Source organism: Paraburkholderia bengalensis (assembly GCF_037126505.1).
Classification (GTDB): domain Bacteria; phylum Pseudomonadota; class Gammaproteobacteria; order Burkholderiales; family Burkholderiaceae; genus Paraburkholderia; species Paraburkholderia bengalensis.
In genome coordinates this window covers 1-105,640 of the sequence record NZ_JACFYJ010000020.1, presented here as the reverse complement: position 1 = coordinate 105,640, position 105,640 = coordinate 1, and the positions used below count along the sequence as shown (strand labels likewise).

Annotated in this window: 91 protein-coding genes and 5 pseudogenes; 54 read left to right on the top strand and 42 right to left on the bottom strand. The window is 64.3% G+C overall.

Annotation, left to right across the window (positions count from 1 at the left end; translation table 11 throughout):
• The first annotated feature begins 715 nt into the window (after nt 1–715).
• Nucleotides 716–2,182, top strand: coding sequence for an NAD-dependent succinate-semialdehyde dehydrogenase (locus H3V53_RS14925; protein ID WP_336598574.1), 1,467 nt, complete (start codon nt 716–718; stop codon nt 2,180–2,182).
• 77 nt (nt 2,183–2,259) lie between these two features.
• Here the strand turns inward: H3V53_RS14925 and lipA are convergent, their stop codons facing one another.
• The 5 genes from lipA to H3V53_RS14900 form a co-directional block, all read right to left on the bottom strand.
• Nucleotides 2,260–3,234, bottom strand: coding sequence for a lipoyl synthase (gene lipA / locus H3V53_RS14920; protein ID WP_336598573.1), 975 nt, complete (start codon nt 3,232–3,234; stop codon nt 2,260–2,262).
• Nucleotides 3,235–3,236: 2 nt separating this feature from the next.
• A complete protein-coding gene (locus tag H3V53_RS14915) occupies nt 3,237–4,349 on the bottom strand; it encodes an acetoin dehydrogenase dihydrolipoyllysine-residue acetyltransferase subunit (protein WP_336598572.1) in 1,113 nt (370 codons plus the stop codon).
• A 37-nt stretch (nt 4,350–4,386) separates the two neighbouring features.
• Complete coding sequence (locus H3V53_RS14910; protein ID WP_336598571.1) at nt 4,387–5,391, bottom strand: alpha-ketoacid dehydrogenase subunit beta; 1,005 nt, start codon at nt 5,389–5,391, stop codon at nt 4,387–4,389.
• A 37-nt stretch (nt 5,392–5,428) separates the two neighbouring features.
• Nucleotides 5,429–6,412, bottom strand: coding sequence for a thiamine pyrophosphate-dependent enzyme (locus tag H3V53_RS14905; RefSeq protein ID WP_054920686.1), 984 nt, complete (start codon nt 6,410–6,412; stop codon nt 5,429–5,431).
• Nucleotides 6,413–6,540: 128 nt separating this feature from the next.
• Nucleotides 6,541–7,626, bottom strand: coding sequence for an ATP-NAD kinase family protein (locus tag H3V53_RS14900; RefSeq protein ID WP_336598570.1), 1,086 nt, complete (start codon nt 7,624–7,626; stop codon nt 6,541–6,543).
• Between the two features lie 509 nt (nt 7,627–8,135).
• Here H3V53_RS14900 and H3V53_RS14895 point away from each other — a divergent pair.
• Nucleotides 8,136–10,085 carry a sigma-54-dependent Fis family transcriptional regulator gene (locus H3V53_RS14895; RefSeq protein ID WP_336598569.1) on the top strand — a complete coding sequence of 650 codons (1,950 nt, stop codon included), beginning with the start codon at nt 8,136–8,138 and terminating at the stop codon, nt 10,083–10,085.
• 26 nt (nt 10,086–10,111) lie between these two features.
• On the opposite strand, the gene H3V53_RS14890 is transcribed toward H3V53_RS14895, so the two are convergent.
• Nucleotides 10,112–11,056: a helix-turn-helix transcriptional regulator gene (locus tag H3V53_RS14890; RefSeq protein ID WP_336598579.1), complete on the bottom strand. Its 945-nt coding sequence runs from the start codon at nt 11,054–11,056 to the stop codon at nt 10,112–10,114.
• Nucleotides 11,057–11,185: 129 nt separating this feature from the next.
• Here H3V53_RS14890 and H3V53_RS14885 point away from each other — a divergent pair, with 129 nt between their 5' ends.
• Both H3V53_RS14885 and H3V53_RS14880 read left to right on the top strand, forming a co-directional pair.
• Entirely contained in the window at nt 11,186–11,542 is a 357-nt protein-coding gene (locus H3V53_RS14885) for a putative quinol monooxygenase (protein ID WP_336598568.1), read from the top strand.
• A 326-nt stretch (nt 11,543–11,868) separates the two neighbouring features.
• Nucleotides 11,869–12,258: a DUF2917 domain-containing protein gene (locus H3V53_RS14880; protein ID WP_336598567.1), complete on the top strand. Its 390-nt coding sequence runs from the start codon at nt 11,869–11,871 to the stop codon at nt 12,256–12,258.
• 115 nt (nt 12,259–12,373) lie between these two features.
• Here H3V53_RS14880 and pcaF read toward each other — a convergent pair whose 3' ends face one another.
• Complete coding sequence (gene pcaF, locus H3V53_RS14875) at nt 12,374–13,576, bottom strand: 3-oxoadipyl-CoA thiolase (RefSeq protein ID WP_336598566.1); 1,203 nt, start codon at nt 13,574–13,576, stop codon at nt 12,374–12,376.
• Nucleotides 13,577–13,942: 366 nt separating this feature from the next.
• Here pcaF and H3V53_RS14870 point away from each other — a divergent pair, with 366 nt between their 5' ends.
• Nucleotides 13,943–14,779 carry an IclR family transcriptional regulator gene (locus tag H3V53_RS14870; RefSeq protein ID WP_336598565.1) on the top strand — a complete coding sequence of 279 codons (837 nt, stop codon included), beginning with the start codon at nt 13,943–13,945 and terminating at the stop codon, nt 14,777–14,779.
• 65 nt (nt 14,780–14,844) lie between these two features.
• Here H3V53_RS14870 and H3V53_RS14865 read toward each other — a convergent pair whose 3' ends face one another.
• The 4 genes from H3V53_RS14865 to phnF form a co-directional block, all read right to left on the bottom strand.
• On the bottom strand, nt 14,845–16,035 hold the full coding sequence (locus H3V53_RS14865) for a M20 aminoacylase family protein (RefSeq protein WP_336598564.1): 1,191 nt from the start codon (nt 16,033–16,035) through the stop codon (nt 14,845–14,847).
• A gap of 99 nt (nt 16,036–16,134) precedes the next feature.
• Nucleotides 16,135–16,734: a phosphonate metabolism protein/1,5-bisphosphokinase (PRPP-forming) PhnN gene (gene phnN, locus H3V53_RS14860; protein ID WP_336598563.1), complete on the bottom strand. Its 600-nt coding sequence runs from the start codon at nt 16,732–16,734 to the stop codon at nt 16,135–16,137.
• The gene (locus H3V53_RS14855; protein WP_336598562.1) at nt 16,731–17,468 is read right to left on the bottom strand and encodes a DUF1045 domain-containing protein; all 738 of its coding nucleotides are present in this window, start codon (nt 17,466–17,468) and stop codon (nt 16,731–16,733) included. Before H3V53_RS14855 ends, phnN begins: the two co-directional genes overlap by 4 nt.
• A complete protein-coding gene (phnF, locus tag H3V53_RS14850; protein WP_054920665.1) occupies nt 17,465–18,223 on the bottom strand; it encodes a phosphonate metabolism transcriptional regulator PhnF in 759 nt (252 codons plus the stop codon). Before phnF ends, H3V53_RS14855 begins: the two co-directional genes overlap by 4 nt.
• A 199-nt stretch (nt 18,224–18,422) precedes the next feature.
• Between phnF and phnG the strand changes: the two genes are divergently transcribed.
• The 11 genes from phnG (at nt 18,423) to H3V53_RS14795 (ending at nt 29,106) form a co-directional block, all read left to right on the top strand.
• Nucleotides 18,423–18,977 carry a phosphonate C-P lyase system protein PhnG gene (gene phnG, locus H3V53_RS14845; RefSeq protein ID WP_336598561.1) on the top strand — a complete coding sequence of 185 codons (555 nt, stop codon included), beginning with the start codon at nt 18,423–18,425 and terminating at the stop codon, nt 18,975–18,977.
• Nucleotides 18,977–19,624, top strand: coding sequence for a phosphonate C-P lyase system protein PhnH (gene phnH / locus H3V53_RS14840; RefSeq protein ID WP_336598560.1), 648 nt, complete (start codon nt 18,977–18,979; stop codon nt 19,622–19,624). Before phnG ends, phnH begins: the two co-directional genes overlap by 1 nt.
• Nucleotides 19,624–20,748, top strand: a complete 1,125-nt coding sequence (locus H3V53_RS14835) for a carbon-phosphorus lyase complex subunit (RefSeq protein WP_336598559.1) — start codon at nt 19,624–19,626, stop codon at nt 20,746–20,748. The genes phnH and H3V53_RS14835 overlap by 1 nt, the downstream gene beginning before the upstream one ends.
• The gene (locus H3V53_RS14830; protein WP_336598558.1) at nt 20,745–21,653 is read left to right on the top strand and encodes an alpha-D-ribose 1-methylphosphonate 5-phosphate C-P-lyase PhnJ; all 909 of its coding nucleotides are present in this window, start codon (nt 20,745–20,747) and stop codon (nt 21,651–21,653) included. Before H3V53_RS14835 ends, H3V53_RS14830 begins: the two co-directional genes overlap by 4 nt.
• Complete coding sequence (phnK, locus tag H3V53_RS14825; RefSeq protein WP_336598557.1) at nt 21,650–22,429, top strand: phosphonate C-P lyase system protein PhnK; 780 nt, start codon at nt 21,650–21,652, stop codon at nt 22,427–22,429. The genes H3V53_RS14830 and phnK overlap by 4 nt, the downstream gene beginning before the upstream one ends.
• Before the next feature lie 11 nt (nt 22,430–22,440).
• Nucleotides 22,441–23,196: a phosphonate C-P lyase system protein PhnL gene (phnL, locus tag H3V53_RS14820; protein WP_336598556.1), complete on the top strand. Its 756-nt coding sequence runs from the start codon at nt 22,441–22,443 to the stop codon at nt 23,194–23,196.
• 32 nt (nt 23,197–23,228) lie between these two features.
• Nucleotides 23,229–24,362, top strand: coding sequence for an alpha-D-ribose 1-methylphosphonate 5-triphosphate diphosphatase (locus H3V53_RS14815; RefSeq protein WP_336598555.1), 1,134 nt, complete (start codon nt 23,229–23,231; stop codon nt 24,360–24,362).
• Between the two features lie 354 nt (nt 24,363–24,716).
• Nucleotides 24,717–25,499, top strand: a complete 783-nt coding sequence (locus H3V53_RS14810; RefSeq protein WP_054920651.1) for a lysine/arginine/ornithine ABC transporter substrate-binding protein — start codon at nt 24,717–24,719, stop codon at nt 25,497–25,499.
• A 322-nt stretch (nt 25,500–25,821) separates the two neighbouring features.
• Entirely contained in the window at nt 25,822–26,937 is a 1,116-nt protein-coding gene (locus H3V53_RS14805; RefSeq protein ID WP_054920650.1) for a M14 family metallopeptidase, read from the top strand.
• Between the two features lie 354 nt (nt 26,938–27,291).
• Nucleotides 27,292–28,464, top strand: coding sequence for a porin (locus H3V53_RS14800; protein WP_336598554.1), 1,173 nt, complete (start codon nt 27,292–27,294; stop codon nt 28,462–28,464).
• Between the two features lie 384 nt (nt 28,465–28,848).
• A complete protein-coding gene (locus H3V53_RS14795; protein WP_336598553.1) occupies nt 28,849–29,106 on the top strand; it encodes a hypothetical protein in 258 nt (85 codons plus the stop codon).
• 64 nt (nt 29,107–29,170) lie between these two features.
• Here the strand turns inward: H3V53_RS14795 and H3V53_RS14790 are convergent, their stop codons facing one another.
• From H3V53_RS14790 to H3V53_RS14775, 4 genes and pseudogenes are all read right to left on the bottom strand, one after another.
• A complete protein-coding gene (locus tag H3V53_RS14790) occupies nt 29,171–29,398 on the bottom strand; it encodes a hypothetical protein (protein ID WP_336598552.1) in 228 nt (75 codons plus the stop codon).
• Nucleotides 29,399–29,599: 201 nt separating this feature from the next.
• Nucleotides 29,600–29,870 (bottom strand): annotated as a pseudogene (locus tag H3V53_RS14785) (YbaK/EbsC family protein); the annotation flags it as partial.
• Between the two features lies 1 nt (nt 29,871).
• On the bottom strand, nt 29,872–30,843 hold the full coding sequence (locus H3V53_RS14780) for a threo-3-hydroxy-L-aspartate ammonia-lyase (RefSeq protein WP_336598551.1): 972 nt from the start codon (nt 30,841–30,843) through the stop codon (nt 29,872–29,874).
• 98 nt (nt 30,844–30,941) lie between these two features.
• On the bottom strand, nt 30,942–31,574 hold the full coding sequence (locus tag H3V53_RS14775) for a helix-turn-helix transcriptional regulator (protein WP_336598550.1): 633 nt from the start codon (nt 31,572–31,574) through the stop codon (nt 30,942–30,944).
• Nucleotides 31,575–31,717: 143 nt separating this feature from the next.
• Here H3V53_RS14775 and H3V53_RS14770 point away from each other — a divergent pair, with 143 nt between their 5' ends.
• Both H3V53_RS14770 and H3V53_RS14765 read left to right on the top strand, forming a co-directional pair.
• Complete coding sequence (locus H3V53_RS14770) at nt 31,718–32,461, top strand: carbonic anhydrase family protein (protein WP_054920674.1); 744 nt, start codon at nt 31,718–31,720, stop codon at nt 32,459–32,461.
• 88 nt (nt 32,462–32,549) lie between these two features.
• A complete protein-coding gene (locus tag H3V53_RS14765) occupies nt 32,550–32,963 on the top strand; it encodes a DUF6232 family protein (RefSeq protein ID WP_336598549.1) in 414 nt (137 codons plus the stop codon).
• 41 nt (nt 32,964–33,004) lie between these two features.
• Here the strand turns inward: H3V53_RS14765 and H3V53_RS14760 are convergent, their stop codons facing one another.
• Nucleotides 33,005–33,313, bottom strand: coding sequence for a hypothetical protein (locus tag H3V53_RS14760; protein ID WP_336598548.1), 309 nt, complete (start codon nt 33,311–33,313; stop codon nt 33,005–33,007).
• A 347-nt stretch (nt 33,314–33,660) separates the two neighbouring features.
• Between H3V53_RS14760 and H3V53_RS14755 the strand changes: the two genes are divergently transcribed.
• Nucleotides 33,661–34,740: a hypothetical protein gene (locus H3V53_RS14755; protein ID WP_336598547.1), complete on the top strand. Its 1,080-nt coding sequence runs from the start codon at nt 33,661–33,663 to the stop codon at nt 34,738–34,740.
• Nucleotides 34,741–34,845: 105 nt separating this feature from the next.
• Here H3V53_RS14755 and H3V53_RS14750 read toward each other — a convergent pair whose 3' ends face one another.
• Complete coding sequence (locus H3V53_RS14750; protein ID WP_336598546.1) at nt 34,846–37,299, bottom strand: glycogen/starch/alpha-glucan phosphorylase; 2,454 nt, start codon at nt 37,297–37,299, stop codon at nt 34,846–34,848.
• 441 nt (nt 37,300–37,740) lie between these two features.
• On the opposite strand from H3V53_RS14750, the pseudogene H3V53_RS14745 reads away from it, so the two are divergent.
• Both H3V53_RS14745 and H3V53_RS14740 read left to right on the top strand, forming a co-directional pair.
• A pseudogene (locus H3V53_RS14745) lies at nt 37,741–37,967 on the top strand (hypothetical protein).
• A 303-nt stretch (nt 37,968–38,270) separates the two neighbouring features.
• Nucleotides 38,271–39,662, top strand: a complete 1,392-nt coding sequence (locus tag H3V53_RS14740) for an MFS transporter (protein ID WP_419539502.1) — start codon at nt 38,271–38,273, stop codon at nt 39,660–39,662.
• A 56-nt stretch (nt 39,663–39,718) separates the two neighbouring features.
• Here the strand turns inward: H3V53_RS14740 and ltaE are convergent, their stop codons facing one another.
• From ltaE to H3V53_RS14725, 4 genes and pseudogenes are all read right to left on the bottom strand, one after another.
• Nucleotides 39,719–40,723: a low-specificity L-threonine aldolase gene (ltaE, locus tag H3V53_RS14735; RefSeq protein ID WP_336598544.1), complete on the bottom strand. Its 1,005-nt coding sequence runs from the start codon at nt 40,721–40,723 to the stop codon at nt 39,719–39,721.
• Between the two features lie 158 nt (nt 40,724–40,881).
• Nucleotides 40,882–43,317 carry a bifunctional diguanylate cyclase/phosphodiesterase gene (locus H3V53_RS14730; protein WP_419539501.1) on the bottom strand — a complete coding sequence of 812 codons (2,436 nt, stop codon included), beginning with the start codon at nt 43,315–43,317 and terminating at the stop codon, nt 40,882–40,884.
• Nucleotides 43,266–43,424: pseudogene (locus tag H3V53_RS43635) on the bottom strand (CHASE domain-containing protein); the annotation flags it as partial. The gene H3V53_RS14730 and the pseudogene H3V53_RS43635, both read right to left, overlap by 52 nt.
• A gap of 197 nt (nt 43,425–43,621) precedes the next feature.
• On the bottom strand, nt 43,622–44,431 hold the full coding sequence (locus tag H3V53_RS14725) for a substrate-binding periplasmic protein (protein WP_336598543.1): 810 nt from the start codon (nt 44,429–44,431) through the stop codon (nt 43,622–43,624).
• 145 nt (nt 44,432–44,576) lie between these two features.
• On the opposite strand from H3V53_RS14725, the gene H3V53_RS14720 reads away from it, so the two are divergent.
• Nucleotides 44,577–44,912, top strand: coding sequence for a hypothetical protein (locus tag H3V53_RS14720; protein ID WP_336598542.1), 336 nt, complete (start codon nt 44,577–44,579; stop codon nt 44,910–44,912).
• A 344-nt stretch (nt 44,913–45,256) separates the two neighbouring features.
• Here H3V53_RS14720 and H3V53_RS14715 read toward each other — a convergent pair whose 3' ends face one another.
• Nucleotides 45,257–46,615 carry an MFS transporter gene (locus H3V53_RS14715; protein ID WP_336598541.1) on the bottom strand — a complete coding sequence of 453 codons (1,359 nt, stop codon included), beginning with the start codon at nt 46,613–46,615 and terminating at the stop codon, nt 45,257–45,259.
• A gap of 809 nt (nt 46,616–47,424) precedes the next feature.
• Between H3V53_RS14715 and oxlT the strand changes: the two are divergent.
• Together oxlT and H3V53_RS14705 are read left to right on the top strand one after the other, a co-directional pair.
• Nucleotides 47,425–48,766: pseudogene (oxlT, locus tag H3V53_RS14710) on the top strand (oxalate/formate MFS antiporter).
• Nucleotides 48,767–49,016: 250 nt separating this feature from the next.
• Entirely contained in the window at nt 49,017–49,340 is a 324-nt protein-coding gene (locus H3V53_RS14705; RefSeq protein ID WP_336598540.1) for a hypothetical protein, read from the top strand.
• A 131-nt stretch (nt 49,341–49,471) separates the two neighbouring features.
• Here the strand turns inward: H3V53_RS14705 and H3V53_RS14700 are convergent, their stop codons facing one another.
• The gene (locus H3V53_RS14700; protein ID WP_419539500.1) at nt 49,472–49,897 is read right to left on the bottom strand and encodes a helix-turn-helix domain-containing protein; all 426 of its coding nucleotides are present in this window, start codon (nt 49,895–49,897) and stop codon (nt 49,472–49,474) included.
• A 245-nt stretch (nt 49,898–50,142) separates the two neighbouring features.
• Here H3V53_RS14700 and H3V53_RS14695 point away from each other — a divergent pair, with 245 nt between their 5' ends.
• The 18 genes from H3V53_RS14695 (at nt 50,143) to H3V53_RS14610 (ending at nt 68,177) form a co-directional block, all read left to right on the top strand.
• On the top strand, nt 50,143–51,054 hold the full coding sequence (locus H3V53_RS14695; protein WP_336598539.1) for a LysR family transcriptional regulator: 912 nt from the start codon (nt 50,143–50,145) through the stop codon (nt 51,052–51,054).
• Nucleotides 51,055–51,266: 212 nt separating this feature from the next.
• The gene (locus tag H3V53_RS14690) at nt 51,267–52,481 is read left to right on the top strand and encodes an MFS transporter (protein WP_336598538.1); all 1,215 of its coding nucleotides are present in this window, start codon (nt 51,267–51,269) and stop codon (nt 52,479–52,481) included.
• A 71-nt stretch (nt 52,482–52,552) separates the two neighbouring features.
• Nucleotides 52,553–53,677 carry an alkene reductase gene (locus H3V53_RS14685; RefSeq protein WP_336598537.1) on the top strand — a complete coding sequence of 375 codons (1,125 nt, stop codon included), beginning with the start codon at nt 52,553–52,555 and terminating at the stop codon, nt 53,675–53,677.
• A gap of 194 nt (nt 53,678–53,871) precedes the next feature.
• Entirely contained in the window at nt 53,872–54,591 is a 720-nt protein-coding gene (locus H3V53_RS14680) for a TetR/AcrR family transcriptional regulator (RefSeq protein ID WP_336598536.1), read from the top strand.
• Between the two features lie 191 nt (nt 54,592–54,782).
• Complete coding sequence (locus tag H3V53_RS14675; RefSeq protein WP_336598535.1) at nt 54,783–55,916, top strand: NADH:flavin oxidoreductase/NADH oxidase; 1,134 nt, start codon at nt 54,783–54,785, stop codon at nt 55,914–55,916.
• Nucleotides 55,917–56,054: 138 nt separating this feature from the next.
• Nucleotides 56,055–56,549 carry a VOC family protein gene (locus H3V53_RS14670; protein WP_336598534.1) on the top strand — a complete coding sequence of 165 codons (495 nt, stop codon included), beginning with the start codon at nt 56,055–56,057 and terminating at the stop codon, nt 56,547–56,549.
• A gap of 1 nt (nt 56,550) precedes the next feature.
• Nucleotides 56,551–57,774: an FAD binding domain-containing protein gene (locus H3V53_RS14665; protein ID WP_336598533.1), complete on the top strand. Its 1,224-nt coding sequence runs from the start codon at nt 56,551–56,553 to the stop codon at nt 57,772–57,774.
• A gap of 91 nt (nt 57,775–57,865) precedes the next feature.
• Nucleotides 57,866–58,228, top strand: coding sequence for a DUF485 domain-containing protein (locus H3V53_RS14660; protein ID WP_336598532.1), 363 nt, complete (start codon nt 57,866–57,868; stop codon nt 58,226–58,228).
• Entirely contained in the window at nt 58,225–59,865 is a 1,641-nt protein-coding gene (locus tag H3V53_RS14655; protein ID WP_336598531.1) for a cation acetate symporter, read from the top strand. The genes H3V53_RS14660 and H3V53_RS14655 overlap by 4 nt, the downstream gene beginning before the upstream one ends.
• Nucleotides 59,866–59,993: 128 nt before the next feature.
• A complete protein-coding gene (locus H3V53_RS14650; protein WP_419539499.1) occupies nt 59,994–61,034 on the top strand; it encodes an amidohydrolase family protein in 1,041 nt (346 codons plus the stop codon).
• Between the two features lie 295 nt (nt 61,035–61,329).
• Nucleotides 61,330–62,487, top strand: coding sequence for an amine dehydrogenase large subunit (locus H3V53_RS14645; RefSeq protein ID WP_336598529.1), 1,158 nt, complete (start codon nt 61,330–61,332; stop codon nt 62,485–62,487).
• Nucleotides 62,488–62,494: 7 nt separating this feature from the next.
• A complete protein-coding gene (locus H3V53_RS14640) occupies nt 62,495–63,073 on the top strand; it encodes a MauE/DoxX family redox-associated membrane protein (RefSeq protein ID WP_336598528.1) in 579 nt (192 codons plus the stop codon).
• A complete protein-coding gene (gene mauD, locus H3V53_RS14635; RefSeq protein WP_336598527.1) occupies nt 63,070–63,696 on the top strand; it encodes a methylamine dehydrogenase accessory protein MauD in 627 nt (208 codons plus the stop codon). Before H3V53_RS14640 ends, mauD begins: the two co-directional genes overlap by 4 nt.
• 39 nt (nt 63,697–63,735) lie before the next feature.
• Nucleotides 63,736–64,281, top strand: a complete 546-nt coding sequence (locus H3V53_RS14630; protein ID WP_028369511.1) for a methylamine dehydrogenase light chain — start codon at nt 63,736–63,738, stop codon at nt 64,279–64,281.
• The gene (locus tag H3V53_RS14625) at nt 64,278–64,775 is read left to right on the top strand and encodes a c-type cytochrome (protein ID WP_336598526.1); all 498 of its coding nucleotides are present in this window, start codon (nt 64,278–64,280) and stop codon (nt 64,773–64,775) included. The genes H3V53_RS14630 and H3V53_RS14625 overlap by 4 nt, the downstream gene beginning before the upstream one ends.
• Nucleotides 64,772–65,329 (top strand): c-type cytochrome, encoded by a 558-nt coding sequence (locus H3V53_RS14620; protein ID WP_336598525.1) that lies wholly within the window; start codon nt 64,772–64,774, stop codon nt 65,327–65,329. Before H3V53_RS14625 ends, H3V53_RS14620 begins: the two co-directional genes overlap by 4 nt.
• Nucleotides 65,330–65,354: 25 nt before the next feature.
• Nucleotides 65,355–66,857 carry an aldehyde dehydrogenase family protein gene (locus H3V53_RS14615; RefSeq protein ID WP_336598524.1) on the top strand — a complete coding sequence of 501 codons (1,503 nt, stop codon included), beginning with the start codon at nt 65,355–65,357 and terminating at the stop codon, nt 66,855–66,857.
• 90 nt (nt 66,858–66,947) lie between these two features.
• Nucleotides 66,948–68,177 carry a porin gene (locus tag H3V53_RS14610; protein ID WP_336598523.1) on the top strand — a complete coding sequence of 410 codons (1,230 nt, stop codon included), beginning with the start codon at nt 66,948–66,950 and terminating at the stop codon, nt 68,175–68,177.
• Between the two features lie 82 nt (nt 68,178–68,259).
• On the opposite strand, the gene H3V53_RS14605 is transcribed toward H3V53_RS14610, so the two are convergent.
• Entirely contained in the window at nt 68,260–68,547 is a 288-nt protein-coding gene (locus tag H3V53_RS14605) for a hypothetical protein (protein WP_336598522.1), read from the bottom strand.
• A gap of 109 nt (nt 68,548–68,656) precedes the next feature.
• The gene (locus tag H3V53_RS14600; RefSeq protein WP_336598521.1) at nt 68,657–69,937 is read right to left on the bottom strand and encodes a putative bifunctional diguanylate cyclase/phosphodiesterase; all 1,281 of its coding nucleotides are present in this window, start codon (nt 69,935–69,937) and stop codon (nt 68,657–68,659) included.
• A gap of 341 nt (nt 69,938–70,278) precedes the next feature.
• On the opposite strand from H3V53_RS14600, the gene H3V53_RS14595 reads away from it, so the two are divergent.
• Nucleotides 70,279–71,229: a LysR substrate-binding domain-containing protein gene (locus H3V53_RS14595; protein WP_336598520.1), complete on the top strand. Its 951-nt coding sequence runs from the start codon at nt 70,279–70,281 to the stop codon at nt 71,227–71,229.
• A 14-nt stretch (nt 71,230–71,243) separates the two neighbouring features.
• Here H3V53_RS14595 and H3V53_RS14590 read toward each other — a convergent pair whose 3' ends face one another.
• Genes H3V53_RS14590 through H3V53_RS14575 form a run of 4 tightly spaced genes read right to left on the bottom strand, consistent with a single transcriptional unit; the run spans nt 71,244 to nt 75,979 of the window.
• Complete coding sequence (locus tag H3V53_RS14590; RefSeq protein ID WP_336598519.1) at nt 71,244–72,311, bottom strand: 2-aminoethylphosphonate aminotransferase; 1,068 nt, start codon at nt 72,309–72,311, stop codon at nt 71,244–71,246.
• Nucleotides 72,311–73,495, bottom strand: coding sequence for a phosphonopyruvate decarboxylase (gene aepY, locus H3V53_RS14585; RefSeq protein WP_336598518.1), 1,185 nt, complete (start codon nt 73,493–73,495; stop codon nt 72,311–72,313). The genes H3V53_RS14590 and aepY overlap by 1 nt, the downstream gene beginning before the upstream one ends.
• Nucleotides 73,492–75,201, bottom strand: a complete 1,710-nt coding sequence (gene aepX, locus H3V53_RS14580; protein WP_336598517.1) for a phosphoenolpyruvate mutase — start codon at nt 75,199–75,201, stop codon at nt 73,492–73,494. The genes aepY and aepX overlap by 4 nt, the downstream gene beginning before the upstream one ends.
• Before the next feature lie 25 nt (nt 75,202–75,226).
• Nucleotides 75,227–75,979 carry a phosphocholine cytidylyltransferase family protein gene (locus H3V53_RS14575; RefSeq protein WP_336598516.1) on the bottom strand — a complete coding sequence of 251 codons (753 nt, stop codon included), beginning with the start codon at nt 75,977–75,979 and terminating at the stop codon, nt 75,227–75,229.
• A 272-nt stretch (nt 75,980–76,251) separates the two neighbouring features.
• Between H3V53_RS14575 and H3V53_RS14570 the strand changes: the two genes are divergently transcribed.
• The 3 genes from H3V53_RS14570 to H3V53_RS14560 all read left to right on the top strand — a co-directional run bounded on the left by H3V53_RS14570 (nt 76,252) and on the right by H3V53_RS14560 (nt 81,140).
• Nucleotides 76,252–77,355, top strand: a complete 1,104-nt coding sequence (locus H3V53_RS14570) for a J domain-containing protein (RefSeq protein WP_336598515.1) — start codon at nt 76,252–76,254, stop codon at nt 77,353–77,355.
• A gap of 208 nt (nt 77,356–77,563) precedes the next feature.
• Complete coding sequence (locus H3V53_RS14565; RefSeq protein ID WP_336598514.1) at nt 77,564–79,105, top strand: methyl-accepting chemotaxis protein; 1,542 nt, start codon at nt 77,564–77,566, stop codon at nt 79,103–79,105.
• Nucleotides 79,106–79,391: 286 nt separating this feature from the next.
• Nucleotides 79,392–81,140 (top strand): peptidoglycan D,D-transpeptidase FtsI family protein, encoded by a 1,749-nt coding sequence (locus H3V53_RS14560; RefSeq protein WP_336598513.1) that lies wholly within the window; start codon nt 79,392–79,394, stop codon nt 81,138–81,140.
• 2 nt (nt 81,141–81,142) lie between these two features.
• Here H3V53_RS14560 and H3V53_RS14555 read toward each other — a convergent pair whose 3' ends face one another.
• Nucleotides 81,143–82,777, bottom strand: coding sequence for a hypothetical protein (locus H3V53_RS14555; protein ID WP_336598578.1), 1,635 nt, complete (start codon nt 82,775–82,777; stop codon nt 81,143–81,145).
• A 355-nt stretch (nt 82,778–83,132) separates the two neighbouring features.
• Between H3V53_RS14555 and H3V53_RS14550 the strand changes: the two genes are divergently transcribed.
• From H3V53_RS14550 to H3V53_RS14530, 5 genes are all read left to right on the top strand, one after another.
• On the top strand, nt 83,133–84,863 hold the full coding sequence (locus tag H3V53_RS14550) for a M30 family zinc metallopeptidase (protein WP_336598512.1): 1,731 nt from the start codon (nt 83,133–83,135) through the stop codon (nt 84,861–84,863).
• A 64-nt stretch (nt 84,864–84,927) separates the two neighbouring features.
• Entirely contained in the window at nt 84,928–85,320 is a 393-nt protein-coding gene (locus H3V53_RS14545; RefSeq protein ID WP_336598511.1) for a hypothetical protein, read from the top strand.
• Nucleotides 85,321–85,613: 293 nt separating this feature from the next.
• A complete protein-coding gene (locus H3V53_RS14540; RefSeq protein ID WP_336598510.1) occupies nt 85,614–87,281 on the top strand; it encodes a phospholipase C in 1,668 nt (555 codons plus the stop codon).
• 189 nt (nt 87,282–87,470) lie between these two features.
• Nucleotides 87,471–88,946 carry a cytochrome-c peroxidase gene (locus tag H3V53_RS14535; RefSeq protein WP_336598577.1) on the top strand — a complete coding sequence of 492 codons (1,476 nt, stop codon included), beginning with the start codon at nt 87,471–87,473 and terminating at the stop codon, nt 88,944–88,946.
• Nucleotides 88,947–89,156: 210 nt separating this feature from the next.
• Nucleotides 89,157–89,411, top strand: coding sequence for a DUF2866 domain-containing protein (locus tag H3V53_RS14530; protein WP_054927051.1), 255 nt, complete (start codon nt 89,157–89,159; stop codon nt 89,409–89,411).
• Between the two features lie 72 nt (nt 89,412–89,483).
• On the opposite strand, the gene H3V53_RS14525 is transcribed toward H3V53_RS14530, so the two are convergent.
• Together H3V53_RS14525 and H3V53_RS14520 are read right to left on the bottom strand one after the other, a co-directional pair.
• On the bottom strand, nt 89,484–89,729 hold the full coding sequence (locus H3V53_RS14525; RefSeq protein WP_054927052.1) for a hypothetical protein: 246 nt from the start codon (nt 89,727–89,729) through the stop codon (nt 89,484–89,486).
• A gap of 60 nt (nt 89,730–89,789) precedes the next feature.
• Nucleotides 89,790–90,314, bottom strand: coding sequence for a lecithin retinol acyltransferase family protein (locus tag H3V53_RS14520; RefSeq protein ID WP_054927053.1), 525 nt, complete (start codon nt 90,312–90,314; stop codon nt 89,790–89,792).
• Nucleotides 90,315–90,768: 454 nt separating this feature from the next.
• On the opposite strand from H3V53_RS14520, the gene H3V53_RS14515 reads away from it, so the two are divergent.
• Nucleotides 90,769–91,056 (top strand): hypothetical protein, encoded by a 288-nt coding sequence (locus tag H3V53_RS14515; RefSeq protein WP_054927054.1) that lies wholly within the window; start codon nt 90,769–90,771, stop codon nt 91,054–91,056.
• Between the two features lie 5 nt (nt 91,057–91,061).
• Nucleotides 91,062–91,832 (top strand): PP2C family protein-serine/threonine phosphatase, encoded by a 771-nt coding sequence (locus H3V53_RS14510; RefSeq protein WP_336598509.1) that lies wholly within the window; start codon nt 91,062–91,064, stop codon nt 91,830–91,832.
• A 21-nt stretch (nt 91,833–91,853) separates the two neighbouring features.
• Here the strand turns inward: H3V53_RS14510 and H3V53_RS14505 are convergent, their stop codons facing one another.
• The 9 genes from H3V53_RS14505 to H3V53_RS14465 all read right to left on the bottom strand — a co-directional run bounded on the left by H3V53_RS14505 (nt 91,854) and on the right by H3V53_RS14465 (nt 104,330).
• Nucleotides 91,854–93,206 carry a sigma-54 interaction domain-containing protein gene (locus H3V53_RS14505; protein WP_336598508.1) on the bottom strand — a complete coding sequence of 451 codons (1,353 nt, stop codon included), beginning with the start codon at nt 93,204–93,206 and terminating at the stop codon, nt 91,854–91,856.
• Nucleotides 93,203–96,259 (bottom strand): ABC transporter transmembrane domain-containing protein, encoded by a 3,057-nt coding sequence (locus tag H3V53_RS14500; RefSeq protein WP_054920566.1) that lies wholly within the window; start codon nt 96,257–96,259, stop codon nt 93,203–93,205. Before H3V53_RS14500 ends, H3V53_RS14505 begins: the two co-directional genes overlap by 4 nt.
• Nucleotides 96,260–96,293: 34 nt before the next feature.
• The gene (locus H3V53_RS14495) at nt 96,294–97,046 is read right to left on the bottom strand and encodes a peptidylprolyl isomerase (protein WP_054920564.1); all 753 of its coding nucleotides are present in this window, start codon (nt 97,044–97,046) and stop codon (nt 96,294–96,296) included.
• Between the two features lie 90 nt (nt 97,047–97,136).
• On the bottom strand, nt 97,137–98,510 hold the full coding sequence (locus tag H3V53_RS14490; RefSeq protein WP_336598576.1) for a beta-barrel domain-containing protein: 1,374 nt from the start codon (nt 98,508–98,510) through the stop codon (nt 97,137–97,139).
• Entirely contained in the window at nt 98,488–101,028 is a 2,541-nt protein-coding gene (locus H3V53_RS14485) for an FHA domain-containing protein (RefSeq protein ID WP_336598507.1), read from the bottom strand. The genes H3V53_RS14490 and H3V53_RS14485 overlap by 23 nt, the downstream gene beginning before the upstream one ends.
• Nucleotides 101,025–101,285, bottom strand: a complete 261-nt coding sequence (locus H3V53_RS14480) for a hypothetical protein (RefSeq protein ID WP_336598506.1) — start codon at nt 101,283–101,285, stop codon at nt 101,025–101,027. The genes H3V53_RS14485 and H3V53_RS14480 overlap by 4 nt, the downstream gene beginning before the upstream one ends.
• Nucleotides 101,282–102,742 (bottom strand): efflux transporter outer membrane subunit, encoded by a 1,461-nt coding sequence (locus tag H3V53_RS14475; protein ID WP_336598575.1) that lies wholly within the window; start codon nt 102,740–102,742, stop codon nt 101,282–101,284. Before H3V53_RS14475 ends, H3V53_RS14480 begins: the two co-directional genes overlap by 4 nt.
• Nucleotides 102,743–103,411: 669 nt before the next feature.
• Nucleotides 103,412–103,843: a DUF4399 domain-containing protein gene (locus H3V53_RS14470; protein WP_054920559.1), complete on the bottom strand. Its 432-nt coding sequence runs from the start codon at nt 103,841–103,843 to the stop codon at nt 103,412–103,414.
• 61 nt (nt 103,844–103,904) lie between these two features.
• Nucleotides 103,905–104,330 carry a DUF4399 domain-containing protein gene (locus tag H3V53_RS14465; protein WP_054920558.1) on the bottom strand — a complete coding sequence of 142 codons (426 nt, stop codon included), beginning with the start codon at nt 104,328–104,330 and terminating at the stop codon, nt 103,905–103,907.
• A 217-nt stretch (nt 104,331–104,547) separates the two neighbouring features.
• On the opposite strand from H3V53_RS14465, the gene H3V53_RS14460 reads away from it, so the two are divergent.
• Entirely contained in the window at nt 104,548–105,573 is a 1,026-nt protein-coding gene (locus H3V53_RS14460; protein ID WP_419539498.1) for a caspase family protein, read from the top strand.
• Here the strand turns inward: H3V53_RS14460 and H3V53_RS43630 are convergent.
• Nucleotides 105,524–105,640 (bottom strand): annotated as a pseudogene (locus tag H3V53_RS43630) (transglycosylase domain-containing protein); the annotation flags it as partial. The gene H3V53_RS14460 and the pseudogene H3V53_RS43630 sit on opposite strands and share 50 nt — an antisense overlap.

Sequence of the window (105,640 nt, the reverse complement as noted above, 5' to 3'; positions counted from 1 at the left end):
CCCTGTGCGGGGCGGCACCTACTTTCTTTGCCGCCGCAAAGAAAGTAGGCAAAGAAAGCGGGCTCACACCGCCAATCCTTGTCACTTACCCACGGGCTCGCAACGTCCCCGTCCTTCTTTCGTTCGCGCTTTTGCAATCGCGAGCTGCCAACGCAGCTGCAGGCGCCTCACCCATTCGCGCGTCCGCATAGCGGCACACACTGAGAAAATCACATGCCCCGTGCGGCAAACTCTGTGTAGCCCTTCGCGCCACACATGACACCACCGCTTCGCGATGAGTTCGAGCGCTGCCGTGTACGGCAAGCCGACCTGCACATCGTTTGACGCGAAGGGGCGGTGAAACGCCGGTGCGTCTGATTGTTGCGCGGGAGCATGAAGCGGGTGAGACATACGGCGAGCACGTTGGCGACTGACGCCAGCTGGCGCGTTGCCTTGTGAAGTGTGGGCACGTGGAGAGCCCGTGGGTAGGTACAAGTACTGGCGGTGTGAGCGGCTTTCTTTTGCCTGCTTTTCTTTGCCGCTGCAAAGAAAAGTAGGTGCCGCCCCGCACAGGGGCAACGCCTGCGCCGCGAGGCGCCATCGCGGATGCCCGCGCAAAGGGGGCAACACACAACGGCAACACCCGCGCCGCGCCGCCGCTAACCCAGATAACAGCAAAAACCAAAAGCCCAAAACAGGCGTCGCAGACAAAAACCAAAGAAGGACACCCACCACCATGACAGACCTGCGTAGCAAACTAAACGATCCGACGCTGCTGCAAGCAAAGGCGTACATCAACGGCGAATGGCAAGACGCCGACAACAAGGAAACCTTCGAGGTGCTGAACCCGGCAACGGGCGCGACGATCGCACACGTCCCCCGCATGGGCGCACAGGAAACGCGCCGCGCCATCGAAGCGGCAAACAAGGCATGGCCCGCCTGGAAGGCGAAGACGGGCAAGCAGCGCGCGGAAATCCTGCGTAAGTGGAACGACCTGATGCTCGCGAACGCCGACGACCTCGCGTTGATTCTCACCACCGAACAGGGCAAGCCGCTCGCCGAAGCAAAGGGCGAAATCGGCTATGCGGCCTCGTTCCTCGAATGGTTCGGTGAAGAAGCCAAACGCGTCTACGGCGATACGATCCCCACGGTCGCCAACGACAAGCGCATCGTCGTCACGAAAGAGCCCGTCGGCGTCTGCGCCGCGATCACGCCGTGGAATTTCCCGGCCGCGATGATCACCCGCAAGGTCGGGCCCGCGCTCGCCGCCGGCTGCCCGATCGTCGTCAAGCCCGCCGAAGCCACGCCCCTCTCGGCGCTCGCGCTCGCCGTGCTGGCCGAACGCGCAGGCGTGCCCGCGGGCGTGTTCAGCATCGTCACGGGCGACCCGAAGCCGATCGGCGCCGAAATGACGGGTAACACCACCGTGCGCAAGCTGTCGTTCACGGGATCGACGCCCGTCGGCCGCCTGCTGATGGCGCAGTGCGCGCCGTCGGTCAAGAAGGTCTCGCTGGAACTGGGCGGCAACGCGCCCTTCATCGTGTTCGACGATGCCGATCTCGACGCGGCCGTCGAAGGCGCGATCGCATCGAAGTATCGCAACAGCGGTCAGACCTGCGTGTGCACGAACCGCTTCTATGTGCACGACCGCGTATATGACGCGTTCGCAGAAAAGCTCAGCGCCGCCGTTGCAAAGCTCAAGGTCGGGTTCGGTACCGAGCAAGGCGTCCAGCAAGGCCCGCTGATCAACGAAGCGGCCGTGCTCAAGGTCGAATCGCATATCGAAGATGCGCTCGGCAAAGGCGCGCGCATCGTGACGGGCGGCAAGCGTCACGCACTCGGCCACGGCTTCTTCGAGCCGACCGTACTCGCCGACGTCACGCCCGACATGAAAGTCGCCCGCGACGAAACGTTCGGCCCGCTCGCGCCGCTGTTCCGCTTCTCGTCCGACGACGAAGTGGTCGCAATGGCCAACAGCACCGAGTTCGGCCTCGCATCGTACTTCTACAGCCGCGACATCGGCCGCATCTGGCGCGTCGCGGAAGCGCTCGAGTTCGGCATGGTCGGCATCAACACGGGCGCGATCTCGAACGAAGTGGCGCCGTTCGGCGGCGTCAAGCAGTCGGGCCTGGGCCGCGAAGGCTCGCACTACGGCATCGACGAGTATGTCGTGATCAAGTACATGTGCATCGGCGGCGTGTAAGTCTCGCTGCACGCTCGATCAATGAAAACAGCCGGATGCCTCGCGGCATCCGGCTGTCCTGCATCACGCTGTCCGAATCAGAACCCCGCTGTCTCGCCCGCGTGATACGACGATCTCACGAGCGGTCCCGACACGACCTCCCTGAAGCCGAGCTTCAGTCCCGCCTCTCTGAACGCATCGAAGGTCTGCGGCGTGACATACCGCTTCACGGGCATATGAAACTTCGACGGCGCGAGATACTGCCCAATGGTCAGCACATCGACGTCATGCTCGCGGATGTCGCGCATCGTTGCCAGCAGTTCGTCGTCGCGCTCGCCAAGCCCGACCATCAAGCCCGTCTTCGTGACCACGCGATCATTTGCCCGCTTCACGCGCGCAAGCAGCGCCAGCGATCCCCGATAATCCGCGCCCGCCCGCGCCGCCCGATACAGCGACGGCACCGTCTCGACGTTGTGATTGAACACATCCGGCCATGAGCTCGACAACGCATCGAGCGCGCGCTCAATACGCCCGCGAAAATCCGGCGTCAACACTTCGACGCGAATCCCCGGCACGCACTCTCGCAGCCGCGCGACGCAGCGCGCAAAATGCGCGGCACCGCCATCGCGCAGATCGTCGCGATCCACGGACGTGATCACCACATAACGCAGCTTCAGCGCCGCGACGGCATCGGCGAGTCGCTCGGGTTCGGCTTCATCGAGCGGCAATGGACGCCCGTGCGCGACGTCGCAGAATGCGCAACGACGCGTGCAGATACCGCCCATGATCATGAACGTCGCCGTGCGCTGCGCGAAGCACTCGCCGATGTTCGGGCACATTGCTTCCTCGCACACCGAATGCAGCCGATGCTCGCGCAGTATCGACGCCATGCCCGCCACTGTCTCGCTCATCATTGGCCTTGCGCGCAGCCATGGCGGTTTAGGCAGCACGCCGCCGCGCTCGGGCGGCACGATCTTCACGGGTATGCGCGCGAGCTTGTCGCGCGCGCGCAACCCATGTTGACCGAGCGCCGTCACGCTGTCGTGCATCGACGCATGTGACGCGGCGTCCATCGTCAGGCTCCGAAGAAATCGTTGAGCAGGCGGTTCACCTCGGACGCCGACTCCATCTGCACCATATGCCCCTTGCCCGGCAGCACATGTACGCGGATGTCGCCGGGCAGCCCGTGCGCGTGGCTCGCTGGAATGATCTGGTCGAGTTCGCCCCAGATCACGAGCGCGCGCGGCGCAAGCTGGTCGACGCGATCCCGATAGCTGCGCTGCTGCGAACCGTCCTTGAACGAGGACGCTGCAATCTTCTGCAACGCCTCGTTCACGCCTTCGAGCCGCTTGTACTTGACGATATCCTCGACCAGTTGCCGCGTGACGAGCGAACCGTCGGCGAACAGCTTCGTCAGATGCGGCTTGAGCGTATTGCGGCTCGTGCCCGCGACGAACCCGTCGATGTACTCGCGGTTGATCTCGTCGCCAAGCCCGGCGCCCGCGATCAACGCAAGCGACGCCACGCGCTGCGGGGCTTTGGCGGCCACCGTCATCGCGACGAGACTGCCCATCGAATGCCCGACGAGATGCGAGCGCTCGATGCCGCGATCGTCGAGAAACGCGATCACACAATCGGCGAGTTCGTCGGCGCTGCCCGAATCGACCGCCTTCGACGACTCGCCGTGCCCCGGCAGATCGAGCGCATACACCGTGCGATGCGCGGCGAGATCGGTGTGATTGAACAGCCAGTTGTTCAGATCGCCGCCGAAACCGTGGATCAGCACAGCGGGCGTGCCGCCTTCGCCGATCTTCAGGTAACGCACGGTGCGCCCGCCGATCTGCGCTTTCTCCGGCTGCGGGCCGGCATCGGCGGAATCGGCGGCGAGCGGCACGAAGTCGCGTTGAAACGCTTCGACGGCGGCGTCGATGTCGGCATCGGCATCTTCCGTATCGGCGACCACGCCGAGCAGCGCGCCCACGGGCAGCGTGTCACCCTCTTGCGCAACCTGCCGCCGCAGCGTGCCGTCGAACGCGCATTCGACGCCCGAAGCGATCTTGTCGCTCTCCACGTCGAGCACTTCATCGCCCTTCGCCACCTTGTCGCCAATCGACTTCAACCAGCCGTTGACCTGCCCCTGCTCCATCGACAGGCCCCACTTGGGCATCGTGATCATGTGAATCGACATTGCTCAGTTCCTCGCTCAGTGCAGTCTGGTGCCGGCGTTAGTGCCGCGTCTGTTTGACGGCCGCGGCGATCTTGTCCGCCGACGGGATATAGAGGTCTTCGAGCACCCCTGCGAACGGCGCCGGCGTATGCGGCGCCGTGACGAGTTCGACGGGCGCCTTCAGCGAATGGAAGGCCTTCTGCGCGACGAGCGCGGCGATATCCGTCGCCACCGAGCAGCGCGGATTCGCTTCGTCCACCACGATCAGACGGCCGGTGCGCTCGACGCTTTCCAGAATCGTCTCTTCGTCGAGGGGCGACGTGGTACGCAGATCGATCACCTCGGCCTTGACGCCGTCTTTCGCGAGTTTGTCGGCGGCATCGAGCGCGTAGTGCACCATGCGGCCATACGTGACGATCGTCGCATCGTCGCCTTCGCGCACCACGTTTGCTTCGCCGAACGGAATCGCGTACAGCTCTTCGGGCACATCCCCTTCGCGCGAGTACAACAGCTTGTGCTCGCAGAAGATGACGGGATCGTTGTCGCGGATCGCCTGGATCATCAAGCCTTTCGCGTCATAAGGCGTCGACGGACACACCACTTTCAAACCAGGCACATGCGTAAATAGCGACGTCAGCATCTGCGAGTGCTGCGCGGCCGCGCGCAGGCCCGCGCCCTGCATCGTGCGAATCACGACGGGCGTCACGGCATTGCCGCCGAACATATAGCGGAATTTCGCCGCCTGATTGAAGATCTGATCGAAGCACACGCCCATGAAGTCGATGAACATCAGCTCGGCGACGGGACGCATGCCCGCCGCCGCCGCGCCGACTGCCGCGCCGATGAAGCCGCCTTCCGAAATCGGCGTATCGAGCACGCGCCCCGGATACTTGTGAAAAAGCCCCTTCGTGACGCCGAGCACGCCGCCCCATGCGTCCTGTTCGCCGGGCGAGCCTGCGCCGCCCGCGTTGTCTTCGCCCATCACGATGACGCTTTCGTCGCGCGCCATCTCCTGGCTCAGTGCTTCGTTGATTGCCTGTGAGTATGTGATCTTGCGTGCCATGTCTGTTCTCCTGAATCGTCGGGGAGTGGTCGGTTGGTTACGGATACGACACGTACACGTCAGTCAGCAGATCGGCTTCCGTCGGCAGCGGCGCGGCCTTCGCCTTCACGACGGAATCGTCGATCAGCGCCTTCACGTCCGCGTCGATCCTGCGCAAGTCGTCGGTGTTCAGCATTTCGGCGCGCACCACGCGCTCTTCGAAACGCTTCAGGCAATCCTTTTCGTCGCGCAGCTTCTGCACTTCGCCCGGCGCGCGATATGTCTGCGCATCGCCTTCGAAGTGGCCGAAGTAGCGCGACAGCTTCACTTCGACGAGCGTCGGTCCGCCGCCGTTGCGCGCGCGCTCGATCGCTTCGCCCAGCGCCTCGTGCACCGCGAAGAAATCGAAGCCGTCGACGATCACGCCCGGCATGCCAAAGCCGCTCGCGCGGTCCGCGATGTTGTCGGACGCCACCGACCACGTCGACGATGTGGCTTCGGCATAGCCGTTGTTCTCCGCCACGAAAATGGCGGGCAGCCGCCACACGCTCGCCAGGTTCATCGATTCGAAAATCGTCCCCTGATTCGACGCGCCGTCGCCGAAGAAACACACGCCCACGCCGCCCGTTTTCTTCAGCTTCGCCGCGAGCGCCGCGCCGCATACGAGCGGGCCTCCCGCGCCGACGATGCCGTTCGCGCCCAGCATGCCCTTCGATAAATCGGCAATGTGCATCGAGCCGCCCTTGCCTTTGCATACGCCCGTCTGCCGGCCGTAGATCTCGGCCATCATGCCGTGCACGTCGACGCCCTTCGCGATGCAGTGACCGTGGCCGCGGTGAGTGGTCGCCACATAGTCCCTGTCGTTCAGATGCAGCATCGTGCCGACAGCCGATGCTTCTTCGCCTGCGTACAGATGCACGAAGCCCGGAATCTCGCCCGTCGCGAACTCGACGTGCAGGCGCTCCTCGAACTCGCGAATCGTACGCATCAGCCGGTACGCTTCCAGCAGCTTCTCCTTGCCCAACTGACTCGAAACAGCCATGGTGTGTCTCCTTGATATGTCGATCGTGACTGCAACGGTGGCGCAGTGGCCTCCGACGGGTTGAACTCACTTTACTTCGCTTGCGCGTGCGTATTTGTTTTTGTTTTTGTTTGTGTCGATGTTCGTGTCTACGTGAAGGCCTGCCGCGACGCGCCCGCCATCTCGCGCATCAACTGGCGCGATGCGGAAAAGCGCAGCGTGCGGCTCACGTCGACCGTCAACGGGCCGCTCCAGTCGAGCGCGATTTCATAGCGGTCGTCGCGGCCGATTTCGATTTCCCGTTCGCCGTCGAACGCGAGCGTGCCGTGACACGCGTCGATGGGCAGCCAGTCGCCCGCCTCGAAGCGCTCGCAGGTGCGCATCGTCACGCAGTCGATGCGGCCGGGCGCGATGGGCGCGAAGATCGGCACGCCGTCGCCGTTCATGAAGCCGTGTTCGTCGGGCTGCGCGAACGTCAGATGCAAACCGTGCGGGGCCGTGCGCTCGACGGGCGCCCACGCGCCGCCAATCGACGACAGGCCGATGCCGTCCGGCGAGGCAAAGGTCAGAAAGAGCGACTCGATATCCGTTGGCTCCGATACCGCGCGCGCGCCGACGAACCGCTGCCGGCTCACGCACACATCGACGAGCGCGATCTCTTCCCGCCCGCGATCCGGCCCGGCCACACAGCGCACGATCAGCCGCTTGTTGCGCGTCAACGCGACGTCGGGCGGCACCACGCCCGAGGCGACCAGCGCGCCCGCCATGCCCGCGATGGTCGCTTCGCGCATGTCGGGAAACGCGTTGTTGGTGCCCGTCGAAAGCGTCAGCAGCGGCACGGTGCCGCTATGCGCGGCCACCGCGCGATGCGTGCCGTCGCCGCCCAGCACGGCGATCAGCTCGACGCCTTCGCGCACCATGTGGGCCGTGCCCGCGTGCGTGTCGGCGACGGAATCGGTGATGGGCAAATCGACGAACTCGACCTGGGGCCAGCGTTCGCCCGAGCCCGTGGCCGCATGCGTGTCGAGCGCGCGCAACAGCAGCGACGCGACGCCCGTGCGATCGCGCAGCGTCAGCACGCGATCGACGCCCAGCGCGCCGAGTCCCGCGAGCAACCGCACGATCATGTTGGCCTTCTCGGCTGTCGGGAACACGGACGCGTGCGTCGTGAGACGGCGAATGTCGCGCCCCGATGCAGGATTCGCGATCACGCCGACGGTGATGGGCGATGCCACTGTGCTGTCTCCAATGTTGGCCGCGAAGGCGGACGCTTTGTGGTGCTGACTTTGCGGTGCTGAAAAATCGTTGCCGGCAAGCGGTGAAACGCGAGCCGCTGCAGCCGACAGGCACTACTGCAACAGCCATGCCAATCTGTAGATGCGCTTCGTATTCGCGCCGAAAGCCTTGCACGTAAAGGGTTTGCACATATCCCACGGGTCATGGGGCGCGCGCGGCGCGCGTCGCATGACGCGCCGCACATCGCACGTATCGCGCGCCTGCCGCGCGACATCTCTGTGCGGCGCGGCCTGCGCGCGTGGCTGCATCGACGATGCGCGTCTCACGGCCGTCTCATGTACCCCTGAGACGATCGTCTCAGGTGTCTCGCGTGCTGCGATGCAATGTGATCGCGCGCGAAGGATGTGCTACAAGAAGGTCCGACCCAGGCGTTCAGCAAAGCGCCGTCATCGACGCAATCACATCGACGGAACCATTCCGGGCGCCTGCCGCCCGACGGGAGCCGACCATGCCCTACGTCTCTCAAACACAGCACATCGACCGCGTGCGCGGCACGATCGAAGGACGTCTGCCCGCGCCGGCGAATTCGTCGCGGCTGGTGTCGTCGTGGCAGCGTTCGTATGAGCAATACCAGCTCGATCCGGGCTCGGTGATCGGGCCGCGCGTGCTGACGTCGGCCGAACTGCGCGAAGTGCAAGGCAAGGAAGAAGCGTTTCTGCGCGCGTCGGGCCAGTGCCTCACGCGCCTGCACGACATGATCCGCGTCGCCGACTACTGCGTGATGCTCACGGATGCGCACGGCGTCACCATCGATTACCGCATCGACCGCGACAGGCGCAGCGATTTCAAGCACGCGGGCCTGCATATCGGCTCGTGCTGGTCCGAACGCGAGGAAGGCACGTGCGGCGTCGCGAGCGTGCTGACCGATCTCGCGCCGATCACCGTGCACAAGACCGATCATTTCCGCGCGGCCTTCACGACGCTCACATGCAGCGCGTCGCCCATCTTTTCGCTGACGGGCGAACTGATCGGCGTGCTCGATGCATCGGCCGTGCAGTCGCCCGACAACCGCGACAGCCAGCGGCTCGTGTTCCAGCTCGTGCGTCAAAGCGCGACGCTGATCGAAGACGGCTACTTCCTCAATCAGACCGCGCAGCATTGGGTGATCTTCGGCCACCAGAGCCGCAACTTCGTTGAGGCACAACCCGAAGTGCTGATCGCGTTCGACGAATGCGGCAACATCGCCGCCTCGAACCGCAAGGCGCAGGAATGCATCGCGGGCTTGAGCGGGCCGCGTCACGTCGACGAGATCTTCGATACGTCCGCTGTCCACCTGCACGATGTCGCACGCACCGACACCATTGTGCCGCTGCGTCTGCGCGCCACGGGTGCCGCGCTGTACGCGCGTATTCGCGCGCCTCTGAAGCGCGCGGCGCGAGCGATCTCAGTCGTGTCGCCGTCGAGTTCGATCCATGCTTCCCATGAGCCGCACGCCGACACGTGTCTCGATGCCATCAGCCGTTTTCTGCACAGCCGCGATTCACGCATCGCGCGCAATGCGGAAATCGCGCTGCGTATCGCGGGCAAGCGTCTGCCAATTCTGATTCTCGGCGAGACGGGCGTCGGCAAGGAAGTGTTCGCGCAGTCGCTGCACGCATCGGGCGCGCGGCGCGCGAAGCCGTTCGTCGCGGTGAACTGCGGCGCGATTCCCGATTCGCTGATCGAAAGCGAGCTGTTCGGCTATGCGCCCGGCGCGTTCACGGGCGCGCGCAGCCGCGGCGCGCGCGGCAAGATAGCGCAGGCGAACGGCGGCACACTGTTCCTCGATGAAATCGGCGACATGCCGCTCAATCTGCAAACGCGTCTGTTGCGCGTGCTCGCCGAAGGCGAAGTGCTGCCGCTCGGCGGCGATGCGCCCGTGCGTGTCGATATCGACGTGATCTGCGCGACGCACCGCGATCTCGCGCAGATGGTCGGCGAAGGCACGTTCCGCGAAGACCTGTACTACCGGCTGAGCGGCGCGACGCTGCACATGCCGCCGCTGCGCGAGCGCGCGACGTGCTCGACGCTGATGCACGCGGTATTCGACGAGGAAGCGCAAAGCGCCGGACATGTGCTGACGCTCGACGCGCGGCTTGCGGAACGGCTGGCGCGCTTTGCGTGGCCCGGCAATATCCGCCAGTTGCGCAACGTGCTGCGTTACGCGTGCGCGGTGTGCGACTCGACGCGGGTCGAGTTGCGGCACGTGTCGCCCGACGTCGCCGCGCAGCTCGCACCCGATGAAGCGCCCGCGCGTCCCGCGCTAACCGGCGTCGACGACGAGCGCGCGCGGATCATCGATGCGCTCACGCGCCATCACTGGCGCCCCAATGCGGCGGCCGACGCGCTCGGTATGTCGCGCGCGACACTATACCGGCGAATTGCGAAGCTCGGGATCGTCGGGCCGCATCGCAGCTGAGGCCGCGCTGACCGCTCCACGAGGACTCAGCCCGCGTTGAGCGCCGCGATCTGCTCGCCGAGCTTGCGCAGGCGCTCGCGCAGCTCCGGCGGATCGAGCACTTCGACATGGGCAGCGAAACCGAGCAATTGCTCAGCCGTCCAGCCGAACTGCTCGACAGGCAGCGTCACGTCCTGCCAGCCGTCGCGTTCGTCGGGCGGCGCGATCTGGGCCTGCTCGAGCGCCGCCGCGCCGAGCTTGTGAAGCCGCGTCATGCCTTCCGGCGATAGCCGCAGCCGCGCGGTGTGCTTCAGCAAACTCTTCTCGAACGACGCCACGGCCGCCGTCCATTCTTCTCGCAGATCGAAACCGTCCGGACGTTCAAATGTTTCTTCGTGCACGGTCAGTTGGGTGATGCTCGAAACGCGGTACGTGCGCAACTGCGTGCGCACGCGCGTGACGAGATACCATTCGCCGCCCTTCAGCACGAGGCCGAGCGGATCGCGTACGCGCGCGCCTTCCGCTTCGCGGCCGTCCCACGTGCGGTATTGCATCGACACGCGCTTTTGCTCCCAGACGGCGCCCGCCAGCATCGTCAGCCACGGCGTGGGCGATGGCCGCTGATACCAGCCGACGGGATCGATATGCAGCCGCGAACCGATGCGCGACGTGTCGGGCGCAGCATCGGGCAACGCGGTGACGAGCTTGAGCTGCGCAGCCCTGAGCTGCTCCGACAGGCCGAGATCGGACGCGGCGCCCGCGAGGCCCGCGATCGACAGTGTTTCGGCTTCGGCCCTCGTGATGCCCGTCAGCTTCGCGCGATAGCCGTCGAGCAGCGCGAAGCCGCCGCCCGGCCCGCGATCCGCATACACGGGAACGCCCGCCGCGCTCAACTGGTCGATGTCGCGGTAGACGGTGCGGATCGAGACGTTGAACTCGTCGGCGAGGGCCTGCGCGGTGACGCGGCCTTTCAGCTGCAGCATCAGGAGCATCGAAACGAGACGGCTCGTCGCCAATTTTTTTGCCTCTTCTAATTCATGACATGGGTTGTCAGCTATTGGCGAGTATAAAGGTAAACATCGAAGAAGATTTACAGCGAAGATTCATAAAGGATGTGCCGCATGTTCGTCACTTACGTCGTCCGTTTTCAGGTCTTGCCCGACAAGCTCGACCGCTTTATGTCGTTGCTGAACGGCGTGCTCGACGCGATGCGCGGCGAGGCCGGCTTCCGCGCAGCCGTGCTGCATCGTGATCCCGATTCGCCTTGCCGCTTGCTGCTCTACGAAACCTGGGAAGACCGCGATGGCGCATGCGAAGAACAGATTCACCGGCCGTACCGGCGCGCGTATCACGAAGCGCTCGCCAGTCTGCTCGTGCGTCCGCGCGAAGTGACCGAATGGCGCACACTGCGTGCGGACGGACAACTTGCGCCGCGCGAACTGCACTGCCGCGGCGAGCGTGTCGAGGCAAGCGCATGAGCACAACGCTTCGTTTGCGCACGCGCGCCGTACGCCTTTAAGCAGGAGAAGAACGCCATGACATGGCGACACGGGTGGCAAAACTGGTTGACAACGCATCGACGTCACGACACACTCGAATGCATGCTGACACGCTTTTCCATCGCCTACGCGATTAATAACCCCATGCCACGCCGTCGCGGCGGGCCTATGGGAGCGTGCGTGCGTTAGCGCTTTGCAGCAGTCGGCAAAGTAGTCGGCAAAACGATCCCAAGGCCCCGCCGGTAACGGAAGGGGCCTTTTGTTTTGGGCATACCTTCCGACCTCCGGCGCAATTCACGGAGTGCATGATGGACAAGGCTTGCCAGCAGTTCACCGATGACGAATCGCTCTGCTTTTCACGTCCGCAAGAAGAGCGCTTACCGAGAGTCGTCGTCCAGTTCGAAGTCCAGCCCGGCGCGACGATGTCGTGGCGCGTCGAGGCGAACACGGAACTGCTCGTACAAGGCGCGCGCATCTGGCTGACGCGCGCCGCATCGCCCTACGACCACTGGCTGCCGATCGGCGAGACGTTCCGCCTGCAAAGGGGCGAGCGCGTCTGGGTCAGCGCGGATGGCCGCACGCCGGCGCGGCTGTCGTTGACGATGCATCCGATAGCGGCGCGCAGCCCGCTCGCGCGTTTGCTCGAGCGCTGCGCGTCGCTGGGCGCCGACATTTTCGCGCCGCGCTCGCACTGAGCGGACGTTCGGCGTGGACAGCGTGCAAGAAAAAAGGCTCGTATGCCGTACGAGCCTTCATATGTCGCGTAACGAACGCCTCCATGTTTCGTCACGCGATGCGTGTGCGCATCGTTCAGATGCGTTCGATGGCGAGCGCGATACCCTGTCCCACGCCGATGCACATCGTGCACAGCGCGAAACGGCCTTGCGTGCGCTGCAGCTGATACATCGCCGTCGTGACGAGTCGCGCGCCGCTCATGCCGAGCGGATGGCCCAGCGCGATCGCGCCGCCGTTCGGATTGACGCGAGGATCGTCATCGGCGACACCCAGCGCGCGCAGCACCGCGAGACCTTGCGACGCGAACGCTTCGTTCAGCTCGATCACGTCGAACTGGTCGATCTTCATGTTCAGGCGCGCGAGCAGCTTTTGCGTCGCCGGCGCGGGTCCGATGCCCATCACGCGCGGCTGGACGCCCGCCGTCGCAACGCCGAGCACGCGCGCGCGCGGCGTCAGGCCGAAGCGCTTCGCGGTTTCCGCGTTCGCGAGCAGCAGCGCGGCCGCGCCGTCGTTGACGCCCGATGCGTTGCCCGCCGTCACCGTGCCGTCCGGGCGCACCACGCCCTTCAGTTTCGCGAGCGCTTCGAGGCTCGTCTCGCGCGGATGCTCGTCCTTCGACACCACGATGGCATCGCCCTTCTTTTGCGCAATCGTCACGGAGACGATTTCCTGCGCGAGCGTGCCGTCCTGCTGCGCGCGCGCCGCCTTCTGCTGGCTGCGCAGCGCAAACGCATCCTGGTCGGCGCGGCTGACGTTGTAGTCCGTCGCGACGTTTTCGCCCGTTTCCGGCATCGAGTCGACGCCGTACAGCTGCTTCATCAGCGGATTGACGAAGCGCCAGCCGATCGTCGTGTCGTAGATGTCGGCCTGGCGCGAGAACGCGCTGGTCGCCTTGCCCATCACGAACGGCGCGCGGCTCATGCTCTCGACGCCGCCCGCGATCATCAACCCCGCCTCGCCCGACTTGATCGCGCGCGCCGCAATGCCGACGGCATCCATGCCCGAGCCGCACAGACGGTTCACCGTCGAGCCCGGCACGTCCTTCGGCAGACCCGATAGCAGCAGCGACATGCGCGCCACGTTGCGGTTATCTTCGCCCGCCTGGTTCGCGCAGCCGTAGATCACGTCGTCGATCGCGCTCCAGTCGACTTCCTTGTTGCGCTCCATGAGCGCCTTGAGCGGCACGGCACCCAGATCGTCGGCGCGCACCGACGACAGCGAACCCGCGTAGCGGCCAATCGGCGTGCGAATTGCGTCGCACAGGAAAGCTTCCGTCATGAGATGTCTCCAGTAATGGCGAGGCTGGCGCAGGTTGGAAGGCGCCAGCGCCGGCGCTGCGCGCGCCGGAAAAAATCTGCCGGTTTTGATCAATTTGTTCTATACTCGAACAAACGATCACGTATCGAACATTTCAGGTTCGATAATAGGCGGCGAGCGGAAACACTGTCAAGCGCGCGGACGGCCGGCACGACCAACAGGATCTTGCAAAAACGGCAAGAATGCAGATCGCAGCCTGGGCACGCGCGGTTTTCCGCGGCTGGCCGCGGTTGGCTAATCCGGGCGCTTGCGCTATCGTCACGGCTTTCCGCAGGCCGCCCACGCCGCTCCGACGTCCGACTGTTCCCTCCTGAGTTCACAGAGCCCATGAACAAAGTGCCATCCGCGTCACCTGCCGTCCCCGCCAGCATCAGCGCGAGCGACACCGACGCGCCCGACAAGCCGGGCGATTCGTACGTCCAGTCGTTCGCGCGCGGCCTCGCGGTGATTCGCGCGTTCAGTGCCGAGCGGCCCGAGCAGACATTGACGGACGTGGCGTCGGCGACGGGCCTCACGCGCGCGGGCGCGCGCCGCATTCTGCTGACTTTGCAGACGCTCGGCTATGTCGAAGCGGAAGGGCGCCTCTTTCGCCTGACCCCGAAGATTCTCGACCTCGGCTTTGCCTATCTGACGTCGATGCCGTTCTGGAATCTCGCCGAGCCCGTGATGGAAGAGCTGTCGGCGCAAGTCCACGAAAGCTGCTCCGCGGCCGTGCTCGACCGCACGGAGATCGTCTACGTGCTGCGCGTGCCGACGCACAAGATCATGACGATCAATCTGTCGATCGGCAGCCGCTTGCCGGCTTACTGCACGTCGATGGGCCGCGTGCTGCTGTCGGCGCTCGACGAAGCGGCGCTCGACGCGGCACTCGACGCGTCGCCGATCGTCGCACACACGCCGCGCACGGTGACCGACAAGGACGAACTGAAGAAGCTGATCGCGCAGGTGCGCAGCCAGGGCTGGTCTGTCGTCGATCAGGAACTGGAAGGCGGGCTGATTTCGCTGTCCGCCCCGATCCGCAACCGGCGCGGGCACATCATCGCCGCGATGAACATCAGCGGCAATGCGCAGCGCAATTCCGCGAAGCAGATGGTGAAGGCGTTCCTGGAGCCGCTGCAGAAAGCGGCGCAGTCCGTGTCGGACATGGTCGCGCTGCGCGGCTAGAACGTCGGGCCGCGTGCAGGCGCTTGCGTCATCGCGTGTGGCGCGCACGCGAGCGCCCGTTCAGATCAGCTTTCCAGATAGCGCTCGACGAGACGCGCCCAGTACGCCGCGCCGATGGGCAGATTGCGGTCGTTGAAGTCGTAGTGCGGGTTGTGGACCATGCAACCGTCCTCGCCAACGCCATTGCCGATGCGCAGGAACGAGCCCGGCCGCTGTTCGAGCATGAACGCGAAGTCTTCGCTGCCCATCAGGATATCGGCGTTCGGCTCGACGTTTTCCGCGCCCACCAGTTCGCGCGCGACCTGAATCGCAAACTCCGTTTCCGCGTCGGAATTCACGACGACGGGATAGCCTTCGACATAATCCACCTGCGCGTTGCCGCCATAGCTCGCAGCCTGCGTCTGCGCGAGCTCGGTGATGCGCGCTTTCAGCAGCGCGCGCACGTCGGGGCTGAACGAGCGCACGCTCAGTTCGAGCGTCGCGCTCGACGGAATCACGTTGTTCGCCACGCCCGCGTGCATCGTGCCGACCGTCACCACGGCGGGCTGCGCCGGATTCACGTTGCGCGCGACGATGGTCTGCAGCGCCATCACGATGCTCGACGCGATCACGATGGGATCGACGCTCAGATGCGGACGCGCCGCGTGGCCGCCGACGCCTTCGATCGTGATCGTCGCCTTGTCGCCCGCCGCCATGAAGGCGCCCTTGCGGAACAGGAACTTGCCCGGCTCGGCGCCCGGATGATTGTGCACGCCGAAGACGGCGTCGCACGGAAAGCGCTCGAACAGGCCGTCTTCGATCATCTTCTTCGCGCCGCTGTCGATGCCGCTTTCTTCCGCCGGCTGAAAATACAGGTGCACGGTGCCCGAAAAGTTGCGCGTCCTGGCGAGATGCTGCGCGGCGCCGAGCAGCATCGTCGTGTGGCCGTCGTGGCCGCATGCGTGCATCTTGCCGCGCGTGCCGCTCGCATATGGCAGCCCCGTCTGCTCGACGATGGGCAGCGCGTCCATGTCCGCGCGCAGGCCGATGCTGCGCGTGCCGTTGCCGACCTTCAACGTGCCAACCACGCCCGTCTTGCCGACTTCGCGCGTCACCTGCCAGCCCCACGCTTCGAGCTTGTCCGCGACGAGCGCGGCCGTCGCGACTTCTTCGTACGCAAGCTCGGGATGATGGTGAATGTGGTGACGAATGTCGCGCAGCGCGGCGGCGGCGGGTTCGAGGTCGGCGATTTCGGTCAGGCGTGAGGCGTCGGTCATGGGAACTCCGGATTCATTTCGTCGCGTCTCGTGCGCAACGTCAAAGCGAGAGACTATAGCAACGCGCGAGGTTTCCCGTAAAACGACCGTGCCGCGAGCTTACTCGATGCTTTCGCTGGAAGCGCGTTCGGTGCTGGGCGGCCGACGCTCGCCGCGAACCATGCCTTTCAGCACATCGACGAACATCTGCCCCGCTGCTTCCAGCGAGCCGGAATTGTCGATGTGCGTGAGATGCGCGCCCTCGGGCAGCGTGAACGGCGCCTGGCGCGCAAGCCGCGCCGCCACCTGCTCTTGTGTCTCGCGTCCGCGCGCCGACAGACGCGCCGCGAGAATATGCGGCGCGGCGTGAATATGCACGACTTCGAGCTGCGGAAAGCGCTTGAGCGCACGCGCCAGGTACGCACGCGATCCATTGACGACGACCGTGCAGCCGCGCGCGAGCCACGCATCGATCTCGATGCCGATGCCATAGTGCAGTTCGTGGCTCGACCACTCGAGCGCGAACAGACCTTGCGCCGAGCGCGCCGCGAATTCTTCGGGCGTCAATGCGATGTGATTTTCATTGTGCCCGTGATCGCGCGTGATATAGCGATGCGCGAACACGACGGACGTACCCGCGACATGCTCGCGCGCGAAATGCAGCAGCGAATCCTTGCCCGCACCCGACGGGCCGACCACATAAATCAGGCGGCCTTTCACGCCTGCTCCCCTGTCGCGCCAGTGAACGCGAGCCGCTGCCACAACATGAAGGGCTCGCCCGGCGCAGGCTCGACGAAAATCGCCGCGCCGTCGATGGTCAGCGGCCCGAGGCGCTGCGCCTTGTCGTGCCACCACGCGACCATCGCGGCGCGATCAGCGGCATTGTCGAGCGAATTGGATAGCGTCATATGGAAGCGGAACTCGTCGAGCACATACGGATAGCCCCATTCGACGAGCAGTTCGCGCTGGCGTTCCGTCAGCGGCGCTTCCATGCGCCTTGCTATGTCCGCGGATGTCGGCGCGATGCGCAACGGCGCGAAGACGCGCAGCGCATCGGCGGCGAGCGCGCGAATCCGATTGTCGGCAGCGGGTGTCGCGGGACGCATGGCGACGAAGTCGCCCAATGTCGCTGCTTCGACGGGCAGCGCAAACGGTGTCTGCACTTGCGCCCAATGCTCCGCGACATCGAGCAGATCGGCGACGCTCACGTGCCCCGCGAGACGAAACGGCGCAACGAGCGTGCCGTGCCATCCGTAGCGGCGCGGCACCGTTGTCAGTTCGGCGAGCGGAAGGGACAACGCGGGCGCCTCGGGTGGATCGATCGATGCGCCGCTTTCGGCATCGCGCGCAAGCCACGCCGAGCCCGCATCCCACCAGCCCGACGCACGCGACGGTGCGTAGTAGATCGCGAAGCGCGCCTGCGCGGACCATGCGTTCATCGTGGCCTCGCTCATAGGTCGTGCTCGACCATCAGTTGCACACGATCGGCGGCGAAATGCGTGAAGCCGTATTTGATGGGCGTGCCTTCCGTATCGACATCGACGTTCTCGACCCACAACACCGGCTGCTGACGGTTGATGCCCAGGCGTCGCGCGACTTCCGGCTCGGGCAGCACGCTGCCGATACGGCTCCACTTGCGCAGATAATCAGTCACGCCGTATTCGGTCATCGCCTTCGTGATGCCGCCCACGCGTTCGAGCACGTCGGGCAGATCAGTGAAGCGCGCGGCCGGATAGAAGTTGCGCGCATAGGTGAGCGGCACGCCATCGGCTTCATGCAGCGACTCGATCCGGTAGACGAACGCGCCCGCGCGCAGGCCGAGCGCCTTCGCGACAGTCGGATCGGCCTTCACGCGCGCCGCCGACAGCATCGTGCCCGCAGGCGAATGATGCTGCTGGCGCAGGTTTTCCGTGAAGCGCGTGCGCCGGCCGATGGTGTAATCGATCGCGCCCGGCTGCACGAACGTGCCGCGCCCCTGCTCGACGCTGACGAGCCCCTGAGCCGCGAGGCCCAGCATCGCACGGCGGATCGTATGGCGGTTCACGTCGAAGCGCCTCGCCAGTTCGCCTTCACTCGGCAGGCGGCCGTCGTCGCCGAAGCCGCTTGCCGCGATCTCTTTCGCGAGAATCTGCTCGATCTGCCGCCATACGGCGACGCCCGCTCCGCGCTCGAGCATGGCGCCCGGCGCTGCGCCGTCGTTCGATGTCATGGTGCTGTCATTCCCTTCGGTTCAAATAAGCGTTCTGTGCATTGTAGTCCGCAAGCGATGGCGGAAATATGAAACTGCACCTCGTGTCACGCGACACCGCCATTTTAATCCTAGACGTCTAGACGTTTAGATGAATAGATGCTCAAATGGCCGGACTCGCCACTGAATTCCACCGCCAGGAAACTCTCCAGGAAACCCGATGAGCGCCGCTTCTTCCGCCACCTGTTCCGCCGCCTGTTCCGCCACTTCGCCGCCCACTGTCGATCCCTCCGTCGACCCCGCTTCGCCCACTCGCGCCGCGCGTCGCGCATGGATGGCCGTCATGGCCCGCGCGCCGCGCGCCGACCTCGAAGCCGCGCTGAACCGCGCGATGCAAGGCACGCCGTTTCCCGCGTTCGACTGGCTGCGGCCGCCCGAGACGGGGCTCGCGATGGTGCGCGGACGCGTCGGCGGCACGGGCGATGCGTTCAATCTCGGCGAAGCCACTGTCACGCGCGCCACGCTGCGCCTGCGCAACGATGAAGCCGATGCGGACGCAACGGTCGGCGTCGCGTGTCATCTGGGCCGCGACCGCCGCCGTGCCGAACTCGCCGCTATCGCGGACGCATTGCTGCAAACGCCGCAGCATCGCGCCCGTCTGCAGGAACAGGTGATCGCGCCGCTCGCCGCGCAACTCGCGGCCAGCCGCGCGCGACGCGAACAGGACGCCGCATCGACGCGCGTCGAATTCTTCACGATGGTCCGAGGCGACTGATGAACTCCTCCCCTCAAGCTGCGCAGATCGCGCTGTCCACGCTGACGCCAGGTTTCTCCGATCCCGTTCACGACACGCAAGCCGTGTTTCGCACGCTGCTCGATACGCTGTCGCGTCCCGGCCGGATCGGCACGATCGACAACGTGTTGCCCGCTTCGCGAGAAACCGCGCGCAGCCATCTGCCCCACGCCCGCGCCGATCTCGCCGCGTTCGCCGCGCTGCTCGCGCTGTGCGACTACTCGACGCCCGTCTGGCTCGCGCAGCCAGACGCCGTGCTCGGCTCGGCGCTACGCTTTCATACAGGCGCGCCGCTCGTCGACGAGCCGCACGACGCCGCGTTCGCCTATGTGCACGACGCATCCTCGCTGCCGCCGCTTTCCAGCTTCGCGCCCGGCGAGCCGGAAACGCCGGAGCTATCGGTGACGCTGATCGTGCGCGTCGATTCCCTGACGCAAGGCTCGCCCGTCGTGCTGCGCGGCCCCGGCATCGAGCATACGCATACCATCGCGCCCGCCGGCCTGCCCGAGCGCTTCTGGCGCGAACGCGCGGAACTCGCGCCGCTCTTTCCGTGCGGCATCGACTGTTATCTCGTCTGCGGCGACGCGCTGATCGGCCTGCCGCGTACAACCCGAGTGGAGCTGAACTAATGTACGTTGCCGTCAAAGGTGGAGAGCGCGCGATCGAAGCATCGTGGCGCCTGCTCGACAAGGCGCGCCGCGGCGACCCGCAGCTCGCGGAGCTGAGCGTCGCGCAGATACGCGCGCAGTTGCGCCTCGCCGTCGCCCGGGTGATGACGGAAGGGTCCGTCTACGACGAAGAACTCGCCGCGCTTGCCATCAAGCAGGCTGCCGGCGATCTCGTCGAAGCGATCTTCCTGCTGCGCGCATACCGCACGACGCTGCCGCGATTCGGCTACACGAAGCCTGTCGATACGGAAGACATGCAGGTCGAGAGGCGCATCTCCGCGACCTTCAAGGACGTGCCCGGCGGCCAGATGCTCGGCGCGACTTACGATTACACGCAGCGTCTGCTCGATTTCGCGCTGCTGGCCGAAGGCAGCGATGAAAGCGACGTTCATGCAAAGCCCGCTCAACACGCCGCGCAGGAAACGATGCCGCGCGTCGTCTCGCTACTCGACAAGGAACGGCTGATCGAACAGGAACGCGTGACAGACAACGCGCCGGAGCCGGGCGACCTGTCGCGCGAGCCGCTGTCGTTTCCCGCCAGCCGCGCAACGCGTCTGCAAAACCTCGCGCGCGGCGACGAAGGCTTTCTGCTTGCGATGGGCTACGCAACGCAGCGCGGCTATGCTCACTCGCATCCGTTCGCGGGCGAAATCCGCTTCGGCACGGTGGCCGTCGAAATGGAACTCGACGAACTCGGCGAAGCGGTCGAGATCGGCGAGATCGACGTGACGGAATGCCAGATGATCAACCAGTTCGCGGGCAGCAGCGACGTGCCGCCCGCCTTCACGCAAGGCTACGGCCTCGCATTCGGTCATTGCGAGCGCAAGGCGATGGCGATGGCGCTCGTCGATCGTGCGCTGCGCGCCGAAGAACTCGGAGAAACGATCGGCTCGCCGACGCAGGACGTCGAATTCGTGCTGTCGCATAGCGATAACGTCGAAGCGTCGGGTTTCGTGCAGCATCTGAAGCTGCCGCATTACGTCGACTTCCAGGCGGAACTCGAACTCGTGCGTCGGCTGCGCGCGAAACACGCCGCACGCGACGCAAGCATTGACGGCAACGACACAGAGGAGCAAGCGGCATGAATGCGCCCGATACACCCATGCAATCCGCCGCGCACGACAGCGCCGCAGCAGGCTACAACTTCGCGTATCTCGACGAGCAGACCAAGCGCATGATCCGCCGCGCGCTGCTCAAGGCCGTTGCCGTGCCCGGTTACCAAGTGCCGTTCGCGTCGCGCGAAATGCCGCTGCCGTATGGCTGGGGCACGGGGGGCATTCAGGTGACGGCATCGATCATCGGGCGCGACGATACGCTTAAGGTGATCGACCAGGGCTCCGACGAAACCACGAACGCCGTCAACATTCGCCGCTTCTTCGCGCGCACCACGGGCGTCAAGACCACGCGCAAGACCACGGACGCGACGATCGTGCAGACACGTCACCGCATCCCCGAAACGCCGCTCACGGACAAGCAGATTCTCGTCTATCAGGTGCCGATGCCCGAGCCGCTCTATCGGCTGGAACCGCGTGCGACAGAGTGCAAGAAGCTGCACGCGCTCGCCGATTACGGCCTCATCAGCGTGAAGCTGTATGAGGACATCGTGCATCACGGCAGCATCGCGACGACTTACGACTACCCGGTGATCGTCAACGGGCGCTACCTCGCCTCGCCGTCGCCGATTCCGAAGTACGACAACCCGAAAATGCACATGAACCCCGCGCTGCAACTGTTCGGCGCGGGACGCGAGCAGCGCATCCACGCGATTCCGCCTTATACGTCCGTCAAAAGCCTCGACTTCGACGACCATCCGTTCGAGGTGCAGCGCTGGGATCATGCCTGCGCGTTGTGCGGATCGACGGAGAGTTTTCTCGACGAGATGATCGTCGACGATGCGGGCAAGCGTATGTTCGTCTGCTCGGACAGCGACTATTGCCACGACCGCCGCGAACCGCAGGGCACGGACAACAACGCAGGAGAAAGCGCATGACGCCGCTTCTGAGCGCACGCGCGCTGACCAAACAATACGGCAGCCGCAACGGTTGCCGCAACGCCAGCTTCGATCTGTATCCGGGCGAAGTGCTGTGCATCGTCGGCGAATCGGGCTCGGGCAAATCGACGCTGTTGAACACGCTCGCGCTGCGCACGCCCGCCGATTCCGGCACGCTGCACTATGCGAGCGCGCACGGCGGCATCGACGACCGGCTGGATCTGCTTTCGTTGTCCGAGCCGCGCAAGCGCCTGTTGATGCGCACGGAGTGGGGCTTCGTGCAGCAGAATCCGCGCGACGGATTGCGCACCAGTGTGTCGGCGGGCGCGAATATCGGCGAGCCATTGATGGCCGTTGGCGCGCGTCACTACGGCAAGATCCGCGAAGTCGCGACGCAATGGATGTCGCGCGTCGAACTGGATGCCACGCGCATCGACGAATTGCCGTCGGCGTTTTCAGGCGGCATGCAGCAGCGACTGCAGATCGCGCGCAACCTCGTCACGGGTCCGCGCCTCGTGTTCATGGACGAGCCGACAGCGGGCCTCGACGTCTCCGTGCAGGCGCGTCTGCTCGATCTGCTGCGCACGTTGACATCGACGCTGCATCTGTCCGTGCTGATCGTCACGCACGATATCGGCGTCGCGCGGCTGCTCGCGCATCGGCTGATGGTGATGCAAGGCGGCGAAGTGGTCGAAGCGGGGCTGACGGATCAGGTGCTCGACGATCCGCAGCACCCGTACACGCAAACACTGGTTTCTTCCGTTCTTCCCGTCTGAGGTCTCACGCGATGACAACGTCCATCGAAACATCGTTCGTCGACAACGCGGCGCTGATGCTGCGCGCCGTCGACATCGGCAAGACTTTCACGCTGCACGGCCAGGGCGGCGTGCAGATCGAGGCGCTCGCGGGCGTGTCGCTCGATGTCGAGCGCGGCGAATGCGTCGTGCTGGTCGGACCGTCGGGCGCGGGCAAGAGCACGTTTCTGCGCTGCCTGTACGGCAACTATCTGGCAAGCACGGGCACCATTGCGATCCGCGACGACGCGCAGGACACGAAGCATGTGCGTCTCACGGGCGCCGAACCGCGCGACGTGCTGCATCTGCGGCGCGGCGTGGTCGGCTACGTGAGCCAGTTCCTGCGCGTGATTCCGCGTGTGAGCACGCTCGATCTCGTCGCCGAGCCGCTGGTGTCGCGCGGCATCGATACCGATGAAGCGCACGCGCGCGCCGCCGCCCTGCTCGCGCGGCTGAATGTGCCCGGGCGCCTGTGGCATCTCGCGCCCGCCACGTTTTCGGGCGGGGAACAACAGCGCGTGAACATCGCGCGCGGCCTGATCGCGGAACATGCCGTGCTGCTGCTCGATGAGCCGACCGCCTCGCTCGATGCGCAGAACCGCGACGTCGTCGCCGATCTGATCATCGAGGCGCGCGTACGCGGCGCGGCGATCATCGGCATCTTCCACGACGAGGACACGCGCGCGAAAGTCGCCACACGCAGACTCGAATTGCGGCCACCGCTGCGTCACGCAGCGGCTTTACACTGATATCGATCCCCGATCCGATAGGGAGCAACCCGATGTTGATCAAGAACGCTCGCGTCGTGACGCGAGACGAAGTGTTCCGTGGCGTCGTGCGCATCGAAAGCGGCGTGATCCGCGAACTCGCACGCGGCACCACGTCCGCCGCCGACGCGCAGGACTGGAACGGCGACTATTTGCTGCCCGGGCTGATCGAACTGCATACGGACAATCTCGAGAAGCATCTCGTGCCGCGTCCCGGCGTCGAATGGAACACGGACGCCGCATTCGTGATTCACGACGCGCAGGTCGCCGCCGCGGGCATCACGACGGTGTTCGATGCGCTCGCAATCGGCTCGCGCTCGAACGTCGGCCTGCGCGGCCGCGATACGCAGACGCGTTGCGCCGAGGCGCTGCAGCGCTTTTCCGAGCGCAAGCTGCTGCGCGCCGAACACTTCCTGCATCTGCGCTGCGAAATCGCGACGCCGGACGTGGTGGAAGTGTTCGATACGCTCAGGCAGCACCCGCTGCTGCGCCTCGCTTCCGTGATGGATCACACGCCCGGCCAACGCCAGTGGCACGACCGCGATCAATGGCGCCGCTTCCAGGAGCGTCACGGCAAGATGACGGACGAGCACATGGCGGCGACGCTCGTCGCGCTCGAAGACGAACAGCAGCGTTTCGCGGATCTGCACCGGCATCAGATCGTCGAGCGTTGCAAGGCGCTGGGCGTGCCCGTCGCGAGCCACGACGACACGCTCGTCGAGCACGTGCAGCAGGCCGCCGACGAAGGCATCGTGCTGGCGGAATTCCCGACCACGCGCATCGCCGCGGAAGCCGCGCACCGTCACAGCATCGCGACGATCATGGGCGCGCCGAACATCGTGCGCGGCGGCTCACATTCGGGCAACGTGTCGGCGCTGGAACTGGCGAAGGCAGGGCTGCTCGACATCCTGTCGTCGGACTATGTGCCGTCGAGCCTGCTGACCGCCGCCTTCGAACTCGTCGAAAAGGCCGGCTGGACGCTGCCGCAGGCCATGGCGACGGTGTCGGCGGAACCGGCGCGCACGGCGGGCCTGCTCGACCGTGGCGCGATCGAACCGGGCCTGCGCGCCGACCTCGTGCGCGTGACGATGCACGGCGCATTGCCCGTGCCGCGCGCGACGTATCGCGCGGGCGAGCGGATCGTCTGATTTCCGCCCCCGCTGGGGTGTGCGTAAGCCCTTGATCCGAAAGCGTTTATCGCGTCGCCGCGCGGGTGGCGGCCGCGCGCCGCGCATGTCGGCCGCGGCGCTGCTTCCTGTCGGTTGGCTTTCGGCCAATAAGATTCCCGCGCCATATCACAAAACGTACGGTTAGAGGCAATACTCCTGTGCCATCCGGTGTTTCACTAGCACCGCAAATATTTTGATTTGTTAAGCTTGGCGCGCGTTGCTGGCTGGCCAGCCAGCGGCCACTACACCAAGCCCGGACACAACGGCCGGGCAACGTCGCGCAGCGGCACAACCGCATGCGAGACACTTTGAACCACTCCCGGGAGTACATCAGTGAAGAAACTGCTTGCGGCTTTGACGATCGCCCTGCTCGCTACCACCTCGATCGGCGCACACGCCAAAGACTGGACCACCATCCGTTTCGGCGTCGACGCCAGCTACCCGCCGTTTGAATCGAAGGGTTCGGATGGCAAGCTGGTCGGCTTCGATATCGACATCGGCAACGAAATCTGCGCGCGCCTGAAGGCGAAGTGCGTGTGGGTCGAAAACGACTTCGACGGCATGATCCCGGCACTGAAGGCGAAGAAGTTCGACGGCGTGCTGTCGTCGATGTCGATGACGCCGCAACGCGCCGAACAGATCGCTTTCTCGTCGAAGCTGTTCAACACGCCGACGCGCCTCGTCGCGAAGAAGGGTTCGAACATCCTGCCGACGGCTGAATCGCTGAGCGGCAAGACGGTTGGCGTCGAGCAAGGCACGATCCAGGAAACGTACGCGAAGACCTACTGGGAACCGAAGGGCGCGAAGGTCGTGCCGTACCAGAACCAGGACCAGGTGTATGCCGACCTGATTTCGGGCCGCCTCGACGCAGCCCTGCAAGACGCTGTGCAGGCTGACATCGGCTTCCTGAAGACGCCGCGTGGCGCAGGCTTCCAGTTCGTCGGCAAGGATCTCGAAGACAAGAAGATCCTCGGCGAAGGCGCTGGCATCGGCATGCGCAAGGAAGACACGGATCTGAAGGCGAAGGTCGACAAGGCAATCGCCGACATGATCAAGGACGGCACGTACAAGAAGATCGAGAAGAAGTACTTCGACTTCGACGTGTACGGCGGCTGATTCTCGCCGCAGCGCGCCGGGCGCGGCATTGCGCGCCTCGCGCGCTTCACGCGCCGACATGCAGACGGGCTCCTTTCGGAGCCCGTTTTGTTTTCCCGGGGCTTTGCGGGGCTTTGACTGAGTTTTGCCCGCCTCGAACGATGGACCGCCCATCGCACGCCGCGAACGTCGCTCGCACTGCCCAAATCAGCTAAGATCGAACGATGCCCAGCGCGCGCGTTGCGCGCAGCACCATTTTCAGCAGTCATTCCGCGGTTGTTTCCGCCGCCAATCCTTTGCAACTACAGGCGTCTTGCGCGAGTCCGGCAGCGCCATAACGATCATGCAAACCCTCAATCATCCGCTCATTTCCCCGACCCTCGGCACCGCGCGCAGCCTGACGAGCTTCCACTACGGTCCGGGCGGCGGCCAGAAGATCTACATCCAGTCGTCGCTGCATGCCGACGAGCTGCCCGGCATGCTGGTGTCGTGGGCGCTGCGCCGCAAGCTCGAAGCGCTCGAAGCCGCCGGCAAGCTGCGCGGCGAAGTGGTCGTCGTGCCCGTCGCCAATCCCATCGGCCTGAACCAGCATGTGCTCGGCCTGCTCGCCGGCCGCTTCGAGACGAACACCGCGCAGAACTTCAACCGCAATTTCTATAACCTGTTCGACCTGATCGAGCCTGTTATCGAAGGCCGTTTGACGGGCGACGCGGAGCAGAACCGCGCGGCCGTCCGTCAGGCGATGCGCGAAGCGCTCGACGCGCAAAAGCCGCGCACCGAAATCGAATCGCAGCGTCTCGCGCTGCAGCTGCTGTCGTACGACGCGGACGTCGTGCTCGATCTGCATTGCGACTGGGAAGCCGCACTGCATCTGTATACGAACCCCGACCTGTGGCCCGACGTCGAGCCGCTCGCGCGCTATCTGGATTCGAAGGCGTCGCTGCTCGCAGTCGATTCCGTCGGCAATCCGTTCGACGAGATTCACAGCTTCTGCTGGTCCGAACTGCGCGCGCGCGTGGGCGACCGCTTTCCGATTCCGAACGGCTCGATCTCCGTGACGGTCGAGCTGCGCAGCCAGCGCGACGTGTCGTACGAGTTCGCCGAGCACGACGCGCAAGGCATTATCGAGTACCTGACGCATCGCGGCGTGATCGCGGGTGAAGCCGCGCCAATGCCGCCGCTCGAATTCGCCGCGACGCCGCTCGCAGGCACCGAACCGATCTCGACGCCCGTGAGCGGTGTCGTCGTGTATCGCCAGGAAGTAGGCAAGTGGGTCGATGCAGGCGAGCCTATCGCCGACATCGTCGATCCGCTGACGGAGCGTGTCGTCACGTTGAAGACGACCGTGGCGGGCGTCATGTATGCGCGCCACCTGTCGCGCTTCGCGCAGGCAGGCATGGAGATCGCGCGGATCGCGGGCGCGAAGGCGTTTCGCACGGGGCAGTTGCTGTCGGCGTGACCGCGTGCGCGGCGCGCCGCGCGTTGCCTGATGAAGTCGAAATCGCCCGCATGATGCGGGCGATTTGCTTTGCAGCCAACCACTCGACTCCGCCTCAAGGCATCGCTTGTTTCGCGCGCAGCACTAAACAAATGGGCGATCTGCCCGCGCACATGCGAGCGATATGCGGCATATGCACAGATTTGCGCGCAACTCTTTCGCGCGCAAAGCGATTCGTTGTCGTATTTGTACTACATATTCACTGAAAATCTGACCTGTCATATTCCTTACCCTTCCTCTGGTTACATTTGCGCCCGTCGCGCGACCGGCCGCAGAGCAGGCTCGCGATGGCCTCTTTTCAATCCGGAGAAAGCTTTGAAGAAGAAAGTTATTACCACCGCTCTACTCGCCTCGGCTTTTGCAGGCACCGCGCACGCACAAAGCAGTGTCACGCTGTACGGCATCATCGACGCAGGTATCAGCTACGTTAACCACTCAAAGACTTCGACGAACGGCAGCTCCAAGCTGTTCAAGTACGACGATGGCGTTGCACAAGGCAGCCGTTGGGGCATGCGCGGCACGGAAGACCTGGGCGGCGGCCTGAAGGCACTGTTCGTGCTCGAAAGCGGCTTCAACAGCGGCAATGGCACGTCAGGCCAGGGCGGCGCGCTGTTCGGCCGTCAGGCGTTCGTGGGTCTGGCAAAGGACGGCATCGGTTCGCTGACGTTCGGCCGTCAATACTCATTCTCGACGGAGTACCTGGGCAGCAACTATACGACGGGCGGCCTGACGGTTGCGGGTAACTACGCTTACCACATCAACGACGTCGACCAGCTGACGTCGAGCCGTATCAACAACGCCGTCAAGTTCTCGAGCGCGAACTACGCGGGCTTCACGTTCGGCGCGATGTACGGCTTCTCGAACCAGGCTGGCGCATTCGGCGGCGCGCCGCAAACGGGGACGGCGGCAGCACCCGTCGCAGGTTCGTCGCGCGCGTACAGCTTCGGCGCGAACTATGCGAACGGCCCGATCGGCATTGGCGCAGCGTACACGGACATCCGCTTCCCGAGCCAGGCAACGCCGTCGTTCCCGACGACGATCGCCAACGTCGGCACGGGCACCGTGCGCGACCTGCGCACGTTCGGCCTGGGCGGCCGCTACATCGTCGGCCCGGCAACGATCTACGCGCTGTGGACGAACACGTTCTTCGAGCCGATCACGGGTAGCTCGACGATGTTCAACAACTACGAAGGCGGTGTGAAGTACATGTTCACGCCTGCGCTGACGGCTGGCGTCGGCTACACGTACTCGCGTCTGTCGGGTCTGACGACGGGTCACTTCAACCAGGTGAACGCAAGCTTGGACTACGCACTGTCGAAGCGCACGGACGTCTACCTGCTGACCATCTACCAGGACGCGTCGGGCAAGACGGGCACGCAGCAAATCCAGGCTCAGATCGGTTCGAGCCCGTCGGCGTACTTCGGTCCGTCGGGTAACGGTTCGCAGAACCAGCTGGCGTTGCGCGTCGGCATGCGCCACAAGTTCTAAGCTGCTTTGTCTGGTGAAGCGCTTCGACGCGTTTCGCTTTGCGTTCATGCCGTTCAGTTATGCGACTGAACGGCATTTTGTTTTTTGAGCTGGAAGTAGCAGAAAACGGCATCCGGCCGCAGCCTCTACCGGCCGTGCAGGTGCTGGCGTTCTAACCGTCGCTTCCTGATGCCGGCTCAATCCAATACCCGCCGGAAAGTCATCGGCGGATCAACTGCGGTTTCGCTTCCCATCAAATCTTGTGACGATCATCTGCTGCGCATTGATCGCGTCCATTTTTCGCATTTGCCAGATTGCGTTTCGCTAAGGACTAGACAAGCATCGAGTAACGGAGGCGCGGTTCCTTCACGCCGGTCGGCGACCATTTTGTAGATTGTCTTGTGCGTGCTTCTGACGGTTTTTGCTGCGCGCCATTTGACCGCACTCTATCTGGCAACACCCGGCAACACACCGTATTGCATTGGTATGGCTATCCGTTTCGGCTTCAGAATATTTGCGAATGACGATATGCCGGACCCCGATGATATGGGCGATATCGCGCTGCTGATCTACGTTGCGTGCGCATTGGTGATCGTGGGCTCCACCGTCGGTGTAGCGGGCGCGCTTGTTTGGCGGCACCTCTTCTCTCAGCGTTTGCGTTGACATTGTCATCCGAACGCCGCTAGTTTTTGCATCGCTTTAGCGCTTACGCCATCCGCCCGACGTCCTAATCCTCCGTCACGAACACCCGCACTTCTCCATCCGACGTCGGCATCGTAAAGTCGCGCGTGCGTCCTGCGCGCACGTCGAACAGCAGGCGTTCCAGCCGCTCGAGGCGCTTTGCCGTCTCGTCGCTTGTCAAAGCGGTCGTTTCATTGGGGTCTTTCAGCAGTGCCTTACGCGCCATCACGATGCGCGCAATCGCGCTCGATTTCGAAACGAATACTTCTTCCATGTCGGGTCATTCGCGCGGCCACATCGAAACTGCTTGCACATGCCGCGCCTGCTACGTTCATCAAAAGCTGCGCACTCGCCGGGCGCGCGATGATTTTATGAGCAAGCGCGAATTCGTGCAGCCACGCGGGCAATGCACTGAGGCACGGCCCTGGGCTGGAAGTGGGTTCGCATCATCGACAAACGCGGCACGACAAGCCGGTCAAGACGCAAACGGAAACGCAAACGGAAACGCAAGCGGCTGCGAGATATCGGCGAGACGCGGATTGGCGACGCGGACGTAGTCCGCGGCATTCATGACGATCGAACGGTCGACGCGGCCCGCGTTGAATGCGCTCTCCTCGTTACCTTCGACGAGCGGCGAATCGACGACGAGCACGATGCTCGCGTCGAACGCACATGGCGGAACTGCGCCCATTACACTGCGTGACGGAAGCGGCGAATTCGGGCGAAGCGAGCGTCGCCTTCCGTCGTTCAATTTGCCGACAGCAGTTCGGCGAACTTCTGCACATCGACGTTGCCGCCGCTGATCAGCACGCCGACAAGCTTGCCCTTGAGCCGATCCCTCATCTGACGCACGGCGGCGAAGCCGAGACAACCCGTCGGCTCCACGACGATCTTCATGCGCGCGGCAAAAAAGCGCATGCAGTCGACGAGTTCCGCATCGTTCGCGGTCAGCACGTCAGTCACGTCGCGCCGGATGATCGGGAACGTGTAGTGCCCGAGATGCTGCGTTTGGGCACCGTCGGCAATGGTCCGAGGCGTGTCGATATGGACGATGTTCCCCGAGCGGAACGACTGCTGTCCGTCGTTGCCCGCTTCAGGCTCGACGCCATACACGGCGCAATCGGGCGACAGCGCACGCGCCGCCAGTGCGCTGCCCGACAGCAGACCGCCGCCGCCGAGCGGCGCGAAAAACGCATCCAGCGCGCCGACCTCGTCGAACAGTTCCTTGGCCGCGGTGCCCTGCCCCGCGATCACGTCGGGGTGATCGTATGGCGGAATCAGCGTCAGGCCGTGCTTCTGCGCCAGTTCGCGGCCGATCTGCTCGCGGTCTTCCTTGTAGCGGTCGTAAATGACCACGTTGCCGCCGTAGCCCTTCGTTGCGTCGACCTTGATCTGCGGCGCGTCATGCGGCATCACGATCGTCGCGGGCATGTTCAGCAGTTGCGCGGACAGCGCGACGGCCTGCGCATGATTGCCCGAAGAAAACGCCACCACGCCGCGGCGCCGCTGCCCTTCGTCGAATTTCGACAGCGCGTTGAACGCGCCGCGAAACTTGAACGCGCCCATGCGCTGCAGGTTCTCGCACTTGAAGAACACTTGCGCGCCCAACGCTTCGTTGACGGTGCGCGAAGTCAGCACAGGCGTGCGGTGCGCGACGCCTTCGACGCGCTTCGAGGCGGCGACAATGTCGTCGTAAGTGGGCAACGGAAGCTGGGTCATGAAAATCTCGATTGAAGCCGCTGGATCAGGACAGATTGTGATTAGACATAACGTCTATGTCAAGACGTTTTGTAAATGCGCCGGCGAATCATCTGGCGTCACTTGGCGTCGTTGTACACCGTCGCGCGCGAGACGCCGAGATGCGCCGCAATGACCTCCATCGAGCGGCGCACTTCCAGAAAACCCGCCTGCTTCAGCTCCTGCATCAACGCGCGGCGCTGCTCGGTCTTGAGCGCCTGCGGCGTGGTCGCGAGCGACATCGCGTATTGATCGATGCGTTCGCGGATGACCTCGGCATTGGCGGGATCGAGCGACTCTTTCGCGCCGACACCAGACGCCGTGCAGAATTGCTCAAGCATGTTCTGAATGCCGCGAAAGAGATTCAGATCGACATTCAGACACAACGCGGCGATGTAGCGCCCGGTGGAATCCTTGATGCCGATCGACGTGCTCTTGGCGCGCCGCCCGTCGGCGAACTGGTTCGGGTAGTTGGTCAGCAGTTGCGGATAGGCGTCGTCGGCGATGCGCGCGAGCCCCAGTTCCGTGGTCGGATCGCCGACCACCCGCCCGGACAGATTGTTGTGGATGGCGAGAATCGAATGTTTCGGGTCGCGCAAATCGTGCACGACGACTTCGCAAAACGGCGCGAACGTCTGCCCCAGCCCTTGCGCGATCTGTTTCGCCTGATCGAGCAGCGACGCTTGCTCCCGCTCCAACGCGCTCATTTTCATAGTAGACGTTTCATCTAAAGTTACCCAGATTGTACAGACAAGCGCCGCTTGAGGCGGCGTCACTTTCGCTTGATCGCGACCCGCGATCGCCTATATTCGTTCTCATCCGTGATGCATGCGCCTTACGAACGAGCGAGCCGATCATGGGCGATTCATACGACTATCCGGCGCAATACAAGGGTTCGAACCGGCGACGCTTTCTGAAACTGACGGGCGCCGCCGCGGCCGGTCTCGCACAAGGCGTCGCGCTGCCGGTGACGGCGCGCGCCGACGCGTTGACCAAGGCGCAGCGCGACAGCATGACGCCGCAACAGATCATCGACGAGATGAAACGCGGCAACTTGCGCTTTCAGAAAGGCGAGAGGAAGCCGCGCAACTATTTGCGCGAGCAGCGTGCGAGCGCGGCGGGCCAGTACCCCGCGGCCGTGCTACTGAGCTGCATCGATTCGCGCGCGCCCGCCGAAGTGATCATGGATCTCGGCATCGGCGACATCTTCAACTGCCGCGTCGCGGGCAACATCGACAACAGCGACATCCTCGGCAGCATGGAATTCGCGTGCAAGCTGTCGGGCGCGAAGGTCGTCGTGGTGATGGGCCATACGGCTTGCGGCGCGATCAAGGGCGCCATCGCCAACGCCGAACTCGGCAATCTGACGGGCCTGCTCGACAAGATCAAGCCCGCCGTGCAGGCCACGAACTATAGCGGCGAGCGCTCCGCCACCAACTATGCGTTCGTCGACGCGGTGGCGCGCAAGAACGTCGAACTGACGATCGCGGACATCCATCACAACAGCCCCGTGCTCTCGGAGATGGAAGCGCAGGGCAAGATCGAGATCGTCGGCGCCATGTATGACCTGCACACGGGTGCCGTTGAGTTTTTGGCGTGACTTGGGCGTGACTTGGGCGTGACTTTGGCATGACGCGCTGGTTTTTTCTGTTACGCTGCGCCCTTTCTCCAGCCTCGAACCCGTCAAGATGGATACCCCTTTCAACGAACGCGGCGTGTCGGTCACGCGCAACGCGCTGTCCGCGGCCGGCCAGGTCTTTCCGCTGCGCGACATCCAGGACGTGCGCGTCGTCACCGTGCGAAAGAACAAGATCGTGCCGTGGGCGTTGTCGCTGATCGGCGTCGCGGGCATGATTGCGGGCGGCGTATTCGGCTCGCCAGCGGCTCTCGTGGTCGGCGTGATGCTGATCGTGGTCGGCTGGCTGACGTGGCGCACGCAGGACGTCACGCATCGGCTCATGGTGCAGACGGGCGGCAGCGAGCGCGAGGCACTGTCGAGCATCGATCTGCCGTTCGTCGAGCGCGTGGCGCAAACCGTGCGCGACGCGCTCGCCGCCGCGGCGGCAAAGGCCACGACAACGGCAACCGCGCCGAAGGGCTGAACGCTGCCGCAACCGTCGCGGCATCGCGTCTTTATGGAAATTTAACGGCCCACGCAGCCGCTTTTGCGCCTGCTTGAGACGCCGCCCGCTACAGTAGGCACGTCTGAACAGCCGCGCCGCCAACCATGCGGCGGCGCCTCGACCATGCATCCTGCACTCGCTTGCGCTCGCGCGCTGCCGCGCCGCGCACAACCCGTCGACACCTCGACACCACCGCCGCTGTCGCTCGTCACGATCGACGTGACCTTGCCCGGCACTTCGTCGGCGGCGCCGCGCCGCGCCTTGCGCGCGGCGCTCGGCGAAGGCTCGCGCCTGTTCGTGATGGCCGTCGACAGGCACAACGTCTGCATCACCTTTCGCGTGGAAGTGACGGCGCGCAGCGTCGGCGATGTCGATCGGCGCGCTCGCGGGCGCGCTGCGCCGCGCGACGATCGGCCGCGTGCGTGCAGTCGGCCTCGCGCAATCGATCGCCCATCAGCACTGACGCCGGCCTCGCGCGTCGCGACAGACAAGCGCCCCCGCTTCACACATTTTTGCAGCCAGCGACGACCGCCCGCGTAGAGTCGGCGGTTTCGTCATCTCGCGTGCCCTCGCGCGATGCCACGCGCGCCGTGAAGCCGAACGGACGGCATCCGTCGAGACACGAGCGCCGCGCACGGCCGCCACCGAGGCCACGCCCTTCTGCAAGGTGTATGTGATGTTTGTCCCGCTGCTTGTCCCGCTATCTGCCCATTTCCTCCGGCGCATGGCCGGCGTTGCGGGCGCGTTGGCCGTGCTCGCGCTCGCGGCCTGCTCGACCACGTTCAGCACGCCCGTTCCGCCCGAGACCCACGCCTCGCTGATCAACGAAGGCCGCGACGGCCTGCTCGTGCCGCTGTACGCGGAACGCAGCGACACGCACGGGCGCGCGTCGATCGGGCTGCCCGTGCAGATGGACGGCAAGTCTGTCTATCTCATGCTCGACACGGGCACGCGCGGCGCGCGCGTGCTGTCTTCCGTGTTGCCGCGCTCGAACTATCCGGCGACGGGCGCGCGCACCGCGCTTGCGCTCGCCACCGACGCGCAGGTCGCGGGTGCAACAGTCACGGTGCCGCTGAGCATCGTCGGCACGAAGCCCGTCGATGTCGCCGTGCAAGCCGTCGATCAGGTCACCTGCCTGAAGATCAACAAGCATTGCGTCGCGCAAGACGGCTTCACGGGCGAGTTCGGCTGGGCGTTCTCGGGCATCCTCGGCGTGGGTGCCGATGATCCGCGCGACGCGTGTTGCACGCAGCCGTTGCGCGCACTCCCCGCCAACCTGGGCCAGCGCTACATGGTGCACTCGAACCTGAACCGCCCATTTCTCGTGCTGAGTCCGTCGACTGCGTTGACGAAGGATTTCACGGCCGTGCCGTTCGCGCTCGCAAAAGACGGCTCCGCGCAATGGCCGACGGGCTGCGTGCAGGTCGGCAACAAGATGCGCCTGTGCGCGCCCGTCGTGTTCTCGACGGGCGGCACCGACATGATCCGCATCGAGACGGACAAGGCGCCCGACTGGGCCAGCGACACCGACGAACACAAGACGTTTGCACAAGGCAACTACGACGTGGTGCTCGGCGTCGGCGAGTGGGCGCACCGTTTCGACGATGCACAAACGACGATCGCCAAGGCCGCGCCCGGCGCGAACCGGATCGTGGTGGGCCTGATGTCGCTGCAGAACATCGACTTGCTGTTCGACTTCGCGCACGGTCAGCTCGGCTTGCGCGCGTCGCGCAACGTCGAGCGCATGGGCGGCTGATCGCTGGAATCGTCTGGTCACGCCGCAGCGCGAACACCAGGCAGCAAAGCAAAAAAAACCGCCGCGCGACAGCCGTTCGCGCGGCGGCTTTTTATCGCGTGACGCTCACGTGAGTTCGAGCGGCTTCACGTTCCAGATTTCGCGCGCGTACTCGGCGATCGTGCGGTCCGACGAGAACTGCCCCATGCCCGCGACGTTCTCGATCGCGCTTTTCGTCCAGCCGCGCCGGTCCGCATAGCGCTTGTCCACTTCGTCCTGCGCCTTCGCGAACGCTGCGAAATCGGCGAGCACCATGTAGTGATCGCCCCAGTCGACCAGCGTGTGGAAGATGTCCGAAAAGCGCAGCGGATCGTCCGGCGAGAAGAAGCCCGTGCGGATCTGGTCGAGCGCGAGCTTCAGTTCCGCGTTGTGCTCGTAGATTTCGCGCGGACGATAGCCCTTCGCGCGCAGTTCGTCGACCTCGTCGGCCGTGTGGCCGAAGATGAAGATGTTGTCGCGTCCGACGGCATCGCAGATTTCGATGTTCGCGCCGTCCATCGTGCCGATCGTCAGCGCGCCGTTCAACGCGAGCTTCATGTTGCCCGTGCCCGACGCCTCCGTGCCCGCCATCGAAATCTGCTCGGACAGATCCGCCGCGGGGATGATCAGCTCGGCGACGCTCACGCCGTAGTTCGGCACGAACAGCACCTTCAGCTTGTCGCCGACGATGGGATCGTTGTTCACGGCCTTGCTGATGTCGCCAATCAGCTTGATGATCGTCTTCGCCATCCGGTACGCGGACGCCGCCTTGCCCGCGAACATCACGACGCGCGGCACCCAGTCGCGTTCGGGATTCGCGCGGATGCGGTTGTAGCGCACGATCACATGCAGCGCGTTGAGCAACTGGCGCTTGTACTCGTGAATGCGCTTGACCTGCAGATCGAACATCGCCTCGGGGTCGAACGTCATCTTGGTGTGATGCTGCAGGCGATGGATCAGCCGCAGCTTGTTCTGCCGCTTCGCTTCGTGGAACGCGTGAATGAACGACGGGTCGTCGCGCAGATCGCGCAGCTTGGCAAGCTCGAACAGATCGCGCCGCCAGTGCGTGCCGATCTGCTCGTCGATCAGTTTCGACATCGACGGGCTCGACTGCGCGAGCCAGCGGCGCGGCGTCACGCCGTTCGTCACGTTCGTGAAGCGCTCGGGCCAGATCTTCGCGAAGTCGGCGAAGATGTCACGCGTCATCAGTTGCGAATGCAGCTTCGACACGCCGTTCACCTTCTGGCTCGCGACAATCGCCAGATGCGCCATGCGCACGCGCCGCTGCCCGTATTCATCGACGAGCGAAATGCGGCGAATCATGTCGACGTCATGCCCCGAATGCTCGCTGACGTGCTTCAGAAATTCGGCGTTGATGTCGAAGATGATCTCGAGGTGGCGCGGCAGAAGGCGCGCGAGCGTTTCGACATCCCACGTTTCGAGCGCCTCGGGCATCAGCGTGTGGTTCGTGTACGAGAACATCTGCTGGATGTCCTTCCACGCCTTGTCCCACGGCACGTGATGCACGTCGACGAGCAGCCGCATCAGCTCGGGAATCGCCAGCACCGGGTGCGTGTCGTTCAGATGCACGGCCACTTTTTCCGCGAAGCGGCCGAACGTGCTGTGCGTGCGCTGATAACGGCGGATCAGGTCCTGCATCGTCGCCGACACGAAGAAGTATTCCTGGCGCAGCCGCAGCTCGCGTCCGGCGGGCGTCGAGTCGTCGGGATAGAGCAGGCGCGAGACGTTCTCCGACATGTTCTTCGCGTCGACGGCGCGCCGGTAGTCGCCCTGATTGAACGCCGACAGATCGAGTTCTTCCGTCGCGCGCGCGGACCACAGGCGCAGCGTGTTCGTCGCGCTGGTCGCGAAGCCGGGAATCACGGTGTCGTAGGCCATCGCGTTCACGTGCTGCGTCTCGATCCATTCGACGCGCCCGTCGCGCTGCACCGTGCGTCCGCCGAAATGCACGATGTACTGCACTTCGGGGCGCGGAAATTCCCACGGATTGCCGGCGCGCAGCCAGTAGTCGGGCGTCTCGATCTGCTCGCCATCGACGATCTGCTGCCTGAACATCCCGTATTCATAACGAATGCCGTAGCCGAAGCCCGGAATGCCGAGCGTCGCCATCGAATCCAGAAAACATGCCGCCAGACGCCCGAGGCCGCCGTTGCCGAGCGCGGCATCGGGCTCGAGATCGGTCAGCGCTTCCATGTCGACGCCAAGGCCGGCGAGCGCTTCCTTCATCTGGTCGTAGATGCCAAGCGCGAGCAGCGCGTTCGTGAACGTGCGCCCGATCAGAAACTCCATCGACAGGTAATACACGCGCTTCACATCCTGCTCGTATTGCAGGCGCGTGGTCTTCATCCAGCGCGCGACGAGCCGGTCGCGCACGGCGAGCGCCGCGGCATGCAGCCAGTCTTGTGGGCGCGCCGTCACGGCATCCTTGCCGACGCCGTACATCATGCGGTTGGAGATCGAGCGCCGCAGCGCATCGACGGTACTGTTGAGCTGGTCGAATTCCAGATCCACCGCTGTCATCGAGGCCTCCGGTGTTAGGACGCGGCGCGCGCTGAACGGCTTGCGTATCGAATGCGGGCGGCGCGAGCCGGTCTGGTGGATAAATAAGCAGAGTAGGACATTTTGCGATATCCCGCGTCTGCGGCCGTTGCGTTGCCGAATAACCCGCTACACAAGCAGACAGCGAGCGCGACAGAGCAGTTCCGTGACTGCGCTTTCAGGATGTCGCAGGGTTCTCATCAGGTTCTCATCAGGTTCTCATCAGGTTCGCATCAGGTTCGCATCAGGTTCGTCTGACGTCCTCTCAGGTCGTTTCGCTTCGCACGATGCCGGTGCAGACGGCTCCCTTCCTTGCACTAGTATGGATGAGTAACAAGGCGGATCGGAGACAGCGCCGTTCGCGCTGCGCGCCGGTCGCCCGTCGCTGGCTGCTCGCATCGCCGTGCTCCGATGGAGGTCGAAATGAACGCACAATCCGTGCTCGGTATCATTCACGCGCAGGAATGCTGATGGTGTCGCTGATCCGCGCGTTGCCTGCCGCCGAGCGGCGCAAGGTTTCCGACGAGTTTCACGGTCAGGTCGAACTGGCCGAAGCGCCGCATCTGAGCGACGGCCACGATCGCGAGATGACCGATGCCTTCAAGGCGCATATTCGCAAGCTATCGATCCTGCTCGCTTCCTGTAGCTGATCGCATTGGCTCACGTCCCACTGTCCGCGCCAGATCCGCCAGCGCCGCGAGCGACGGACAGTTAGTTGCGATACGGGCGGCGGATCTCGCGCTCTTACAACCGCCTTTCGTGCCGGGCATTTCCGCGCGGCGGCCAGCAGAAATCGCGCCGGTCTGTGAAAATCGCGTGATTCGCATTTGCAGGTGCCGTCGTCCTGCCGACGGCACCTGCCGATGCGCGCCTTCGCGCCCCGCCGCGTCCTTTTGCAGAGCCCGCCCGTGTCCGAGAACACACCCGACCCCACTCGCGCCGCCGATGCGCCGATGTCCGCCAGCCGCCGCTTTGCGATGGCGGCGATCATGCTGTCCGTCGCGCTCGCGTCGCTCGATACCGCTATCGCCAATACGGCGCTACCCGCCATGGCCGCCGACCTGCACGCGAAGCCTGCGGCGTCGGTGTGGATCATCAACGCGTATCAGCTGGCGATGGTCGCGACGCTGCTGCCCTTGGCCGCGCTCGGCGACATCGTCGGGCACCGGCGCATCTATATCGGCGGAATCTGCGTGTTTACGGCGGCGTCGCTGGCGTGCGCGCTCGCGCCGACGCTGCCGCTGCTCGCGGGCGCGCGTGTCGTGCAGGGGCTCGGCGCGGCGGCGATCATGAGCGTCAATACGGCGCTCATCAGGCATCTTTATCCGCCGCATCAACTGGGGCGCGGCGTCGGCCTGAATGCGCTGGTGGTGGGCGTGTCGTTCGCCGTGGGGCCGACGGTGGCTTCGCTGATCCTGTCGGTGGCGAGCTGGCCGTGGCTATTCGCCGTCAACGTGCCGCTCGGCGTGGTGGCGCTGTCGTTCGCGCTGCCAGGTCTGCCCCGCACGCCGCGCGGCACGCATCAGTTCGATCGCGTGGCGGCGCTGCTGAACGTGATTACGTTCGCCGCGCTGGTCTTCGCGCTCGGCGAGGCGGCGCAGCGCGCGCCGTCGACGATCGTGCTGGGCGCGGCCGCTGTCGCGCTTGTTTTCGGCGCGCTGCTGATACGCCGCGAGGCGGGCCACCCCGCGCCGATGCTGCCCGTCGATCTGTTCAAGCTGCCCGTGTTTGCATTGTCGGCCGTCACGGCCGTGTGCTCGTTCGCGGCGCAGGGACTCGCATTCGTGTCCTTGCCGTTCTATTTCGAGGATGTCCTGCATCGCAGCCAGGTCGAAACCGGCTTTCTGATGACACCGTGGCCCGTGATCGTCGCGGCTGCTGCGCCGATTGCGGGACGCTTGTCGGACCGCTATCCGCCCGGACTGCTCGGCGCGATTGGACTGGCGATTTTATGCGGCGGCATGGCCGCGCTCGCGATGCTGCCGCCGCACCCGCCCGTGCTCGACATCACGATCCGCATGGCGATCTGCGGCGCAGGCTTCGGCTTTTTCCAGTCGCCGAACCTGAAGGCGTTGATGGCGAGCGCGCCCGTGCATCGCAGCGGCGGCGCAAGCGGCATCATCGCGACTTCGCGGCTGATCGGGCAGACGACGGGCGCGGCGCTTGTCGCATTGAGCTTCAGCATTGCTGGACGCCACGGCCCGACGCTGTCGCTGGCGACGGGCGCCGTGTTCGCAGGCGCGGCCAGCATCGCGAGCGGCCTGCGGCTTTTTGCGCCGTCGCATCGCGCGCAGACGGCTGTCGTGAGTGTCACGGCCAGTGAGCGGCAAACGACGGAAAGCTAGGCGATGCCGGCGCGCATCGCCGTGGCGCGTGACACGCGTCGCGCGTGCCGCGCCGTTTAGCGCGCGAAATACTCCTTCACGGCCGCCAGGAACGTATCGATATCGGCGCGCGACACGTCCATGTGCGTGACGAAGCGCGATGCGTACAACATCTGCGTGAGGATGCCCCGCTCCTTGAGCCACGCTTCGAGCGGCGCGCAATGCTCTTGTGCAATCTGCGCGAACACCATGTTGGTGGCGTGCGACTGCACTTTCACCTGCTCGATCTGCGCGAGGCCGGCAGCCAGATGCGCGGCGTTGTCGTGGTCTTCGGCGAGCCGTTCGACGTTGTTATCGAGCGCATACAGACATGCCGCCGCCAGCACGCCCGCCTGCCGCATGCCGCCGCCGAGCACCTTGCGCCAGCGGTGCGCGACGTCGATCAGCGCCTTGCTGCCGACCAGCACCGAGCCCACGGGCGCGCCGAGTCCTTTCGAAAAACAGATGGATACCGTATCGAACGGCGCGCACAGCGCCTCGACCGATTGCTTCGACGCCACGGCCGCATTGCAGACGCGCGCGCCGTCGAGATGGGTCGCCAGTCCGCGAGAACGGGCAAATTGCGTGGCCTCGGCGACGTAGCCCGCGAGCAGCACCTTGCCGCCGATGGTGTTTTCCAGCGCGAAGAGCCGCGTGCGCGCGAAGTGATCGTCGATCGGCTTGATTGCGGCGGCGATCTTGTCGAGCGGCAGCGAGCCGTCGGCGGCGTTTTCGATAGGCTGCGGCTGGATGCTGCCGAGCACGGCCGCGCCGCCACCTTCGTATTTGTAGGTGTGCGCCGCCTGGCCGACGATATATTCGTCGCCACGCGCGCAATTCGCCATCAGCGCGGCGAGGTTGCTCTGCGTGCCGCTCGGGAAGAACAACCCCGCTTCCTTGCCCGCGCGCTCCGCCACAGTGGCCTGCAGACGCAGGACGGTCGGGTCGTCGCCCCAGACGTCGTCGCCTGTTTCGGCGGCTGTCATCGCGGCGAGCATGGCCTTGCTCGGACGGGTCACGGTATCGCTGCGCAGATCGATCATGTGCTTTTCCTTGAGGATGACGGGCGCCCCGCTTGGCGTGCAACCCTGGCACGACGCATGAAGCGCGATTGAATCCGCAGAGTGTATCAACTCCGCCCGCGGCGGGCAGTTAGCCAGATGGCCAGGGTCCGGTGGGGTTTCAGCGGGCCGCCGCGCGTTCAGGGCGCTTCGAGCGCCCACTCGCGCGAATCGAAGGTATCGGCGAATGCCTCGAAGGCTTCGATGGGCAGCGGCCGGCAGAACAGATAGCCCTGATACGCGTAGCAGCCCGCATCGGCGAGAAAGTGCCGCTGCGCCTCCGTCTCGACGCCCTCGGCGATCACGCCAAGGCCGAGACTCTGCGCGAGCGCGACGATTGCGCGCGCAATCACCGCGTCGTTGGGATCGTCGAGCACGTCGCGCACGAATGACCGGTCGATCTTCAACTGCCCGAGGGGCAAACGCTTCAAATACAGCAGCGACGAATAGCCAACGCCGAAGTCGTCCAGCGAAAACACCACGCCCTTCGCGCGCAGCAGCGTCATCTTGCGGATCGTGTCCTCGACGTTGTCGACCAGCACGCTTTCCGTCAGCTCGAGCTTCAGGCGGCTAGGATCGGCGCCCGTGCGCGCCAGCGCGTCCAGCACGTTGGTGACGAAATTGTCTTCGCGCAGCTGCTGCGCGCTGACATTGACGGCAATCGACAGATGCGCCCGGTCCGCGCGCACCGCCCATTGCGCGAGCTGCCGGCAGGCCGTGTCGAGCACCTTGTCGCCGACCGCGAGAATCAGCCCCGTCTCTTCAGCAAGCGGTATGAACTCGGCGGGCGGCACGAGTCCCTGCTCGGGATGCAGCCAGCGCACCAGCGCCTCGGCGCCCGTCACGCGGCTGCCGTCGTACACCTGCGCCTGGTAATGCACGATCAGCTGGTCTTCGTCGATTGCGCGGCGCAACGCGGTTTCGAGCGCCGCGCGCTCCATCACCACTGTCTGCATCGCCGGATCGAAGAAGCAGATCGCGTTGCGCCCGCTTTCCTTCGACTTGTACATCGCGAGGTCGGACTGCTTCAGCAATTCGTCGATCGAGGTCTCGTGCCCCGTGAACAAGGTCGCGCCGATGCTCGCCGTCGTGCGGAATTCCGTGCCGTCGAGCTGGTACGTGGCGGACAGCGCGGCCAGCACTTTTTCGGCGGCGGCTTCCGTCTCGCTCGCCGCTTCGTCGCGGTTTCGGCTCAGATCGCCGAGCACGATCACGAACTCGTCGCCGCCCATGCGCGCGACGGTGTCGCCCTCGCGCACGCTCGCCAGCAGCCGCCGCGCGACCTGGCCCAGCAGCAGATCGCCCTTGTCGTGCCCGAGCGTGTCGTTGAGTGTCTTGAAGTTGTCGAGATCGACGAACAGCAGCGCGCCGTGCGAATGGTTCTGCGCGCTCAATGCGATCACCTGCTTCAGGCGGTCGCGCAACAGCGTGCGATTTGGCAGATGCGTGAGCGCGTCGAAGAACGCCAGTTCCTTGATCTGCTCTTCCGCCAGCTTGCGCTCGGTGATGTCGTAGTGCGTGCCGACATAGTGCGTGACGCGCCCGTCCGCCGCCGTCACGGCCGTGATGGTCAGCCACTTCGGATAGATCTCGCCGTTCTTGCGGCGATCCCAGATCTCGCCCTGCCATCCGCCGACGCGATGGATCGTGTCCCACATGTCGCGGTAGAACGCGCGGTCATGGCGGCCCGAGCTGAGCATGCGCGGGTTGCGCCCGATCACGTCATCGGCCGTATAGCCCGTGCACTGCGTGAACGCCGAGTTGACGCGCAGAATCGTGCCGTCGGCATCCGTGACCATCATGCCTTCGAGCGAATCGAACGCGACGGCCGCGATGCGCAGCTCCGCCTCGCTCTCGCGCAGTTCGGCCGTCATCTTCGACGCCAACCGCAGCGCGCGGCTGCGGCCGCTTGCAAGACTCCACGCGAACAGCGCGAGCAGCACGCTCAAGCCCGCGCCCGTGAACGCGATCAGCAGCTTCGCATTGCGGCCGAAGCGCGCCTTGAAGTCGTCCTGCGCGACCATCGACAGCGTCCAGTCATGCCCGCCGACCACGAGGTATTCGTTGGCGGAGATCACGCTGGGACGCGTCGGTTCCGACGAGCGGTAGAGCAGCGCTTGCGGCGACGGCTGCGTGCCGTCGTAGATCGACAGATACAGTCCGGGCGGCTGTTCGCCGTACAGGCTGGCAAGCACGTCGCGCATGCGGAACGCCGCGTATACCCAGCCGAGCAGATGCGCGCGGCGGTCGTCGACATTGTCCTGCGGCGCGCCGCGCTGATAGACGGGCAGATACATGACGAAACCCGGCACGGGCTGCTCGCCCGAGTCCGACGCGAGCTGCACCTTGGCCGACACGACGGGCAGCCCGGAGTCGCGCGACTTTTCCATCGCCAGCCGCCGCTCGGGACTCGCCCACGCGTCGAAGCCGAGCAGCGCATGGCCGTCGAGCGCCGGCTCGCGCCGATCACGGGATTGCTGTCGGGCGTCTCGCCGGGCGGACGGATCGCATAGCGCGAGCCGGCGCGCGCGCGCATCGCGGCCATGTGCGCGTCGCGCTCGCGCGCGGGCACCCACTGCATGACGCCGATCGCCTGCACGCCCGCGAAGTTCGCGTCGGCGTTGATCGCGTTCAGGTAGCCATGAAATGCGTCGAGATCGAGCGAGCCGCGCGCGGCGAACATGCCTTGCACGCCGCGCAGCATCTGCTCATAGGTCGCCATGCGCTGTTCGACGCGACTCACGCATTCGCCCAGCGCGAAATTGAATTCCGACAGCAGCTCGCGCCTCGCAGCCTGGCGCTCGTGATTCCACACCGACCAGGTGATCGCCAGCCCGGTCACGAGGATGAGCAGCGGCAGCAGGATGACGCGCGTGCGCATCATCGCGGCAACGCGAAATCGACCATCGAATCCGCCAGCTCAGGTTTGAAGTATTTCCTGAAGATGCGGCGCACTGTGCCGTCCGTGCGCATCTCTTCGACGAGCGCGCGCCACTTCGCACGCTCGTCGGGCGACAGCGCCCGCTTCGACATGATGAGACCGTGCGGCACGGCGGCGTCGTTGAATTCGACGATGGTGGTGATGTCGCGAATGCGCTTCTCATCGAGCGCCGGATAGTCGAACGGCTCGATGATCATCCCCTGGATGCTGCCGCGCATCAGCGCCTGATAGAGCGGCTCCAGGCCGCCCGCCTGACTGACGCGATTGGCCGCAGCAAGCGTGTCGACCAGTTCGTTGGCCGACGGGCTATAACGGAAGCTGCGGATCACGCCGAGCTGAAACTGGTCGTTGTGTTCGAAGTCGGATAGTTGCCGGATGCCCGCGTCCTTGCGCGCGAGCAGATAGAACTTGTCGCTGAAGTACCACGCGAAGTCGGCGTAGCGGTCGCGCTCGTCGTTCGTGATGCCGGAGAGGCTGAAATCGAGCGCGCCGGACTCGATCACCTTCCAGATGCGCGCCCGCGACATCAGGCTCACGCGAATATCGCAGCCGCTGCGGCGGACCAGTTCGTCGGCGAAATCCTTGTCGATGCCTGCGTTGGTGTCCTGCGAATAGAGCAGGCCGTGATCGTGCAGCGCGAGCGTGAACGGGCGCGTGCAGTCGGGGCCGCCAGCCGACGCCGCGCGCGAGGTGGCGGCGCCGAGAGTGATGAACGCAAAGAGCAAGCCGATGAGTCCACGGTGAATCACGGTGATGCTCCCCAGGGTTGGGTGATGGGTGCCTGACATCCGTTGCAGGCGGGCCGTTCGCGGTCCGGCGTCGAGCCTGCGCGTGGACGGACTTCTCGTGTTAACGGCAACGTGCGAGCCGACTTGACGCGCATAACCCTACACGATGAACGCGACGAAATTCGCATCGTTGATGCCGTGCAGCAGCACGCGCATCGCCAGGCCTCTGGTTTTTATGACCAGCCAAGCCGGCAACCACCGCCAGAAGGAACAAAAACGCAAACGCGCGCGCGCCCGCGCACGCCAGATCTTCGGCCCACACGAAATGCTGGATAAAGGCACAGCGCGCCAGCGGCACGTCGTCCGGCCGCTGCGTTTGCGCCTGATCGTAGGCAGCGAGCATGGTCCGATACGAGGCCTGCTGATCGCGCGACAGCCGTTCTGCCGCGCGGTCCGAAAATCGCAGCACGTCGGGCGGGAGGCCCCGGCGTGGGACGCCTGAACGGCGAGCATGGTCCCCAAGTGCCAGCAGGAGCGTTGTTATTACCGTCATGTCGTGATGATGCGAAGGACGTTGCGTGGATGCTGCCGCCGCCAGGTCGCGGGCACGCCTGGATGGGGCGCGCCACACGCGCTGCGTGGCTCTCACCTCACGCAAGACGGATGACAGGGTGCTCGTACCGTCTTACGGCAGTGCGTCGGCGAAACTTTAGCCGCGCGTCGACGGCCAGACAGGCTTCGCGGGCTGGAATGCAAAGCGCCCGCGACCTCGACGGTCGCGGGCGCGAAAGGACGCTTGCTGGCGTGCTGGCGTGCTGGCGTCTCGCGGTTTTCGGCGAGGCGCTGTCAGTGGCCGAGCGACTCCACCTTGCCCGAAGCGACGCCCGCCGTCTGCGGCTTCGCCATCTGCTTGACCAGCAGCGCGACGCATGCAACCAGCCCGGCAATCGCGATCGTCGCGAACACGCCGGAAAACGTGAAGTGCCGGCGCGTCAGCTCCGCCACCAGAAACGACCCTGCGATGCCGCCGAAACGGCCCACGCCGAGCATCCACGCGACGCCCGTGCCGCGTCCTTCCGTCGGATAGAACGCGGCGGCGAGCGCGGGCATCGACGATTGCGCGGTGTTCATCAGCACACCCGCAATGAACACGATCGCCACGAGCGCGCCGACGTTGCCCACCGCCTGCCCGATGCAGTAGACGCTCACGGCCGTCAGCGCGTAGCACACGGCGATCACGCGGTTCGCGTTGAAGCGGTCCATCAGCACGCCGCACAGCACCGCACCGACGCCGCCAAGGGGGAACAGCGCCGAGATCAATGTCGCGCTTTTCGGCGTCAGACCCGCGTCCTTAAGCAGGATCGGCATCCAGTTGATCGACGCGTAGAAAATCACGAGGCCCATGAAGTACGTGAGCCACAGCATCACCGAGCCGACGATGTACGGGCGCGACAGCACGAGGCCAACGCCCTTGCTGCCCGTCTGCGGCGCCGTCTCCGTCATCACGAACGAACCGGCGTTGAGCGCTTGCGGCGAGATGCGCGCGAGCGTCGTGCGAATCCGCTCGACGGCATAACTGTTGGCGACCATGAAGCGCACCGACTCCGGCATCTTCAGAAGCAGCACGACGCCGAGCAGCAGCGGCGTCACACCGCCGAGCACGAGCACGCTGCGCCAGCCGAAGTGCGGAATCATCCACGCGGCGAGAAAGCCGCCGAACGCCGCGCCAAGCGGAAAGCCGCAGAACATCAGGTTGATCACCGTCGCGCGGCGCCTGTCGGGGCAGAACTCGCCCATCATCGTCACCGCGTTCGGCATGGCCGCGCCGAGCCCGACGCCCGTGACGAAACGCAGCGTCGTCAGTTGCCCGATGCTCGAAGAAAACGACGACGCGAGACACGCGATGCCGAACAGGAACACCGAGCCGAGCAGCAGCGAACGGCGCCCGAGCCGGTCGGACAGCGGGCCCGACACGAGCGCGCCGCACGCGAGGCCGAACAGCGCGGCGCTCAGCACGGGCGCAAGATCGGGCTTCGTGAGTCCCCATTCGCCCAGCAGCGACGGCGCGATAAAGCCGATGGCAGCCGTGTCGAAGCCGTCCAGCAGGACGATCACGAAGCACATGAAAAACACGAGCCACTGAAATGCGCCGAATGGCTGCTCATTGATGAACGTCTGGACGTTCACGACGGAAGTGCGGTTCATCGCCTGTCTCCTGCTGCGTGCGGCGCGGAGTACGCGCCGCGCCGTCTGTCACTCTACAGTGCGTTGCAAGCGCGGCGCGAGAGGCGTTCTGGCCGGTGCAACATGAAGGAAATCTCGGGTTGTGTTCGTATATCGCACAACCTTTCAGAATGCGAACACTTTAGCGGTTCGCGCCGATGAGCGTCAACGAAGGGTTATCACCGATAGCCCGGTCTACGGCCGCTCTCCCGCGCTGCCTTCCCTGCTCGCAGCGATGTGATGGCAAGCGCAATCCGCGTTGCGATGTACGACGCGGTACTCGTCTTGAACGCATCGTCGGCACCGCTTTTAGCCCCTGAAACAAGGGTCAACCTCATCGATTTGGATGCCTGATTAAATTACGCAGGGAGACGGATTAGATGACGAGCCCATCGGCTCGCGCGAGCCCATTCGTTCGATGACCGTTTTGACGCACCTGTGCGGGCCTCGCCACAACTTACATTTAAAAAAACTTTCTTTACGTTTTACTTTCATCTATAACGACAGGGCATGTCGCGAACACGCCTGTCTCGCACATGTCCTCAGCCCACCCGTGCTAGCCGGTGGGCTTTTTTTTTGGCTCGCCGAACTCTGCAGCGCACACATACAAATTCCTTTCGTCAGTAGGTTTGACTTGGTGAAAACCCCTTGACGCTTTCACTTGACTTACTTGATATATCACATATCGTATGAAATCTATCAGCGCCGCATTTCGGCGATGGTGGATCGACAGAGAGCCGCCAAGGCACCCGCAAACCTGGAAGACAAGCTGGTTGACAAAGGAGACAGCGATGAAGACAGAGCATCAGGAAGGGCCGTCGTCGTGGTACGCATCACCGTGGGTGCAACTCGTATTCGGCGTGATCTGCATGGCGATGATCGCCAACATGCAGTACGGCTGGACGCTGTTCGTCAACCCGATCGACGAGAAATATCACTGGGGCCGCGCGGCCATCCAGGTCGCGTTCACGATCTTCGTCGTGACGGAAACCTGGCTCGTGCCGATCGAAGGCTACCTCGTCGACAAGTACGGCCCGAAGCCCGTCGTGGTCGGCGGCGGGTTGTTGTGCGCGGTGGCGTGGACGATCAACTCGGCCGCGTCGTCGCTGCCGGCTGCTCTACATCGCGGCCGCGATCGGCGGGATTGGCGCGGGCGCCGTGTATGGCACGTGTGTCGGCAATGCGCTCAAATGGTTCCCGACGCGCCGCGGTCTCGCGGCGGGCATCACGGCGGCCGGCTTCGGCGCGGGCTCGGCGGCGACCGTCGTGCCCATCGCCAACATGATCAAGAGCAGCGGCTATGAAGCGACGTTCCTGTGGTTCGGCCTCGGCCAAGGAATCGTCGTGTTCCTGCTCGGCCTGTTCCTGCTCGCGCCGCCCGCCAGCCTGCTCGCGAACGCGAAGAGCGCGGTCAAGCGCCTCGTCCACAACGCGACGCCGCGCGAAGTGGTCGCCGCACCCGTGTTCTGGGTCATGTACCTGATGTTCGTGATGATGGCGGCAGGCGGCCTGATGGCGACGGCGCAGCTCGGCCCCATCGCGAAGGATTTCGGCCTGCACGACTCGCCCGTTTCGCTGCTCGGTCTGACCTTGCCCGCGCTGACCTTCGCGTTGACGATCGACCGCGTGCTCAACGGTTTGACGCGTCCGTTCTTCGGCTGGATCTCCGACCGCATCGGCCGCGAGAACACGATGTTCATCGCGTTCGGCATCGAGGCGATCGGCATCCTCGCGCTGTCGAAGTTCGGCCAGAGCCCGGTGGCGTTCGTCGTGCTGACGGGCATCGTGTTCTTCGCGTGGGGAGAAATCTACAGCCTGTTCCCCGCTACGTGCGGCGACACGTTCGGCCCGAAGTTCGCCGCGACCAACGCTGGCCTGCTCTACACGGCCAAAGGCACGGCGGCGCTGCTGGTGCCGTTCACGAGCATCGTCACGGCCGCGACGGGCAGCTGGCACGCCGTGTTCATGCTGGCGTCGGGCATGGCAGCCGTCGCCGCCCTGCTGGCGCTCTTCGTGCTCAAGCCGATGCGCCGCGCGTATGCGCAGCAGCATGCGGAGCCTTCGCTCGAGATGCCGTTCGGCGCGTCGCCGCATATCAGCGACTCGGCGCGGGTTTCGGCTGAAGGCGGTTGATGCTGGCTGACGGTCACTGAGCGCGGCGGCACGCGCTCAGTGAGCTTCGCGATGCCCGTCTGCATTCGTGCGACGGGCATTCGCGTTTGCGGTTCGCGTGGCGGTTTGCATTACGGTTCGCTTCAGGACACGCTTCATAACCCGCGTCGAATTACGCTTCAAAACAAGCCTCATCACGCGCAGATCGACCCGCGGGCATGCGGACTGCTACGCCATAGCCCGTACGCAACGACTTTGCACGGACACCGCCATGCCGACCATTCCCCTCCTCTCCATTCCGCTCCGCGCGCTTGCATCGGCGTGCTCGATCGCGGCCGCCCTGTCTCTGCCGATGCCCGCAAGCGCGCAAATCCCGGCGCAAAGCGGCGCCTCGCCGCAAGACAACCGCACGGCACCCATGGGCACGAAGGCCGATTCTCCGCCGCCGCATGCGCTCGAGTCGAACACGCCGCAAGCCGCCGAAGCCAAACCGCAATCGCGCGGCAGCACAAAGGCGTCGCCTGGTCACAAGCCCGAAGGCGCGGGCGGCTTCGAGAACGGGCTTTACGGCACGGGCACGGGGAGCAACAAATAAGCGCGCGCACCGAACGAGAACAAACTCTGATCCAGTGTCTGCACGACTTTTCTGTCAAGGGAAAGGGCGCTCGGTATCCCGGACACGCGCGCAACGCTGCATTCGTCGAACCGAACCTGACGCAGCGCAGGTCAACGTCCCGATACCCGGTCTCCGCACGGCGAAGTGTCCTCTGTACTTTGCTGCCGGAGCGCCCTTCTCCACGCGCCGGGTGGCACGCCAAAAATCTTCACGAACACGCGATTCAGATGGCTTTGGTCAGAAAACTCGCAGTCTGATGCGATATCGGTGAGCGAACGGTCCGAGTATTCGATTAGCCCTCGCGCCTTCTCGATGCGCTGTCTCAACAACCATTGATGTGGCGTGCATCCCGTCGTTCGGGTGAAAGCCCGGATGAAATGCTCGCGCGAGAGGCCGCATTCACGCGCAATGTCTGCCAGCGATTTCCGTTCGGACGCGCGAAGAAGCAGACGTTCTTTTGCACGCGTCTCCTGCGTGGTCCCGAGGCCGCCTCTTAATGGCATCGCGCGCACGCCGCGCTCATCGCGCCAATCCATGAAAGCACCGCAATGGCTGTTTGCGTCAGGGCGTAGCGGTTCATCGACTCCGCCAGCATGGCTGCCCGGGCTTGCTTCGCCGGTCCGGCACTATCGACATGCGAAGTCACGTACCACCTCGATTTCGACGGGCGACATCCCGCCTCCTGTTCCAATCTGAAGGCGCACAGCTTAGAAACTGGCGGGACGATGCAGAATATCGGCTGCACGCAATCCAGCGTTGCTCGATCAGCAAAGGAAAAGGCATGGACAAACTGCTCGCGCTGCAGACGTTTTCGGTCGTTGCGGACACGGGCGGCTTTTCGAAGGCGGCGCGCCAGCTCGGCACCGCGACGTCTTCGGTCACGCGCTTGATGGATGCGCTCGAAGCTTCGCTTGGCGTGACGCTGCTCACGCGCACGACCCGACACGTGACGCTAACCGATGCGGGTCTGACCTATCTGGAGCAGGTGAGCCGGCTGTTGTCGGAGCTGGTCGAAGCCGACGAGAGTGTCGCCGACGCGGGCGGCGAGCCGGTCGGTGCATTGCGCGTGTCGGTGCCCGTCACGTACGCGCGGATGGTGCTCGCGCCGCACATTTGCGCGTTTCTCGATGCCTATCCGCGCGTGTCACTCGATCTCGTGGTGTCGGATGCCTATCTCGATCTGGCGTCCGACCGGCTCGACGTCGCGGTGCGGATCGGCGAGCCGGCGCAGGACCCGGGCTTGATCGTGCGCAAGCTCGCGGAGAATCGCCGCATCGTCGTCGCGAGCCATGCCTATCTGGAGAGAATGGGAACGCCCACGGCACCCGTCGATCTGGCCGCGCATCACTGCCTGCGCTTTCCGTACCGCCAGGGTCGGCAGAGCTGGGTGTTCTCGCGCGACGGGCACACCGAGAAGGTGGAGGTCAACGGCAGGCTGACGGCCAACAGCCTCGACATCCTGCGCGAGGGTGTGCTGAACGGACAAGGGATCGCACTGGTGCCGGCCTGGCTCGTGCAACACGATATCGTCGCGGGCGAGATGCTGTCGCTCTTCGACGCGTGGTCGGTGCAGCCACTGACAGGCGACGCACAGGTCTATGCCGCGTACCTGCCGAACCGGCGTCATTCGCGCAAGGTGCAGACGTTCATCGCGTTTCTTGCCGAACGTATACGCGGGGCGCTCGCGTCGTGAAGGCGTATGCGCACTGCGCCCGGCAGCGCGCCTCCATTGCGATTTTTGCAACGCGAGATTGCGTGGCGACCGGCTTCCGCACGGCTCGTGCCTCTTCTAACCTTCCGACCTGACAAATGTCGCCCTTTATCCGCGTTGGTGTTCGTCGGCTGCGGTGATGGGGTAACCGGACCCGCCTCGCCCCCGAAGAGGCCATCGTTCAAGGAGTTAGCATGTCCACGCCCTCACGGACCCTCGGCGGCAAAGCAGAAGCGGTCCGGCTCACGTCGGGACTCGTCGCGCTGTTCGCATTCGCCTGCGGCGCGATCGTCGCGAACCTGTACTACGCGCAGCCGATCACGCTGTTGATCGGCTCCTCGCTCCACATGTCCGGCGACACCGCGAGCCTCGTCGTCTCGCTCACGCAGATCGGCTATGCGCTCGGCCTGTTCTTCATCGTTCCGCTCGGCGATCTGCTGGAAAACCGCACGCTCACGATCGTGACCGCGCTGGTGTCGATCGCGAGCCTCGCGGCGGCCTCGCTGGTGCATTCGCCGAGCTGGTTTCTGCTGCTCTCCTTCCTGATCGGCTTCAGTTCCGTCGCCGTGCAGATACTGATTCCGCTCGCGGCGCATCTCGCGCCCGATCACTCGCGAGGACGCATCGTCGGCACGATCATGGGCGGCCTGCTGCTTGGCGTGCTGCTGTCGCGCCCGCTCGCGAGCGTGGTCGCCGATCACCTGGGCTGGCGCGTGGTGTTCGGCGGCGCGGCCGTTCTGATGTCGCTCGTCACGGCCGTGCTCGCGCTCACCATCCCGCAGCGCCGGCCCGAGCATCGCGCCACTTACCTCGAACTGCTCGCCTCGCTCATCGAACTCACGCGCAGCCTGCCCGTATTGCGTCATCGCGCGCTCTATCAGGGCCTCATGTTCGCCACGTTCAGCCTGTTCTGGACGGCGGTGCCCATCGAATTGACGCGCCAGTACGGACTCACGCAATCGGAGATCGCGCTGTTCGCGCTGGTGGGCGCAATCGGCGCCACTTCCGCCCCCGTGGCGGGGCGACTTGCCGACGCCGGGCATTCCGTGCGCGCCACGCTCGTGGCCCTGGGCACGGCGGCGCTGTCCTTCGTGCCCGCGCTTGTGCACCCGGCATGGGGCGTGTTCGGCCTTGTCGTCACCGGGATCACGCTCGATTTCGCCGTGCAGATGAACATGGTGCTCGGCCAACGCGAGATCTACGCGCTGCATGCGTCCAGCCGCAACCGCCTCAACGCACTGTATATGACGAGCATTTTCGTGGGCGGCGCGATCGGCTCGGCGCTCGCCAGCACGCTGTTCGAACGCGGCGGGTGGGCGCTGGTTGCCAGCGTCGCCATGGTTTTCCCGCTCATTGCGTTCGTCCATTTCGTGTTCGCCGGACGCGCCCACGTGCGCACGGGCCGATAGAACCCGTCGTAGAACCCGAACTCAGAACCCGCACTTCAACGCCACGAACCTGCCCCCACAGGAAACTCGCCATGTCTTCCCTGCTCACTCCTTACGACCTGTCCGGCCTCGCGCTGCCCAACCGGATTGCAATGGCGCCCATGACGCGCGCACGCGCGCTGCACCGCGGCGAAGCCACCGCGTTGATGGCGCAGTACTACGCGCAGCGCGCGTCGGCGGGCCTGCTGATCAGCGAGGCGACGAACGTCAGCCCGCATTCCGCCGCGTTCGAACTCGCGCCGGGCCTCGTGACGGATGCCCAGGTTCAGGCCTGGCAGCCCGTGACGCAAGCGGTGCACGCGAAGCACGGGCGCATCTTCGCGCAACTCTGGCACAGCGGCCGCGTGAGTTCGATGGCGCTGCTCGACGGCAAGCAGCCGCTATCGCCCTCGGGGCTCAACGACGATCTCGAGCAACTACAGGTATGGGGCCAACTGCAAAACGGCTACTACACGAAGATCCACGCGACGCCGTCGCGCGCCATGACGACTGACGAAGTCACCGAGGCCATCGCCGAGTACCGCCGCGCCGCCGTCAATGCGCTCGCCGCCGGTTTCGACGGCGTCGAAATTCACGCCGCCAACGGTTACCTGCTGCATCAGTTCCTTTCGTCGACGACGAATACCCGCGACGATCGATTCGGCGGCTCGCTCGCCAACCGCGCCCGCTTTCTGGCCGAAGTCGTCAAGGCCGTGGGTGAGGTCATGCCGCTCGCGAAAGTGGGCGTGCGCGTATCGCCGTATGCGAGCTACAACAACGTGCGCGACGCCGATCCCGATGGCACTTACCAGTACGTCGCGCGCATGCTCGACGAAGCGGGTATCGCGTATCTGCACGCCGCCGACACGAACGGCTGGAGCGGCGAGCCCGATTTGCCTCGCATGATCGAGACCCTGCGCCCCGCGTTCAAAAGCACGCTGATGCTCAACGGCTCCATTACACCCCTAGCGGCGGATCGACTCGTCGCCGCCGGCGACGCCGATCTCGTCGCGTTCGGCCGCGCGTACATTGCGAACCCGGACCTCGTCGAACGCATCGCCGCGAACGTCGAACTGGCTACGGCGCGCCCGGTGGGCTGGTATGGCGGCGACAACGTGGGCTATGTCGATTACCCGCCGCATGGCGAAGCTGCCGCGGCCGACGCCCTCGCCTCGTGAAGCCTGCCCCACGGCAAGCGCGTTCGCGACCTGCCGCTGGCGGGCGACTCGCTCAGGAGGCTCATCGAGGTGTGACCGGACGGGCAGACGCTAGCGTCGATGCGCACGTGCGGGGACGGCATGGCATGGCACGCGCTAGCTATCGGCGGGCAATCTTTGTATGATCCCCACGACGCAATCAGGGGTGACCCAGCATGCCGCGAAAGAAAACGGAAGAAGCCGCGACGCCGCAGGCGCAACCCGCGACGGCGCGCCGCCTCGCGCCCGAGGAACGCGAGCGGCAGATCCTGCTCAAGGCTATCGACCACTTCGCTACGCACGGCTTCACGGGCAGCACGCGCGAACTGGCGCGTCAGCTCGGGGTCACGCAACCGCTGCTCTACCGCTATTTCCCCAGCAAGGAAGCGCTCATCGACCGCGTGTACGACGAGGTCTACCAATGGGATTCGTCGTGGGAAAAGCTGATTCTCGACCGCACGATTCCCATTCAGGAGCGCATGGTCAGGTTTTATCACGGCTATTCGCGCATCATCCTGCGCCGCGAGTGGATACGCATTTTCATCTTCGCGGGCCTGACCAAAGAAGGCATCAACTCGAAATACCTCGCACGCCTGCGCGGGCGCGTTTTCGTTCCCGTGATGAACGAGATCCGCGAAGCGTACGGCGTCGAGGCCGCGACCAACGCGCAGCAACGCGCGGCCGATCTCGAACTGATCTGGAGCCTGCACGCCAGCATCTTCTATATCGGCGTGCGCAAATGGATTTACGGGCTGCCGGTTCCCGACGACCTCGAAGCCCAGATCGCCTTGCAGATCGACGCCTTCCTCAACGGCGTCCCCGCGGCGCTGAAGCACCTACGACCCGCGGCTGCCGCAAAAGCGCCGCGCGCGAAACGGGCAAAAGAGGCGTCCTGACCAGGGCGCTCGTCCTCGCGATACGTTTTCGCAACATGCAGTTGCGGCATCTAGCCGATATTGCGCTGCACGCAAGCTCGCTTTCGACTTTGCCTCGATTCTCAGCATGACGCTCGCCGCGTAAGGTTTCGTTACGGGATTCGCAAGGCCGCGAACCTCACAACGTCACATACCTACGCAAAGGGATCGTCATGTCCAGCAAGCTTTTCTCCTCCGTCGATGTCGGCCCCGTCCGCCTGCACAACCGCATTGCCGTTTCGCCCATGTGCCAGTACAGCGCAACGAACGGTGAAGCGAACGACTGGCACCTGATGAATCTCATGCAGCTCGGCATTTCGAACGCAGGATTGATCATGCTGGAGGCGACGGCCATCGAGCCGCGTGCGCGCATCACGCACGGCTGTCTCGGGCTCTATGACGACGCAACGGAAGCGGCACTCGCACGCGTGATGGAATCGGCGCGCGCGGTTGCGCCGCAAACCATGCGATGGGGCATCCAGCTCGGCCACGCGGGACGCAAGGCGTCTGCGCAACGTCCGTGGGAAGGCCGTGGAGCGCTTGGTGAAAATGAGCAGCCCTGGACAACGGAAGGCCCCTGCGCCATTCCCTTCGCCGCCGGCTGGCACACACCGCGGGCGATGACGGCGAGCGACATCGCCCGCGTTCGCGAACGCTTCGTCGAATCGGCTCGACGCGCCGTGCGCCTGGGCTTCGATATCGTCGAGATCCATGCCGCGCACGGCTACCTGCTGCATCAGTTCCTCTCGCCGCTCGCGAACCAGCGCGACGACGAATATGGCGGCAGCCTCGAAAACCGCATGCGCTTCGCGCTGGAAGTCGCCGATGCCGTGGCCGCCGCGCTGCCCGAGCACGTAGCGCTCGGCTTGCGCATTACCGGCACGGACTGGCTGCCCGGTGGCATCACCGTCGAAGAAGCGGCGACGCTGGCAGCGGCACTGAAGTCGCGCGGCGTTAACTATGTGTGCGTGACATCGGGCGGCGTGGCGCATGCGTCGATCAAGGTCACGCCGGGCTATCAGGTGCCGCTTGCCGGGCACGTGAAAGCGGCCAGTGGCATCGTCACGCGAACTGTCGGCATGATCGTCGATCCGCACCAGGCCGAAGCCATCATCAGCGAGGGACAGGCCGATATCGTCGCCATTGGCCGCGCATTTCTCGACGATCCGCGCTGGGTCTGGCACGCCGCCGAGCGGCTCGATGCGCTAGACGCGATTCACTACCCCCCGCAGTACGAACGGGCGGGCGCGCCGCACTGGCGCGGCGCCGCCCTGCTGCGTCCTCACGAAGCCCCGAGCCTCGCCTGATTCGACCCATATGGCCCCTGGAGCACGCACTCGCTCCAGGGTAAACACCCGCGCGTTTGCGCTTGGTATTCGCGCATATTCTTCCCTACAATTTATCAACCGATCAGTTATCGATCGATAAATTACGAGGAGCATCTCATGCCGATTTGCAGGCTTGCCCACTACTCGATCCGCACGACCGATCTCGAACGTTCGTGCCGGTTCTACGAACGCGTACTCGGCTTCAGGCGCGGCTACCGTCCGCCTTTCGACTTTCCCGGCGCATGGCTTTACCGGGGCGGCGACGAAGCCGACTACGGCATCGTCCACATCATCGGCGTGGACGCGGACAACCCTGCGGGACTGACTGCGTATCTGGGCGACAAGGCGCAGGTGGAAAGCGGCACGGGAACCATCGATCACCTCGCCTTTCTCGCAACCGGTGTGCAAGCGATGTGGCAAACGCTGCGTGACGAAGGGCTCGAGTGGCGCGACCGCACGGTGCCGAGCCTCGGCCTGCACCAGATCTTCGTGGAGGACCCCTCGGGCGTCACCATCGAACTGAACTTTCCCGCCTCGGAAGTCGAACACGGCGAGGCAAAAGCAGGGGCAGCACCGAACGAAACAGGCAATCCGGTCAAGGCAGGGAACTGAGATGAACAGCAAGACTACGAAGGGCACCGCGATCGTGGTGGGCGGCTCGCTTGGCGGCTTGTTCGCCGCCAACCTCCTTGCACGCGACGGCTGGACGGTGAAAATTTTCGAACGCGTTCCGCAGGCTTTGTCGGGACGCGGCGCGGGCATCGTCACGCATCCTGAGTTGTTCGCGGCGCTGAACGCGGCGGACATCCGCTTCGACGACACGATCGGCGTAAGCGTCGATAAGCGCGCAACCTTCTCACAGGATGGCACGATGATCTCCGCCTGCGAGATGCCTCAGGTGCTCACCGCATGGGGGAAGATGTACAGCGTGTTGCGCGGCTCGATCGACGATCGTCACTATCACCCCGGCATGTCGGTCGTGCGCGTCGACGAGGACGCCGAGCGCGCTACCGTTACGCTGGCCGACGGCACAACGCACACTGCGGACCTCGTGATTGCGGCGGACGGGCTGCGTTCGGCAATCCGCGAGCAGTTTTTGCCGCGCGTGGCCTTGCAGTACGCGGGCTACGTCGCATGGCGCGGTCTCGTCGATGAAGCGGCCATTTCCGCGCCTACGCATGCGGCCCTGTTCGACAAGTTCGCCTTCTGTCTGCCTCCGCGCGAACAGATTCTTGGCTACCCGGTGGCGGGCCACGCCAACAGTACGCACCCCGGCGAGCGGCGCTACAACTTCGTCTGGTACCGCGCGACCAACGAGCAGACCGCGCTTCGCGACATGCTCACCGATTCGTCAGGCAAGCGCTGGGAAGGCGGCATTCCCCCCACGCTGATTCGCGACGACGTGCTGGCCGACATGGAAGACGCCGCGCAAGCACTGCTCGCACCGCAGTTCGCGGAGATCGTGACCAGGGCCGCACAACCGCTTTTCCAGCCCATTTTCGACCTCGAAGTGCCGCGCATGGCCTTTGGCCGCATTGCCCTGCTCGGCGACGCCGCGTTCGTGGCGCGCCCGCACTGCGGCATGGGCGTGACCAAGGCAGCGGGCGACGCGATGGAACTCGTCAAGGCATTGCGCGAAGGCGCCGACGTGCGCGGCGCGCTGGAAGCCTATAGCGCCGTTCGCACCGAATTCGGCGCCGCCATCGTTCAGCACGCGCGCCACCTGGGCGCGTACATGCAGGCGCAACTCAAGGACGAGTCCGAGCGCGAGATGGCCGAACGCTACCGCACGCCCGAGGCGGTGATGCGCGAGACGGCCGTCCCCTGGGCGGCGTGACGACGCACGCGCGGCGCGCAACGCGCATGCAACGCCGACGCAACGATAAGGCGCCGCCGCGCGAGCCAAACATGAAGCAAATGGAGACAACGTGGAACACACTTTTTCTTCTCACGGCGCATACGGACACGATGGAGCCGCACTACCCGCCGATCCCCCGCAGACGCTGATCGGCAATCCCCGCTTCACCGAGCTCGTGAAAAAGCGCCGCGCGTTCTCGTGGGGGCTGACCGGCTTGATGCTCGGCGCCTATTTCGCCTTCATCCTGTCGCTCGCCTTTAACGCGAAATGGCTCGGCATGCCTATCAAGCAGGGCGCGCCGACGACGTGGGGGTTTCCCGTCGGCTTTGGCATGTTCGTATTCACGTTCGCACTCGTGGCCATCTATGTCGCCCGCGCCAATCGCGTGCACGACGCGATGGTCGAAGCCTGCGCCAAAGGGGAAAAATCATGAAACGCCTGGTACTCCTCGCGTGTTTCGCGCTGACGGTCCTACCCGTCGCGGCGCAAGCCGCCTCGGCCACACCCATCTCGCAAGGTCACAATACGCTCGCCATCGGCATGTTCCTCGCGTTCGTGGCCTCCACGCTCTTCATTACCAGGTGGGCGGCGCGCAGGAACAACAGCGTATCCGATCACTACGCGGCAGGCGGCAAGATCACCGCCCTGCAGAACGGCTGGGCCATTGCGGGCGACTATATGTCGGCCGCTTCGCTACTCGGCATCTCCGCGCTGGTGTTTACGAGCGGCTACGATGGCCTGATCTACTCGATCGGGTTTCTCGCGAGCTGGCCGATCATCCTGTTCCTTATCGCGGAGCCGCTGCGCAATCTCGGCAAATACACGCTCGCCGACGTCGTGTCCTGGCGTCTCGCGCAGCGCCCGATCCGCGCGTTCGCGGCGTCGAGCTCCATCGTCATCGTGCTGCTCTATCTGGTCTCGCAGATGGTGGGTGCGGGCAAGCTGATCGAACTGCTGTTCGGCCTGCACTACAGCGTCGCCGTCGTGATGGTCGGCGTGCTGATGGTCATCTATGTGTTCTTCGGCGGCATGCTCGCCACCACGTGGATTCAGATCATCAAGGCGGTGCTGTTGCTCGCGGGCGCCGCCTTCATGGCGTTCATGGTGCTCGCGCACTTTGGCTTCAGCCTCAATGCGCTCTTTGCGCAGGCCGTTGCCGTGCATCCCGCGCACGACGCCATCATGCGGCCCGGCGGCCTCGTCTCCGATCCCGTTTCGGCTGTATCGCTGGGCCTCGCACTCATATTCGGCACAGCCGGTTTACCGCATATCCTCATGCGCTTTTTCACCGTCGGCGACGTCAAGGCCGCGCGCAAGAGCATTCTGTACGCAACAGGCATCGTCGGCATTGGCTACGCGCTCATCATTGTGATCGGCTTTGGCACGATCGCGCTCGTGGCGACCGAACCGGACTATCACACGCCCTCGGGCGCGGTGATCGGCGGCGTCAATATGGTCGCGATCCATCTCGCGCACGCGGTGGGCGGCAACGTCTTTCTCGGCTTTATCTGCGCCGTAGCGTTCTCGACGATTCTCGCCGTGGTGGCGGGCCTCACGCTCGCCGGCTCGTCCGCGATCTCGCATGATCTCTACGCCAATGTGCTGCGCCGTGGCAATGCTTCCGAGCGCGACGAAATGCACGTCTCGCGCATCACCACCCTCGTTCTGGGCGTACTCGCCATTCTGCTCGGGCTCGCTTTCGAAAAGCAGAACATCGCGTTCATCGTCAGCCTGACGTTCTCAATTGCAGCAAGCTCGAATTTCCCGGTGCTGCTGCTGTCGATTTACTGGCGAGGCATGACCACGCGGGGCGCCGTGGCGGGCGGCACGATTGGACTGGCAGTCGCCGTGTCGCTCACGCTACTTAGTCCGACCGTGTGGGTGCAGGTGCTTGGCCACGCCCACGCGGCTTATCCGTACGAATATCCCGCGCTGTTCTCGATGATCTGCGCGTTCGCGGGCACGTGGCTTTTCTCGGTCACCGACCGTTCAGCGAGGGCGCAACGCGAGCGCATGCTGTTCGATTCGCAGGTCGTCAGATGTGAAATGGGCGCCACGCATGGTGCGTGAGCGGCTCGGGACAAACCGAACACAAAAACAGAAGGAGACAACCTATGGATTGCACGTGCTGTATTTCACCCACACGCCGCCGTTTGCTCGGCGCATTGGGCGCGGTTGCCAGCGGAGCCGCACTTGGCATGAGCGGCCAACCCGCGCGGGCCGCGCAAGCGGCCCAGCCCGCGGTCGCGCCCACCGCCCAGCGTTCGATCGATGTTCACGCGCACTATTACCCCGAATCGTACTGCGACCTCGTGGGCAGAGAAGGCGCGAAATACGGCGGCAGTTTCGTGTGCGACGGCCACTCGTTCACCTTCAAAACACCCGCCGGCGGCCTCGGCCCGCTGCCAATGAAGTTCATCGACGTCGACCAGCGTCTGCGGGACATGGACGCGAGCGGCGTGGACGTTCAGGCGCTTTCGCTGAGCGTGCCGATGGCATATTGGGGTGAGCGCGCGTTCAATGCGCGGCTGGCGACAACGTGGAACGCGGCGGCATCGGACGTCTATCGCGCACACCCCACGCGATTCGTCGTGCTGGCGACCCTGCCGATGCTGGACGCCCGCGATGCGCTCGACGAACTTGATCGCGCAGCCGCTTTGCCGGGCGTGCGCGGCGTGTATATGGGCACGAACATCGACAATCGCGACCTCGACGATCCACGCTTCGATCCGGTTTTCGCCCGCATTGCGCAGATGGGGCTGCCCGTCTTCCTGCATCCCCAGCAAACCGTCGGCGGGAGCCGCCTCGCCGACTACTATCTGAGCAATCTGCTCGGCAATCCTTTCGACACCGCCATTGCCGCGTCGCATCTGATTCTCGGCGGCGTGATGGACCGCTACCCAACGCTGGAAATCACGCTGCCGCACGCGGGTGGCGCTTTGCCGATCCTGCTGGGGCGCATCGATGCCGGTTGGAATGTGCGGCCCGAAACGCGCAAGCTCGCGCAGCAGCCCAGCAGCTACGCACGCCGCTTCAGCTACGACTCAGTTTCGCATTCCGGGCCTGTGCTGGAGTTTCTCGTCAAGAACGTCGGCGTCGATCGACTCGTGCTGGGCAGCGACTACTGCTTCGACATGGGATACGAGCAACCCGTGCGCTTTCTCGATCGCGTTCCGCTCGATAACGCGGCGCGCAACATGATCGTGGGCGGCAACGCCGCACGACTGCTGCGCATCTAGCCACGCCCTTGCGTCTCAACACGCGAGCGTCACGCCACGGCGCGGGGCCTCGCGTGCGCGCTTCCCTTCCCTGGGCCGGTTCGCAAAAGGAAATTCAAAACAACTCTGCATCTCGAGACAAACCCTAACCCCCAACGACACCACGGCCCGCAACCCGACACCCGCCCTACATCCCTTTCAGCAAGGCTACCAATATCCCAAATCGGCACGCACGCATTGCCGGTTTCGGCGTTGGCCCGATTTTTCGTCGTTCTAAAGTCGCCTCACACAAACGTGAATCCCCTATGGAGGCGACATGAGAACAAGGCGACGTACCGCGGCCATCGCGGCGACGCTGTCATTGGCTGCTGCGAGCATCGGCAGCGCGCACGCAACCGAAAAACCCGAAGAACTGACCGTGCAGAAGCTGCCCGCGTGGCATCCGCACGAAGTGTTCGTCGTCGATATTTCGATGCCGTCGATGACGGATGCGCGCGTCTATCTATACGACGCCGACGCGAAGAAGCTGCTCGGCCAGATCGATGCAGGTTTCGCGCCGGGCTTCGCGATTTCGCCGGATCACAAGACGAGCTTCGTCGCGACGACCTATTTCGCACGCGGCTCGCACGGCACGCGCACCGACGTCGTCGAACTGACCGACAACACGACGCTCGACCACACGGGCGAAATCGTCATTCCGCCGAAGCACGGCCAGCACATTCCAACGCCGTACAACACCACGTTCAGCGCGGACGGCAAGCGGCTTTACGTGTCGAACATCACGCCCGCTGCTTCCGTGACGGTGATCGACGTGGCATCGAAGAAGGTGCTATCGGAAATCGACATGGCCGCGTGCGTGCTCGCGTATCCGTCGGGTAACGACCGCTTCACGGGTCTGTGTGAAAGTGGCAAGGCGCTGACCATCACGCTCGATGCGAACGGCAAGGAGGCGAAGCGCACGCAGTCCGACGCCTTCATCGATGTCGATAAAGACCCCGCGTATATCAACGCGTCGCCGTATCAGGGCGGCTATCTATTCACGACCTTCCACGGCATGGTGCGCAGCGCCGATTTCCACGGCGACAAGCCGGTGTTCGGCAAGCCGTGGTCGTTGCTGACGGACGCCGGGCGCGCCGAAGGCTGGCGTCCCGGCGGCCTGCAACAGACTGCAGTGCAGGCGAAGCTGCATCGCTACTACGTCGCGATGCACAAGGGCGAAGAAGGCTCGCACAAGGACCCGGGCACGGAAATCTGGGTGTACGACCTGCAGACGAAGAAGCGCATCGCGCGCTGGGATTTGTCGCAGCAGAAGATCGACGCGCTCGCATCGATCCAGGTCAGTGACGACGACAAGCCGCTTTTCTACGGCATCACAGGGACGTCGGACCTCGTCGTGATGGATGCGCGCACGGGCAAGCTGCAGCACGTCGAAAAGCAGGTCGGCAATACGTCGTCGCTGCTCGTCAATCCGTGAGGCCGACATGATGCTCGATCCTGTACTCGCGACGGGCGCGCAAGCCAGCACGGCAATTGTCGTGCTGCTCGGCGCCGTTGCCAAATGGCGGCGGCCTGCCGCGTTCCGTCACGCGCTCGGCGACTACCGCCTGCTGCCCGATGGGTTGACGGCGCCCGCCGCCATCGCGATCACGACAGCGGAAACGGTCGGCGCAGCGGCGCTGCTGTTCCCCAACACGCGCGTGATCGGCGCCGTCGTGCTGGTCGCGTTGCTGCTCGCGTTCGCAGCAGGCCTCGCGTTGAACATCCTGCGCGGTCACACCGATATCGACTGCGGCTGCTCGGGCTTTGCTGCAGCACAAGCTTCAACGCAAGCTTCGACACAACAGAACGCGCCGCGCGGCATCGGCTGGTTCCATGTCGCGCGCGCGTTGCTGCTCGCGGCGTTGGCCGCTACCGCGTTCATCGAACCGGCCACGCGTTCGATCGTCTGGTTTGACTACCTGACGCTCTTCTTCGCCGTGCTGCTGATCGTCTGCGCACTGCTCACTTTCGATGTGCTGCTGGCCAACGTGCCGCGCCTCTCTCACTTGAGGAATTCATGATGCAAACCGCTCTCACCGTTTCCACCGCCTTGTTGTGGATTGCCGTTCTCGCGCTCGGCGCAATCAGTCTCGCTCTCGTTCGCCAGGTCGGCATTCTGTACGAACGCATCATGCCCGCAGGCGCATTGATGATCGACAAGGGCCCCGCCGTCGGCGCAATCGCCCCGACCTTCGAACTGTCCGACATTCGCGGCCAGCAAGTGAAGGTAGGCGGCATCGACGCGCAAGGCAAGGCGACGCTGCTGTTCTTCCTGTCGCCGACCTGCCCCGTGTGCAAGAAGCTGCTGCCTCTTCTTCCGTCGTTGCAGGCAAGCGAATCGACGCCCGTCAACATCGTGCTCGCCAGCGACGGCGACCTCGCCGAACACCAGCGCTTCGCGCAGAAGCAGAATATCGATCGCTTCCCGTACGTGCTGTCGCAGGAACTGGGCATGGCGTATCAGATCGGCAAGCTGCCGTATGCCGTGCTGCTGGATGAAAGCGGCAAGGTTCGCTCGAAAGGTCTCGTCAACACGCGCGAGCATCTGGAAAGCCTGTTCGAAGCGAAGGAACGCGGCGTCGCGTCGCTGCAGGAGTTCGTGCACGGCGATCATCGTCACAAGCACCACGAACAGCACGCCTGATTCATCGAACCCATCACAACCTGAGCGGAGAACAATCACATGGGCGTTTTTGATTCATGGTTCGAGAAGTCGGCGCGCGGCGTCGCGCAGCGCAGTTCGCGGCGCAGCGCGATGGCCAAGCTCGGCAAGGTCCTGGTCGGCTCAGCGATGCTGCCGTTGCTGCCCGTCGATCGCACCGCGTATGCAGCCGATGCGGCATCGGCTGCATCGGGCGCATCGGGCGCAGCGGCATCGGGCGCCAGCGACGATCCGATGAGCTGCGACTACTGGAAGTACTGCGCGATCGACGGCTGGCTGTGCAGCTGCTGCGGCGGCACGTCGAGCAGCTGTCCGCCGGGCACCACGCCTTCGCCGATCACGTGGATCGGCACCTGCCGCAATCCGCACGACGGCAGCGACTACATCGTGTCGTACAACGACTGCTGCGGCAAAACCTCGTGCGGCAAGTGCTTCTGCAATCGCAACGAACGCGAGAAGCCGCTGTACAAGCTATCGCTCGACAACGACATCAACTGGTGCATGGCGAACGGCAACTCGAACTATCACTGTTCGGTGTCGGTCCTGCTGGGAGCAGCAAAGCAATGAAAACGAATCACGTAGGAAAGATCGCGCGCGCTTGCCTCATGGCAGCGGCCACGGTTGCGACAGCAGGCGCCGCTCACGCGCAGACCGTCCACTACCCCGCCGGCAAGAGCACGTTCGACGCGCAATGCGCCGTCTGCCATCAGGCAGGCGGCAAAGGCCAGGACGGGCTCGCGCCGCCCCTCACCGAATATCCCGGCAAGTATTCGACGACAGCGCAAGGCCGCGCGCAACTCACGTCGACCGTCGTGCACGGCATGTTCGGCGAGATCAAGGTCCACGACAAGAGCTACAACTTCAAGATGCCGAGCTTCGCAAGCGCAAGCGACGAAGACCTGGCTCAGGTGTTGAACTACGTCGTGTTCGATCTGAACGAGAAGCATGGCGACGCAAAGCCGTTCACGGCCGCCGACATCAAGGCCGCGCGCGCGCAGACGATGGACAGTGCAGCCGTGCACACACAACGCGCCGTCGTCGTGAAGGGACTCGGCCTATGAACGCCGCCCGCGTGTCTCGTGCCGGCGACCGCGTGCATGCGCAGCAGCCCGTGCGCAGCGCGCGGGCCACCGTGCCGCTGTGGATCGGCGCGGCGCGGCGTGTGTCGATGCTGCTGCTCGCCTGCACCGCGACCTTCACGCCGACGTCGTCGGCGCATGCGCAAGCCAGTGCCGATGCATCGCTCGCGCAGCAGCATTGGGTGCTCAACTGCATGGGCTGTCACACAGCGACGGGCGGGGGCATTCCCGGCAAGGTGCCGCCGCTCACGAATTCCCTCGGCTACTTCGAGCATTTGCCCGCGGGACGCGAATACGTCATGCGCGTGCCGGGCGCATCGAACTCGGCGCTCTCCGATCAGGAACTCGCCGACGTGCTGAACTGGCTGCTCACGACGACCAACCGCGACGCGCTGCCGAAAGACTTTAAGCCTTATACAGCGGCTGAAATTACGGCGCACCGCCGCCCCGCCTTCTCCGATGTCGCGACCGTGCGCGCCGGATTGATCCGCGATCTGCACGCGCGCGGCATCAAGGGCGTCGCGGACCGCTACTGACCATCCCTCATCAAAGGACACGAACATGGAGACGAACAACTTCCCGCTGCTCGCCGCGACGCAAGCGTTCCTCGCGAAGCCGAAGAAGATGCTGATCGGCGCGGAGTGGACGGACGCGTCGTCGGGCCGCATGCTCGACGTCATCAATCCCGCAGACGGCAGCGTGCTCGCGCGCGTGCCCGAAGCCAACGAACACGACGCGCAGCAGGCCGTCGCCGCCGCGCGCCGCGCGTTCGACGCAGGCCCCTGGCGCACGATGAAAACCACCGATCGCGAGGGGCTGTTGCTCAAGCTTGCCGATCTCGTCGATGCGAACGCGCGCGAACTCGCCGAAATCGAATCGCTCGACAACGGCAAGTCGGTGATGGTGGCGCAAGGGCTCGACGTGTCGATGGCCGCGCAGTGCTTCCGCTACATGGCGGGCTGGGCGACGAAGATCGAGGGCAGCGTGATCGATGCGGGCATGCCGTACATGCCGGGCAGCGAAGTGTTTGCATACACGCGCAAGGAGCCCGTCGGCGTGGTCGGCGCGATCATCCCGTGGAATTTCCCGCTGCTAATGGCTGCGTGGAAAATCGCGCCCGCGCTCGCGACGGGCTGCACCGTCGTGCTCAAGCCCGCTGAAGACACGCCGCTTTCCGCACTGCGCCTTGGCGAACTGATTCGCGAAGCGGGCTATCCGGAAGGCGTCGTCAACATCGTCACGGGTTACGGTCATACGGCAGGCGCGGCACTGTCGCGTGATCCGCGCATCGACAAGATCGCGTTCACGGGTTCGACGCAAACGGGCAAGCTGATCGGCCACGCGGCGCTCGACAACATGACGCGCATGTCGCTGGAACTCGGCGGCAAGTCGCCTGTGATCGTGCTGCCCGATGTGGATATCGACAAGGCCGCGCAAGGCGTCGCGAACGCCATCTTCTTCAACCAGGGCCAGGTGTGCACGGCGGGCTCGCGCGTTTATATCCACCACAAGGTGTTCGACAAGGTGATCGACGGCGTCGCGCAGATTGCGAAGGGCATGAAGATCGGCGCGGGCATGGACCCGTCGACGCAGATCGGCCCCCTCGTGTCGGCGAAGCAGCGCGAGCGCGTGTGCGGCTACATCGACTCGGGTTTCGCGGAAGGCGCGCGCGCGGCGGCAGGCGGCAAGGCCGTGGACAAGCCGGGCTTCTTCGTCGAGCCGACCGTGATGGTCGATACGAATCACACGATGCGCGTGGTGCGCGAAGAAATCTTCGGGCCAGTGCTGGTGGCCATGCCTTTCGACGACATCGACACGGCCGTGCGGCTCGCGAACGACACCGAATATGGCCTCGGCGCGAGCATCTGGTCGAACGATATGTCGGCGGTTCACAAGCTGATTCCGCGCATCGCGGCGGGCACGGTGTGGGTCAACTGCCACTCGCTGCTGGATAACGCGCTGCCGTTCGGCGGCATGAAGCAATCGGGCTTCGGGCGCGAGCTGGGACGCGCCGTCATCGACCAGTACACGGAAAGCAAGTCCGTGATGATCAATTACGCGTAACCCATAGCGTTGCATGGCCTGTGAGCCGCTACAGGCGCGCGCAGGCCATGCGCGAACAAGGCACGATCACAAAGACACAGGGGAAGAGACATGAAGCATCGGACGACGCCGCGCGGCATCGCGGCGGCGGTGGCCACGCTCGCCGCGACGGCGGCAGCACCCGGCATCGCGCATGCGCAAAGCAGCGTCACGTTCTACGGCGACGTCGACGCGGGCATCACGTACACGAACAACCAGCAGGTCACGCATGCGGACGGCAGCGTCGGCGGCGGTCACAACGTCCAGTTCACGGGCGGCAATCAGGCGCCGTCGCGTTTCGGCCTGACAGGCAGCGAAGATATCGGCGGCGGCACGGCCGTCACGTTCAAGCTCGAAAACAGTTTCTTCACAGGCAGCGGCGCCTTCGTGCAATCGGGTGCGCTGTTCAACCAGAACGCGTGGGTCGGGTTGACGAACGAACACTACGGCACGCTGACCTTCGGGCGCCAGTTCGATTCGTACACGAATGCGCTCGCGCCGTACGCGTCGAGCATCACGTGGGCGACGCTGTATGGCTCGCATATCGGCGACGTCGACAACCTCAACGCGGCCCTGAATCTGAACAACGCGATTCAGTACACGAGCCCGACCATCGCAGGCTTTTCGGTGAGCGGCACGTATTCGCTTGGCGGCGTCGCAGGCGACTTCTCCCAGAAGCGCGGCTGGGCGGTCGCCGCGAGCTACAACACGGCGCCCTTCTCGTTCGGCATCGGCTATCTCGATCTGAACAATCCCCTCGACGCGGCGCTCGGCGGCGAGCAAGGTTATATCGGCGATTTCGCGTGCTCGAATCCGACGGCGATGTACTGCGAACTGCAGAACACGCATGCGCTGAAGACCTTCGGCGCGGGCGGCTCGTACACGTTCGGCCCGGCAACCGTCGGCCTCGTCTACACGCACACGAAGCTCGACGACAGCCTGTACTTCGCAAACGCCGCGCGTCCGCAGGGCGCGGACGCACGCTTCGATATCGTCGAGGTGAACGGCACGTACGCAGTGACGCCCGCCTTCACGCTCGGGCTCGCCTACATTTACAACTCGATGAAGACGGACGTGAGCGGCTCGCCGAAATTCCATCAGGTGAATCTGGGCGCGACGTACAGCCTGTCGAAACGGACCACGCTCTACGCTGTGGGCATTTTCCAGAAGGCGGCGGGAAGCGGAATCGGCACAGACCCCGTGACGGGCGAGAGCGCGAACTACGCACAGATTCCGAATCTGCCCAATTCCACCACCGACAAACAGGTGTCCGTGACCTTCGGCCTGAAACACAATTTCTAAAGCGTTTGATTTGCGTGCGATTTGCGTGCTATTCGCGCGTCTCATGCCGGCCGGCACGAGACGCGTTTTTTCTGTAGAAGACTTACTGCAATTGCCCATGAGCCAGCGGCTGCAACGCCGTCCAGTGAGTCCAGCCGCTCGCGCTATGCGGAGAAGTGACGCGCAATGCTCTCGAACCGTCGCGGAAATAGAGCGATTCCGCGAGGCACACTGTGATGTCGTCGATACCCGGCGTGCCGACAAAGCCTCGCTCATGGGTGAACGTCAGGTTGCCCTCGCGCAGGACATCGAGGTACATGTCACCGCTTTCCGGCAGCACCCGTTCAGCGCAATTGTTCAACAGCGTCACGGCGGCTTCTGCATCGAACATATTCTCTCTCCACATCATTGATCTCCTTTTCCCACTGCTTCAACACGCGTACGTCGCGCGCGCTACCCACTGAAACGGCACACTGCGATCCTGATGAGGGCCCGCAGCCTCACAGCGCTTGCGAATCTCTGCCAGCGCGCCTGCGAAAGTCATCGATAAAGCCGGCGTGTTCGAGCGGCCGCCCAAACAGAAATCCCTGCAGGCGGTCAACACCGTAATCACGTAAACATTCCGCCTGCTCCTGCGTTTCGACGCCCTCGGCTGTCACAGTCAAACCCATCGAATGCGCGATCTTCAGCATCCCCTCGACGATCGCAATCGAACGGCTTTCATGCGGCAGCCCCGCGACGAACGAGCGGTCGATCTTCAACCCGTGCACCGCGAAGCGCCGCAGATAGGACAGCGACGAAAAGCCGGTGCCGAAATCGTCGATCACGAACTTCACGCCCATGCCGGCAATCGCGGACATGCTCGAAATGACAGCCGATGTATCGGGCAACGGCGCGCCCTCCGTGATCTCCAGTTCGAGCGCGGCAGGCGAAAGCCCGCTCGATTCGAGAATGTGCGCGACCTTGCTGACGAAACGCCTGTTGAGTTGCAGCGGCGAGATGTTCACTGCGACGCACAAGTCAGGCGCGACGCTCCAGCGCCACTGCTCCGCTCGCACGCACGCCTGTTCCAGCACCCAGTCGCCCAGCCGTTCGATCAAGCCGGTGCGTTCGGCGATCGGCACGAACTGTGCGGGCGAAATCGCGCCGAGCTCGCCATGCGTCCAACGCAGCAGCGCTTCGGCGCACACTGTTCGAACCGGCTCGCGCTCCACAATCGGCTGCCACGCGAGCGCGAATTCGCCTTGCGCCAACGCTTGCGGTAATGCCGACTCGATCTTGATGCGACGCTCCATTTCGCCCTGAATGTCCTGCGTGAAAAATTGCAGGCGATTGCGGCCGCGCCGCTTGGCCGTGCGCATCGCCATCTCCGCGTTGCGCACGAGCCCGCCTGTATCGATGCCGCCCTCGGAGCGAAATGCGATGCCCACCGACGCGCCCACCGTGAAGTACTGCCCGTCGATCGCGAACGGCGCGCCGATCAGCGCAATGACCCTCTGCGCGTAGCGCGCCAGTTCCGCCGCTTCGCAGCGGTCGATCAGAACGAGAAACTCGTCGCTGCCCGACCGGGCGATCAGATCGCCCGCGCGCGCCGCGCCCGCGAGTCGATGCGCGACGGCTCTCAACACGCGATCGCCCGATTCGTAGCCGGCGGTTTCGTTGACGCGGCGGAAATCGTCGAGATTGATGAACAATGCCGCCGTGCATGACGAATTCAGCAACAGTGCGGCGCGCTCGATCACGTAAGCACGGCTGTACAAACCCGTGAGTGCATCGAACATCGAGCGGCGGTCGAAGCAGGTCTGCCGTCGCGATGTCCTGGCGTTTACGCGCATTGGGTTTTGCGAATCGTCGGTCGAATATCGGTCGGAATCGCACTGCAAGCGTTCCGTATGTGTTCCGGCAGGTTGGTCGAACATCGCGGTACTCCTATGCATATGTAGCGAACGCTGCATGTCGAACATGCGGCGACCCGCGTGCAGCGTTCAGACCAGCGAAGGCCATGCGGCGAACCTCAGGACGCGGCAATTCGGGCAGGTGTGGCAACGATAAGCCGCGCCACATTTTTCAGGAATGACCGGCATCACTAAACGCGTAAAGCGAGACTGAACGGGGTGCCACCATGAAAACGCATCAGCTGCGCACGCTCGTGGCCGTGGCGGACGCAGGCAGCGTTCGCGGCGCGGCGCGACTGCTCAACACGTCGCCCGCCGCCGTCACGCAAAGCCTTCAGTTATTGGAGGAGTCCATACAGATGCAGCTCGTGCTGCGCACGTCGTCGGGCGTGACGCTCACGGAACCGGGACAAACGCTGCTGACGCACGCGCGGCTGATCGTGTCGCAGCTCACGCGTGCTAATGAAGCACTTGATGCATTGCGCGGCAACACGCGCAAAAGACTTTCAGTGGCCGTCACGGCATGGGTGGCGCTGACGTTTTTGCCCGAAACGGTTGCGCGCTTTCGCGAGCAGATGCCGCAGATTCAGCTCGAACTGTTCGAAGGATTGCTCGCCATCGCCAGTCCGAAACTGCGCGACGGCAGCCTCGACATCTACGTTGGCCGGCAGACCCCAGGCGCGACGAGTTCCGAGTTTGCCTATCGGCCGATCTTCGCGTCGAGCCGCGCGGTGGTCGCGCGCCTAGGTCACCCGAACGCAGAGAGCCGCACGCTGGCGGATCTGCTGGAACTGGACTGGCTTGTCGCGCTCGATCCCGAAACGGAAGGTCAGGTGCCGTACCGGATGTTTGCGCAGTATGGCTTGCGCGTGCCGCGCAGCATTCACTATCTGCACTCGCTCGCCGTGGCCAATGCGCTGCTGAGAAACTCGGATATGGTCAGCATCTTTCCCTGGCCGCTAATCGAGCTGTGCGCCGAGCGCGATGGATTGTGCGCGCTGCCGTTACGCGAGCAGCTGGACGAATCGATGGTAGGCATCATCACGCGCAGCGGCGAGCCGCCCGATGCCGCATCGCGCTGTTTCATCGATTGCCTGCTGGAAACGGTGCGCGGCGGAAAGTGGATGCAGTCATCCGAAATCCGCCGCGCCATGCACTCCGTGGAGATATTGATCTGATCGCCGGGTGACGATCAGCGCATCAGTTCATCGAAGCTCGCAAGCAAGCGGTCGATGTCGGGTGCGTGAATGGCACCCATCGTCGAGATACGGAACAGTTCCTTCGACAATCCGCCCTGCCCCGCGTAGATCACGAAACCGCGTGCCTTCAGCGCGTCGTGCAGTTGCTCGTACGCAATGCCCTTCGGCAGACGATACGCGCGCAACACCACCGACGACTCCTGCGCCGGCAGCACGCTATCCATGCCGCGCGCCGCGAGGCCCGCACGCGCCTGCTCGGCAAGCGCCGCGTAGCGCGCGTGACGCGCCCGCCAGCCGCCTTCGTCGTCGAGTTCGCGCAGGGCTTCGACGAGCGCGTAATACGCGTGCACGGACGGCGTGAACGGCGTGTTGCGCTGATCCTGCAGACTCGCGAGACGCGCGAGCCCGAGGTAGTACGTGCGGCTCGCTGCCTGCGCCAGCGCATCGCGGCGCACGATCACGAACGCCGCGCCCGGCACTCCGTGCAGGCACTTGTTCGCCGTTGCCGCGACGGCGGCGATCGTGCCTTCGGCGAAGTCGATGTCTTCGGCGCCGAAGCTGCTCACGCCGTCGACGAGGATCTTGACGTTACGCGCGCGGCAAACCTGCGCGAGCGCCTTCAGATCGTTGAGCCGCCCCGTGGTGGTTTCGTGATGGATCACGGCGACATGCGTGATCGCCTTGTCGTCATCGAGCGCGGCTGCGATGCGCGCGAGGTCGGGCGCCTGCATCCATTCGTGCTTCACGATGCTGTGCGCGATGCGGTACTGCGTCGCGATCTGCGTGATGCGCTCGCCGTAGACGCCGTTCTCGACGATCAGCAGCTTGCCGTTCTCCGGCACGAGCGCCGCGATCATGCTTTCGACAGCCGCCGTGCCCGAGCCCGTCATCAGCACGGCGCTCCATTGCGCGGGATCGAGGTCGTACAGCTTGACGAGGCGCGCGCGGGCTTCGTCCTGCAAGTCGAAGAACTCGCCTTCGCGATGGCAAAGGTCCGTTTGCAGCAGGCTGTTGCGCACGCGCTCGGTGAGCGTGACGGGGCCAGGATTCATCAACAGCATCAGCGTGCTCCTTCGTTCGGACCGGTACGGGCGATGTGGCGCATCAGGCGCGTCTTCACATCGGGCGGTGTGATGGTCGGGCGCGGCAGACCGTCGGGCGTGCCGCGACGAATCGCGACGCGCACGAAGCGCGGGCCGTCGAGCAGCGGCGACGCAAACAGGTCGTCGATCAGGCTCACGTCGTCGCCTTCGACAGCCGACGCATAACCGCAGGCCGCCGCGACGCCCGCGAACGACACCTGCGGCGAAACCGTCGATTGCCCGCCCGTCGAATCGTGCGCGGCGTTGTCGAGCAGAATGTGCGTGAGGTTGGACGGACCGTACGCGCCGAGCGTCGCGAACACGCCCATGCGCATCAGCGCGGCGCCGTCGCCATCGAGCGCGACGACGTGCAGATCGGGACGCGTCAGCGCGAGGCCGAGCGCGAACGGCGTCAGGCATCCCATCGAGCCGACCATGTAAAGCTGGTTCGCACGGTCGTCGAGCGCGTAGAGTTCGCGTCCGCAAAATCCCGTCGACGCCAGCACGACGGTCGAATCCAACGGCGTATGCGCGATCACCCGTTGCAGCGCTTCGTTACGCGTGGGCAATGCGTCGGGCGCAACGCCACGCGATGCATCGCGCGGCGCGCGCACTTCGCGCTTCGTTGCGCGGCCCGCATCCCTCAACTCATACGGCGCGACGCTGCCCTTCTGCATCACGAGCGCGTACGGGCGGCCCGTCGCATCCATGTGCGCGACGGCGCGATCGAGCGCGGGGCCGATCGCGTCGGCTTGCGTCGGGAAGGTCTCCCACGGAATCTCCATCGTGTCGAGCATCGCGGGCGTGATCGGGCCCATCAACTGATGCTGCGGCTCGTCCGGCACACCAGGCTGGCCGCGCCACGTGACGATCAGCAATTGCGGCAGGCGGAAGGTCCACGTCAACGACGTCAGCGGACTCACGGCATTGCCGAGGCCCGAGTTCTGCATCATCGTGACTGCGCGCCGGCCGTTGCTTGCGCCAAGCGCCACGCCTGCGATGAACGCGACGGCATCGCCCTCGTTCGCCGCCGACACGTAGTGCAGTTGCGGGTCCTGCAGTACGTAGTTGATGAACGGCGTCAGGTACGAGCACGGCACGCCTGCGTACCAGTCGAAGCCGCGCTCGCGCGCCGCCTCGACGAACTGTGCTGCTTCGATCATTGCGCGGCGCCTCCCGCTGCATCGCCCTTTGCGAGCGGCGTGGCTTCGTGCGCGAAGTCGCCCGCACGACGGAAGTCTTCGAGGTCGTTCACGCCGCGCCAGTGGCCGTGCACGTATTGCACTTCGATTGCTTCGCCGGCTTCGATCAGCGCGTTGAGCAGCGCGGGCATGTCGAGCGAATCGAAGTCGGGGCGCGCGCGCAGCGCGTTCATCACCGCCTGCAGACGCGCACGGCCCTCACCGCGCACGTTCAGCAGACCGATCCAGCGGCCATGCGGCGCCTCGCCCTGTGTGCCCGCCTCGTTGTTCGACACGCGGCGCAGCAGCACCTTGTTGCCGAACAGGCCGCGATCGTCGGCGGACGAACACCACGCGAAGTCGCGCACGCTTTGATTCGTCGCACCCGCTTCGGCCACCGTCGTCGAATCGACGACCACGCTGAACGGCGCTTCGCTTTCGACCAGATCCCGCACGATGTAGCTGCGGAACAGCAGGTCGCCGTATGAAATCACCGTGTCGTTCTGCAGGTTATCGACGGCGCACGCGAGCGACGCGAGTTCGCCCGTCTGCTCGTGACGCTCGTTGACGACGAGCTTGATGCCCGCCGTGTCGATCGCATCGGCGCGATAGCCGCCCACCACGGTAATCTCGTTGACGCCCTGCTTCTTGAACGCATCGACCAGCCAGCGCAGCAGCGGCTTGCCCGCGATGGGCAGCATGACCTTCGGGCGGTCCGTCGTAACGGCTTCGAGGCCCTTGCCGCGGCTCGCGGCGAGCACGACAGCCGAGCCCGGCGCGCGCGACGCCGACAGATAACGCTCTTCGGCTTCCGAGTACTCGTCGGCATCCTGCAGACGGAAGATCTCGTTGACGGTCGCGATCCGGTCTTCGATATTCACGAGCGTCTGGCTCTCGTAGATTTCCTTGACGACCGCCTGCATCGCCGACGTCGCCGCGCGGATCTGATGGTTCGCCCAGATCACCGTGCTGATGCCCGCCTTGCGGAACACTTCCGTCGGCGTGCTGTAGTACTTGGTCGGCACGATCACGAGCGGGCCGCGCCCCGCCCATTCGCGCGCGAATTCGAGAATCTCGTCGGGGCGCGACAGCTTGCTGTGAATCAGGATCGCATCGGCGCCTGCCTGGCGATACGCTTCCGCGCGCTTGAGCGCTTCTTCCATGCCCCAGCCCGCGATCAGCGCCTCGACGCGCGCGACGATCGAGAAATGCTCGTCCGTTTGCGAGTCCTTGCCCGCCTTGATCTTGCCGCAGAATTCGTCGATATCGGCGAGCGGCTGCGCTTCGCCGTTGATGAAGCTGTTCGTCTTCGGGAACACCTTGTCTTCGATGCAGACGCCCGCAATGCCGCGCTGCTCCAGCTTGCGCACGAGGCGGCGCACGTTGTTGAAGTTGCCGTAGCCGGTGTCGCCGTCGAGCAGGATGGGTAGATCGCTCGCGTCGGCCATGAATTCGAGCGTATCCACGACTTGCGTCCAGCTTGCTTCGTTGTTGTCGCGCACGCCGAATTGCGCGGAGATCGACAGGCCCGAGCCCCAGATTCCCTTGAAGCCAGCCTCGCGCGCGATCCGCGCCGACAGGCCGTTATGGGCTTCCATCAGGAATTCGAGTTCGTTGCTGGTGAGCATCTGGCGCAGGCGTGCGCTGCGCGACAGGGTGGTGACGTAATTGGGTTCGCGTGCGTTCATTGTTTGGCTCCTATGTCGGCGCGATTCAGGCTTTGGCGCCTACGAGTTGCGGCAGGATGTGCTGCGTGGCTCGCGCAACGTCGTTGGGAAAATCGATTTCGATCCACGGCAGGCCGGTGACGTCGGCCGTTTCGAATGCGTGGCTGCGTTCGAGCAGCAGATCGCGTACGGCTTCCTCGTGCGGCAGATTTGCGCGTCCGCTCTCCACGTAGCCCGCGACGATCCGCGCAAAGCGCCGCGCAGCGTCTTCGGTAAAACGGAAAAAGCCGACCGACTCGCCGATCGTGTCGTAGTCGAGGCCGACGGCCAGTTGCTTGCGCAACTCGACGGGCACGCCGTTTTTCAGGCACAGCTTGACGGGTTCGTCGCCCGCTTCGTAGTCGCGGTCGAGCAGCAGACGGTTCGCGTGCTCGCCTGCGACGAGGGCGGCCAGCATGCGCTCGTCGTACAGCACGTCGGCGTCCATCAGCAGCACGTCGCCGCCGCGCGTGAGGGCATCGGCAACGGTATGCACGGTCAGCACGCTGCCCAGATCGAAACGCGGATTCAGCTTGATCTCGGGCACCTTGCGGCCCGTGCGCTGCAGTTCGGCTTCGACCTGCTCCGGCTGGAAGCCGAGCGCGAGCACCACTTCATCGACACCCACGGACTCGAGCATCTGCAGATGGCGCTCGATCAACGACACGCCTTCGAAACGCAGCAGACATTTTGGAAACTGCTCCCCCGGCGGTTGCTGGAGTCGCAAGCCGAGGCCCGCGGCAAGAATGATCGCTCGCATTCGATTTCCAGGGAAAAGAGTGAATGGATTTTCTGGATTTTTTATTCGGCGTCAGAAAGGCTTTCGCGTAGCGCGCCAGCGCCTTTCAGCCAGCCAAAAATGGCGACTATATCGGAATTGAGAACGACTTGCAGATCCGAGGGGCCGCTTTTGGCAATAGATGGAATTAGTTTGAAAAATGTGGTGATTTTGTTCGAAATAGACGCCGACTTGGTTGAATCAGCCGATGCAACGCTATGCTGCGTTTTCAGTAAATGGGAGGCAGCGGTTATATGAGCAAAGCAGCAAGCCGGTCGGTGACCATCGCGCCGGAAAAGCGGCAGGCGCATCGATCGAAAGGCCAGCGGTATTTCAATTCACTCGTCAAGCAGATCGAAAACCGGCGTGGACTCCTCGCGCAATGGGAAGCCTTTACGCCCGTTTTCCAGAAGCGCTATGTCGATGAGTTCATTCCGTTGAAGCAGGCTTCGATGGATGCGCAAGCGAAGCTCGTCCACCGCCTCGACGCACTACATAGCGACAAGGCGTTCAATGCCACCGAGCGCCGCCTGATCTCGCGACTGATCCGCGAACTGATGCAGTCGCTGATCGGCACGCACGGCGACCCCACGTTGAAGCCGATTCAGGACCGGCATGCCGACACCGCTTCCGGCACACCTGCCGAATTCGACATCGACAGCGCAAAGGCGATGATGGCGCAGATGTTCGGCGACGAATTCGTCGACGGACTCGATACGGATTCGCCCGAAGCGTTCATCAAGCACGCTGCGGAAAAGTTCGAGGAACTGCGCGCCGAGGCCACCGCGAAAGCGCAGGCGCGCGAGGAGCGCCGCGCGAAACGCAAGAAGACGCCCAAGCAACTCGCAGCCGAAGCGCGCAAGGAAGCGGCGCAGGCAGAAGTGAGCCAGTCGCTGCGCGATGTCTATCGCAAGCTCGCGAGCGCGCTGCATCCGGATCGCGAGCCCGACGCCGACGAGCGCACCCGCAAGACCGCATTGATGCAACGGGTCAACGAGGCGTACGCGAAACGCAAGCTGCTGCAATTGCTCGAGTTGCAACTCGAACTGGAACATATCGATCAGACAACCATCGACGGCATCAGCGAAGCAAGACTCGCGCACTACAACGAGGTGTTGCGCGAACAGCTTGGCGAACTGGACCGCGAACTATCGGACGTTGGCGCAAGGTTCAGAGCAACCTACGGGTTTCCATATGGGCCTCTCACGACCCCTGAACGCGCGATGGAAGATCTCGATGCGGAGATCGCGCACCGCGGGAACATGGTGCGCGGGATCGAAAACGATCTGCGCACATTCGACAACATCACGCAAACCAAAGCCTGGCTGAAAGCGCTCGAACGCCGTCAGCGCGACTGAGCGCGACGCCATCGTCCACGTCGAGCGCTAGCGTCCGGCATTTCGTCATACCAATACCCGTTATGCCGATTACGGGTTTCCCCGCCTCCTGCAAGCGTTTGCGCCGGTCGTAAACGCTGTCAGGCATTGCCTGACTTTGCCGCTATCAAACTCACACCCGTCTCGAAGACCGCTACTCGCAACCCCAGCCGCCACAAGCAGATACATCATGACCCTGAACAAGAAACTCGCCTCGATGATTGCCATCCTGTGGATCGGCCTGATCCTCATCGGAGCGTTCGGCGCCTGGCAAAACCGCTCGTCGATGATCGCCGACCGCCGCGATCAGCTGACGACGCTCGTCGAACAGGCCAATTCGATCGTCAACCGCTACTACACGCTGTCCCAGCAGCACGTGCTGTCCGAAGCCGACGCGAAAAAGCAGGCGCTCGACATGCTCGCGGCATTGCGCTATGGCACCGACGGCTATCTGTCCGTCAACGATTCGCAGCCCGTCATGCTGATGCATCCGTTCAAGCCCGCCCTCGTCGGCAAGAACATGTCGGGCTTCACGGACCCGGCGGGCAATCACCTGTTCGTCGACATCGTCAACGCGGCGGGCCAGGGCAAGGGCGGCTTCGTCGACTATCTGTGGGCGAAACCCGGCAGCGAAGAGCCCGTCGCGAAGACCAGCTACGCCATGCGCTTTGCGCCGTGGGACTGGGTGCTCGTCACGGGCATGTACATGGACGACGTGCAGAAAGCCTTCTTCGGCGACCTCGTGCGCTGGCTCGCGATCACCTTCGTGCTCGGCGCGATCGCGACCGTCGTGATGGTGCTCGTGCTGCGCAGCGTGAAGCGCACGCTCGGCGGCGATCTCGAAGTGGCCGTCGAAGCCACGCAGCGCATCGCGCGCGGCGATCTGGCCACGCCCGTGCCCATCGCGCACGACGACCGCGCGAGCCTGCTGCACGCGCTGCATACGATGCAGCGCGGCCTCGTCGATACGGTATCGCGCGTGCGCGCCGGCACTGAAAACATCAACGTCGGCGCGAGCGAAATCGCCGCGGGCAATACCGATCTGTCGCAGCGCACGGAACAGCAGGCGGCCGCGCTCGTGCAGACGGCATCGAGCATGGATGAGATGACGTCGAACGTGAAGCAGAACGCCGACAGCGCGGCGACGGCCGCCGAACTCGCGAGCCAGGCCGCCGATGTCGCGACGCGCGGCAGCCGCGTCGTCGACGATGTGGTGCGCACGATGGGCGACATCACGAACAGCTCGAAGCAGATCGGCGACATCATCGGCGTGATCGACGGCATTGCGTTCCAGACCAACATCCTCGCGCTGAACGCGGCCGTCGAAGCAGCGCGCGCGGGCGAACAGGGACGCGGCTTTGCAGTCGTGGCAGCGGAAGTGCGCAGTCTCGCGCAGCGCTCGGCGACGGCGGCCAAGGAAATCAAGGCGCTGATCGAAACGTCGACGGGCAGCGTCGAGGAAGGCGCGGCCCTCGTCGCCAACGCCGGCTCGACGATGGGCGAAATCGTCGCATCGGTGCGCCGCGTGAACGAGATTCTCGAAGAGATCAGCCATGCGTCGCGCGAGCAGAGCGCGGGCATCGAGCAGGTGAATCGCGCTGTCGGCGAGATGGATCAGGTCACGCAGCAAAACGCCGCGCTCGTCGAGCAGGCAGCGGCAGCCGCCCATTCGCTGAAGGACCAGGTCGGCGTGCTGCGCGAGGCGATCGCGAGCTTCTCGCTGCCGGCGTAATCCCCTCGCCTGCCGCCGCCTGTGCGCGGCGGCAAAAAGAAGGCGCTCATCGAGCGCCTTGTCAACACGCCGCGTCGGAGACGACGCATCAGTTGAACGGCCGGCTCCCCCCCGTTTTTTGAACGCGGCGCCGCACCTGTGTGCGCCAGCCCACTCTTGTCACGCCCCCCGCCGTCACGTTCACCAGGCAAAACCTTGCACGAAGCTCGCATAGATATTACGTTCTTATTACAATCTGTCCCACGTTCACTGTGGACCGGTTGCCAGAACGGCCGGCTTCGCTTTCATGATCCACAACAAAAACCGTGATCCGTACGCGCCCGTCGCGAAGAATCCCGTGCTCGTTGCGCGCCTGCCGATGTGGCGCTCGAAGCTGATCGTGATCCTCCTGTCCGCGGCCTTCGCTTCGCTCGTCGGCCGCGCTTTCTGGGTACAGGTCGTCAACCAGGACTTCTACGTCGAACAGGGGCAAAAGCGCTATCAGCGCACCATCGAGCTGGACGCGACGCGCGGGCGCATCGTCGATCGCAACGGCGCGCTGCTGGCCGTGAGCCTTGCGACCTATGAAATCTGGGCGTCGCCGAAACTGCTCGACGAAACGGCGTACCGGCCGCTTGCCAAGCTGCTCGACATGCCGCTCGCCGACCTCGCGCGCCGCGTGTCGGGCGACAAAAGCTTCGTGCTGCTCAAGCGCCAGGTCGACGCGCAAACGGCTGCGAGCATCGACGAGCTCAGGCTGGCGGGCATCACACGCATCGCCGACTCGAAGCGCTTCTATCCCGAGGGCGAATCGGCGGCGCACGTGGTCGGCTTCACCGACATCGAAGACAACGGCCAGGAAGGCATCGAGCTGGCCGCGAACGAACTGCTGACGGGTGAACCTGGCGAGCGCGAGGTGATTCGCGACCGGCTCGGCCGCGTGGTGTCGGATACGCGCCCGCTCACGCCGGCACAGCATGGCGCGACCGTCCATCTGACCGTCGATCGCCGCATCCAGGCGCTCGCCTATGCGCAGCTGAAGGCGGCCGTCGCGAAGCACAGCGCGCAGGCGGGCAGCGTCGTCGTGCTCGACGCGCGCAACGGCGAGATTCTCGCGCTCGCGAACTATCCGAGCTTCGACCCGAACGACCGCTCGCGTCTGACGGGCCGCCAGTTGCGCAACCGCGCCGTGGTCGACACGTTCGAGCCCGGCTCGACGATCAAGCCGCTGGTGCTCGCGCTGTCGCTCGATCAGGGGCTCGTCCGGCCCGGCACGATGATCGACACGGCGCCCGGCTGGTACAAGATCGGCCCGAACGTGATCCACGACACGTCGAACCACGGACGCATGACGATCGCAGAAGCCCTGCAGAAGTCGAGCAATATTGCGCTCGCGAAGCTCGCGCTGAACCTGCCCGCCGAAACCATCTGGAACAAGTATCAGGAATACGGACTGGGCCGCGCGCCCGCGCTGACGTTTCCGGGCGTCGCGGCGGGACGCGTGCGCCCGTTCGCGCGCTGGCGTCCCATCGAGCAGGCGACGATGGCGTACGGCTACGGGCTGTCGGCGTCGCTGCTGCAGATCGCGCAGGTGTACACGGCGTACGCGGGCGACGGCACGCTGCACCCCGCGACCTTGCTGCGTGACCCGGCGCGCGCCGCATCGGCGGACCCGCGCGTGACGACGCCCGCCACGGCGGCCGCGATCCGCTCGATGCTCGAAATGGCGACGGGCACGGGCGGCACGGGGCGCGCCGCCAACGTCGACGGCTACCGCGTGGGCGGCAAGACGGGCACGGCGCGCAAGCAGGTCGGCGCGAGCTACGCGAAGAACCGCTACCGGTCGCTGTTCGTCGGCATGGCGCCGATGAGCGATCCCCGCCTGATCGTCGCCGTGATGATCGATGATCCGGCGGGCCGCGCGTTTTATGGCGGCACGGTCGCGGGCCCCGTGTTCAGCGCGGTGACGGGCGGCTCGCTGCAATTGCTCGGCGTGCCGCCCGATGCGCCCGTGGCAGAGCCCGCGTCCGGGGCCGCCACCGCACCCGAAGTCTGAAGTCAGGCCGGGCGCATGCGGCTTGCCGCCAGTTCGCGCAGATCGCGCGCGACGTCGTCCATCACGGGCTGCCACTGCGCGAACTGGCGCTGCCGATAGAGCGTCGCCGTCGGATACCACGGGCTGTCGCTTCGCTGCGTCATCCACGTCCAATACGGATTCACGTCGAGCAGCACCCACACGCGCTGGCCGAGCGCGCCCGCCAGGTGCGCCGCCGACGTACAGACGCTGATCACCAGATCAAGTTCGCCGACGAATGCTGCCGTATCGTCGAAGCTGCGCCATTCGCGCGTGAAATCGGCCATCGGCAGCCCGGCGGCGCGGGCCGCATCCACATCGTCCTGCGCGCCCGGCTGCAGCGAATAGAACGCCACACCGTCGATATCGCGAAACGCCTGCGCATAACGCTCCCAGCCGACGCGCCGGAAGCGGTTGCGCCCGTGGTTCAGGCTGCCCGTCCACGCGAGCCCGACTTTCAGGCGCCGTTCGCTGGCGAGCCGCGCACGCCATGCCCCGCGCGCGGCCGGACCGGCATGCAGATAAGGCACCGCCGAAGGAATCGTCCCGACCTGCGTGCCGAGCATCAGCGGCGCGCTCACCAGCGGCAGTTCGTAATCGAACGGCGGCAATGCGTCGACCTCGTGCGCGGACGAATACGCATCGATGTGCGCGCCGAAACTGCGCGGCAACAGCGCGCCCATCTGCGCAAACGAGTTCCACACGATGCGTCCGCCCGCGCGATGCACGCGCTGCGCGAGCAACGGAATGAAGCGGCAAAACTGCAGCACGTCACCCATGCCCTGCTCGCCCCACACGAGCAGCGTCTTGCCCGCGAGCGGCTCGCCGCGCCATTGCGGCTTGCCGAGCGCCGGCCGGCCGCTCGTCAGCATGCTCGCGGGATCATCCCAGCGCGCTTCGTGCGCGCGCCAGCCCGCCACATAGTCGCCGCGCAACAGGTGCAGCACGCCGAGCGCCGTGCGCAACGACGCGTTGCCGGGCGCGAGCTCGCACGCTTTCGACGCATGCGTCTGCGCCTCGTCCCAGCATTGCGCCTCCTTGAGCGCCTGCGCGAGATTGCCGTGCGCGAGCGCGCTCGACGCATCGAGTTCGACGGCGCGCCGCGCCGCCGCGAGTGCTCCGTCGAGATCGAAACACGCGCGACGCGCGCTCATCAGGTTCAGCCACAAGCCGATGTCCGACGGGTCCGCCGCGACGGCCGCTTCGAGCAGTTGCCGCTCTTCGCCGACGTCGCCGCCCGTGCGATTCAGCGCGATCGCCAGGTTCTTGCGCAACTGCGCAAACGCGGGATCGAGCGCGAGCGCGCGGCGATACGGCGCAAGCGCATCGCGATCGCGACCCGCCATCTGCAGCGCGTAGCCGAGCCGCACGCTCGCCGCCGCGCTGCGCGGTTCCAGCCGCGCGACGGCTTGCGCGAGCGAGACAGCCAGAGCGGCGTGCTGCCGCCCGATCAGTTCGACCGTCAGCGCATCGACCGACGCGCTATCGGCGGCATGCAGATGCGCCGCCGCTTCGAGCCACAGTGCACGTGCACGCGTGTCGCCGCGTGATTGCGCATCGGCGGCATGGCGAAGAAAGTCGACGAAGGCGGCGACGAGGCTGACATGAATCGGCGGCATGACGGCGAATGAAGAACTGAACGATGCGCAGCAGCGCACGGCGTGAACGGGACGCTCATTCTGTGGGCAGGCGCCCGGCGCTGCGTAAAGAATCGTCAAGTGCAACGCCTTCGCGACCGGCGTTTTCGTCACGCGCCCGCCGGTCACGCGCCCTTGCGCAACTCAAGTCGCGCCCCGAGCCGCCGATATTCCGGCTGAGGTTCGCGCCTCACCTGTTGCTCCAGCGCTCCGAAGTCAGTTCGCCTCGTGCGTCGACGCCCGCGAGTCCGCCACGCGCACATCCCCACTGACACTTCGGCCCGGTCGCCCGACGACCGCGCCGTATCGACCGGCCACGCCGGAAAGGACGCCCGCGATGGGCCACCCGCGCATCAAACCAATAGCCGCACGCCTGACGACGCTTGCCTTCGCCGCTGCGCTCGCCGCGCTCGCCGCGTGCGGCGGCGGAGGCGGCGGCAGTTCGCCCGCCGCCAACACCGCGAAAGGCACGCCCGCCTCGAACAACCCGTCGGGCGTCGCCGCCGATGGCAAGCTGCACGCCGCCTGCCAGTCCTGCTCCGCCACGGGCGATTCGACCTACGCCGGCACGGGCACGGGTGTCTGGCAGGCGATCAATCCGAACGCAGCGGCCATCGACGTGCCCGTCAGCATCAGCGGCCTGTCGGGGCAAAACGTGACGCTCGTCTTCACCAACGAGAGCGCGAGCGCGCAATCCATGCCGCCCATCGCGCTGTCCGCGAGCATGTCGTCGTCGATCCTGCGCGCGCAGTCGCAGGCGGCCGCGACGCCCGTTTCGTCCAGCGGCGAGAGTGCCACGCGCGCCGCGATCCGCGACTTCAACTATCGCGGCTGGACGGCCTATGCGACGAACCCGGTCACGGCCACCGCACGCTTCGCGACCAGCGGCGGCAGTGGCGGCACAGCGGGCCCGACGTGGCATGTCGGCGACACGCGCGGCTTCTACTACACGGACGGCACGCAACGCACGACGACCCTCGAGCAGACAGCCAACACGTCCGATGGCACCGTCGTCAACCTGTGGGTCGAATCGACGGAAATCGGCGCCTCGAGAATCTCGCCGCAGATCGTCAACTCGCTGATCACGCAGTACGCGCAGGCGGGCGGCATCTACGACATGCTGGTGCGCGTGGGCGGCCCGCTGTATGGCCCGAACAACCAGGCGAGCCTGATCGACGGCACGCATCAGCCCATCGATCTCGTCGTGTTGAACTTCGACAACAACGGCCAGGCGTTTGGCCTGCTCGGCTACTTCTGGTCGCTCAATAACTTCAGGCGAAGCTCGGGGCTGCTTGCGACCAGCAACGAATCGGTGTCGCTGTATCTCGACTCGGAAACGCTGTATCTGGGCGGCACGTACGGCATGAACCAGATGCTCACGACGATGGCGCACGAGAGCATGCACATGCAGAACTTCTATCGACGCTCGGTGCTGATGGGCGCGCAATACGCGTTCGAACCGTGGCTCGAGGAAATGACGGCGATGATGATGGAGGACTGGGCGAGCGGCACCATCGTGCCCGGCTACAACGCGATCCGCGACGCGCGCTTCGTCACGTACCTGACGTACGCGGGACACGGCAGCTACAACTGCGGCCTGACGACGTGGACGCCATATGGCGCGGACTGCGAAAGCTATGCCGTGGACGGTTCGTTCGGCGGCTATCTGGACCGGCAGTTCGGGCTGTCGTTCTATCAGTCGCTGCTGGGCAGCCGCAACCACACGGATTCCCTCGATATCCTCAACGACGTCATCGCCAATGCGCGCCCGGGCGCCACCGTGCCGTCCCTGCTGCGCGATTTCGCGGCGGCGTCGGGCGGGCTGGTGCCGTTGTCGTCGAATGTCGCGGGCTATACGTTTCCGGCGCGCAACGAGGGCGGCTTTGCGCTGCCCGCAATCGATCCGACGTCGCTCTACAGAGGCCTGACGCGCGCGCTGCCGAACTCGGTGCCCGCGCAGCTCGCCCCACTCGGCGCGTTCCCCGTCGTGCGCGGGCGCGTAAGCGGCACGTACAGCGAAACCGTGCGCGTGCCCGTCGGCACGACGCTGTCGGTCATCGTCGATTGATAACCGTCGATGCGTGCTCTAATGCGTGCATCGGCCACCTCTCCCACGCACGTCGATGCTCGCGATGTCTGATCGGATCACCCCGCGAATCACCACGCGGATCACTACGCGAATCACCACGCGATGCGCCGCGTTGTGCGCGCTCGCGCTGATTCAGGCCGCCTGCGCCGCGACACTGCAACCCGGCGATGGCATCGACCTGTCGGGACGCTTCGCGCTGCGCGGCAACGAACCGTTCATCCACGCCGTCGTCTACGATGCGCGCGGCGTGTTCGAACTCGAAGGGCTCACGCGCGAGCAGGCGCTCTCGCTTCAAAACCAGCAGGTGAAAGTGCATGGCGTCGTCACGCGCGCCGACATGCATGGCGTGCAACTGCCCGCCGTGCGCGTCGAATCGCTGCGAACGGTATCGCCCGCCGCCTCTTCCACTCGGCCTTCCAACGCGCCCGCGCAGTAACTTTTCCCGCGTCAGGACGCGCGGCGCCAGGTCCGCGCCAGTCGCCTCGACGGAAACCGCGCCTGCCTGACAACTTCAGCAATACGGCCTTTCATGCTGCTATCCACGGATAACAGCGGCGAAAGCTGCACGACTCCATAAGTTCACAGGGCGATGGTTCAATGCGGTCGCGTCGGCATACGCCGATTTGCGGCATGCATCACGAAGCGGATCGTCGCCGCGTCGACCAGGCGCGCACACGACACGACCGCCCCGAAACAACGAACAAATCATCCCCCGGGAGCTACGTCATTATGTTTCGCCGAGCCTTGATAGCCGTTCCATGCGCCGGATTGGCGCTGTCGCTGTTCGCCTGTGGCAGCGACAGCCACGACCACCAGAGCGCGCAGAATTCCTTGCAGACCGCTACACCCATCAAGCATCTCGTCGTGATCTACGGCGAGAACGTTTCGTTCGATCACTACTTCGGCACGTACCCGAACGCGACGAATCCCGCTGGCGAGCCTGCGTTCACGGCGGCAGGCAACACGCCGGCGGCGAACGTCCTCACGGATGCGCTGAAGACCAACAACCCGAACCTGAATACGGGGAACGGCGCGGGCGCATCCAACCCGTTCCGCCTCGACCGCGCGCAGGCGGCCACGGCCGACCAGAACCACGCCTACACGGCGGAGCAGCAGGCGGGCAACAACGGCCTGCTCGACCTGTTCCCGAAGTTCACGGGCAAGGCTTCGAGCGGCGGCACGGGCGCGTTCTTCACGACGGGCCAGGTGATGGGGTACTTCGACGGCAACACCGTGACGGGCCTGTGGAACTACGCACAGAAGTTCGCGATGAGCGACAACGCGTGGACCTCGACGTACGGTCCTTCGACGCCCGGCGCGCTCGAAGTCGTCTCGGGCCAGACGAACGGCGTGCAGATCCTGAAGACGACGGCCAGCGTGTCGACGCTCGCGAAAAGCTCGTTTTTCATCAACGACGGCCAGGGCGGCATCACGATGATCAACGACGTCGATCCCGGCAACGACGTGTGCTCGAGCAAGACCGATCAGGTGCTGATGTCGGGCAAGAACATCGGCGACCTGCTCAACGCGAAGGGCATCACGTGGGGCGGCTTCATGGGCGGCTTCAACCTGGCCACGACGAATCCGAACGGCACGACGGGTTGCCAGCGCAGCACGGTCGCGACCGCCGTGGGCGCCGCGACGGCCGACTACATTCCGCACCACAACTGGTTCCAGTACTACGCGTCGACGGCGAACCCGCAACACACGCGCCCGAGTTCGACGGCCGCCATCGGCTTCAGCACGCAGACGGACGGCAAGACGGCCGAGCCCGCCAATCACCAGTACGACACCGACGACTTCTTTGCCGCTGTGAAGTCGGGCAACTATCCGTCGGTGAACTTCCTGAAGGCGCCCGCCGCGCAAGACGCGCACGCAGGCTACTCGGACCCGCTCGACGAACAGCAGTTCGTCGTGAAGGTCGTGAACTTCCTGCAGCAGCAGCCCGACTGGAACTCGACGGCCGTGATCGTCACGTATGACGACTCGGACGGCTGGTACGACCACCAGTACATGGCGCCCGTGCATGCATCGTTCGACGCGCAGGCCGACCAGCTGAACGGCTCCGGCGTGTGCGGCACGGGCACGCAACCGGCGGGCGTGAGCGGCGGCGCCGTGAACGGCCGCTGCGGTCCCGGCACGCGCATTCCGTTCCTCGTGATCTCGCCGTGGGCGAAGGCGAACTTCGTCGATCACACGTTCGTCGATCAGGCCTCCGTGGTGCGCTTCATCGAAGACAACTGGCTCGCCGGACAGCGCCTGGGCGGCGGATCGTTCGACGCGACCTCAGGCAGCATCATGTCGATGTTCGACTTCTCGTCGAACGGCGGCAAGCTCCCGCAGCTGTTCCTCGATCAGACGCTCGGCACGCAGGTGAGCTCGGTGCCGACCATCTGATGCATGCCTGACGCGAGCATGCAGGCGTAAGCGGCATCGCCGCGTGGCGAACGGGAAACCGGCGCAACGCGGCGCTTGCGCTTGGATCTGCGCTTGGATCTGCGTTTTTATCTGAGCGTGTATGCGCACTTGCACCTGCCGTCGTCGCGGCGCCCCCGTTTCGAACCTGTCACTGCCCTGCCCTCGATCATGACCGAGCTTTCCACGTCGCCGCTCAATCCCACGCCCGTCACACCGAATCGCGCGCCGAACGATGCACGCAACGACGCGCCAAACGACGCGCCGACACCCTCGCCGCTCCGCGCGCTCGCGCTGTACGCGGCGGCTGTCGCCGTCGCGGCGCTCGGCGCGGGCGCATTCGCGTGGGCAAACCCGCAATACCTGCCGGGCGCAGTCGGCGAATGGGTCGCGAACCTGACGGGCGCGAACGCGCATCCCGTCGTGCTGCAGCGCCCGGTCGCCGCACCGCTGTCGGCCGTCGCGCTGCTCGGCAAGCAGATTTTTTTCGACACGTCCCTGTCGGCGTCCGGCAAGCAGTCGTGCGCGACATGCCACAGCCCCGCGCACGCATACGGTCCGCCGAACGATCTGGCCGTGCAACTCGGCGGCGCAAACCTGACGCTGCAGGGCTATCGTCCACCGCCTTCGCTGATGTATCTGTACCGGCAGCCCAACTTCAGCATCGGTCCCGACAGCGCGGAGAACGACGACAATCCCGCCAACCTGACGCAGCTCGCGACCCAGGCCGCGGGCACGCAGCGCGCGCAAAAAACAGCGGGCGCCGCGCCCGCCGCGCAGGAGATGGTGCCGCAAGGCGGTCTCTTTTGGGACGGCCGCGTGGATACCTTGCAGCAGCAGGCGTCCGGCCCGATGCTCAATCCCGTCGAAATGGCCAACAAGGACGAAGCCGACGTGCTGCGCAAGCTGCAGAACACGCCCTACAGCAAGACCTTTGCGCAGCTGTTCGGCGCGAACATTTTCAAGGACGAGCGGCTCGCCGTCGCCGAGGCGATGTTCGCCGTCGCGCGCTATCAGATCGAAGATCCGTCGTTCCATCCGTACACCAGCAAGTACGACTACTGGCTCGAAGGCAAGGCGCGTCTCACGCAGGCGGAACTGCGCGGGCTGCATCTGTTCAATGATCCCGACAAGGCCAACTGCGCGGGCTGCCATCTGTCGAAGCCGACGCGCGACGGTCTGCCGCCGATGTTCACCGACTTCCAGTACGAAGCGCTCGGCGTGCCGCGCAATGCGAAGCTCGCGCAGAACCGCGACCCGCGCTTCTTCGACATGGGCATCTGCGGGCCTTTCCGCACGGATCTGAAGGATCAGACGCAATACTGCGGCATGTTCCTCACGCCGACACTGCGCAACACGGCGACGCGCCACGCGTTCTTCCACAACGGCGTCTATAGCAATCTCGACGACGTGATGGCGTTCTACAACGCGCGCAACACCGCTCCCGCGCGCTTCTATCCGCGCGGCGCTGACGGCAAGCCCGACAAGTACGACGACATTCCCGCCGCCTATCGCGCCAACGTCGATGTAAAGGATGCGCCGTTCGACCGCAAGTTCGGCGACACACCGGCGATGACCGACCAGGACATGCGCGACATCGTCGCGTTTCTGCACACGCTCACGGACGGCTACGGCGAGCAGCACTGACGCGCTGGCTCCAGCGAAACGCTTGTCGCGTCGGCGAACGCTGGGGCCAGCGCCGTTGATCGTTCTTAAGGCTCGTTTAATTCTTCCCTGTGAATATGCGGCTCAACATCCCCTGTTGAGCCGCCTGAGCATCGGCGGCATTTTTTTTATTCGCCGGGGGTGGCGCAATCACCGTCGCATCGCCCGCACGCCTCTACAGGAAGACAAACGATGGTTGAAGACACGGTGTTCGAACATTTGCGCGCGTTGCACGGCAACGCGCAGACACTGGCGATCCGCAGTTGCACCGTCTCGCCGCCGATCCAGCATCCGTGGGGCCGCTCGTACCGGCTGGTCGAGTGGACCTTCAGGCACGACGTTGAATCCTTCCGGCGCGTCGTGCCTGCCGAGAGCACGCCGCGTCAGATTGCCGAGGCCGTGATGTCGCACGTGCCGGGCCGACGTTTCTGCCAGCCTGGCGGATAGACTGCGCGCCGCACAGCGCTAGCCGCACGATGCGCGCACCGCGCGCGTCGTATGCCGGGTTGTCCCTGTCTTTCATCGCGCCATCCTCCATGCAGCCATCGCCGGCCGCGCTTCGGCGGGCGGAAACACATTCCATGAGCCGTCGTCGTGACGGAAGAAGAAGATCGACAGCAGTCCGCCCGGATGCGCGGCCTCGATGCACACGCAGCGGCGGCGCATCCGCGTGCGGCAGAAACGCACGACGCGCGCGGGCATCGCCGGCGTCGGCGCGAGCCATTTGTCGACGGCCCAGTGCAGTGTCTTTCCGGTCGGGCTCATGGTGGTCTCCTTTGCTGCTTGATCGATACGAACGTCACATCCGGCTGCTGATGCGGCTGCTCATACTGCGTTAACAACGGCACGGCCAAAATTCATCCGGTTGGCGACAAAAGCGCTGGCGAGGCACAGCAGCGCATGCACGCCCGTGCGCGGATGCGTGAGGCATGCATGAACTTGTTCGCTGCGGCTTTCGCCGAGCAGGCACCATGCGCAGAAGTGCTCGCAGTTGTTGGTCAGCAGGCGATAGTGGTTTTCGCCGAGGCGCGAGCGGGCGCGCAGCACGGTTTCTTCACCGGAGAACTTCGGGAACGGATGCGGACGGACGGCGACGGTGTGACCGTTTGCGAAAGCGCCAAGCGTGACTTCTTCGACGGGACCGCGATGCGCGGACTTCGCGAAACCTGCGTAGTGGATGACCTTGCCGCCACCAACATAGATGCCATGATGTTCGTAGCCGCGGCGTTGCGTGATCAGGTGGGCGCCGATGGCGGGTTCGTCGGATCCGTCGAGCGCGACGTCAGCGGATGCATAGGCGGCCGCGCGGTTTGCGCCTTGTTCACTTGCTTGTTGAAGGTTGCGGTTCATGGCTTTGTCCGGTATCCGATGCAAAGGTCCAACACTGTTGCGGACTCTTTTGCATCATCCGGACCAGGCTACCCAAACCGTTGATTTATCTAGCCATTCCTGCTATTTCAGGCGCTTCGCGCAACACTTGTGTGCGGACCGTCCCAACAGAATTTCGAAGCGTTGTGTTGCCTGCGCGCGATCACTTCTGGGACCGCCGGATTCGCGCGCGGCGCTGCGCGATGTGTTGGCTGCCCCACCTCTTGCCGCCCGGCGTTGTTGGGCCATCGCCAACGTCCTGAAGCACGCGCGCGCGCTGCGCGCGTATGGGGCGCCAGCGCAAGCCCACGCCCAGCAACGCGCGGCGGGGAAGCCGCACGCTCGCGACGCGAATTGGCATGACCCTTGCGCCATTAGACCCAACTTCCTTTTGATTCCTATGGCCTTGCAGCCAAGGCCGACTCGGAGACACGTCATGGCATCCATCACCATTAGCGACCTCTCGCACAACCTCGCACTCGATCGCAAAGCGCTGGCCGCTATCAGCGGCGGCGGCGGCGCGCCCTGGGTATTCGGCTGGATCACGCCGTTCGTGCGTGAGACGACGCCGAGCGTCGGACCCGTTGTGAACCTGTACGACGTCACAAACAACTTCTATGCTGGTCAGATGATCAACCAGTTCCAGACCGTCGACGTTCGCAACACGGGCAACAACGCGAACATCACCGTCGCACCGACCGCTGTCAGCGCAAACGGGGCTTAGATGCCGTGATCTGTGTCAGCCATTTCCGGTGGGCTTCGGCGGCGCGCTCCGACAAGGGGTGCGTGCGCGAAATCAACGAAGACACCTGTCTCGATCAGCCGCAACGCGGTCTCTGGGCCGTCGCCGACGGCATGGGCGGCCATGACGTCGGCGATCTCGCGAGCCAGCTGGTGATCGAGGCGCTCGGGCAATTGCCGGACGCAGCGGGCCTCAAGCAATGCATCGCTCAGGCGCGCGCGAAGCTACAGGACGCAAACCGCCAGTTGCGCGAGGAAGCGAGCCGCCGGCAAGTGCAGCGGATCGGCACGACGGTCGTCGTGCTGATCGCGTGCGACCGCTTCTGTGCTTATCTGTGGGCAGGGGACAGCCGCATCTATCTGCTGCGGCAAGGGCAGTTGCGCCAGTTGACGCGCGACCACAGCCAGGTAGAAGAACTGCGTCAGTCCGGTTATCTGACGGAAGAAGAGGCGCGCAATCATCCCGCCCACAACATCATCACGCGCGCAGTCGGCGCAACCGATCATCTCGATCTCGACGAAGACGCCATCGAAGTCGCGGACGGCGATGTGTTTCTGCTATGCAGCGACGGGCTCTCGAACGAAGTGACGTACGACGAAATCCAGCAGACGCTTGCAAGCGTGGATTGCCTGCGCGCGCCTAATGAACTCGTGGAGATCGCGCTCGCGCGCGGCGGGCGCGACAACATCACCGCCGTCGTGGTGCAGGCGGAAGACCCGCAGGCTTCCGACAAGACGCTGCTGAACCCCGCGCCCTGAATCGCGCCATTCTTCAGACGCTCACAGCACGTCGGTTTCGTCGTTCGATTCCGCGTCGTCCTTGCGCGCGTTCGCCTGAGCGTGCTGACGGCGAAAGTCCTTCGAATGCAGGCCGTGCTTCTTCAACAGCATCTGCAGGTGCGAGCGGTTCATGTCGACGCGCCGCGCCAGTTCCGCCACCGTGCCGCCCACTTCCTGCAAGCCGCGTTGTAAAAAAGCCTTTTCGGCTTCGTCGCTAGCCGCGCGCTTGGCATCGCTCAGCGATAGCAGATTGGTCACGCTCGCGGTGCCGTTCGCGGCAGTGTTCGCGACGCCGAGTATCGATGTCGCCACGGGCGACGTAGGCCGCATGTCGGGCGGCAAATGGTCCACATCGGCGATATCGCCGGCAAGACACGAAATGCGGTACATCAGGTTGCGCAGCTCGCGGATATTGCCCGGGTAGGCATAAGTCAGCAGAAAGTCCCTTAATTTAGGCGTTATTCTGACGGGACGTCGCTTGAGCGCGCCCGCCGCCTCGTCGCCGAAGTACTGGATCAACAGCGGAATTTCATCGCGCCGCTCGCGCAACGGCGGCAGTGTCACGTGAATGACGCTGAGCCGATAGAACAGATCTTCGCGGAACGTACCCTCTTCGCTCAGTTTGCGCAGATTGCGATTAGTCGCTGCGACGATCCGCGTATCGACACCGATCGGCTCGTCCGAACCCACGCGTTGTATCTCATGCGCTTCCAGCACGCGCAGCAGTTTCACCTGCCCCGTCAAAGGCAATTCGCCAATTTCGTCCAGAAAGATCGTGCCCGTATGCGCGCTTTCGAATTTGCCTTTGCGGTCGTTCGTCGCGCCGGTAAATGCCCCCTTCCGATGACCGAACAATTCGGATTCGAGCAGGTTGTCGGGTATCGCGCCGCAGTTCACGGAAATGAACGGTTTGTCCGAGCGGCTGCCGTTCGCGTGGATGACCTTCGCCATCAGTTCCTTGCCCGTTCCGCTCTCACCGTCGATCAGCACGGGCAGATCGGTCGGCGCCGCTTTTTCCGCGATTTCCAGCGCTTCCAGCAGCTTCGGGTTATCGCCGAACGTGCCTTCGAATATGAAGCTGCGCGCAAGCAGCGCCTGGCGCCGCGCGCCGCGCGACTGGTCGCCGCGCAACGGCTCGACGACGGCCGCCTGCACGAAGCGCTCCTTGTGCGACATCTGCATCACTTCGTCGCGTAACGTGCTCGCCTGTCTCAGGAGCTTTTCGATGTCCGCGCGCTCGAGCCGCGATGACCAGCGCAGCGTCGAGCGCAGGATCTCGATCTTCTCGATCAAACCCGCATATGAAATGGCGGAACCGCTTTCTTCAGGTTGCTGGTCGAGTATTTTCATCATGCGCTCAGCTGTTTCTGGACGAGCTGGTAGTACATGCCCTTCCGGTTGACCAGTTCTTCATGACGCCCCTGCTCGACGATAGCGCCTTCATAGAGCACGAGAATCTTGTCGGCGCGCATGATCGTACTGAGCCGGTGCGCGATGATGACGGCCGTGCGTCCCTTGAGAATGTCGTGCATATTGCTGAGGATATTGCTTTCGGATTGCGTGTCGAGCGCGGAGGTCGCTTCGTCGAACACGAGCAGGCGAGGATCGTGATACAGCGCGCGCGCAATGCACAGCCGCTGGATTTGCCCGCCCGACAGGCCGACGCCCCTCTCACCCACGATCTGTTCATAGCCGAGCGGCAGCTTCGCAATGAACGCATGCGCGTCGGCCATCTTTGCGACTTCCTCGATGCGCCGGCGATCCGGCGTATCGTCGCCGCTCGCGATGTTCTCGGCGATCGTGCCTGAAAACAGCAGATTGCTCTGCATCACGTAGCCGATCTGCGCGCGATAAAAGGCCTTGTCGACGACGTTCATGTCGTATCCGTCGACGCTCATCTTGCCATCGCTCGGTGTGTAGAAGCCCACCAGCAGCTTGGCGAGCGTAGTCTTGCCCGAGCCGCTGCGTCCGACGATCGCGACCAGTTCGCCCGGCTTGATGTCGAAGGTGATGTTCTCCAGCACGTACGTGCTGTCGTTCTCTCCATAGCGGAAGTACACGCCGTTCAGACTGATGTCGCCTTGCAGATCGGGCAGCATCACGCGCGAGGGCAGATCTTCGGGTTTCTGTTCGGGCTCGATATCGAGCACGTCCCCAAGGCGTTCCATTGCGACGCCAGCATCGTTGAGCATGCTCCACAGTCCGACGAGCCCCATCAACGGCGTTAGTACGCTTCCCATGAACGCGTTGAATGCGATCAATTGACCGATCGTCATTTCGCGCGCCAGCACGAGATTCGCGCCGACCCACAGTATCGCAATCGTCGTTGCGGCATTCAGCAACTGACTGATGAAACCGATCAGAATGTTGAACGCGTGCGCCCGGTATTGCACTTCAAGCGCCTTCGCGTACTTCTTTTCCCAGCGCAGGCGTACGGGCCGTTCGATTCCCATGCCTTTCACCGTTTCGACGCCCGACAACGCTTCCATCAGGAAGGATTTCGAATCCGTCGCGGCGGAGAAGGTCTCGCGCGCGTAGTTCTTGATCTTCGGCGTGGCGATCATCGTGAGCGCCATGATGGGTATGACGAACGCGATCAGCACGAACGTCATCTTCGCGTTGTAGAAGAACATGATCGCGAAGTAGATGAACACCATCAGCAGATTGAGCGCGGTCGTGACCGTCGACTCGGTGAGAAAAGCGCGTATCGTCTGGTTCTCCTGGAAGCGCGCGAAGATGTCGCCCGTCTTGCGCTTCGCGAAGAACGAGAACGGCAGCGACATCGTGTGCTTGAAGAACTGCGACATCATCGCGAAGTCCATGTTGCGGACCATGAAGTTCGACAGGTACGCGCGAATCATCGACATCAACTGCGAGAACACATTCGAAATGATCAGACCGAGTATCAGCAGATGCAGCAGGCTGATGTTCTGATGCACGATCACACCGTCCAGTATGTTCTGGATGATCAGCGGCGGAATCACGCCCAGCACCTGAATCACGAAGGTCGCGAGAAACAGGTACATGAGAATCTTCTTGTACGGGGTCAGGTAACCGACGAAGCGCAGCCACGGCGAGCGCGACGCCGATAGCTGAACGAGGTTCGGCCCCGGCGCGAACAGCAGGCACGTGCCGCTCCAGCCGCGCTCGAAGTCTTCGACGCTCAGCTTGCGAAAACCCAGGGCCGGGTCCGCGAGCCAGACGTGATCCTTCGAGACGCCATACACGATGATGTAGTGGTAGCCCTCCCAGTGCACGATGAACGGCAGATCGAAGCCTCGCAGCGAATCGAATGTGCACTGCACGCCGCGCGTCGTGAAGCCGAGCGATTCCCCGGCACGCGCAAGGCTGTCGAGCGTCGCGCCCTGCGTCGTCACGTTTGCCAGTTCGCGCAGCTTGCCGAGCGTCATCGGAATGCCGTAGTGCTTGCAGATCATCGCGAGACACGCGGCACCGCAATCCATTTCCTCCGCCTGCTCGATCAGCCCGAAGCGCCGGATCACCCGTTCGCCGAGTTCGGGCTTCGTATGCAGGTCCAGTCTGAGCGGCATCTTGCGCCGCTGCTCGATGCGCTTTTGACGGTCCAGCTCGCGGTCGTTGTACTTGATGCGCTCGTCGAGTACTTCGCGCAGTTTCGGGTTGCGCTCGAGGATGAAATGCACCGTGCGCTCGGGGATGACGAGCAGGCGCGTATCCGTGGTGGCAATGGCCGAGGCCGCCTGCTCCTGGCGCATCAGGCACGCCTTTTCGCCGAAGATTTCGCCTTCGCGCAGCGTCGCGAGCGTGTAGTCGCGGCCGTCCTCGTTGCGCACGATACGCACTTCGCCCTGCCGCACGACGTATAGCCGCCGGTCATCGCGACCGTCCTGCTTGAGAATCTCCTTGCCCGCCGTGACTTTCTTGACACCGACGCTGCGCACGTATTCTTCGAGTTCCTGCTTGTTGAGCTTGCCGCGCAGATCGAATAGCTGCGCGACGAAACCGCCCGCCGAATTGATGGCGACGTAGCTCGCGACGAACGCCAGCGCCGCCTGATTGCCCGCGATGATCGGCTCGATCGCGCTGCGCGGAATGAACAGCAGTTCCGTCTTGCCCGACGAACGTACCGACGACTCGTGCGCATAAGCGCGCAACATGGCGATGTCGGCAAAGACTTCACCCGTCTTGCGCACACCCATGCTGATCTCTTTGCCGTGCTCGTCGGTGAAGATGCGCACCGAGCCGGACTTGATCACATAGAGGCCGTCGGCGGCATCGCCCGCGTTGCACACCGTTTCGCCGAACGAATAGAAACGCGACTGCACATGCTCCACCAGACGTTCGAGTTCTTCGCGCGTGAACGGCGACAGGATCTCGACCGTCGACAGAAAATCGGCAATGGAAGGCGTGGTTTGCGGTGCATCCATGATGCTTGCGGTCCCCGGCAGCTGCGCGCGTCAGTCAGAGCGCTTCGATGATGTGTTCCTGCGCGCGCGTCATCAGCCAGTCTTCGCGCAACAGACGTTTGATCTCCGACGCCACGTCCGCATCGAGCTGCGCCGGATATTTCGCCGTCACGGCGAAAATCTCGAAGCAGGAACGGTCTGGCGAAGCGAATGGCCCAAGCAGATCGCCGACGGCCGCATTGAAGATCTTTGCCTCGATGTCGGGCTTCAATGAACCGCGCAGTACCTTGCCGATCACACCGCCCGCATCTTTCGTATCGGCAATCGAATGCTCGCGCGCCATTTCCGCGAATGCGTCGGGATCATCGTGCAGATAGGAAATCATTTCCTTTGCCTTGCCTTCGTCGTCGAGCAGGATATGGCTGATCTCGATCGCATCGAATTTCGGCGAATTCATCGAAAAGTACTCTTCGATGGCGTCTTCGTTCCCGACCTTGTCGAGCATCTTTTCCTGATACAGGCCGTCCGTGATGAACGCCTCGAACTCGTCGAGGCTCACTTTCAGCGTATCGAGGTACTGGTTCATGTCGGCCGCGCGGTGCAGACCACGCACGCGCCGGAACTGGTCGGCGCGCTCTTGTATTTCGTCGGCGCTCACCGTCACGCCCGCTTTCTTTGCGGCGTGCACAGCCAGCTTGTCGCGCACCATCTGCTCGATCAGGCTTTCGAACTGGCCCGTGAGTTTCAGTAGACGTATGAATTCGCCGACATCCACGACTTCATCATCGATTCGTACGATCGCGGTCATCTCGTCCGCTCCTCAAGTGGTGGCCCGAACGAACAGGCGGGCTGGCGGTTTTACTCTCGGCTAAGGTTCTGTCTTCAAGCGCTGTCTAAACTATCCGGCAAGCTGTCTGAACGGGTCCAGCCCCAGATCGATCAGCCTGCGCTCGCGCACGACGATCTCGGCGCTGGCCGTCATGCCGTAACGCAACGGGTAGCGGTTTTCCGCCACCTGGTAGTAATTCTTGTCGAGCTGCACGCGCCCCTCGTACACCGGCTGCTTGTCCGTCGCCGACGGTTTCGTGGCCGGCGATATATAGGCAAGCGTGCCGTTGATCAGCCCATAGCGCTGATACGGAAACGCGTTGAACTTCAGCTTGACGGGCATGCCTTCGTGCAGGAACGCGCGGTCGCGCTCGGCGATCTCGATCTTCAGCACCGGGCGTGCGTCTTTCGGCGCAATGCCGCCAAGCGGCGCGTTTGCCTGAATCTTGTCGCCCGTTTGCGTCGACGTGACGTCGGTGATGACGCCTGACGTGGGCGCGAGTATCAGCAGGAAATTGTCCTTGTCGATGTTCTCGAAACGGATGCGCGCGGCAGCATCGGCCACGAGGCGCGCCGTCTGCAATTGCAGGCGCAGCTTCTCTTCCGTGCTGGTGATGTCGCGGATCAGGTCGTCGTACTGCAACTGCAGGCTCGTGGCCTGCTGGCCGCTGGTTTCCAGTTGCGCATTCGCTTCCGCATATTCGTGACTCAGCTTGAAGTCCAGTTCTGCAAGCCGCGATTGCGCGACACGGTACGCGTTTTCCGCTTCGAGAGACGTGTTGCGCTTGGCCTCCACCTGCAGTTCCGCAACGCCGCCGCCGCCGGGCTGCGCAAAAAGCCGCGCATACTTGTCCGCTTCCTGGCGGGCCGCGTCGCGCGCGCGGCGCGCATTGTCGAGCGTGCTGCGCGCTTCTTCGAGCTGCGCCTTCTGACCTTCGGCGAGCTTGGTCGTGCCTTCCGAAATGCGGTTTTCGTGCTGACGCTCTTCGACTTCGAGCTGATCCTTGAGTGCCGCAGCCTTGCGTTCCATCAGTTCTTTCTTTTGCGGGAACTCTTTCCACTCGCGTTCGGCATCTTCGAGTTTCAATTGCGCCTGCAACGCGTTGGTGGCCGCTTCGATCGCGCCGCGCGCATTGATCCGCGCGAGTACATCGCCTTTGGACACGGGCTGCCCTTCCGCGATATACAGATCCGTCAGTTCGCCGTCGATGGGCGCATAAATGCGCCGCACGTCCGATTCCGGCGCAAGCGTGCCTTGCGCCGTGACGATCACGTCCGCGCGGCCGATGAACGACCACAACAGGCCCGCGACGACGAGCGCGACCATCGTCAGCACGAGCGCTTGCGCCATGCGCAAGGGTTCGGCCGTGAGGATCGCGACGCCCTCGGCGCTGTGATCTTCCAGCGCTTCGTAGAGCGGCTTAGGGTGATTGTCGCGCTTCACTTTCGTCACTGCCTCCAATCAGCGCGAGCTTCGACTTCAGCAAGCCCGCCTCGAGCACCATGCGCAATTCCTGCAGCGAGCGGCGCTGCAACTGCGTTTCCGCTTCGATGTCCTGCTGCAACTGATCCGAGCCCTCGGGATGCGGCGCCTTCAGTTGCGTGTAGATGCGCATGCCCTGTTGCACCGACGTATTGGCGCCCGATAACAACCGCGCCTGATTGCGAAAACCCTCCGAGATGCCCGATTCGAGCCGCTGCGTGCCGCCAATCGACCCGTTCGCGCGATACTGCCGCCACAAGCCTTGTGCGCGATCGATCAGATCTTGTGCGCGGCCCAGCGCGCGGTCGCGCAACGCGTTGACATCGCTTTGCACGGCACGCACGTAGTAGGCGTCTTCGACGGGATCGAGCCGCGCATAGAACGCGAGCAGCTTGTCGTCGCGATCGGCCGATCCCCGGCTCTTCTGCAGGTCGGCGTACTGACCGAGCAATGCCTTCTTGTGCGAGAGTTCATCGGCCATCACATCGGACCACGCGCCCGCCGGCATCGCCTGCAAACCGGCCAGCGCCTGCTGGCTGTCGCCGCTTTGCCACGCGGCGCTCACGGCATCGTGCTTCGCGATCACATCCGCCGACGGCAAGCGGCTCGCGCTCAACGCCTTGTACTGCGTTTGAAACGGCGGCGTCTTGAAGTTCGCCTGCTTGATCAGCGCGAGCAGCGCGGTCAGATGACGCGCCGTCATTTCGTTGAAGATCGCCGTGTATCGGCGCAAATCGTCACGCACCGTGTCGAGCCCCGCGAGACGCGGATAACGTTGCGCGTAATCGTCGAGCACGGCAGGCAGCGCGTCCGGCTTGTCGCGTCCGAGTTCCGTCGCGATCGACGCGTTGAGCCGGTCGATTGCCGCGAGATATAGCGTATCGTCGCTCTGCAGGCGGCGAAGCTGGCTCATGGCAAGCGCGTATGGCTCCGTGAATTCGGGCACGTACGACGCGATGCGGTCGAGTATCCGTTGATGTCCCTTCGCGTCGTCGTTCCAGCGCTTGAGCAGATCGTCGATGGGGCCTTCGTCTCGATAGATGCGGATCGGCGCATCGGGTCCGCCGCGTCCCACGACGAAGCGCTCCAGATCGCCCACCCACTTCAACTGGTCGATCAGCGCGATGGCATCGGGATTGCCCTGGCTCTTGGTGCGCATGCCTTCGACGAGCGCCGCCGCGCGATCGAACTGCTTCGCCTGCAACGCCGCAAGCCAGCCCGGCACGCGCGCTTTTATCAGCGCTTCGCTGGCGAGGCTCCTGATCGTGTCGCTGGCGGGATGACGCCGCATCGACGACACGGCGGCGTCGGCCGCCTGTTCGTATTGGCCCGCCGCGAGCAGGCTCTTCACTTCGCGCTCCGCCGCGCCGCGCATGTACAGCGCAACCGAGATTCCGCCGACGACGACCAGCACGCCGAGCGCGCCCCAGCCGATGCGCCTTATCGTCGTGCGATCGCCGCCCGCGAACGTGCGCGTCAATTCGCGCATCAGCAGTTGCCAGCGGCGGCGTGGACGGCGCGATTCCGTTTCCGTGGGGTCATCGGGCGTGAGCGGCGGCGAGTCCTCATTGACCTCGTCTTCGCGTTGCAACGCGCGGTCGACGCAGAAGATGTCGAGAAACGAATGCGCGGCGCCGACGAAGGTCGTCTTGTCGGGATCTTCCATCGGCATCGACGCGACGGGCGCAGCGGACGCGCTCGCGGCAAGCCCCGCTTGCGACGGCATCGCCTGCGTGATGGTGGGCTCGATTTCGAACGACTTCTGCAGCACCGCCCGATAGACGAAGTGATCGCCGCCGAAGCCGATCACGTCGCCGTTTTGCAGCGCGACAGCCGATTCGCCCAGACGCTTGCCGTTGACGAACGTGCCGTTCGTGCTGCCGAGATCTTCGACCCACGGTTCGCCGCTCTTCAGGAAAATGTGTGCGTGACGCCGCGAAATGTAATTGACCTGATGCGGATAGCGGTCTTTATAGCGCGCGAACAGATCATCCGTTTTGCTGACGAGAAACGGAAATGCGGCGAGTTCGATGGGTTCCAGTCCCAGATCGGTGCGCTGCGGGTCCAGCGTGACGCTCAGATGCTGCACGCCGCGCGCCGACGCCGAACTGAACGGGCGCGGCTCGATGGCGACGCGATAGGTCAGATCGCCGCCGAAGCACAACTCGTCGCCTGCCCGCACGCGCGACGGCGCCTGCCGCACCGCAATGCCGTTGACCGTCGTGCCGTTCTTGCTGTCCAGATCGGCCACATACACCGCGCCGTGCTCGCTAAAGATGCGTGCCTGGCGCCGCGAAAGCTTCGTGACCAAATCGCGCGGATAGTCGGCAAACGGCAATTCGCTGCGGCCAATCGCGAACAGATCGTCGACGATGCGGATGGGGCCGAGCGACGGATGCGACACGGGCAGCAGCAGGACATCGAACTCCTTGTCCAGAGCCGCCCGCATCTCAGCAATCGGAGCTTCGCCGGGATTCATCTCTTTGCATCACTAAGCGTGGACACGAACAGAGCGTTCGACAGGCGCGGCGACCAGAGCGTATTCGACGCATCCGCCGTACTGAGCATCGAGCGGCTAATCAGGAATTGTAAGTCACGCATGATGTTAGTCAATTCTGGGTACGGCTGTTGCATTTCGTTCTTTAAGGCAAACGGTTCTCGACGTCGCTTTTTAAGAACCGTGCCAGCGTTTTCGGCAAGTACCTGTTTTGGCGGCAATGCGCTAATGCCTGTCATTGCTTGACTTGCGCCTGCACGTCGACGGGCGGCCAGCCCCCGCCGAGCGCCTTGTAAAGCAGTACCGTGTCGGACAGTATTTGCTGGTGATTCGTCAGCAGATCGAGTTGAGCCTGAAGCAGCGAGCGGTCGTTTTCGAACACGTCGAGTTGCGACACGACGCCTTCGCGCAATTGCGATTGCATCTGCTCGTTGACGACGGTAAGGCGCTGCACTTCCTGTTGCAATTCGACGCGCTGCTGCTTGTGCGCATCGAGATTGACGAGCGCGTTTTCGACTTCCTCGAATGCGCCCATCACCGTTTGACGATACTGCTGTTCGGCAACCGTTGTTTGCGCTTCCGTCGTCTTGACGTGCGCCCGCACACCCGGATCGAGCAACGGAATATTGATGCTGGGCATGATGCCGAACGTGAACGACTTCAGCAGGTCCGAAAGCGCAAAGCTCGCGGTGCCGCCGTGCCCCGTCAGGCTGATGGTGGGCAGCTGCGCGAGTTTCGCTTCGCCGACCAGGTTGTACGCTTCGAGCACGCGCAATTCGGATGCGACCACATCCGGCCGGCGCGACAGCAGTTGCGCGGGCAGTCCGCCCGGCACGGGCGGCAACTGCACGCGCTGCTGCAGATGGCCGACTGGCACGGTGAATTCGCCTGCGGGCACGCCGATCAACGTGCATAGCGCGTTGTTCGCGACGCTGCGCGCGCGACGCAAATCGATCAGATCCTTCGTTAGACGATTGACCTCGGCCTGTTGCCGCATCACCTGCGTCTTTGGAATCAGGCCGCTGCGGCTCATGCCGTCGAATATCTCGTAGATCTTGCGGTTTTCGTCGACCATCTTCTGCTGCGCGTCGATCTGGTCGTCGAACTGGAGAATCTGGAAATACGTCGTCGCTACGTTCGACACGAGTTCGAGATAACCTGCGCGCCAGTCGGCTTCCGTCGCGCGGAATTCGGCCTTCTGCGCCTGCACACCTTTCTCGACCTTGCCCCAGATATCGATGTCCCAGTTCACCTGGGCGGCAAGGTTGTACTGTTTCAAAAGCGGCTGCCCGGTGACTTTCTGAAAGTTCGCGCCGGCGCCGAGATCGGCCGTCGGCAAGGCGCCCGCTTTCGCTTCACCGATCTGCGCACCCGCCACGTCGATGCGCGCGGCGAGCACCTTGATGTCGAAGTTGCCGCCAATCGCTTTCGCAATCAGCGAGTCGAGATACGGGTCCTGGAAGCCCTTCCACCAGTCGGGCACGATGGTGTCGGCGGGAGAAACGAGCGTGCCCGTCTTGTCGGACCACGACGCCTTGGCGGGCGTGTCGGGCCGCTTGTAGGCGTCCTGGTGCACATCGACGCAACCGGCCAGAAAAGCGGCGCACGCTAGCGCCGCAGCGAAGCGCGCGACGGCAGTGCGCGTTGCGCGCTGCCTGTGGCGGACCTTCGCGTGACGAACATTCGCGTGACGGATATCCGGATGACAGCCGGCAGACGAACCAGACTGCAAGCAGCGGGCGACGTACGATTCGGGCAACGCAGACACGATATTCTCCGATCTTTCCCGGCAGTACTGCACGTGCAGAGCGCGCCTTTGAAGTAAAGCACGTCCCGCGCGGCATCTCTATGGATGTCGGCGGATTTCGTTCGGCGTGGAGTTCGTGCGGTGACGCGCGGCGGTCGTGTGGACAGGACGATTGGGCTTTCGATCTTTTTGACGCTGGAATGCGCGAGCGCAGGCAAGCGCCTCGGCATTACACGCGAAGGCTAGAGAGCGGCCTTCATGTCGCGGCTGTGGAATTGCTGGGCGACGGGCACGTCTCTGATCATCAATGCGCTCATGACAGTTCTCCTGAGAGGCAGCGAAGATTCGCTATATAAGGCTTCGAGTTTGGGTTCGAGCATCTTGTCTGCTTTTGTCCCACTGAAGGCATAGGCTGTGCCAGCTACCATCGCGAGCGCCTCGAAAAACCTGCAAAATCTTGCTGCTATTGGGTTGCACGTCATGCGCGCGTTGTGCGCGTCGCGCCTTTACGCGGGGCGCACCCCCTTGCGAATGCCGCCCTCGAACCAACATTTCCCGCAAACGTGTTGGATCGAAAAAGACAGTATGAAAGAGCATTATTTGGGCGCACGCGTTCGCTCACTTGGCGATCACCGTGATCTTCTTCGAATAAACGGGGGGATTGTGCGGAATGTGATTTTCGTCGCCCATCAGCAGTTGGAGCGTGTGCTTGCCGGGTGGCAATTCTATTGTCGTTTCCGTCTCGCCCGCGCCGAAATGCAGATGCTGGCGGTCCGACGGAATCTCCTGATCCATCGGCATCGGCGGAAGATCGGCGTCGATCAGCAGATGATGGTGGCCCGTATTCGGATACTTGACGCCCTTGGGTGCGACGCCCATGTAGCGCAAGCCGAACCACACGCGAAAGGGCTTGTTCGCGGGTACCACCTGGCCGTTGTTCGGATAGCCGATATACGCGTACGCATCTTTGGGCGCGGGCGTCGGGCCTGCGAACGCCACATTCATTGAAGCGAGAGCGGCAAGCGCCGCAGCGGCAACGATCCTGATCATGGCTGATGCTCTCCGTCTTGCGCGCGCTGCGCCCGTTCGGCGACGCAGTGGCGACGCGTGCTCACTTCACGATGATGGTGATCTTCTTCGAATAGACGGGCGGATTGTGCGGCACATGGTTGTAGTCGCCGAGCAGCAGTTGCAGCGTGTGCTTGCCGGGCGGCAACTCGATGCGCGCATCCGTTTCGCCTGCGCCAAAATGAAGGTGCTGGCGGTCCGATGGAATTTCCTGATCCATCGGCGGCAGGTCCGTATCGATCAACAGATGGTGGTGGCCCGTATTGGGCACGTTGACGCCTTTAGGGCACACGCCCATGTTGCGCAAACCCATTCGCACCCAGAGCTTGCCGCCCGTAATCACAGTGCCGTCCGCCGGCCAGATGATGTACTCCTCGGCGCCGGGCGGAGAAGGCGTCGGTCCCGCGAACGCCTGTGCCGATGCGAGAAAGAGCGCGCCCAGAGCCGCCAAGCTTATTGTTCTTTGCATTGCGCATTCTCCCATTGAGGGTCAGTGCTGCTTGCTTCCGCTTTAGCTTAGGACGTAACTTGTGAAAAAGATACGCCGTGCTCGTTAACCTTCTGATGTTCCATCCGCGTACTATCGTCTGTAAGGATGGTCAATATGAAGGCGGCCGTCCCGCTCGAGCCGGTTCGTCCGATGACGAAGTTCCGCGTAGAACTTCCAGAACAACCAGGATCTGAAAATGTGGCGAAAACTCCTGCTGGTATGCATGATCGGGGCACTCCAGATGCGAGGAGCCGACGCTCGGCCGCAGCCGCGCGGCACGAGCGACGCCACTGCGCTGCGCGCCGCCGTCACGGCTGCCGCGGCATCGGATGTCGAAGCCCGCGAGCGCAAGACCGCGCTCGTGATCGGCAATGCCGATTACGTAACCGACCGCTTGCCGAATGCCGCGCGTGATGCGCACAGCGTCGCTGAAATGTTGCGCGCGCAAGGCTTCGACGTCGTGTTGCGCACCAACGTGACGGCACAACAGATGCAGCAGGCGCTAGCCAATTTCGGCCACCGTTTGCAGCCGGGCGGCACTGCGCTGTTCTACTTCGCCGGTCACGGCCTGATGGCGGGACGCAGTGCGTTGCTCGCCGCCGCGAATGCCGACCCGAGCGCGCCCGCCACACTCGTGACAAAGAGCATCGACGTGTCGCGCGTGCTCGATACGCTCTCCGCGCCACGCGCGCATGCGCTGAATCTCGTCGTGCTCGATGCGTGCCTGACACAACCATTCGAGCGGACGCCCCTCGCGATGCCATTGCCCGCGCATACGCTAATCGCTTTTGCAGCGTCGCAAGGCGCGACTGCCGCCGACGGCACACGGCACGGCATCTTCACGGATGCATGGCTGCGCGACATGCGCCGCGCCCCCGACGAACCGCTCGCTTCGATCTTCGCGCATGTCGCGCAACGCGTCGCGCAGGCAACGCGCGGCGGCCAGCAGCCATGGGTTCAATCGTCGCTGACGACGACAGCGGCGCTCTCAGGCTCTCGAATGGTCTCGGCCTCGATGCAGGACGATGCATCGCCCGACACCGTCGTCGCAATGGACAGCCGCGGCATTCTGCCGAAGGACAGCAACGAGCAATATGAACTGACGTTCTGGGAATCGATCAAGGACAGCAACTACGCGAGCGACTACGAGGCCTATTTAAAGGCGTATCCGAATGGCCGCTTTGCACCGCCAAAAAGAGATTTCGCGCGAGTTGCTGCGTGATCGTCGAGCCGCCCGCCACGATTTTTCCGCGTGCCTTGTTTTTCTCCCAGGCTTGGAGAATTGCGTC

Excerpts from the sequence above, each read along its gene's own strand:
- phnF (WP_054920665.1), bottom strand. The coding sequence starts at position 18,223 with ATGACATCGAACGACGGCGCAGCGCCGGGCGCCATGCTCGAGCGCGGA.
- H3V53_RS14675 (WP_336598535.1), top strand. The coding sequence starts at position 54,783 with ATGTCCAGCAAGCTTTTCTCCTCCGTCGATGTCGGCCCCGTCCGCCTG.
- H3V53_RS14885 (WP_336598568.1), top strand. The coding sequence starts at position 11,186 with ATGTTCGTCACTTACGTCGTCCGTTTTCAGGTCTTGCCCGACAAGCTC.
- H3V53_RS14515 (WP_054927054.1), top strand. The coding sequence starts at position 90,769 with ATGGCATCCATCACCATTAGCGACCTCTCGCACAACCTCGCACTCGAT.
- H3V53_RS14530 (WP_054927051.1), top strand. The coding sequence starts at position 89,157 with ATGGTTGAAGACACGGTGTTCGAACATTTGCGCGCGTTGCACGGCAAC.
- H3V53_RS14650 (WP_419539499.1), top strand. The coding sequence starts at position 59,994 with ATGAGCGGCCAACCCGCGCGGGCCGCGCAAGCGGCCCAGCCCGCGGTC.
- phnG (WP_336598561.1), top strand. The coding sequence starts at position 18,423 with ATGAGCGCCGCTTCTTCCGCCACCTGTTCCGCCGCCTGTTCCGCCACT.
- H3V53_RS14520 (WP_054927053.1), bottom strand. The coding sequence starts at position 90,314 with ATGAACCGCAACCTTCAACAAGCAAGTGAACAAGGCGCAAACCGCGCG.
- H3V53_RS14525 (WP_054927052.1), bottom strand. The coding sequence starts at position 89,729 with ATGAGCCCGACCGGAAAGACACTGCACTGGGCCGTCGACAAATGGCTC.
- H3V53_RS14705 (WP_336598540.1), top strand. The coding sequence starts at position 49,017 with ATGCCGACCATTCCCCTCCTCTCCATTCCGCTCCGCGCGCTTGCATCG.
- H3V53_RS14760 (WP_336598548.1), bottom strand. The coding sequence starts at position 33,313 with ATGCAGACGTTGTGCCTGTCGACGGCCATCACGAACAGGCGCGAGCCT.
- H3V53_RS14565 (WP_336598514.1), top strand. The coding sequence starts at position 77,564 with ATGACCCTGAACAAGAAACTCGCCTCGATGATTGCCATCCTGTGGATC.
- H3V53_RS14485 (WP_336598507.1), bottom strand. The coding sequence starts at position 101,028 with ATGAATCCCGGCGAAGCTCCGATTGCTGAGATGCGGGCGGCTCTGGAC.
- H3V53_RS14550 (WP_336598512.1), top strand. The coding sequence starts at position 83,133 with ATGGGCCACCCGCGCATCAAACCAATAGCCGCACGCCTGACGACGCTT.
- H3V53_RS14640 (WP_336598528.1), top strand. The coding sequence starts at position 62,495 with ATGATGCTCGATCCTGTACTCGCGACGGGCGCGCAAGCCAGCACGGCA.
- H3V53_RS14830 (WP_336598558.1), top strand. The coding sequence starts at position 20,745 with ATGAATGCGCCCGATACACCCATGCAATCCGCCGCGCACGACAGCGCC.
- H3V53_RS14575 (WP_336598516.1), bottom strand. The coding sequence starts at position 75,979 with ATGCGAGCGATCATTCTTGCCGCGGGCCTCGGCTTGCGACTCCAGCAA.
- H3V53_RS14685 (WP_336598537.1), top strand. The coding sequence starts at position 52,553 with ATGTCTTCCCTGCTCACTCCTTACGACCTGTCCGGCCTCGCGCTGCCC.
- H3V53_RS14755 (WP_336598547.1), top strand. The coding sequence starts at position 33,661 with ATGTTTGTCCCGCTGCTTGTCCCGCTATCTGCCCATTTCCTCCGGCGC.
- H3V53_RS14815 (WP_336598555.1), top strand. The coding sequence starts at position 23,229 with ATGTTGATCAAGAACGCTCGCGTCGTGACGCGAGACGAAGTGTTCCGT.
- H3V53_RS14655 (WP_336598531.1), top strand. The coding sequence starts at position 58,225 with ATGAAACGCCTGGTACTCCTCGCGTGTTTCGCGCTGACGGTCCTACCC.
- pcaF (WP_336598566.1), bottom strand. The coding sequence starts at position 13,576 with ATGACGGAAGCTTTCCTGTGCGACGCAATTCGCACGCCGATTGGCCGC.
- H3V53_RS14620 (WP_336598525.1), top strand. The coding sequence starts at position 64,772 with ATGAACGCCGCCCGCGTGTCTCGTGCCGGCGACCGCGTGCATGCGCAG.
- H3V53_RS14870 (WP_336598565.1), top strand. The coding sequence starts at position 13,943 with ATGAACAAAGTGCCATCCGCGTCACCTGCCGTCCCCGCCAGCATCAGC.
- H3V53_RS14610 (WP_336598523.1), top strand. The coding sequence starts at position 66,948 with ATGAAGCATCGGACGACGCCGCGCGGCATCGCGGCGGCGGTGGCCACG.
- lipA (WP_336598573.1), bottom strand. The coding sequence starts at position 3,234 with ATGGACGCCGCGTCACATGCGTCGATGCACGACAGCGTGACGGCGCTC.
- H3V53_RS14630 (WP_028369511.1), top strand. The coding sequence starts at position 63,736 with ATGGGCGTTTTTGATTCATGGTTCGAGAAGTCGGCGCGCGGCGTCGCG.
- H3V53_RS14890 (WP_336598579.1), bottom strand. The coding sequence starts at position 11,056 with ATGCTCCTGATGCTGCAGCTGAAAGGCCGCGTCACCGCGCAGGCCCTC.
- H3V53_RS14555 (WP_336598578.1), bottom strand. The coding sequence starts at position 82,777 with ATGCCGCCGATTCATGTCAGCCTCGTCGCCGCCTTCGTCGACTTTCTT.
- H3V53_RS14740 (WP_419539502.1), top strand. The coding sequence starts at position 38,271 with ATGTCCGCCAGCCGCCGCTTTGCGATGGCGGCGATCATGCTGTCCGTC.
- aepX (WP_336598517.1), bottom strand. The coding sequence starts at position 75,201 with ATGAACGCACGCGAACCCAATTACGTCACCACCCTGTCGCGCAGCGCA.
- H3V53_RS14560 (WP_336598513.1), top strand. The coding sequence starts at position 79,392 with ATGATCCACAACAAAAACCGTGATCCGTACGCGCCCGTCGCGAAGAAT.
- H3V53_RS14495 (WP_054920564.1), bottom strand. The coding sequence starts at position 97,046 with ATGACCGCGATCGTACGAATCGATGATGAAGTCGTGGATGTCGGCGAA.
- H3V53_RS14925 (WP_336598574.1), top strand. The coding sequence starts at position 716 with ATGACAGACCTGCGTAGCAAACTAAACGATCCGACGCTGCTGCAAGCA.
- H3V53_RS14545 (WP_336598511.1), top strand. The coding sequence starts at position 84,928 with ATGTCTGATCGGATCACCCCGCGAATCACCACGCGGATCACTACGCGA.
- H3V53_RS14465 (WP_054920558.1), bottom strand. The coding sequence starts at position 104,330 with ATGCAAAGAACAATAAGCTTGGCGGCTCTGGGCGCGCTCTTTCTCGCA.
- H3V53_RS14700 (WP_419539500.1), bottom strand. The coding sequence starts at position 49,897 with ATGGATTGGCGCGATGAGCGCGGCGTGCGCGCGATGCCATTAAGAGGC.
- H3V53_RS14910 (WP_336598571.1), bottom strand. The coding sequence starts at position 5,391 with ATGGCACGCAAGATCACATACTCACAGGCAATCAACGAAGCACTGAGC.
- H3V53_RS14780 (WP_336598551.1), bottom strand. The coding sequence starts at position 30,843 with ATGACCCAGCTTCCGTTGCCCACTTACGACGACATTGTCGCCGCCTCG.
- H3V53_RS14720 (WP_336598542.1), top strand. The coding sequence starts at position 44,577 with ATGAACGCGACGAAATTCGCATCGTTGATGCCGTGCAGCAGCACGCGC.
- H3V53_RS14865 (WP_336598564.1), bottom strand. The coding sequence starts at position 16,035 with ATGACCGACGCCTCACGCCTGACCGAAATCGCCGACCTCGAACCCGCC.
- H3V53_RS14540 (WP_336598510.1), top strand. The coding sequence starts at position 85,614 with ATGTTTCGCCGAGCCTTGATAGCCGTTCCATGCGCCGGATTGGCGCTG.
- H3V53_RS14500 (WP_054920566.1), bottom strand. The coding sequence starts at position 96,259 with ATGGATGCACCGCAAACCACGCCTTCCATTGCCGATTTTCTGTCGACG.
- H3V53_RS14680 (WP_336598536.1), top strand. The coding sequence starts at position 53,872 with ATGCCGCGAAAGAAAACGGAAGAAGCCGCGACGCCGCAGGCGCAACCC.
- mauD (WP_336598527.1), top strand. The coding sequence starts at position 63,070 with ATGATGCAAACCGCTCTCACCGTTTCCACCGCCTTGTTGTGGATTGCC.
- phnL (WP_336598556.1), top strand. The coding sequence starts at position 22,441 with ATGACAACGTCCATCGAAACATCGTTCGTCGACAACGCGGCGCTGATG.
- H3V53_RS14470 (WP_054920559.1), bottom strand. The coding sequence starts at position 103,843 with ATGATCAGGATCGTTGCCGCTGCGGCGCTTGCCGCTCTCGCTTCAATG.
- H3V53_RS14665 (WP_336598533.1), top strand. The coding sequence starts at position 56,551 with ATGAACAGCAAGACTACGAAGGGCACCGCGATCGTGGTGGGCGGCTCG.
- phnK (WP_336598557.1), top strand. The coding sequence starts at position 21,650 with ATGACGCCGCTTCTGAGCGCACGCGCGCTGACCAAACAATACGGCAGC.
- H3V53_RS14600 (WP_336598521.1), bottom strand. The coding sequence starts at position 69,937 with ATGTTCGATGCACTCACGGGTTTGTACAGCCGTGCTTACGTGATCGAG.
- H3V53_RS14855 (WP_336598562.1), bottom strand. The coding sequence starts at position 17,468 with ATGAGCGAGGCCACGATGAACGCATGGTCCGCGCAGGCGCGCTTCGCG.
- H3V53_RS14535 (WP_336598577.1), top strand. The coding sequence starts at position 87,471 with ATGACCGAGCTTTCCACGTCGCCGCTCAATCCCACGCCCGTCACACCG.
- H3V53_RS14570 (WP_336598515.1), top strand. The coding sequence starts at position 76,252 with ATGAGCAAAGCAGCAAGCCGGTCGGTGACCATCGCGCCGGAAAAGCGG.
- aepY (WP_336598518.1), bottom strand. The coding sequence starts at position 73,495 with ATGATCGAAGCAGCACAGTTCGTCGAGGCGGCGCGCGAGCGCGGCTTC.
- H3V53_RS14690 (WP_336598538.1), top strand. The coding sequence starts at position 51,267 with ATGTCCACGCCCTCACGGACCCTCGGCGGCAAAGCAGAAGCGGTCCGG.
- H3V53_RS14750 (WP_336598546.1), bottom strand. The coding sequence starts at position 37,299 with ATGACAGCGGTGGATCTGGAATTCGACCAGCTCAACAGTACCGTCGAT.
- H3V53_RS14460 (WP_419539498.1), top strand. The coding sequence starts at position 104,548 with ATGTGGCGAAAACTCCTGCTGGTATGCATGATCGGGGCACTCCAGATG.
- H3V53_RS14770 (WP_054920674.1), top strand. The coding sequence starts at position 31,718 with ATGGGCGATTCATACGACTATCCGGCGCAATACAAGGGTTCGAACCGG.
- H3V53_RS14645 (WP_336598529.1), top strand. The coding sequence starts at position 61,330 with ATGAGAACAAGGCGACGTACCGCGGCCATCGCGGCGACGCTGTCATTG.
- H3V53_RS14765 (WP_336598549.1), top strand. The coding sequence starts at position 32,550 with ATGGATACCCCTTTCAACGAACGCGGCGTGTCGGTCACGCGCAACGCG.
- H3V53_RS14595 (WP_336598520.1), top strand. The coding sequence starts at position 70,279 with ATGAAAACGCATCAGCTGCGCACGCTCGTGGCCGTGGCGGACGCAGGC.
- H3V53_RS14895 (WP_336598569.1), top strand. The coding sequence starts at position 8,136 with ATGCCCTACGTCTCTCAAACACAGCACATCGACCGCGTGCGCGGCACG.
- H3V53_RS14805 (WP_054920650.1), top strand. The coding sequence starts at position 25,822 with ATGCAAACCCTCAATCATCCGCTCATTTCCCCGACCCTCGGCACCGCG.
- H3V53_RS14670 (WP_336598534.1), top strand. The coding sequence starts at position 56,055 with ATGCCGATTTGCAGGCTTGCCCACTACTCGATCCGCACGACCGATCTC.
- H3V53_RS14775 (WP_336598550.1), bottom strand. The coding sequence starts at position 31,574 with ATGAAAATGAGCGCGTTGGAGCGGGAGCAAGCGTCGCTGCTCGATCAG.
- H3V53_RS14695 (WP_336598539.1), top strand. The coding sequence starts at position 50,143 with ATGGACAAACTGCTCGCGCTGCAGACGTTTTCGGTCGTTGCGGACACG.
- H3V53_RS14505 (WP_336598508.1), bottom strand. The coding sequence starts at position 93,206 with ATGATGAAAATACTCGACCAGCAACCTGAAGAAAGCGGTTCCGCCATT.
- H3V53_RS14905 (WP_054920686.1), bottom strand. The coding sequence starts at position 6,412 with ATGGCTGTTTCGAGTCAGTTGGGCAAGGAGAAGCTGCTGGAAGCGTAC.
- H3V53_RS14915 (WP_336598572.1), bottom strand. The coding sequence starts at position 4,349 with ATGTCGATTCACATGATCACGATGCCCAAGTGGGGCCTGTCGATGGAG.
- H3V53_RS14590 (WP_336598519.1), bottom strand. The coding sequence starts at position 72,311 with ATGCTGTTGATGAATCCTGGCCCCGTCACGCTCACCGAGCGCGTGCGC.
- H3V53_RS14480 (WP_336598506.1), bottom strand. The coding sequence starts at position 101,285 with ATGACAGGCATTAGCGCATTGCCGCCAAAACAGGTACTTGCCGAAAAC.
- H3V53_RS14625 (WP_336598526.1), top strand. The coding sequence starts at position 64,278 with ATGAAAACGAATCACGTAGGAAAGATCGCGCGCGCTTGCCTCATGGCA.
- H3V53_RS14615 (WP_336598524.1), top strand. The coding sequence starts at position 65,355 with ATGGAGACGAACAACTTCCCGCTGCTCGCCGCGACGCAAGCGTTCCTC.
- H3V53_RS14880 (WP_336598567.1), top strand. The coding sequence starts at position 11,869 with ATGATGGACAAGGCTTGCCAGCAGTTCACCGATGACGAATCGCTCTGC.
- phnH (WP_336598560.1), top strand. The coding sequence starts at position 18,977 with ATGAACTCCTCCCCTCAAGCTGCGCAGATCGCGCTGTCCACGCTGACG.
- ltaE (WP_336598544.1), bottom strand. The coding sequence starts at position 40,723 with ATGATCGATCTGCGCAGCGATACCGTGACCCGTCCGAGCAAGGCCATG.
- H3V53_RS14605 (WP_336598522.1), bottom strand. The coding sequence starts at position 68,547 with ATGTTCGATGCAGAAGCCGCCGTGACGCTGTTGAACAATTGCGCTGAA.
- H3V53_RS14790 (WP_336598552.1), bottom strand. The coding sequence starts at position 29,398 with ATGGAAGAAGTATTCGTTTCGAAATCGAGCGCGATTGCGCGCATCGTG.
- H3V53_RS14715 (WP_336598541.1), bottom strand. The coding sequence starts at position 46,615 with ATGAACCGCACTTCCGTCGTGAACGTCCAGACGTTCATCAATGAGCAG.
- H3V53_RS14835 (WP_336598559.1), top strand. The coding sequence starts at position 19,624 with ATGTACGTTGCCGTCAAAGGTGGAGAGCGCGCGATCGAAGCATCGTGG.